Origin of the sequence: Enterococcus faecium (assembly GCF_029023785.1) — a bacterium.
In the GTDB taxonomy this organism is placed as follows: Bacteria; Bacillota; Bacilli; order Lactobacillales; family Enterococcaceae; genus Enterococcus_B; species Enterococcus_B faecium.
Genome location: NZ_CP118955.1, coordinates 1582302 through 1695000, shown reverse-complemented (window position 1 = coordinate 1695000; position 112699 = coordinate 1582302). Strand labels below are relative to the sequence as shown.

Here is a 112699-nt window from a genome sequence, read left to right as displayed (position 1 = left end):
TTTATTCTTTATTTTATAGATTGATAATAGTATAATGGCGGTATAGCCAAGTGGTAAGGCAGAGGTCTGCAAAACCTTCATCACCGGTTCAAATCCGGTTACCGCCTTAGTACTAATAAATCAACTTGCCGGCGTGGCGGAATTGGCAGACGCGCTGGACTCAAAATCCAGTGCCCGTTGAGGGCGTGCCGGTTCGACCCCGGCCGCCGGTATTGACTAAGATGTCTTCATCTTAGTTTTTTATTGAGAAATTAAATAACATCTTTTATGATGGCGAATGTGGCGAAGTGGTTAACGCACCGGATTGTGGCTCCGGCATTCGTGGGTTCGATTCCCATCATTCGCCCTTTATTCTTGGGGTATAGCCAAGCGGTAAGGCAAGGGACTTTGACTCCCTCATGCGTTGGTTCGAATCCAGCTACCCCAGTTATTATTTTTAAATTTGCCGGCGTGGCGGAATTGGCAGACGCGCTGGACTCAAAATCCAGTGTCCGTTGAGGACGTGCCGGTTCGACCCCGGCCGCCGGTATAATTATCAATATAGCAACTTTCTTATAGAGAGTTGCTATATTTTTTTTGTTTTTATGTAATTACCTCCAAATCAATTCGATACAAGTATTATCATAAAACGAGTAAAAAAGATATTGATAACGCTTTTATTATGTGTTAAACTATTTTTGTAAATTATGTAGGGTGCTACTATTCAATTAGGCACGACCTAAGAAAGGGTTCTTTCTTAGGTCGTTTTTTGTCTTTAAAAATTGTTTGGAGACAAAAATATGTATGAAGGAGTCTGCAAGTTGTTTTGTTTTATCATATAGAGGAGGTGAATTAACGGTGTATGTGATGAAAAAGCTGAATCATAATGCTGTATTGATCGATGACGATGGAATAGAAAAAATTGCGATGGGGAAAGGGATTGGCTTTTCTGCTAAAGTGAGTAAGCCATTTGATGTTGAGGATGCTGACAAATTATTTGTATTAGATTCTAAAGAAAAGATCAAACGATTCAGTGAGATAGTCTCGCAGATTCCAATCGAATTTATGGATTTTGCGGAAGAAGTGATTGAACTGATAACAGCTAGGATCTCCTCTCCATTAGATTCAAATATCTATATTACATTGACAGATCATATTTATTTTGCTATTCAACGAAAAAGAGAAGATAGAGATGTCACAGCAATTATGTTGCCAGAAATGAGATTCCTTTATCCAAATGAATATGATATAGCAGTAGAAGTGGTCGAGCGAATCAATCATCGATATCAAACCGAGTTAGGGTCAAATGAAGTAGGATTCATCACTATGCATATCATTAATGCTGAGCTAGGAGAGCCTAATAGTTTAAAGAGCTTAAAAATAGTAGAAATGACGACCACGATTTTGTCCCATCTAGAAAAATCCTATTCAAACGTTTATGATAAAGAATCACTGACTTATCATCGCTTAATGGTTCATATCAAATTCCTGGTTAAACGCTTGATTTATCAGGAAGAAACGCCAGTAGAAAATATTGGTTTTTTTACTGAAACATTTAAACATAGCAAAGCGTATTGTACAGCACTAAAGATTAAAGATATCATCGAACAGCAATTTCAACTTGCCATTCAAGAAAATGAAATCATCTATTTGGCAATTCATCTAGCAAGAATCTATTAAAATAAGGGCGTAACTATCTATAGGCGCAACCAAATGACACATAGTAAATGGACTATGATTATTTGGTTGCGCCTATTTTAGTAGAAAAAAGAAGGAGAATGAAATGGGAAAAGTGATTTTTAATTCGGATGATTTTGGCTATAGCCATGGTGTGAATTATGGGATTATGGATGCTTATCAGCGAGGAATTTTGACATCAACTACATTGATGGCAAATATGCCGGGTTTCGAGCATGCTGTGAAACTAAGAAAGGAAATGCCTAGGCTAGGTGTAGGAGTCCATTTAACATTGACGTGTGGCAAACCACTCCTCAAAACTGTCGATACTCTTATCGAAAGCGGAGAGTTCAGATCCTTATCTTATTATCAGCATCCATTTAACATTGACAAAGATCAACTGTATCAGGAATGGAATGCTCAGATTCAAAAAATTTATCATGCGGGGATCATACCAACTCATTTAGACAGTCATCATCATACTCATACTTTGGATGAAAATCAGGAGGTAGTTGTTACATTAGCAAAAAAATATGATTTGCCGGTTCGGAGCAACTTTGAACGAAAAGATGAAGTTCGTCATGTCGATTATTTTGAGCCTTGTTTCGATGTCGTAGGAGAAACTGATGAAAAAAAACGACAAATCAATACGAGTGTGGAAGAATATTTGGCAAGTTTACTCATGATATTGAGAGAAGATAAAACGATCGAAGTCATGTGTCACGCAGCGTATTTGGATCAGGAATTGTTAAATGGTTCAAGTTTTGTGTATCCTCGTACCCACCAAGTCGAATTTTTAATTCATTCAGCATTTGCTCAAAAAGTGAAAAATGATCCTTTGATTGAGTTAGTAACATATGAGGATATTTAATAGAGGAGGAATAAAAATGAATGTTAAATCAAATGTGCAGAAGCTTGGAAGAGCGATGCTACTTCCAGTTGCAGCGATGCCATTAGCGGGATTGATCATGCGTTTATCAGCTGATGATATGCTGAACATGCCAGTAATTGGTGCAGCTGGAAATGCCGTTTTTGGAAACTTGGATATCTTATTTGCTATAGGAGTTGCAATCGGTTTTGTCAAAAATAAGGACAAAGGAATACCTGCACTTACTGGTTTTTTAGCGATTGCTACCTTGAAAAAAGGCTTAGAAATCATGGACCCAGAAGTGAATATGGGGATTTTTGGTGGAATTATTTCCGGTTTAGTAGCGGCATGGACGTATAATCGCTTTAAAGAACAAAAATTACCAGTAGTTTTTTCTTATTTTGCGGGCGAAAAATTCCCATTGACTATGGTGATGATTCTACAAACAATCGCAGCTGTTTTTTTGGGCTTTATCTGGCCGCTCATCCAAATTGGGATTGATAATTTTGCAAAACTGCTCGTTGATATGGGGGCATTAGGTGTGGGGATATTTATGTTTTTGAATCGTTTGCTGATCCCCTTTGGACTGCACCATGTGTTGAATACGTATATTTATTACGATTTAGGAAGCTATACATCTCCTAGCAAGGAAGTTTTCAGAGGAGAGATGACACGCTTTATCAACGGAGATCCTCAGGCTGGACTGTTTTTATCAGGTTTTTTTGTAGTAATGATGTTTGGTATACCAGCTATATGTCTAGCTATCTATAAAGCAGCTTATAAAGAAAATAAAGAGATGGTCAAAGGAATCATGGGAAGCGGTGCAGGAACTTCATTTATTGCAAATATCACTGAGCCTGTTGAATTTAGTTTCATGTTTCTTTCTCCTATGTTGTACGTGATCCATGCACTTTTTGCCGGTTTAGCAGGGATTGTCTGTTACTTATTCAATATACGAATTGGTTTTACATTCGGAGCATGTATTGTTGATTATCTCATCAATTTTCGAATCGCTACCAATGCTATTTTGATTCTTCCAATCGGAATTTTCTTTTTTGCCTTGTATTACGTTACTTTTTATTATTTGATCAATAAGAGAAACATTCAGACATTAGGACGTGAAGCTAAGGCAGAGTTTGGCAATGAAGTAACCTTAGAAGAAACAGAGTTAGGGTTAGCAAGTAAAAATTATGAATATATGGCAACAAAAATGCTACAAGCGTTTGGAGGAAAAGCCAATATCCTGGATGTCTATAGTTGTAATACACGCCTACGGGTAGAGGTAGTGGATCCCACCATGGTCGAGGAACAGCGAATCAAGCAATTAGGGATAAGCGGGATCATTAAACCAACTGAAAAAAATTATCAAATTATCATCGGCTTAGAAGTGACTTATGTTATGGCAGAATTCAATAAATTATTAGAAGAATAGAAAGGAAAAGATGATGATGAAAAAACAGATTATCACTATAGCTGGAGGCGGGAGTACGTATACACCAGGAATCGTTCAAGCCATTTTGAACAATGAAAAACGGTTGCCATTATCTGAAATACGTTTATATGATATTGATGAAGAAAGAAATATGGATATGTACTTGATTGTTAAATTTATGCTGAAAAGAAAAGGTTTTTCAAATATTCGCATTCGTGCAACGGATGATCCAAAGCTTGCTTTTACAGGATGCGATTTTGTTTTCTCACAAATTCGTGTTGGAGGATTGGAGATGCGAGAAAAGGACGAAAAGATTCCACTTAAACATGGATTAGTAGGACAAGAAACGTGTGGACTCGGAGGATTTGCTTATGGGATGCGCTCAATCAAAGGTTTATTGGAAATTGTCGATCATATACAAGACTATGCCCCCAAAGCATGGATTTTGAATTATACAAATCCAGAGTCGATCGTTTCTGAAGCTGTTCGTCGTAAATATCCGAATGTAAAAATGATTAATGCCTGTGATATGACTATTTCAATTGAAGAAACGATTGCAGTGAATTACGGTTATGATCGTAAGAATTGGATCGTTACGTATTATGGTTTAAACCACTTTGGCTGGTATACATCGATTTATGATAAAGAATTGCAACGAGAAATTATGCCAGAGATTATTGAAAAACTAATAACAAAAGAAATGCAAGTCGCCGATTTTAATATAGGAGACAAAACTTGGCAAAAAACCTTTCAAATGATGTCAGTCATCACGAAAAATTTTCCAAGTAATATCCCGAATAATTACTTAGAGTATTACTTATATCCTGATATGGTCGTTGAGCATACTGACAAAGAGTATACACGTGCTAATATGGTCATGGATGGACGAGAGAAAAATACCAAAGAAATGGCTGATAAAATACGCCGCGGTATTGTGGAAGAAGTATTGAACTTTAATTTTGGGGAGCATGGACAATATATCGTCGATATAGCTATTTCCTTGTTGAATGATGATCGTCGTCGCTTTATGCTAATCGTTCCTAATCAAGGGGCGATTCCGAATCTACGGTCAGATGCAGTTGTTGAAATACCGGCATATGTTGGTGCAACTGGTGTGGAGCCAATTACACTAAGAAAACCAATCAGTGATTTTCATAAAGGATTGATGGAGGCACAAGTTGCAGCAGAGAAGTTACTAGTAGATGCTTACTTTGAAGGTTCTTATCAAAAAGCTTTACAAGCATTTACATTGAATCAAACCGTACCAAATGCCAGAGTCGCAAAAAAAATACTAGATGAAATGATCAAAGTAAACAAAAAATATTGGCCAGCATTAAAGTAGAGGTGATAAAAAGTGCATTTCTTTAAAACAAGAAACATTCTAAAAGCTGTAGCTAGTGGTCAAATTATTCCATTAACAGCAGTAAAAGACGAGGTCTTTTCTTCAAAAATGATAGGAGTTGGATACGCTATAACGAATCATGATGGATATATCCATGCGCCAGTTAAAGGAATAATCGATAATATATTTCCTACCCGACATGCCATAACGATCGAAAGTGAATCTGGCAGAAAAATACTGATCCATATGGGTTTAGATACAGTTGAACTCGAAGGAAGTCCGTTTCAGATACGGGTTGAAAGTAACCAGGAGGTAAAAGAAGGGACACTGTTAGCTATTATAGATTTGAAGAAGTTGGAGCAAGCACAAAAAGATACGGTGATCATTGTAGTTTCTCCAGGCATTTTTGAAGGAAATTTATTAAAACAAAACCAAGAAGTAAAGATTAAAGATAGTTGTTTTGAATTTTAGTGTACGATGAAAAAAGTTAAATAGGGTGATATTTATGGGTGAATTTACAAAATTTTTTTAAAATGATATGTTTCAATCACTAGATTTAATCATTTTGATTTTTGTTAATTATCGAATTTTTTTGTTGCTCCTATGATTTAGAAAACTTATTTTCAGGATTCTTAAAAATAAATTTGATTATTTAAGAGAATATATTGAAATAAAATTTCTTAATTATATAATTAGTTATGAACATTCTTTGCGTTGTCATGCAATGAATGGTTCATATTTTATTGAAAAGGAGTGGTTTTAGTGGAAAAGCTGATGAAATGGGTCGAAGAGAAACTTGTCCCACCAATGGCAAAAATTGGTACACAGCGTCATTTATTAGCAATTCGTAATGGGGTTGTTTCAACATTGTCATTGATTTTGATTGGGACATTTTTTATGGTCTTTATCAATTTACCGTTTCCTGGATGGAATGAATTTATTGCCCCTTATTCGGCAACGATTGTTTTACCCTTTAGGATGACGATGGGATTGATGGCTATTTATGCAACTTTTGTTATGGGTTCGGATCTAGCTAAATCATATGGATTAGATAGTGTGACAGGTGGTATATTATCTTTAGGAACGTTCTTTATGTTACAAGTTCCTGTAAACGTTTTAAATCCTGAAGAGGCACCTCTTGGCTGGGTCTTACCTATGAGTTCTTTGGGAGCATCTGGGATGTTTGCGGGGATCTTATCTATGATTTTTGCAGTGGAAGTATATCGTTTCTTTAAAAATCGAAATATTACTATCAAAATGCCAGAACAAGTGCCACCTGCTGTTGCCCGTAGTTTTGAGGCATTGATTCCAGGTGCAGTCATTTTAACAATTACTTGGCTGATTCGAAGCGTCGCGGGCTTTGATGTAAACGCTGCCTTATTATCGTTATTCGAGCCTTTAACCAATATTTTAGGGAATAATTTGCTTGGTGTTTTACTACCAATGTTTTTGATCCATTTGTTGTGGTCATTTGGTATCCATGGCATGAGTATTGTAGGGGCTGTTGTTCGTCCAATGTGGCTGATCATGTTGGATGAGAATGCAAAGGCATTGGCAGATGGTACAGCTGCCACCCAATTACCCTATATCGCTCCTGAACAGTTTTATCAATGGACGGTAACAATTGGTGGTGCAGGAGCAACGATCGTGGTATCTGTTTTGTTTATATTCTTCTGTAAATCAAAATTCTTGAAAGAGGTTGGTCGTTTTTCTATTATTCCTGGTATCTTCAATATCAATGAGCCCATGATTTTTGGAGCTCCTATGATGTTGAATCCTTACATGTTCATCCCGTTCAACTTAGTTCCTTTAGTTTTGACTATTATCAGTTATTTTGCAGTCAAATTAGAAATGGTCAATAGATTTACTGTTTTGCCAACATGGACATTACCAGCTCCAATCGGCGGTTATCTTTCAGCAGGAAATGACTGGCGTGTTGTTATCTTGATCATGATCAACACATTGATAGCATTTATTATCTATTATCCATTTGTAAAAGCTTATGATAAAAAGATGCTGTCAGATGAACAAAGTCGTGGAGAAAACGAAGTCCAGACTGTCTAAGTTTGGTTTTTAGAAGGTGGGAAACAATGTATTGGCTGATTTTATTTTTTGTTTTTATCTTTTTATTAACGGCTAGTCACCTTATATTGAATATGCTAGCTACATATCATATTCAAATCAATCGATGGATTTGGGCACTGGCATCATTTTTGATCGTGATTCTTCCAAAGATCATTGTACCGCATATGAATGTTTTGTTTTCATGGGGGACATATGTACTTTGTGGAATTTTTGCTATCAATTTTATGATCGAGCAGCATAGATGGTTTGTCACATCGAAGCTTTAAATGTTCTAAAAGTGGTTGTAACAGAAGTGGTTAGCTTCAAGAAATAAGAAGAAATTTACGAAAATTGCTTCTTAAATTTTTGTGAAATGTTGGCTTATTTTTCGTTTGGTTGAACTTATTACCGCAGATGCAAGCTTTTGACCACCGTTTATTCGGAATATGGGACTGTGACAAGGCTTTTGTCACAGCCCTTTTTTACATAAAGATTATTATTGTTTTAACTGTTTTGGCAGAAAGAAGGAGGAAAAAATGGAAATTTTATCAGCAATGGATTTAGAATTAGTAGATCTACTACCAAAGTGATCAAGTCAAATATAGATTTGGGAGCTTACAACCATATAGTAGGGGCTGCAGTATGGTGTATGAATGGTAATATGTATGATGTGAGTGTTTATTCAAATCATGAAACGTGTATAGAAATAATTGTGCTGGGAATAGCAATCAGTCATGGTGAACGTGACTTTTAGTGTATCGTTGCTGACGACATAGAACATTCTGACATGATCTACTCAATATGTGGGGATTGCTGGCAGTTTATATAGGAGTATGCATCGGATTGCGAGATCATTGTCTCAACAGAAGAGGGAGGTTGATTATCAAAGATAAAGTGGTAAATCCTACATTTGATTTAGTAATTGTTGAGGGGACTAGCGGCACAAATCTCTACAAAGCGATGCTTCTAGATCTATATGACACATTTTAAGAAAATGTATTTGCCTAATTATTATGGTCTTTCTTTTGAAGAAACGTTGAGATGATCCAACCAGAGAAAGGTGTCAAAGAATTTGACTAAGAATAAATGGCAGACGCTACCTATGCTCATTTGGATAGCGTCAGATCTTTTATTTTAAGGATGATTTTGTGTTTTTTAGACACCGTAATTTAAGTAACTCTAACTTTTCAATCCACTATTTACTTTTTTTGTATTTTCACTGTCTGGGTCTCGAATAGCGAAATTACTGATGAGTCTCTATTAAAAAAGCTTTTTCTACTTGAAACTATATTGGGTGGTTGCTCAGGAAGGTTTCGATTTCTTGAATTGCTTGTTGTGGACCATTTATTGGAAAAACGGCTTGCAGCGTGCGTGCCTGCTGACGAATCTTGGGTGAAGAAACTTCGCGCAGAGCAATCTGCAGTTTTCTTTCAGTCACTGGTTTTGTGAGGGCGATTGCGTTTCCGTATTTTACACAATAGTCAATATTACAGCTTTGCTCAAATTGCATCCCCACACCGATAAACGGTTTGCCGGATTCACAGGCAGTTTGGACGGTCCCTTCCCCGCCGTGGATAAAAGAAAAATCAATGAATTCATGCAAAAGATGACTAGACAGATATTCTGTTATTAAAAGATCTTCTGAGTCAGATTGAATGTCATCAAGCAGATAGTCAATAGGTGCAATAACCGCTAGATCCGGTTGTTTTTGTAAGAAGAACAAAATTTTGCGTAACATACGCGGATTGCCTGAACTACCCATTGCGAAATAGATAATACGTTTTCTTTCTTGTTGCTTTCGCTGTATAAAAGTTAGCACTTCTTCAGGCAAGGAAGTACTGAGCTTAGCAAAAATTGGACCAACGATTCGATAATTTTCCGGCAGCTGTTCTTCTTCCAAAAATAGTTTAGGCGTTGTGATGAGATTTAGATCAGCATCCATCATTTGTAAACTTGTTTTTGGTAAAGGAAGCATTTCTTTTTGTGCAGCGTGTTTGAAGGCATTGGGGATCCATCGGGTATTTACTATACGCTTTTTTGTCCAGTGCCAAAGGGGATTGCTTAAAGGGCCGAAGAAACGTAACTCGTGGGGCATCAGCGCATGCTCTGATTGAAAAAAAGGTTCACTCAAAGCATAGGGTTTAACATATACTAAAGGAATCTTTTTATTGCGGGCCGATAAAAAAATTGTCACATTCGAACCTGTCACAATCAGTCGAGGCTCAAACTTAGCAATCAGACTCTGTTCACTAGTGATACGAGAGGCAACCATTTCTTTGGTAAAAGGGTTTTTAAGTGTACGCAACTGGTCAAATTTTATGATTTGTTCTTCTTGTTTTTTCGTAAGGATCGGCGCTAGTAAATGATACTCAAAGCCACTTTCTGTGATCAAAGGAGCAAAAGTTTTAGAAAAGCCAAAGAATACACAGTAATAACGGTCTTTCATAGCTTTGGCAACCTCAATCATTCGTGTTGTCTCAGCTAAATTGAATACTGCAGGAGCAAAAAGAATTGTCTTCATGAAATCCTCCTTATTGGAATGAGTCTATCCCTTCGTTTCTTACTAGTATACTAAAAGACACAGCGTTCGAGTAGCCTATGTATATTTTGAATATTAAACTGTCTCTCGCTGTTTTCACAACTTCTAAATTTAAATTTTGTAATCAAGTTGAAACTCCAATTTTCAAAAAAACACGCAACAATTTTTTGATCGATTTATATGTTGTGCCAGATAAATACGAGAAGTTGTGTCATTAAAAATAAACATGAGAACATAAAAAAATAAAATAATTATATTAATTGATAGGTGTGCTGTCGTCATTATACACACGTAAGAAAGAAATAGTTATGTTTAAAAATATTCTTAGACTTTCTCGCCATGACAATTTTCACTATGTGTTATAACTGTAAACGATAATTATTCAGATAACACAAAAAGAAATCAAGGAGCAGATACGCCAGTTGTTTAATTTGAATATTATTTTAAAATTAAAATTTTTATTCTGTTCTAAACATTTTTGGTTGTTTAGAACTTTTTTTTGTGTATGATATAAAGGAGAAATAATTTTTTAAAGGGAAGGAAATTGTTTTGATTAAAGTAGATGGAGCATTACTAAAAGAATACCGAAAGAAAAAGGGGTTAACACAAGTACAATTAGCAGAAGGCATTTGTGAACAAGCAACTGTCAGCAATATCGAAAACAAGAATATGTCGCCAGGCATCAATATCTTAAGTGCGCTTTGCAAAAAGCTGAATGTCGAGATCTCCGATATATTAGTAGAAACAGAAGAAGACAAAATCAGGAAAAAAATAAATGAGATTCAATCATTGAATTCTGTATCAAAATACCAAGAATCTTATAAAATTTTACAAACGATCGATCAGGAAAAAGTAAGTAATTCTGATCTTTTAAATCAAATTTTATTTTATCAAGGACTGCTTGATCATCTTTATGCGAAAAAACCAGATGCAGCATTATTTTATTTTAATCAAGTGTTGGAACAAACGACCGAAACAGATATCCATCACTTACAAGCAGCTGCAAACGTGGCAATGATCTACTTGTCAAAAGGAGAATTAGATTTTGCGAAAGTTTATGTGGAGCGTACACTTAAAATATTGAGTGAGACTGATTTTGATAATCTGATGGTCTGCATTGTATATTATGATATCGCCACCTATTACCGTAAAATCGAGGATTATGATAAAGCAATCCAATTATGTGAGAAGGGTATTGAGTATAATAAGAAACATAAATCGACTTATGCATTGGAATACTTGCTTTATGAAATTGCTTCTTGCCATAAGCAATTAGGAGAAGATGATTATTTAGAAAGATATATGGACGCAAAAAAAATAGCGCGTTTCAACGGAAATGATTACGCGGTAAAGGTGATTGAAAACGACCTGAAATAAAGTGGTTGTGAAATCAGTGTTCTGATTTGAATACCGTTTATTCGAAAAAAGGAGGTGTGACTTTTGTCATACCTCCTTTTTTCGATATTGTTTGATTCCTATTTAGGCAACATATAACGGTTATAAAAGAAGCAATAGATTATGATGGTATCGATTGGATGGATACATCTTGGGATTCCTTTATCAATTTGAGCGTAGCGTGTTTTTCATTTATCGATAAATTTGTTATTCATTTTTTTGATAATCCTATTTACATATTTACGTCCTGGTTCTTAAAATGAATCTACTTGAATGGTTTTTATCCCCGTATTTCTGATCTCCTCTAATACTTTTTCAGAACAAAATTTATCAGTGATCAAATAATCAAAGACTGAAATATCAGCAATCTTGAACTTTGATGTCAGTCCGATTTTTCGATGATCAGCGACTAAAATCTTACATTTGATTGTCTTGTTGACCATCATTTCGTTGATCGTTGATTCATTTAATATCTTTGTTGTGACCCCATGTACTACATCGACTCCGCTACAGCCAATGATACAAATGTCTGCATTGACTGAAGAAATCGTATTTAATGCGATGTCGCCCACTAGTGCTTCTTTTGGAAAGCGCATCTCTCCACCAGTTAAAATATAACTACAATTATCTTTGTGCGGAGAGTAATTGATTTTCACGTTGTTTGTAATGACTGTCAAATGGTTAGATTGAAGAAAATCCAGTGTTTTCAACGCAGTCGAGCTAGAATTGATAAACAGCGTATCATAATCGTTAATGTATTTACTAGCTTCTCTGGCAATCGCTTGTTTAATCCTTTCAGGACCAGATTGATCAAAATCAGTCTGGTTTTTGTAATTATAAGAACAATAACCGTAATTGCGTATGATCTCGTTTTTTTCTTCTAATAAATTTAAATCTCTTCGTATCGTACTAATAGATACATCAAGGGATTCAGCTAATTCGAAAGTTGATAGTTGTTCAGTCTGCTGAAGCAGTTCCAAAATTTCTTTTTGACGTTTTTCAATATTGACAAGTGAGTTTTTCATGACTTTTGCCTCCTGAGGGACATCTTGATCCATGGATTTATTTGACTAGTTGTTCATTTAAACATTCATATCTTTCTTTATTATACTGAAACAATCATTGATTACTGAAAGAAAATCATATAAAAAACAAACGGTCATATAAAAGGGTTTTCATGGATGCTGATACACATTAATATTTACTTGTAAGTTGGAACAACGATATGGGGGGAGCAAGCAAATGAGTAAAACTGTCAATGAAGTAACAAAAGAAAAGTGGTTAGTAGAAACATTTCCTGAGTGGGGCACATACTTGAATGAAGAAATCGAAACAGAAGTAGTGGATCCTGGAACTTTTGCTATGTGGTGGCTGGGCTGTACGGGAATTTGGCTGAAAAGTCATGAAGGAACGAATATTTTATGTGATCTATGGTGTGGGACGGGAAAACGTAGTCATGGGAATGGCATGATGAAAAAAGGCCATCAGATGATGCGTATGAGTGGCGTTCAAAATATGCAGCCTAATTTACGTACTCAGCCTTTCGTAATCGATCCTTTTGCGATAAAAAATGTAGACGCTTTAATCGTTACACATATCCATTCCGATCATCTAGATATCCATACAGCCGCAGCAGTTCATCAAAATTGTCCTGAAGCAACATTCATTGGGCCAAAAGAAGTGGTTCGCACGTGGCAAAAATGGGGAATTCCTGAAGAAAAAACGATTACAGTAAAGCCAGGTGATGCAGTCAAAATCAAAGACATCAATGTAGTAGCTTTAGAAGCGTTTGATCGGACAGCGTTGGTCACTTGTGAAGATCCAGAAGAGGTATTAAAAGGAAAAATGCCTCAGGAGATGGATCAAATTGCAGTAAACTATTTATTCGAAACATCAGGAGGGAATCTTTATCATGCAGGAGATTCACATTACTCCAATTTATTTGCCAAACATGGTAATGAACACAAAATCGATGTCTGTTTAGGGGCCTATGGTGAAAACCCACGAGGGATAACAGACAAAGTTACTTCTGTTGATATGCTGCGCATGGCGGAGTCATTGAATGCAAAAGTAGTGATTCCTGTCCACTACGATATTTGGTCTAATTTTATGGCTGATCCAAAAGAGATCATTGAAATTTGGAAATTCAAAAAGGATCGCCTGAAGTATGGATTTAAACCTTATATCTGGCAAGTAGGCGGGAAATTCATCTATCCGACAAACAAAGATGATCTTGAGTTTAATTTTTATCGAGGATTTGAAGATGTCTTCTCGATTGAAAATGATACACCGTTTCCGTCGTTTTTATAAGAAAGAAGGGGAGTTTCTTGCTGAAATACTTTTTTGACCATCAATTGATTCATTACCCAGATAAAGAAATCACGGATTGGCGTGAAGCTATCGCCGAAAGCTGTCTTGTATTGATCGATAAGGAAATTATTGATGAAACGTATGTGGAGGAGATCATCCATTGTGTAGAAAAATACGGTCCTTATATTGTGATCGCACCTCAAGTAGCAATGCCGCATTCTTCAGAAAAAAGTGATGGTGTTTTTGGAACAGCTATTTCATTTACCAAGTTGAAACAGCCAATCCGTTTTGAAAGTGAAGGGGAGAATGAGGAGAAAACGGCTAGTTTGTTTTTTACACTCGCAGCAAAAGATCCAGAAGAACATCTAGAAAATATCCAAAAATTATCCGAATTATTAATGACAGATGGATTGGTTGAGCGTCTCATCTCTACGAACTCCATCGATGATTACCAAGTTGTGATGGCAGAATATAATTAATTGATAGAGGAGAAAAAAGATGGGGGAATTTTTGTTAAGCATTTGGACGTATTTTGCAACAAATATCTTGACGCAGCCAGCATACCTGATTGGTTTTATCGTGTTATTAGGCTATATTTTGCTGAAACGCCCGCTTCATGAATGCATCGCTGGATTCTTAAAGGCAACGGTCGGTTACTTTATTTTGACTGTTGGCTCTGGTGGTTTGGTCAATAATTTTCGGCCAATCTTGGTTGGACTAAAGGAACGGTTCAATTTGGATGCCATGGTTACAGATCCTTATTTTGGACAAAATGCTGTGGATGCTGGATTAATGGAGACATTTGGCCGTACCTTTGGAGATGTGATGATTTTATTACTGATTGCATTTGTTTTAAATATCTTATTAGTCCGTTTTCAGAAATATACGAAACTGCGTTCCGTTTTCACTACCGGAAACGTTCAGGTTCAACAAGCAGCTACCGCTTTTTGGATTTTACTGTTTTGCTTTCCTGATCTAGGTAGGATACAAGTATTGATTTTTATGGGACTGATTTTAGGTTGTTATTGGGCAGTAGCTTCTAACTTAACAGTAGGAATCACGCAGGAATTGACAGAAGGTGCCGGATTTGCAGTGGCACATCAGCAAATGTTCGGAATCTTTATATTTGCAAAATTAGCTGAGTGGATGAAAAAGCGGGATGAAAAGAAAAATAGATCAATCAAGCAAGACAAAAAAATTGAAGATATCAAATTACCAGGATTCTTGTCGATTTTCAATGAGAATATGGTTGCTACTTCGTTACTCATGCTATTTTTCTTTGGGATCATTCTGATTGTACTAGGCAAAGATTATTTGATTCAAGCGCAATTCATGCAAGAAGGGCAGAGTTTCTTATTCTACATTATGACGACTTCTTTAAATTTTGCGGTATATCTGGCGATCTTGCAATTAGGTGTTCGGACATTCGTCGATGAACTAACTCAATCTTTCCAAGGAATCTCAAACACGATTTTACCAGGAGCTGTTCCAGGAATTGACGTAGCTGCTACTTTTGGCTTTGGTTCGCCAAATGCGGTAACGATTGGGTTCTTGTTTGGTGCTTTGGGACAGTTTTTGATGATTGGTTTACTGATTTTATTGAAATCACCAACGATCGTCATAGCCGGTTTCATTCCGTTGTTCTTTGATAATGCCGTTATAGCAGTTTATGCCAATAACCGAGGTGGATTCAAAGCCGCTTGCCTGTTCCCGTTTCTTTCAGGAATCATACAAGTAGGCGGTTCAGCATTATTCGCTACATGGATTGGGATGTCAACATACGGTGGTTATATCGGGATGTTCGACTGGGCAACAGCTTGGCCATTGTTTACAGTAATCATGAAAGTCCTAGGTTATGCTGGAATTGCCGTAGTTGTCATTGGTTTATTGGCTATTCCGCAGTTACAATATCGGAAAAATCCTGATGGTTATTTTTTGATTGTAGAAGACTATGACACATATGCAGAAAAGCAGAGAGTATAAAAGAAAATCTGATTAGACAACACTCATAATGGAGGGATTAAGATGAGAATTTTAGTATCGTGTGCAAATGGATCAGGAACAAGCTTGATGATGATGAGAAGTGTGGAAAAAGCAATGAAAGAACTAAACGTACCAATTACCAAAATCCATCATTGTGCCATTTCAGAGGGAAAAAGTTCAGCTGGCCAATACGATGTAGTTTTTACGCCAGTCAATTTTTTGAATATGTTTACTCAGGCAGAGAAAAAAGGAGTTACAGTTATCGGTATCAAAAATGTGATGTCAGTCAAAGAAATCAGTGAAAAATTTGCTGAAACAAAGTGGTACCAAAAAAACAAGTAAAGGAAGGAACTAAGATGAGCAGGCCGAATTTGCAAATTGCGTTAGATCACAATGACTTAGAACATGCATTAGGAGATGTTATGAAAGTTGGTGATGTAGTAGATATTATTGAAGTGGGCACAATTCTTTGCTTACAGGAAGGACAAAAAGCGATTCGCTGTATTCGCAGTATGTTCCCAGATAAAAAACTAGTCGCTGATACGAAATGTGCAGACGCTGGAGGAACAGTGGCGAGTAATGTTGCAAAAGCAGGAGCAGACTGGATGACAGTCATTTGTTGTGCAACGATTCCAACTATGGAGGCAGCACAAAAAGAAATAGGTGAATTGCAAGTAGAACTCTACGGCAATTGGACTTTTGAACAAGCCATGGATTGGCATAACATCGGTATCCGGCAGGTAATCTACCATCAAAGCCGTGATGCGCTGTTATCTGGTGAAACTTGGGGTGAAAAAGATTTATCGAAGATCAAAAAACTGATTGAACTAGGCTTTAATGTTTCTGTAACTGGTGGATTAAATCCACACACATTACACTTATTTGAAGGGATCGATGTGTATACCTTTATCACTGGTCGTGGTATTACAGCAGCAAATGATCCGATGAAGGCCGCACAAAACTTCAAAGATGAGATCATTCGTATCTGGGGGTAAGGAAATGGCTCAAATTGGGATTTATGAAAAAGCGTTACCCAAAGATATTTCATGGAAAGAACGTTTTTCCCTTGTAAAAGAAATGGACTTCGATTTTATCGAGATGTCGATTGATGAGACGGATGAGCGGTTAGCACGATTAGATTGGTCTGAAGAAAAGATAGCTGAGCTGAGAGAAGAGATGTTCAGCTCCGGTGTACGTATCCATTCGATTTGTTTAAGTGCGCATCGGCGATTTCCGTTTGGTTCTGCTGATCCAGAAAAGAAAAAAGCAGCGAAACAACTAATGAAAAAAGCAATCCATTTGGCGCATAATCTAAGCGTCAAAGTAATCCAAATAGCTGGATACGATGTTTATTATGAAGAGAAATCAATGAATTCCAGAGAAGACTTTATCGAAGGAATAAAAGAAAGCGTAAAGGAAGCTTCTAAATATGGCATCATTCTTTCCGTGGAAATCATGGATGATCCATTTATGAACTCCATTTCAAAATTTTTAGAAATCAAAGAACAGATTCATTCACCTTTTCTACAAGTATATCCAGACCTAGGCAATTTGTCCGCATGGCCGGAAAATAATCCGGCTCGAGAACTTGAGAAAGGGATCGATTATATCACTGCTATCCACTTAAAAGATACTTACCCTGTAACAAAAGAATATTCAGGCCAGTTTCGTGATGTTCCTTTTGGTAGCGGTTGTGTTGATTTTCTTGGATTATTAAGACATTTGAAACGTCTAGATTATGATGGAACATTTCTGATTGAAATGTGGAGTGAAAAAAGCCAAGACTTTCGAAGAGAAATCCAGCAGGCAAAAGACTACTTAAGTTCTAAATTGAAGGAGGCTGGCTATGATGTCTTGTGAAGAAAAAATTGCAGCAATGAAGCAACGTGTCCTTGAAGCAAATCTGGCATTGCCGCGATACGGATTAGTCAAATTGACTTGGGGCAATGTGAGTGAAGTGGACCGTGAGCTAGGAGTCATCGTCATTAAGCCAAGCGGTGTCAGATATGAATGCATGCAAGCAGATCAAATGGTGGTAACAGATTTGTCGGGAAATATAATAGAAGAAGATAGCTTAAAACCATCTTCAGATCTCCCCACACATGTTGTTTTGTATCAAACTTTTGAAGATATAACTGCTATTACTCATACTCATTCCACGCACTCCGTCATGTGGGCGCAAGCAGGACGCGATTTGCCAGCTTATGGCACGACTCATGCTGATGCTTTTTATGGTAAGGTTCCTTGTACACGCCAATTAACGAAAGAAGAAGTAAGAGAAGCTTACGAAGTTCATACAGGGAATGTGATTGTCGAGACGTTTAAGGAAAGAAAATTAGATCCAAACGAAGTCCCTGGAGTACTTGTCTATGGACATGGACCGTTCACATGGGGGGATTCACCTATGAAAGCAGTAGAAAACAGTTTGATCTTAGATGAAATTTGTCTGATGGCCAAAGAAAACGAGCTGATCAACCCCAATATATGTGAAATCCCGCAATATTTACTAGATAAACATTATTTTCGCAAACATGGAAAGTATGCATACTACGGGCAATAGAGATGCTAGGGTAAGGGTAGAAAATTAAAAGATAACACTTGATAGAGAGAAACAGAGGTTGTGAAGAAAATTTATCACAACCTTTTTATTTATCAAAAAGGATGCATTCTAAAAGGAAAGAGGAATTTTAAGGAATCGAGAGAATCTTTACAGGAGAGTTATATGTGATAGATTAAATAGTCAAAGAACTGTATTATTAGAGGGAGAATTGTATAAGAAAGGAAGAAAAAAATGAATATTGATTCCCTTATGATCGATGAGATTTCTGAATTATATAAGAGCGTTGGTTGGACGAATTACACAAAAGACACTGCAAGGTTAGCTAGAGCATTTGAACAATCTGAATCTCTGATAAAGCGTAATGGGGAAGGGAAGATTATCGGAATCGTTCGTTGGATCACTGATTTTGCGACGATCGCATTTATTCAAGATATCCTCATTCATCCGAGGTATCAGCGCCAAGGAATAGGCAAAGTGCTTTTGAATGAAGCTTTGGAGAAGATCACTAGTTATGGACCAGTCCAAATCGAATTATTGACAGATGATACTGAGAAAACAAAAAAATTTTATGAATCAGTAGGATTTGTTCAAGTAAAGGAAATGGGTGGTATTTCTTATGTCATAGATACTAGAAGAAAAAAGGTGCTTTTTGGTAATGACAAATAACATATAATAACGTACAAAAGAAAAAATTCTAGCTTAGTTCTTTAGAAAAACAAGAGGATAGACTTAGTATCACTCAATCTATCCTCCAATGCTCAGCTATTTTATTTTTTTACTCACCTCTTTATCAAATACAATTTTTTGCAAATTCGAACTAATATAAAAAATGAACACATGATTTTTTTTTAAAGCAAATGCTATGCGATAATTTTTTTTATTAATTTTGACTTTCATCTCGTATATTCCTTTTGCCGAACGAGTACGCACTGGCTTTATACGAAAAAAATTATGCTCCAAATACTCTGTCACTTTGTGGGAAATTGCTTCTTTATACATGAAATGTTCTTCTTGTGGAAATTGCTTAAGTAGTTCACTGTCAAATTCAACAGTATAATCCATGTTTTATTTCCTTTCTATACTGATACATTATAAAAATAAACAATTTTATAAGTCTCTATATTTCATGATGAATGACAAGTATATTTGATTCATCTTGATATAGCTCTACGAGATCTCCAATTCCAGGATACATATTGAAATAATCATATGGTATACAAACATTTATTTTTTTTCAATTGTCAACACTGCGTCTTCTTCTTCTAATTCTATAATCTTAGCAATTTGTACGTCGCTTTTCATGTGTGATCTTCCTTTCTATACATTGGATTTACTTTTCGATGATATCTACAACAGCTTTGCCACAAGTCAGTTCTTTTTCTAGCTCGTTCTTTATTTTTATGGCACATGGTTTGGAAAAAGGAGCAGCTTCTTTCCATGAACCAAGTAAAGGATATTCGTTACTGATACCTTTCACATATTGTTTGTTTTTGACGCCTTTTGTTTTTACTTCTACATAATACATTTGATCCTCTTCTTTCTTGCTGTTTTTAGTTAATATTCAAATATATGTAAGTGAAAATGATTATGTATCTATATCTTTATGATAAATAAAAAGAATCAATTTGAAAGTTTTTTTCACTCGATATAACTAATTTGAATAATATATATAATAAAAGGCTATTGTTCTTAAAATATAAATAGTATATAAAGAGATTGAAGGTAATGCTCGAATGAACATTACCTTCAATCTTAATGATGCTTATAACTAACGTAATAAAAACCTGAAACAAAAATAGCTCCGCCGATGATATTTCCAATATAAACGGGGATAAAATTCGAGAGAAATTCTAACCAAGTCGCTTGACCTTCAAATATGGCAGCAGGTATCACAAAACAGTTGGCCACACTATGCTGGAAACCGATTGCCACAAAAATCATGACTGGAAACCAAATCGTTAGTACTTTGCCGGCCGCATCTTTTGCTCCATATGATAACCATAACGCTAAACCGACAAACCAATTACAACCTATTCCGGAGCCTAATGCTTGCCACCAAGAAACAGCGATTTTATGATCAGCAATATGAATCACTTGGTCGAGATAGACACCTGAATGAGTTAAACCAACAAAGTGTCCAAAGAAATAGGCAACGAAAATTGCACCAATAATATTTGCAAAAGTAATCACTGACCAATTCTTAACCAGCTGTGAGAATGTGACTTTTTTATCCATAAAGGCAATCGCCACAGCCATCATATTTCCGGTGATCAATTCACCACCGCCAAGAAGGATGACCAGCAGGCCGATAGGAAAAACCGAGGCACCAACTAAACTAGTCAAGCTAGCCATAGATTCTGGGATAGAAGCAGAGACTCGTACGTATGCCAAATAACCTAGAGAAATCATGGCTCCTCCGATAAAACCTAAAATCAGTTTAGCTAAGATAGGTTTATGTATTTTTTTTGTTCCAAGATGAATACTGAGTTCCATAATTTCTTCTGGTGTGTGCATAATACTTCGATTCCTACTTTCTTAATGAATTTTCATGTGATAAAATATAGTGAAAAAAATCACATTTTCTTTGTTGATTATATCATCTTATTATTTATATGTGCATATTATTGTAAAATTTTCTATTTAATCACATTTGATTCTAAAAAAGAAACAAAAATAAAAGTCATGTATATGGTGGTCAAAAAGTAAATAATATCAGTTATCAAATTTCCTGTAAATTTTCTTGAAACTACAGCATATTATTACTTCAAAACAATCTACATTTTTTATAAAAAAGGAAATGAATAACTGAAAAAATTATTATAGGAGAGAAAAAATGTCAAAATCTAAAAAAAATATCACCATAATTGGTTTAGGCTTAACCGTATATTTATTTACAGAATTTGTTTATAGACATGTGAATTTATTTGCAGAACCTTTATTTGTATTATACGAATCAAATTCCTCAATCGTCAGTGAACTTGCTAATTTAATGATAGCATTGCTGTTTACTCCCGCGTTGAGAGTCATAACTATTTTGGTCTGTTTAGTGCTATTGTTTTTTGTTTATTATTTGTCAAATTAAGCGAGACAAAACTTTCCATTTACGTAACTCAAAAAAACTTCTAATGGTGTTTGGTAATTTAGTGATTTTCTAGGGATATGGTTTCTTTTAGACGCAACGGATGAGATGAATCCTTGATTGACTTGGTTGAATTCCATTTCTTTTGGTAGTCCATCTTTTCGGAGGAGTCCGTTTGAATGTTCATTTAATCCCCGTTGGGAAGGCGTTCCTGGGTCTGCGAAATAAATATCAATATCATTCGTATTACTAATACTTTTCCAATTAGAGAATTCTTTTCCACAATCAAAGGTAATTGATTTGAAAAGATTTTTGGGTACGGATTGAAGCCATTCATTAATCGAATTTTCAATATCAACTGCCTTACGGCCTTCTGGTTTCAAGGCGATAATGGCTTTTGAAAGTCGCTCAACGAGTGTGATGACGGCACTTTTATGGTGGATGCCGACAATCGTATCACCCTCTAAATGTCCAAATTCTTCTTCGAAAACGACATAATCTTTTTTACGTTCAGAAATATTTCTTTTGAATGCCTGTTTTCCACGTTTTTCCTTATAACCATTTGGTTTTCGTTTTCCTTGCATCGGTAAATGTAAAACATTGAATTCTCCCGTCTTAAACCGGCGATAGAGGGTACTTACTGAACAAGAGAAGGTTCGCTCTGCACGGCCAATAATGACGTCTGGGGTCCAACCTTCAGTTGATCTTTTTTCAATGTATTCTTTTTCCTCAGCAGGAAAAATGATTTCGGTTCTCCCACAACGTCGCTTATTTTCTTTGTATTGTTCAAAGTATTCAAGTGCTGTTCCACCACATTTGAGAAAGTTATAGACATTGTAAATTGTTTGGCGTCCACGTTTAAGCTGCTTCGCAACGATAGCAACCGGAGTTTCTTGATGAAAATATGCTTCTATCATTACAAGCTCGTTTGGTGTAAGATGGGTATAAGTCATTTATGTTCACTCTCCTTGTATGCTTTAGCGGGTATTACAATTTGAGTGTAACATAAATGGCTTTTTTATTTGTCTCGCTTAATTATACAAACGGCGATTTAAAAAATTTGAAAAAGCGTTTGATTATTTATATTACGACTTAGTGCAATAAAAAACGCTTTTTAACAGTACATGTAGTCGTCTTTATAATAGATAAACTCTGTAGTATTAGTTAAAAAGCTATAAGTTGCACTTAGTTAAGTGCAAACATTTCATATTGTCGTTAGTTTAGAAAACGCTTATATTAGCAATGTAAGGAGAGATGATAATGCAGCAGCTAACAAAAAGAGAAAGGCAGCTTTTGATTTACTTGGTGGAAATGTCTGAACCGGTAACAATCAAAAAGTTGGCTGAAAAAGAAAATGTTAGTGTTCGGACGATAAAATACGATCTAGATGATATAAGAGAGTGGCTGAATGAGCGGAAGCAAGTCCTATATAGCAAACGTAGTCAGGGAATTTGGATGAATATTAGTAGCTCTGATCGAATCAAATTAAAAAGCGAATTGATGGATGTTAATCGTTTTGAAATATTTGCAGATCAAAGTCTCCGAATCAAACGTTTACTAATTATGCTTTTAGTAACAAAAGAAGCTATTACTGGAATGAAAATGGCCAACGCATTAGATGTCAGCAAAGATACGATCATGAATGATTTAGATGTGCTGGAAAATAATTTTCTTAAGGAAGGATTGACCTTGAATCGTCAGGCGCGAAAGGGTTTTTGGATCACAGGAGAAGAACGTCTAGTTCGATTAACGATTGAAGAGATTCTTCAAAAAGAGTTCACGGATTATGACATTTATAAATTAATGTCATTGTTATTGAATGGCGGTGAGACTGAATACTTTGAAATGTATTCTGCTACTGCTACACCTATCCAAGAGGTATTTAATCAAGTAATCATTCGAATGCGGCACTTACTGGAATTTGAAAATCTAGAGAAACTGAATTACGCGGAATTACTAAATATTCTGATTCGAGTGACAATTGCTACCGTTCGCTTACGCAAAGAGGCTACGATTGGTCGTTATCAATTGGTTGCTGAACAAGAATTAGACAAAAACGATCTTTCTTATCGCGTCATGCAGCAGGTCTTTGATTATTATCAGTTGCCACTGTTCGAGGATGAATATCATTATATCTATAGTGATACATTCGACACGATTCACCAGCAAGACGTCATGAAACTAGTTGAGAATGTGATTTATAAAGTAAGTAAAGCAATCAACCATTCTTTTTATCAAGATCCACAATTGTTGACGAATCTGTATGCTCATTTATCCATGCGATTATCGAGAAAGAAAAAATTTGTCAATGAATATAATCCTTTTAAAGAAGATATCAAGCAGAAATACCCGGAATTATTTGATGCGATCAAGCAAGCAGTTCGACAAGAAATAAGTGAACAAAATATTCTGATCAATGATTCTTTCGTGGCATATATTGCCTTACACTTTTTGGTTTCCTACGAAAGAGAAGAAGATCTACGAAGCGTTAGAGCCGTCTACATTTGTTCAACAGGGTTGGGTGTGACTAGTCTGATCAAGCAAAAGATCAATGAAGAATTAAATAATATCACTATCGTAGCATTTGCTTCAGTATTGAATGCGCAAGAAATGATTGCCACCAAAGATCCTGATTTGGTGATTAGTATTTTTCCAATCAATGGCATCGATCGTCCTTTCATCAAAGTCCATCCATTACCCACTGAACAGGACTTGAAAAAAATTCAACAAATAATAAAAAAAATACTTGCTTCTTCCAATCAGCAGGAAAGGCATAACTTGAATCTTAGAGAAACGTCCATCAATAAAGATACTTTAGAAGACTTTAGCAAGGAATTGATTTTGAAAGCTTATACGATTTATGAACGTTTACTTGTCATTTTGGAAGCAGAATTGATCCAAGAATATCGAGAAGCTTTTTTGCTTCATGTATTCTTAATGGTTCATCGTATCACATTTGATCAACAATATATGGCAGAAGGTCGTCAAGCAGACCAGATTATTTTAGACAAAGGAACACTGGTAGGAAAAATCGAAGCAGTTTTTGCAGAAAATAATTTAGGAATCAATCAGTCAGAAATCAGTGCATTATTCTCATATATAAAAGAAGGAGCGTCAAGTTAGTGAAAATGTCAGACGAGGCTTTAAAAATTATCGAGGAAAGTCAAAATCGGGAAAAGTTAAAACAAGTGATTGATCTAATTGAAGAGCGATTAGTAGAACATGCTATTGTACCAACCGAGTTGCAGTGGACCATTCTAATTAATCACTTGAATGAGATGCTGAAACGTTCTCAAAGAAAGGAAACGATTCCCGTAGTCGATCGGGATTTGTTCAAAGAAGTATCCAAAGAAGCCATAACTATTTCTGATGAAATAGTTAGAAGTATCGGTAATTTAACCGATGATGAAATATATGTTTTGTCGATTCATTTTGAAACAGCAAAAAATAATTAATATTTAGGAGGAAACAATCATGATTAAAGTAGTTATTGCAGACCGTATGGGTAAAGGACAAAATGTGGCCAAAGGGGTAGAAGCAGCTGGTGGAAAAGCAGTTGTCGTACCAGGAATGGGGGCAGATATGCGTTTGGGCGATGTGATGCAACAAGAGCATGCAGATATGGGTATCTCTTTTTGTGGTAGTGGTGGTGCAGGTGCATTAACAGCAGCAACAAAATATGGCTATCCAGAACGACATGGTATGCGTTCGATTGAAGAAGGGATCACAGCTATCAAGGATGGCAAAACTGTTCTAGGTTTCGGCTTTATGGATCAAGAGGAATTAGGGAAACGTCTGACAGAAGAATTTATCAAAAAGCATGGAAAATAGAAAGAGGGACATGAAATGAGCGTTCAAAAGACAATTCAGCAAAAAGTTATCGTCTCCGGTAAAGGGGAAACAAAGCAACATGCTTTTGCATCAGCGTTAGCAGAAATTCAAAACAAAATAATGGAACAATCAAACGTATTATTGCGAATCGAACCAGTCAATGTGGATATTTTAAAGGCGGTCGAAAACAAATACACAGAACGCTTTCTATTTTTCTTCTTCCCACGGCAACGTATTAGCTATGAAGTCGAACTCTCTGTTACTGTGGCTGTAACAGAAATAAAATTGGCAGACATATCGTTCAGCCAGCAAATGATTGAAGATCCAAATGGGATTGCCATTCCATTTGTAACTAAAAAAATCTAATTTTGAATCATAAGGGGGAAAGAATAACGTGGATTTCGTAATCATTCTAGTCAAATCGGTCATTATCGGGGGATTACTTGGTTTTGCAGCATCTGTCGGGGCAGCTCGAATGTTTCATGCACCTAATACACAAGGTTTAGGAGCTTTTAGAACATTAGGCGAAATGAATGCCTGCATGGGTGATCCAGCTTCTCATTTTTCATTTGGTTTAGGCTTTTTCTTTAATGCATGGGCTTCTTCAGTTGGTGCTGGTGCATTCACACAAGATGTGACGCATCGAATCATTCCCAATTGGGCAGCGGCAGCACTTCTAGCAAAAAACAAAGATGTCACCCAGACCATGCATGATCCGAAAAAAATGGGGATCATTGGAGCGGTTATCGGGGCAGTGGTGGTAGCCTTCTTAAACACAACAGCTGCAGCAATTCCAGAGGCGTTACAAGTGACGGCGGTTTCCGTTTTGGTACCAGCAGCGACGATTCTGATCAATACAGTAATGCCAGTTATTTTTTGGTTGGCAGCTTTAGACGCAGGGAAACGAACTGGTTTTTGGGGCACTCTTTTTGGTGGTATCGCGCAATTGATTATGGGAAATGCGGTACCTGGTGTTGTTCTAGGAATCTTGATTGGTAAAGGCGTCGATGAGAGCGGTTGGAATCGCGTCACGAAGAGCATGATGATCGCTATTGTTTTATTATTTATTTTCAGTGGATTTTTCCGTGGATTTGATATGGAAATGATCAAGAGCTTCCAGCTTCAAGTGCCTAATTGGCTTGATAACTTGCACAACATCTTTAGTGTGAAATAGGAGGAGAATCATGGAGACAACAGAAGAACAAGCAAAAGTATTAGAAGCAAAGCGGCAAAAGAGCTTTTGGTTTGCAGACTGGTCTTTTCCGCTAATCGTAGGAATTATGTCCGCTGCTGTATTTGCAGGAACACACATGTATGTGATGTATGGTGTGGGTGCATTCAATGAAGTTTCGATCGTGGCGATGTTAAAAGCCGGGCTGGATGGCGGATCCTATGGCGCAGCGGCAGCGTTTGGTGCTAGTTTCTTATTTGCCAGAATTTTAGAAGGCTCTTTAGTTGGGATCTTGGACTTAGGCGGTTCGATCCTAACTGGGATCGGAATTGGGGTACCAGCAATTCTCTTAAGTATGAAAATAGCGGCACCAATCGATAATTTTGCACTCTCTTTATTGACTGGTTTGGTTCTAGGTTTGATTGTTGGTGGCATCATTGTCTTGATTCGTAAATTTACGATCAATCAATCAAATTCCACTTTTGGTGCTGACGTCATGATGGGGGCAGGAAATTCATCTGGACGTTTTTTGGGTCCATTAATTATATTAAGCGCGTGTGCAGCATCTATTCCAATCGGCATTGGCGCTACATTAGGAGCACTAGGATTCTATGCTTGGAAAAAACCAATTGCTGGAGGTGCTATTTTAGGAGCAATGATTTTAGGAGCAATCTTCCCGGCAGTAAATTAATAGAAAGAGGGTCATTAAATGTTTGATACTTTGATTAAAAATGGAAGGTTGGTTGATGGATCTAAAATAGAGGTCGCTATAGAAAAAGGCATGATTAAAGCAGTTGCAGCAGAAATAAATCAGCCGGCGCAAGAAGTAGTTGACTTGGAGGGAAAGTATTATTTATCCGCTGGGTGGATCGATGATCATGTCCACTGCTATGAAAAGATGAGTCTTTATTATGACTATCCTGATCAGATAGGGGTCGAAAAAGGTGTGACGACGGTCATTGATGCTGGAACTACGGGAGCAGAAAACATCCGTGAATTTTATCAATTGACGAAATCGGTCAAGACAAATGTGTATGCGCTAATGAATATCTCTAAATGGGGCATTGTCAAACAAGATGAACTTGCTGATCTAACAAAGATTCAAGAAGATCTAGTAAGTACTGCGTTAGCAGAACTGCCGGAATTTATTGTCGGGATCAAAGCGAGAATGAGTAAGACAGTTGTTGGTGAAAATGGCATTAAGCCATTAGAATTAGCTAAAAAAATCCAGTCAGAAAACAATGATCTGCCATTGATGGTTCATATCGGTTCTGCACCTCCTGAGTTAGAAGAAGTATTGTCAAGAATGGAAAGAGGCGATGTATTGACCCATTGTTTTAATGGAAAACCAAACGGTATTTTAGATCCAAAGACAGATCAAATTAAAAACTTTGTCTGGGATGCTTACAATAATGGTGTTGTCTTTGATATTGGACATGGGACGGATAGCTTTAATTTCCATGTGGCAGAAACCGCACTAAAAGCAGGAATGAAAGCTACCTCTATTAGTACGGATATCTACATCCGCAATCGTACAAATGGCCCAGTTTTTGATCTAGCAACTACTTTAGAAAAATTGAGGGTAGTCGGCTATTCTTGGGAAGAAATCATTGAAAAAGTTACAGCAGTTCCTGCACGGAATTTTCATTTGAAGAATAAGGGCCAGTTAGCTGTCAATTATGATGCAGATTTGACGATATTTGAGATTGTTGAAAATGAAAAGGAATTGAAAGATTCCAACGGATTTACACGTATAGCTAAAGAACAAATTTTACCGATTAAAACAATTATTGGAGGCGTCATATATGACAATTAGCTATGGAAAGTTTGATTTAAAAGAAGTCATTAATGCATCGGGAAAAATGACGATCCTAGGGGTTTCTAAGGTATCTGAAAGTGTCCTAGCAGCACAACGATTTGGAGGCGAGCATTTTTTTGAGATGAGTGATCTTGCCATCAAAACCGGCGCTTATCTTTCTCAATTACTGAAAGTGGAAGATGCGCAAATCGTTTCTTCTGCTTCAGCAGGGATTGCTCAATCTGTTGCTGCTTTAATCGGACAAGGCGACATGTACCATGTCTATCATCCCTATACAGAAAAAATCGCTAGACGGGAAATCATCATACCTAAGGGACATAATGTAGATTATGGGACACCGGTTGAAGTAATGGTTGCTCAAGGTGGAGGAAAAGTCATAGAAGCTGGCTATGCAAATATGTGTACACCGGAACATGTTTCCATGATGATTACGGAAAAAACTGCTGCGCTTCTATATATTAAAAGTCATCATGCAGTTCAGAAAAGTATGCTGACGGTGGCAGAAATGGTAGAAGTTGCCAAAGCTCATCGTTTGCCATTGATCGTTGATGCAGCTGCGGAAGAAGATTTATTCAAATATAGCGAAATGGGCGTTGACTTAGTGATTTACTCTGGTGCAAAAGCAATCGAAGGTCCGAGTGCCGGACTGGTCATAGGAAAAAAGAAGTATATTCAATGGATTCGGCTACAGTCTAAAGGTATTGGCCGAGCAATGAAAATCGGTAAAGATAATATTTTAGGCTTTACCCAGGCACTAGAAGATTATTTAAAAAATGGGAGCGAATCCGGTGACTCCATGAAGCAACGATTAGCGCCTTTTGTTAACGCAATCAATCAACTTCCTGACCTTTCAGCGAAAATAGTTCAAGATGGTGCCGGCAGAGATATTTATCGAGCAAGTGTAACGATTAATGGCGATAAAAGTGCGAAAGAAGTCATTCAGGAATTAAAAGCACGAAATCCAGCAGTCTACACCCGAGAATATCAAGCAAATAACGGAATCATTGAGTTCGACATTCGTTCCGTCAGCCAAAACGAAATGGAAAAAATTATAAAAAGATTGAGAGAAATCATGTAGGAGGCTTTTAAATTGTCAGTTATCCCAAATTATTATAAAAATCGTGTATGTTTAAATGTATTAGCTCATTCAGTTGAAAATGCAAAAGCATGCTATGAAGCAGCGGAAGGGCATGTCGTGCTAGGTGTGCTATCGAAAAATTATGCTAGCGATGAAGCAGCAATCGAAGATATGAAAAGGTACCAAGACGCAACCAATAATGCGTTGTCAGTTGGATTAGGCGCTGGAGATCCAAACCAAAGTCAGATAGTTTCGCGTTTATCTGGGGTTTTACAACCACAACATGTCAATCAAGTATTTACTGGCGTGGGGACTTCTCGTGCTTTATTGGGCCAAAATGATACAGTCATCAATGGATTGGTTTCACCAACAGGTAAGATCGGCTATGTCAATATTGCTACAGGTCCGTTAAGTTCACAAGCGCCAGCAGCTGAAGTGCCTATTGAAACTGCCATTCAAATGCTGCAAGACATGGGAGGTACTTCAATCAAGTATTTCCCGATGAAAGGCTTAGCACATAGGGAAGAATTTAAAGCAGTTGCGGAAGCTTGCGCAAAATATGAATTCTATTTAGAGCCAACAGGAGGAATTGATCTTTCAAACTTTGAAGAAATTCTGAAAATTGCAATCGATGCAGGTGTAAAAAAAGTGATTCCTCATGTTTATAGTTCAATTATAGATAAAGAAACAGGAGATACGCGTATAGGAGACGTAAAGATACTATTAAGCATGGTAAAAAAAATTATTCACTAACTCATTAGAAAATAAGAAGCTTATTCCAGAATGAAATTAAATGGAATAAGCTTTTTATAATTAATTACGGAAATTGTTAATGTAGATAATAATTTAGATGTACGTAAGCAGAAGTACAGAAATGTAAGATTTTCCAATATTATTTTATTCAACATAATAAATCGTATATCAATTTTTTTAGCGAAATTTCTATTTATTCCAAGAATTTCAGTTATTACGGAATCATTTTGTGCTTAATAAAAAGAAACCGTTTTTATATACTATAAATGTAGAAAGGCGGTAGGAAAATGAAAAAAATTATTGCAATCACATCCTGTCCAGTTGGTATTGCCCATACATACATGGCAGCAGAAAACTTAGAGAAAGCGGGGAAAGCAGTTGGCGCCGAGGTAAAAGTCGAAACACATGGTTCCATCGGTATTGAAAATGAATTGACTGCAAGAGATATCGAAGAAGCAGCTGGTGTAATCATCGCAGCAGATACTAAAATAGATAAATCACGATTCGGCGGTAAACCTTTGATAACCGTAGGTGTGCAAGAAGGAATCCACCATGCAGATGAGTTGGTGAGAGATATTTTAGCAGGAAAAGCGCCAGTCTATAAAAGTACGGAGGCAATTATTTCTTCCGAAAATAAAAGTGAATCAGAAAATTTAGGTAAAAAAATCTATAAGAGTTTGATGAATGGCGTTTCGTACATGGTACCTTTCGTAGTTACAGGAGGGTTATTGATCGCGATTTCTTTAACATTAGGAGGAACAGCTACACCTGAAGGGATCAAGATACCAGAAGGAACGATTTGGGCAACGATGAATAGTATCGGAAGTATCGCTATGGGGTTGATGGTTCCAATTCTATCTGCATTTATTGCGCAAAGTATTGCAGATCGTCCAGGACTTGTTCCTGGATTTGTTGGTGGGATGTTAGCGGCAAACGGAGCATTATATGGTAGTGATGCGAATGCGGGATTCTTAGGCGGGATCATCACTGGATTTTTAGCAGGATTCATTGCTTTAGGAATCAAGAAAGTGCGAGTACCGAAAGCTTTACAATCGATCATGCCAATTATTGTTATCCCAATTTTAGGATCATTGGCAGTTGGTTTTGTGTTTATCTATGTTATTGGAGAACCAGTAGCTCTTCTATTTAGTTCATTGACTCACTTTTTAGCAGGGATGCAAGGAGGAAGCGAAATTGTTCTAGCTATGATCTTAGGAGCGATGATTGCTTTTGATATGGGGGGGCCGTTCAATAAAGTAGCCTTTTTGTTCGGATCTGGCTTGATTGCAGAAGGCAATTATTCCATTATGGGGCCAATTGCTGTAGCTATCTGTATCCCTCCATTAGCATTGGGGCTGGCATCATTGATTTTAAAAACCAAATTTACGAAAACAGAACGAGAAGCTGGTAAGGCGTCCTTAGCAATGGGACTGTTTGGGATTACAGAAGGCGCTATTCCGTTTGCTTCAACAGATCCACTACGGGTGATTCCAAGCATTGTAATCGGGGCAATGACAGGAAGTGTGATCGCGATGCTTTCAGGAGTGACAGATCATGTAGCTCATGGCGGTCCGATCGTAGCGGTTTTAGGAGCAGTGGATCACGTAGCCATGTTTTTTGTAGCAGTGATTGCTGGTATTGCTGTAACCGTGCTAATGTTAAGAATCCTTAAACCGACATTACAACAAACTGCGGTTGCTGCAGCAAATGGTGTGACAGTAGCAGATCTATCAGAGACTGAAACAAGTGATGTTTATACGAAAACTGAAACTTTTGATTCTATCACGGATATTATGTCAGATGAAGCAATCGTTTTAGGTGAAACAGCAACAACAAAAGACGGAGTAATCGAAGATTTAGTCCAACGTTTAGAAAAAACAGCGGCGATCACAGATAAAACCAGATTTAAAGAAGTCATCTATGATAGAGAACATGAAAGTACAACGGGAATCGGTATGGGGATTGCTATTCCACATGGAAAATCAGCTTATGTTCTTAAACCAACAGTGGCATTTGCCAGAAGTCAATCTGGGGTAGATTGGCATTCTTTAGATGGAAAACCTGCACATATGATCTTTATGATTGCTGTACCTGAAAACAGCCAAGGTGATATGCACTTGAAAATACTGCAACGTCTATCACGTAAATTGATGGATGATGACTTCCGTCAAGCACTGATGGAAGCGCCAGATAAAACAGCAGTTCACCAATTATTAAGCGAAATGTAACATAAGATGAAAAATCGACCGTGATGAGACATAATAGATGTGTTATCATGATCGATTTTTTATTTAGAAGGGAGTTTCTGCACATTATGAATCAGCGTCAGCAATCTTTGATCTATCAATTAAGTGAGAACAATAATTATATAACAACAAAAAAGCTAGCAGAGCATTTCCATGTGTCAGAAAGAACGATTCATAGCGATTTGAATACCATTGAAACTTGGTTGAGAGACAAACATCTGCCTTTAATGTTTGAAAGAAAAAAAGGTACAGGTATCTTGTTGAATGGTCTGCCTCACGAAAGGGAACAACTGAAACGAGCGCTTAATGAAGAGACTCAAACAGAAATGGATAAAAAACAGCTTCGTCAGTTATTGATTTTCCATCTGCTAGTAGCAAAAGACGGATTTAGTCTTGAAGAACTTTCAGAAAAACTATATGTTGGAAAACGTACGATTCGTAAAGAATTGACAGAGTTGCAAAGCTTTTTTGAGTATCACCATTTACAGCTAGTATCCAAAACAAAACTAGGAACTTTTCTTAAAGGCGATGAACAAGAAAAAAGACAGTTGCTTGTTAAGACATTACGAAATATGCAGAAAGAAGATCCGCAAAGTCCGTCGTTGAAAGAATTCTTCGCTAAAGATACATTAAAAGTTATCCAACATACATTACAAGATGTTTTTTATGAAAATCATTTAGAACAGCCGAATGGACTGGCTAGTGTGGAGATTCACATCTACTTTATGCTCGAGCGAATGAAACAGTACCAGAAAGTGAAATTAAGTAAAGACGAAAACGAAGTCGTGGAACACACCCAAGCACAAAAGTTAAGTAGTCAAATATTAGCAAAACTAGCCACCATCTATCCAATTGAATTTTCTCCTGATGAAATCAATTATCTGGCTTTGCGTATCGCCAATCTTTTTACAAATTCACAAGCAGCCACACGTTTTCAAAAGGAATCTAGCGCACTTGCTGATCATTTGATTGTACAAGTGGAGCAGTTTTTAGGTTATTCATTGAAAGAAGATCAGTTACTGAAACAAAACTTAAGGTCTCATTTATCTTCGACCTATTTTCGACTCCATTATGGCTTGCAGATTTCTAATCCATTGACGAAAAACGTATTTAGTACGTACACACAACTTTTTTTAGTTTTACAGTTGATTCTAGAAGATTATTTTGAGAAAGAAAATTTTTATGTTCCGCAAGATGAGACAGCTTATTTAACGATCCATTTTCAAGCGGCGATCGAGCGACACAAACATCAGAAAAGTAGAAGATACCAAGCCGTTTTAGTTAGTGAATATTCGAAAGCTATGGCTACTTTTCTTGAAGCACGGCTGAACAGAGAACTTCCTGAATTAACGATTATAGATTTAATTGAATATAAGCCAGAACTAGAGAGGGAAGACTTTCCACCTGTTGATTTTATTTTGGCTACATTACCGTTTAAACATGAAAATATTCCAGTAATCGAGATTTCACCCATGATCACAGAAACTGATCTGGCCTATTTGACAAAATATATGCTGGAACATGTACCTATCAAGAAGAAAAAAACGTTTGATCTAGCAAGCTTTACTCATCCATTTTTGATCTTTCCTCAGCTTGAATGGACTGACCCAGTAGATATTTTAAACTTTATGGGGAATGTCTTAGCAGAACATCATTATGTGGAGCCGGAATTCGTCGATTCTGTCTTGGAACGAGACCGTCACGCCAGTACTAGAGTGGCACCATTTGTAACGATTCCTCACGGTAATCCGCTGTATGTAAAACATTCGATGATTTCTATTGCAACAATGAAAGAACCGATCCTATGGCATGGGGAACAGATACGTATCGTACTGCTGTTAGCAATAAAGAGAAAGGATTTGAAACATGCAGAGTTCAAAAAAATTTTTTCTGTTATTCATTATTTAGAAAAGCAACCAGAACAAATGGCACAGTTGATGCAATCCAATCATCCACTAGAGATTTTAACGTTGTTGTCTAGTTATGAATAAGTAGATATTAAAAAACTGCCTTTATATTTATAATAATTCTATCTATTTATTTGAAGTTGAAAAACTAAATACAAAAAAAGGGGATGTGGCCCAAGTTGGTCACATCCTTTTATTTTGAGTTTCTTATAATTTTTAATAGTTGCTTACATTGTCTTGACTACTGGTAAACGGTGTTCAAGAGACAATCTGTCGGCAATAAGGCACAATTTTGTAAAATATGGAAAACTATTTTCTAACCTTGTTTCTTAGTGCTTGAAAAATCATTTTGAATACTTTTTTATACAATCGATGTACGTTGATTTAAATCTAAAACTTTTCTTTTGATTACTTCTCTGACTTTTCTGAATTCCGCTAATATTTCTTCTTCGCTCCCGACAGCTTGTGCAGGATCTTTTAGGTCCCAGTGAAGGTGTTCGTGATTGTTTGGAACGGCAGGGCACTTGTCTTTGGCATCACCACAAAGTGTAATAATCAAGTCTGCCTGAGCAAAGTAATATCTATCAATCAAATCAGACGTTTGTTTGGAAATATCGATGCCGTCTTCTGCCATGATTTTTACAGCTCTTGGATTCAAACCATGTGTCTCGATCCCCGCACTTCTTATCTCAAACTTTGAAGGAGGCAGATATTTACGCGCGTAGCCTTCTGCTATTTGACTGCGGCAAGAATTGCCTGTACATAAAAAATAAATTTTTTTCATTTGATTTCCTCCGTTATATATTAGTAAATGTAACTGTTTATCTAAAGAAAACTCTATATGATGGAGCGAAAAAAACAATGGGTTTCTTAGTTTATATGTTTCTTGTTGTTCAGCGTATAAATTGATGTGTACAAAGAACTCATCCTGTCTTTTTTACCATAAATACACGTTAGAAACAATCATTTTGAGTCAAAAAACAACGATGGGAAAGACTATTAAAAGAGATTAAGACATGGCAGATGATGAAGAAAGCAGGGTGATTGTAAGCCGATAGATTTCTTGAATATGACGCGAGAACAATTATTCGTCTTTTAAGAAAAAAAGTAGTAGAATCAGTTCATATTAAAAATAAAAAACCTTCCATTTTTGTAGGGTTGGAGGAGGTCAATACCTTGAAAAAAATCGGCTTTTTAAGCTTTGGACATTGGATGGAGCAAGGATCGCTCGTGAAAACAGCTCAAGATGCTTATTTGCAATCAATCGATTTAGCAGTGGAAGCAGAAAAAATCGGAGTGGACGGAGCGTTTTTCCGCGTACATCATTTTGCCCCTCAGATTGGGTCGCCGTTTCCTTTGCTAGCGGCAATCGGCGCAAAGACAAGTAAGATTGAAATCGGTACAGGACTTATTGATATGCGATATGAAAACCCTTATTATATGGCAGAAAATGCCGGATTGACAGATATCATCACGCAAGGAAGAGTGCAACTAGGAGTGGGGCGTGGTTCACCTGAACAAGTTCTAGATGGCTGGAAATACTTTGGTTATGATTACAGTGAAGAAGAAATCAAAGTGGTAACACGGGAACGCAGCCTTGAATTCTTGGAATTACTTGAAGGAAAACCATTTGCAGAACCAAATCCTCAACCAATGTTCCCACAAGGATCAGGAAAATTACGGATAGAACCTTATTCAGAAGGATTACGACAAAGAATCTGGTGGGGAGCTGGTTCGCAGCAAACGGCAATCTGGGCAGCACAACATGGAATGAATCTGCAATCATCTACATTAGTCAATTACGAATCCCATGAGCCATTCCATATCCAACAAGCAAACCAATTACGTGCGTATAAAGAAGCGTGGAAGCAAGCAGGTCATGATTTTGAACCAAGAACATTAGTTACTCGCTCGATTCAGCCAATCACCACTGATTTGGATCGACGCTTATTTGGACAAGACGGTAGTCCGCAACAAGATGCTGTCGGCTATCTTGCTTATCACCGGAACCCGACGATTTTTGGAAAAACTTTTGCTGGTGAACCTGATCAATTAATCAAGGAGCTAGCTGAAGATGAAGCAATCAAAGAAGCAGACACAGTACTTGTCACGATTCCTAATACTTTGGGGGTAGAATACAACATGCACTTGCTTGAAACAATCGTAAAAGATATCGCTCCAGAATTAGGATGGCGGTAAAAAGGATATTTCTGTAAGTGCAGGATACTTGAGTGAAAAAATAAACACTTCTAACAATCAGTTAGAGGTGTTTATTCATGTTTTCATGAAGTTCATAGAGAAGGAAAGCGAGTTATCCGTTTGTTCAATGAGAATGTTCATAAGCTTCTTTTACATGTTGGGGTAAATCATCAGGAATCATTGTCAATACGGCTTCTTCATTGCCGGCTTTTATTGCTTCTTCATAGTACCAGCTTTTGTAGTTTAGCATAGCGAGTACTCTTTCTAATTTTGCTATTTCTTTTTCTACTACTTCTTTTTGTTTTTCAAATAGTTCTTTACGAACCTCAAATGTCTTACTGCCTTCTTTGCTCCATTCCATGAATTGCTTAATGTCTTTTATTTCTAAACCAGATTTTTTCAAACAGTCAATGACTCTTAAAGCCTCTAACTCATTCTCTGAAAATTTTCTAATACCAGAAACACGCTGGATATCAGGAAATAATCCCTCTTTGTCGTAATAACGTAAAGTAGAAACAGGCAATCCAAACATTTCAGACACTTGTCCAATGGAATACATAAAAAAATCCTCCTAAAATAAAATTTTTACCTTGACCTAAAGTTAAGTTTAAGTTTTATCATAATAATACATTCAAAAGCAAATGTCAATTTTGATCAAAGGAGAGTCTAGAATATGAATAAAGAATTAAACATCACACAAGAATGGGACAAAGTATTTCCAAAAAGCAATCAAGTCAATCATCGAAAGGTGAGCTTCCCGAATCGTTTTGGTATCACATTAGTCGCTGATTTATATGAACCAAAAGAAGTAAGTGAAAAGAAATTGCCGGCAATCGCTGTGAGCGGGCCATTTGGTGCAGTGAAGGAACAATCGTCTGGTCTATATGCGCAGACGATGGCTGAAAGAGGCTTTTTAACGATTGCGTTTGATCCATCGTTTACAGGAGAAAGCGGAGGAGTACCTCGATATGTTGCTTCGCCTGATATCAATACGGAAGATTTCCAAGCGGCAGTAGACTTTTTATCTGTACAAAAAAATGTAAACCCTGAGAGAATCGGAATCATTGGTATTTGTGGATGGGGAGGTATGGCATTGAATGCAGCAGCTATCGATACGCGGGTCAAAGCAACAGTTGTTTCCACAATGTATGACATGACTCGAGTAACAGCAAATGGCTACTTCGATGTTATGGATGAAAATGCCCGATATGAAATGCGTGAAGAATTAAATGCACAACGCATCATTGATTTCAAACAAGGGGACTACGCACGTGCTGGAGGTGTGGTTGATCCGTTGCCTGAAGATGCTCCTCAATTTGTCAAAGACTATCATGCGTATTATAAAACAGACCGCGGATATCATGTCCGTTCTTTAAACTCCAATGATGGTTGGAATAGGACATCAGGGTTGTCACTTATGAATGCAAAACTATTGCATTATATTCCAGAAATCCGTCATGCAGTCTTAGTCATTCACGGGGAAAAAGCTCATTCACGTTACTTTGGGGAGGACGCTTTCAAAGAACTAAAAGGTGACAACAAGGAACTCATGATCATTCCGGGAGCATCCCATACAGATCTATACGACCAGACAGACATCATTCCATTTGAAAAAATGGCAACATTCTTTGAAGAGAACCTTGTGTAACCAAAAGGATTTAATCTAAAAGAGATTATGAAAAAACTGCCCTGCATCAAGTAATAAGGACAGCCAAAAAAGCTCCTCATTTTTGACTTGGTTGGACTCATTAGCGCAGATGCAAGCTTTTGAGCACCGTTTAAAGAAGAGGTTGTGAAAAAGCCGCTTAGTTTCGAGTATTAAGAAAAATTTTGTGAAAATGGCTTTCCACATTTTTGCATAAATTTGGCTTAATACCGAGAAACTGGCTTTTGAACACCGTTTATACCAAGAGGTCGTGAGCCTGCCGTTTAACTCTGAGTCACAAGTAGCAATTTCAAAAAATAGCTTCTCATGTTTGTTGAATATTGTGACTTGTGACCGAGGAGTTGGCATGAGAACACCGTTTATTCGAAAAAAGGACTGTGACACTGTACCGACTCCCAAAAGTTAGACCAAAAAATCTAACTTTTGGGGGTCGGTACACACGTTTTTTGTCACAGTCTCTTTGTGTCTCATTTCATATAAACAATTATTTACTTTGTACTATTTATTTCATTTCTGTGATTTTAATGCTTTTTGCTAAATTTTTTACATCAGCTGGAATAACTTTCCCGACTTCTGATTGCTGTGCATTCGACATGCCGCAAGCCATTGCGTACCTTACACATTCTTTTAAAGGATAATTCTGTTCTAATGAATGAGCAAAACCTCCAACAGTGGCATCCCCAGAGCCTGTTGTATTAATGATAGGAATCTTAGGGATCTCAACATTCCAAAATTCTTCTTTTACTTTGACTACTGCACCATACGAGCCGCAAGAAATCATGATAACATCAATATCTTTAAATAGTGGATTTGTTTTTAGATGGTGTTTTATGTCGCTTTTTTGAGTAATTTTTTGATGGATGATATCTGAAAACTCATGGATATTAGGTTTGATGAACATCGGTTTATACTTATTTGCTAAGACTTCACGGAGATGTTGTCCAGATATATCCATTAATATATAGGTGGAAGGATCTATTTGTTCTTTGATATATTGTAATAATTTAGCATACAAAAAGGGATCTGGATTGTTAACAGAACCATTTATTGTAATGACTGAAAGGTAATTATTTTTACTGATTTGTTTGATATCATTCATTAATTTTTTGATAGTAGTATCTGCTATTTCAGGACCAGCTTCCACTAGCTCTGTCTGCGTTTCATCATCATGCATGATCGTGACGGCACCTCTTGATTCTTCTGCAATAGGTAAAAAATGCAAATCAAACAAATTTTCATTTTTCAGCATATCTTGAATCATACTGCCAAAATAACCGCCCAAAAACCCCGTTAAAATAACTGATGAACCTAGTAGAGCAGAAGCTCGTCCGCAATTGATTCCCTTGCCGCCTACATAGCGTACCGGAGAAGCAAAGCGTGTCATCGTACCTAATTCAAAGTGTTTTGTAAAATAAATGGAATCAATGGATGGGTTCATCGTGATTGTCAGTATCATTTTTTGGCTCCTTTAATATGGTTAAGTATTTTGAATAATGATGGAAATCTTGTTTTGATAAATGATTATCGGTTATTAGATAATCAAAATCGGTTAATTTTCTAAAAGTATAGACATCTGATTTATTTAATTTTGAATAATCTGCAACAATACATTTGATTTTTGCTGCATTGAGCGCTGCGTTCTGAATATTTCCCTCAATAAATTGAGCGGTTGTCACATTGTTATCAAATATGCCGTTTGTTGCAGCGAAAGAGATATCGACATTCAAACTTTCAAAAGATCTTTCTGCAACTTCCCCAATGAACTCTTCTGTAATAGGAGAAAATTCGCCACCAGTAAGTAAAATTCGATAACTTGTATGATTCTTTAAATAGTTGAAAGCAATCAAACTATTTGTAATTACAAATAGATTTTTCTTTTGAATGAAAGGGAGTGCATATAGGATCGTTGTTCCAGCACCGACATAAATAGTAGAATTATCGGGAATCATACTGTTCATGACTTGACCAATATATTTTTTTTCGGCTACATTCGTATCAATCTTTTCTTGAGTCGATAGTTCTCGATTATAAGGTTCCTTTCGTTCAACGCCACCATATAGCTTTTTTACTTTATTTTTTTTTGCTAATTCAGTGACATCTCGGCGTATGGTCATTTCTGATACGCCTAATTTGTTAGCGATTTCTGAATTAGTTAAATAAAAATCTTTCTCTAATAACGTAATGATTCGTTCTTGTCTTTCTTTTTTCAGCATATGAATTACTCCTTTAACATAAAAGTCAATTTTTGTTCGACTTTGTTCTTCTTAATTATATAGATAAACGATTTTATTTTCAAGTAGATCAAATTTAACAAAATAAATTTCTTTTGAAAGCGTTGACAAAACAAACTAACAGAAATATAATGTTCTTGTAAAACAAAGATGAACTTAGTAGAACAATAAATTAACAAACTTAATCAAAAAGGAGGAGGTTGGAATGAAATATAAAGAGATGTTCGTTCCTAGTTTGATTCAATTAGCGGTAGAAGTAAAAAATAAAGAAGAAGCTTTTTTAATCGCTGCACAACGATTAGAAAAAATGGGGTACGTCAATGAGAATTATTTGAATGGACTGATTGCAAGAGAAAGAGAATTTCCTACTGGATTGATTACTAAGTATTTAAATATCGCGCTGCCACATTCGGAATGTGAATATGTCGAAAAGCCATTTGTTTTTGTTATGCAGCTGAAGAACCCAATTTATTTTTATCAAATGGGGGATAGTCAGGAAATGACTGTAGAAAATCTATTTTTTTTAGGAATCAAAGAACCAAAAGAACAAGTAGGATTACTTCAAGCGTTTATGAATTTATTCATGGATGAAACATTCGTGGAAAATTATAAGAAACAAGAAACACCGCAAAACATATACGAACTTATTACAAATTATATTTAGGAGGAAGAAAAAATGAAAAATCGGTTAATTGTCGCATGTGGAAGTGGAGTAGCAACGAGTCAGACAATCGCTAGTAAGATCCAAAGTATGTTAGAGGATGACGGCATCGCATTTCCTGTAGAAGCAGTTGATTACAAATCGATTCAAAATGAGCTTCTAACTGCTGGAATCTATGTGTATGTCGCACAACCTGATGAGGAAGTACTTGAACAAGCAAAAGATTTGGGTATTGAAGTATTTCCAGGAATTCCATTTTTAACTGGAATGGGTGTAGAACCTATTTATGACAGTATCAAAGAGTTAGTACAGTAAAGGAGGATTGTTGGATAAAAAAGTTGGTTCATAGTTTTATTTACTATATTTCGAAAGAAAGAAGGTTTATTTATGGAAGTTTTCCAAACCATTATCAATTATGTTTTGAACTTAGGATCAGCCATTTTTGTTCCCCTGATTATTTTGATACTTGGATTGTTGGCAGGGATGAAATTAAAAAAAGCATTCATGTCTGCTTTGACTTTAGGGATTGCTTTTAGCGGAATGTCTATGGTCATTGGCTATATGTCTAACGCAGTAAGTCCAGCATCAGAAGCATTGGCTAAAAATACGGGAATCAGTTTGCCTGCACTTGATCTTGGGTGGACAGGTGCAGCAAGCATCACATGGTCGTGGAGTTATGCTTTTATATTTTTTGCAGTAACGATTGGGGTCAATTTTGTACTGTTACTTTTTAATTGGACGAAGACGTTAAATGTTGATATGTGGAATGTTTGGGGGAAAGCTTTAACTGCTTATTTAGTTTATTATGTTTCCGGTAGTTTGGCTGCAGGCTTTCTTACTGCAATGGTCCAAGTTATATTGGAATTAAAGCTTGGTGATATGTTTCAAAAACATATACAAGATCTCACAGGGATTCCATTAGTAACAGTGACTCATTTTATGACATCTGCCGCTGTCTTATTGCTGCCTTTCAATATGATCATGGATAAAATTCCTGCTTTAAATAAACGAGCGGATACGAATGCATTGAAGAAGAAAATTGGGATCTTCTCTGAAAACTCTGTAATGGGATTCATTATTGGATTGGGGCTTGGCTTTGCTGCTGCGTATGGCGTTTCAGGTTCTCTTAATCTAGCGATCCAAACAGCTACAGCATTAAGTTTGTTTCCTATGATCTCTAAAATGTTCATGCAATCTTTGTCTCCTCTAGCAGACGCTATGTCAGAATTTATGAAAAAGCGGTTTAAGGATCGTGAAGTATATATCGGATTGGACTGGCCGATATTAGCTGGTCGTTCAGAAATTTGGGTTACTGCTATTTTACTTGTTCCTGTGTTTATTGGTTATGCCATTATTTTGCCAGGAAACCAAGTATTACCATTAGCAGGGATTATCAACTATTCGATTGCGGTCGGCGGATTACTTTTAACAGGAGGAAACTTGGCTCGTATGCTGATCTTGGGAATCCTCACGATGCCTATTTATTTGTACGGGGCCACTTACCTTGCGCCAATACTCAGTGATTTAGCAGAAAAAAGCGGAGCAGTCGAGGGAATCAAGAAAGGACAGTTGATCACATGGTCATCCATAGAAGGACCGGAGTTCAGGGTTTTATTTGCGGAGGCATTTAATAGGAATATTCTCGCTATTGTAGGATGCGTGATTTTTCTAGGACTGTTTGTTCTACTTTATAAATATATGATAAAAGCGAAAGTACCGAGTGAACGTTATGCTGAACTACAAAAATAGCATTGAAATGGTGGGAAAGTAATGAAAAGAGAAGAGACAGATAAAATAAAATGGACAGTCGCTCTTTGTGGTACACTTCTGCTATTTCTATATGGACTCTTTACTCAGAATATCATCATCAATCTATTGGTCATTTTTTTCGCACTAGTGATCTATAAATATGGAAATCACGTTTTATTCAGAGAGTACGATGAAAAAAGAAAACGGAAAATAGAAGAATCAATGAAAATAAAAGAAGCTACCAAAGAAATATTGAGAGAAAAAAGTTTTATAAAAAGATAATGGAGGGGTCATTATGTCAGATGGACGTATGTTATTTGAGAGAGAACGACAGGACATGGCACGTATCGTAAGAGTGATTTTCGAAAGGAAAAACACAAATGTCGCAGGAGGGAATTTTTCCTTTAAAACCACTGATGATCAAGGGAAAGACTACATCATCATGACGCCGACCATGATGTCAGAAGCCTATCTAGGAGAGATTTCTCCTGCACAGGTTCTAGTAGTAGAACCAAGAACGCGTAGAATCGTTGACGGAGTCGGTCATTTAACTCGTGAAATCAATATGCATGAAGCGATGTATGAGACTAATCCAGCTATCAAAGCTGTCCTACATGCTCATGCGCCTAATGCAATGTTCTGGGCGACTACTGGGTTGCCTATGCCTAATTTGACTGAAGCCACAGCTAAAGTAAAAGAGATCCCTGTCATGGACTTTGAGCCTAATTGCTCTGAAGAACTTGCTGAATTGACAAGCGACTATGTAAAAAAACAGCATCTCGAATTACCGCATATGTTGCTGCTCAACTCTCATGGCGTATTGATCAACACAGGTGGAGAATCAGGAATCGAAGCTATCCATAAAGCACTGCAAATCCTTGATACAGTTGAATGGAATGCAGAAATTGCCTACAAGCAGACGATTTTTCAAGCATTAGGGATTACTGACGGTTTTTATTCAAAAGGTGAGAAAATCGGGGGATTGGAAGAGTTGAAACATAAAACGGCTATTTATAATAAATCTGTTATTGCAGCTGGTGGAGACTAACCTATCTGACACAAAAAACTACGACTTTCACAAAATCTGATCCAGATCGATATCTGCTTCAGGTTGTATTATGTAAGTCGTAGTTCTTTTCTTTTATTTAGTTAAGAGGTGGTCTGTCCATTCCCTCGCTTGCTCGATTTCGTCCATCGTCAACTGATGACCTGTTACAGTTAGCTGAATAGTCACATTTGCTTGGCGTGTTTCGAATTGATCGGCCAATTCTTTAAAGGAAGCAGGGGAAACGATTGGATCGTTATCACCATAAGAAATCCAGACGGTTTTATCCTCTAATGTGGAACGGCTTTGATGAACACCTAGAGACATCGGATGGAAAAACAACCCTTTATTTAGCTCGGTCTCACGCTCCAATAATAAATGAGCAGCGATGTTTGCGCCATTTGAATAGCCGACAAGCAGCCAGTCACTTAACGGTATCAGTTCTTTTTCGCTGATTTCTTTGATTTTTTCATGGAGTTTATCTGTTTCTTTTTCCAAACTGTCCAGGTCGAATTGATTCAATCCATTACGCTTGAAAAAACGATTCATCCCATCTTCTTGGACCGTGCCACGAAAAGAAAGCAATGTACTGTTTGGTGCAAGAAAGTGAGCGATATCCAGTAAAGAATGTTCATCGCCACCTGTGCCATGAAGTAAGATCAAATGCTTGCCACTTGTTCCTTTTTCAAAAATGTAGGTCATTTTGTTCCCTCTTTTCTGTTTCTATAGATGCAAATGAAGTAGCATGAAGAGATTATTCACGTTTTTTATTTGCATCACTTGTATCGAAAGGACGGACATAAGCTTCAATGGCTTCACGACGTTCTTCTAAGAATGGAGGAAGAGATAGTTTTTCTCCTGCTGATTCTGCTGGTTCATCTTCAAGGAATCCAGGACCATCAGTTGCTAATTCAAACAGTACGTGATGAGCGGCTAGGAAGTACTCAGATTGGAAATAGAAACGATCGACGAAACCAGAATTTGGCAATTCAATCTTATTGATTACTTGAATCCAGTATTCCAATGCTTCTTTGTCTGCTACACGCAATGCTAAGTGATGGATATTTCCAAATCCTTCGATTGCTTTTGGCAAGTCTGTCCGATGTTCAATAATGATGCTTGCACCATTTCCCCCTTCACCGATTTCAAATAAGTAGAAATCTCCTGAATGGTCTGTTTCTTTGAATCCTAAGATTTTTTCAAGAATCAAGCGGATATGCTCTAATTGACTGACACGGACAAAGACAGGTCCAAGTCCTGTGATCGCAAACTCTGTCGGTACATTGCTGTTTTTCCAAGGAATGCCAGCTGCTACACCTTGATTGTTTTCGTCAGAGATCAATTGATAATACTGATTATCGAAATCTTCAAATTCGATATATTTTTTGCCGAAACGTTCATTGATTGCTGAATGAGTAACGTCATATTTTTCAAAACGTTCCAACCAAAAGTCTAATGCTGCGTCACTTGGCACACGGAAAGAAGCACGAGAGATCGTATCTGTTCCTTTTTTTCCTTTTGGCTGATTTGGAAAATCAAAGAAAGTCATATCTGTTCCTGGCGCACCAGTATCGTCTGTAAAGTAAAGATGGTAAGTTTCGATGTCATCTTGGTTAACTGTTTTTTTGATTAAGCGCATTCCTAAAATATCTGTAAAAAAGCGGTAGATTTTTGTAGCGCTAGATGTCATTGCTGTGACGTGGTGAATTCCTCTGATTTGTGTATCCATGATAAATTTCCTCCTGTTAACTTACAAAAAGTAAGTAGTTGATTTAGACATAGTATAGAGGGTGCATCTCTATTTTGCAATTAATTTGTCTTCTAAAGTATCAGGAAGGAATCAAGAATGGAAAAGAGGAGGGACGGATCAATAAAATAAAAAGACTTACGACTAGCTGTATCGATTTCAAAAAAACTAGCTTTAAAAAGCTAACTTTAGAATCATTACGGGTGGTCATAAGTCTTTTTATGCTGAGTTATTTTTTCATTTTTGAGCTAATGCTTAGGATAGAATAGAATGTTGATTTCACGATCTCTTCTTGTTACTTGAAACTGCTTACCACTGTCACGATCTCTTGGTAAACGGCTTTTTCACAACCTCTTTGGTTAAGTTGAACGCACATCCAGCACAGAATAGTTCCGAACATCAAATCGGTTTCGGCTGGAAGAATATTCAATCGGCTGTCCATCTTTGAGATAGACGACTTGCTGAACTTCCAGTACAGGATCGTTTTCTGCACAGTTCAAATATTGCTGATCATATTCATCACTTTTATCTGCAGAAATAGCACGATAAGCCCCTGCAAAATGGACATTCAATTCTTGATGAAGATGATCATAGATAGAGGCTAACAAATGTTCTTTTTTTAAACCCGGCACAAGATGGACTGGCATAAAGGTATGCTCTAAAACATATGGCTCGCCATCTAAGATCCTTAACCGGTGAATATTGTAGACAGGTTGCTCGGCATCGATCATCAATCGTTCTTGGATATATTGATTAGGGAATTCAACATCAAAATGAATGATTTGACTCTTCAAAGAACGATGTCTGCGTTTCATTTGGAGACTCAAACCTTCATACTCGTTAGCGGGCGATGTGTCTTTTTGCATAAATGGATGATTCAAGATTTTCGTTCCTGATCCTCGCTGCGAATAGACAAGTCCTTCCATTGCTAAGATATTGATGGCTTTTTTGATTGTCATCCGGCTCGCACCAAATTCTTTTACCAAGTCGACTTGATTAGGCAAAAAACTATCGGGAGGATACTCTTTTGAACGGATACGTTCTCTTAAAATATTTGCGATTTCTTCGTATTTTGGCACGTTATTCACCTCTTCTAGAGTATAACGAAAGATTATGCTTCCGACAACTCGAAGTAGCATCTGGAACATTGTTTATTCGAAAAAAGAGGTCATGACAAGTTTTTGTCACAACCCCTTAATGATCTATTAAGCAATATCTAAATCTGGTTGTTTATCTAGTACTTTCAGGAATGGGTACCAGATAAAGGCAACGATGACAAAGTCGATGACTTGCAGCATACCACCAAGCCATGAATTTGTTGCTAAGACACCGCTTGCAATGATTGGCACAGTCCATGGAACAGAGACGCCAGTTGGTGCAGGGACAAGTCCAGCAGCCATTACCAAATAATTGAACGTCGTTACGATTAGAGGTGCCACAACCCAAGGAATAAGGATTGTTGCATTCAATACGATCGGTAGACCGAAGATCGCTGGTTCATTTACATTGAAAATACCAGGTGCTAAAGCTAATCGTCCAACATCACGATACTGTTTCTTTTTAAGAACAAAGGCCATCAATAAAACGACAGCTAAAGTCATTCCAGAGCCACCAATACCAACAGTGAAGGTTTCCATGAATGGTTTTGTGATGATGTGTGGTAATTCTTTTCCATGTTGATAAGCTTCTAAGTTATCAAGCATCAGTGTATTCCAAATCGGGTCCATTACAGAGTTGACGATGATTTGTCCGTGAAGTCCGAAGAACCATAAGAATTGGACAAAGAACAAAGCAATCAATGTTGCAGGTAAACTACTTCCCAAACCAGTTAATGGTTTTTGGATCACTTCATAAACGACGTCATGTAAGTTAGCATTGAAAATACCAGTCATCACAGCATTGATTACTAAGAAAATAGTTAGTGTCACTACAGCAGGGATCAAAGCGGCAAATGATTTTGTTACTGCAGGCGGAACTCCATCAGGCATTTTGATCTGCCAGCCGCGTTTCGTGATTCTGCAGTAGATTTCTCCAGCCAAGAAAGCAGCGATCATTCCAATGAACATTCCTTTTGCGCCAAGACGATCAAGTGAAAGCACACCAGTCACATCTTCACCGCCAGCGGTTTTCATTGCAAAAGGCGTAAGAATCAAGAAGCTGGCAAAAGACACGGCACCACCGAAAATACCTTCAACGTCATAAGATTTTGATAAATAATAGCCGATACCAAAAGTAACAAAAACCGACATGATGCTCATTGTTGCATTTTGCCCATTACCGAATAAATTCGATAAAGTTCCCTTTGTTGCGTCACTGAAAAAAGGCAAGTTATTGATAACGACAACGATCGAACCGAACATCGTTAAAGGGAAGGAAAGCATGAAAGCATCCCGCAGCACTGTAAGGTAACGATTTTGCCCTAATAAATTAGCTAAGGGCATGATTTTCTCAGAAAGCTTGTCCATAAAACCGTTCATTTTTATTCACCTCAAATTTATTTGCAATCGATTACATACAAAGTATAACGCCAAAAATTTTAAATGTCTAGTCATTTTCATAAAAAGTATTGATTTATTTTTTAGGGTTCGTTATGATTACGGTATCAAGAAAAAAGAGAGGAAGTAAAAAAATGAAAACCTACACATTCCCAGAAAATTTTTGGTGGGGTTCTGCTGCTAGCGGACCGCAAACAGAAGGAAGAGTAAGTGATGATGGTAAAGGAGAAAATATTTGGGATCATTGGTATGAATTAGAGCCTGAAAAATTCTTCGATCAAGTAGGACCTGAAAAAACTTCGCAAGTTTACACAAAATACAAAGAAGATGTTCAGTTAATGAAAGAAACTGGCCATAACACATTTCGTACATCTATCCAATGGAGTCGTTTGATTCCAGAAGGGACAGGTGAAATCAATCAAAAAGCTGTTTCTTTTTATCGAGATTATTTTACTGAATTGCTGGATAATGGTATTGAACCTTTTGTGAACCTTTACCATTTCGATATGCCACTACCACTGCAAGAAAAAGGCGGATGGTTATCAAGAGAAACGGTCGACGCTTATGTTTCTTATGCAGCAGCGTGCTTTGAACTGTTTGGAGATCTGGTCAAAAAATGGTTTACTCATAATGAACCAATCGTACCTGTAGAAGGAGGCTACTTGTATCAATTCCACTATCCAAATCATATCAATATGAAAGAAGCGGTCCAAGTAGGCTATCATGAGAATCTAGCAAGCGCAAAGGTAATCAAAGCCTACCATGAAGGCGGACATGATGGTGAGATCGGAATCATCTTGAATCTGACACCAAGCTATCCGAGAGATGAAACGAACCCAGAAGATGTAAAAGCGGCGAAGATCGCTGACGCATTCTTCAACCGATCATTCCTTGACCCTGCAGTGAAAGGAGAGTTTCCACAAGAGTTGATCGAAATTGTCAAAGAATTGGCTATAATGCCAGAGATCCATGAAGGAGACCTAGAACTCATCCGTGAAAACACGATTGACCTGCTAGGAATCAATTACTATCAGCCTCGTCGAATCAAAGCAAAAGAAACTCCAATCAATCACGAACATAGCCCCATGCCAGATGATTATTTTGATAATTACGACATGCCCAATAAAAAAATGAATCCATATCGTGGATGGGAAATTTACGAAAAAGGAATCTATGATATTTTAACGAATACAAGAGAAAACTATGGTAATATCAAATGCTATATTTCTGAAAATGGGATGGGGGTCGAAGGAGAAGAACGATTTGTTAACAGCGAAGGAATTATTGAAGATGATTACCGGATCGAGTTTGTTACGGATCATTTGAAATACGTCCATCAAGCAATCCAAGAAGGAACCAATTGTGTGGGTTACCACATGTGGACATGTATGGACAACTGGTCTTGGACAAATGCTTATAAGAATCGCTATGGCTTTATCGCTGTTGATTTGGCACAAGACGGTAAACGGACGATCAAAAAATCAGGTCGCTGGTTTAAAACGGTCTCTGAAAAAAACGGATTTGATGCCTGATATTTTTTGATAAAACGTTCACAAAATGTTTGTTCTAACACTGTAATCGTGCTACACTAACAGTGAAGGAGGCGTTTACAATGGTAGATACTTATCGTAATATTTTAGTAGCAATTGATGGTTCTGAAAAGGCAGAAAAAGCATTTCTTGAGGCAATCACGATTGCCAAACGAAATCAGGCAACGTTGCACATCCTGTATGTCAATGAAGTAACAGGCAATTACTTTGGTGATTTTGCATTTGTTACAACAAGCCTTCAGGAAGAATTGGATGAGGTTGCGGAAAACCAGATGAAAGAACATCGAAACTTGGCAATTGAAAAAGGCCTGACAGATATCGAGACATATGTTCTTTACGGTTATCCAAAGACACTGATTGCTAATTTCCATGAATCGAAAGAACCAATCGATCTGATTGTCATGGGGGCGACAGGTCTGAATGCGGTAGAACGTGCACTAGTAGGTTCCACTACTTCCTATGTAGTCAACCACGCATCATGTAACGTCATGGTTGTAAAATAAATAAATTAAGGGAACAGAAAGCAAAAAAGCATAACGCTTCTTTTGCTTTCTGTTCCTTTTATTTTTTTGTAAAAAATTACTTTACCTGATGAAGTAATCATGCTATTCTAATTACAACGACAGATGGAGTAATATGGAGGAAAGAAAATGATTTCAAGTGATGGAATACGCGGATACAATGATGCGATTATTTTATCGATCCTTAACAAAAACGATTCTTATGGATATGAAATTTCTAAAACGATTCGTGAGAGGACAAATGATTCCTATGTGATCAAAGAGACAACACTTTACTCCGTTTTTGCCCGTTTAGAAAAGAATCAACTGATTGTTTCGTATCCTGGAGAAGTGACTCATGGAAAAAAGCGGACATATTATAAAATCACTGAAATAGGGCGTAATCTTTTAGAAGAAAAAAAGCAAGAGTGGCTGACGACGAAAGACGTAGTCGATCAATTTTTGGAGGGAAATTAAATGGATACAATCCGTAATTATTTAGACAGTCTTTTTATCGGAGTACCTCAAAGTACCGAGATAGATAAGCTGAAAACTGATTTGTTGGCAAATATGGAAGACCATTATCATGAATTGATGGGAGAAGGAAAAAATGAACAGGAGGCCATCGGTACAGTAATTTCGACATTTGGTTCAATCGATGAATTATTAGAAGAACTAGATGTCGAAAAAAAACATCAAGCTGACGAGACGGAAACAAACACAGCTTCTATTTATTTAAGCGAAGCAGAAAACTACTGGAAAGAATACAGAGCGGCAAGTCTCCAAGTGGCATCAGGTGTTCTATTCATTAGCTTATCTTTTGCAAGTTTTCTTTTCTTTTGTTCAGCAGGATATGTGTTCATGGGTATTTCTTGTCTGATTTTCGGTATAGCATTAGCTGTCGGTTTTTTTATTGCTTCTGGTATGAAAATCACACGTTTAAATCACTTTTTGCACCATCGGAAAATACCTGAAAAAGTATTAGCAGAAGCAAAAGAAAAAGAAGAAGAGTATCAGCGAAGTTTTGGCTTCTCACTGATTGCAGGAATTGGATTATGTATTTTTTCACTTTTCCCACTTTTGGCTTCTTTAATGTGGTATATGGATGGTAGTATCGGTGCCTCTATATTTTTTGTTACGGTAGGAACGGGTGTCTTCTTGATCATTTATGGCAGTCTAGTCCGTCATTCTTATCGTCAATTCACTCAAAGCGCTTATTACTGGTGAATGTATTCAGATTTGTAAAAATATTCTATTTATCCGGCGTAGAAAAAAAGACTGTGACACGCTTTTGTCACAGTCTTTTTTATATATAATAATTTAAAAATTCATCATCTAAATCCGTAGAATTTTCTAGATTGCTTACCCATGTAAAATCGTTATAGACAGATTTCAGTTGACTTCTGCGCCATTGTACAGGGATAAAAAGACGCATGCTATCTTCATTGAATCCGACTAATAATTTCTTTCCGTCAGTAATGATGGGACGTTGTAACAAAGTAAAATGCGAGACGATCAGATCGACAAGCTCTGAGGTCGTACATTGGTCGATTTGGTCTTTCAAATTTTTATAATCAATCGAGCGTTTAGCTAATAGATCGTCAAATCCGTTTTCTGTTAATGACAATAAATAAAATATCTCTTTCCTTGTTAAAGGCTGTTTAGGTGTGAAAATTCGTTCTCTGTAAGGCATTTGATGGTCTTTCAGCCAGTTTGCCATCAGATGGTAACTATGTGTGCGAGAAGAATAGATCGTAAGCATAAAAAAACTCCTTAAATAGTCCATTAATTTGTTAGATCTGTTGAGATAAATAATAGGTAAGGAGCTGTGCATAAGCATTGATCAAAACAACCCAAACATCATTAGAAATAACTTTCTAAAGTCTTAAACTTGCGACGAGAAACAACTAGACTAATAGAAAAAATGTCTTAGCCATTTGGCTTCCTGTTTGTTTTTTTGCTTATGCTGCAGCTCCTCGGGAAAGGGTTCTAACAATTTGAAGAAGGTTGATGATTGATCTAGTTTAAATTGTGTGAAATTTGAAATCTGGTGTTTTTACTAGATGAATCACCTAACAACTATGATTATAACTTATAGAACTTCTGTTTTGTATTTGGTTTTGTTATAGTTGTTATAAAGTTTTATTTTATTACAGAACATTTTTAATTAATAAAGAACAGTTAGAAGTTAAAATTGCTGATTCACATAGAGTTTATGACTTCTTGGAAATTCTTTTTCAATCAGTTTTTTCATCTGTTTATGAAATTCTTTTTTTTCAGTAAACATAAAGGTTTGGGTATCGTAACCTTCTTCATGTAGGAAATAGATTATTCCTTTTTCTGTGTTTTGCGTATAAGCTTTTATACTCCTGTCTTTTTTGAAAGAACAGATCGTATAGCCATCTATTTGGTCTGGTAGTCGTTTGATTTTCTTCAAAATGACTTTTTTATCCTCAAGTTTCATTTTTTTCACCTGACTTTATTTTTTTCATATGGAAATCATAGCGCCTTTGGTTATATGAAAACAAGAAGGATACTGAAATATATATAAATCAAATAGTGGTTATTTATTATTAGAATAGCGAATACAAACAAATGACAACTATTTTCTGATTTATTACAAATGTTTTTTCAAATAAATTTGATTACCAAGAAAAGGTAGTGGTATATTTACTGAGGGATACTTTGAAAAACATATGATAGAAACAGTAACAGCATTATGAAAAATCTTTTTATAAAAATGGAGGAATCGATTTGATGGAAGATCAGTATGTACAAGCAATGACGATCGCAGGATCAGATAGCGATGGAAGCGCAGGGATGCAAGCAGATATGCATACATTCTTTACAAGAAATGTTTACGGTGTTTCTGTCATGACCGCATGTGTTGCAGGTAATTCTTACGGAATCGGAGCAAGTGTGACATTGCCAACAGATTTTATCGACAAAGAATTTGAACTGATTGCGAAGGACTTTCAAATACGTGCAGCTAAAACAGGTATGCTAGCAGATTCAAAGTTGATTGAGACAGTTGTAAAAAATTACCAAAAATATGAATTTGGACCATTAGTCGTGGATCCCGTAATCGTAACGAAACATGGAAATCTTTTACTAGAAGAATCTGCTTTGCAAAGCTTGAAAGAAAAGCTTGTCCCTTTGGCCGAAGTACTGACACCTAATTTTTATGAAGCAGAAAAGCTGACTGGACGGACATTAGCAGCTGAAGAAGATTTTGTGCAAGCAGCAAAAGAACTGCAAGATATGGGTGCAAAAAACGTTATGATCAAAGGACATCATGCTAAAGATGCGCAGCAAGAAACAGTCAATGACTACGTATTGCTCGAATCAGGAAAATCATTTTGGTTAAATGCACCATTTTATCCTACCGACCGGATCAACGGAACTGGCGATTCGCTATCTGCATGTATTGCAGCTGAGTTAGCGAAAGGAAAAACAGTTGAACAAGCGATCCGATTGGCAAAAGACTATGTAAACCGTGCAATTCGTGAAGAAATAAATGTAGGGCACAAATATGGACCCATCAATCATTGGGCAGCTGGTGAATTAGAGTAAAAGAAAGAGGTCGTGAGCCTGCCGTCCAGCTCCGAGTCACAAGGAACAAGTTCAAAAAACAGCTTCTCATGTTTGTTGAATATTGTGACTTGTGACCGAGGAGTTGGCAGGAGAACACCGTTTGTTCGGAAGAAGGGACTGTGACAAGATTTTTGTCACAGTCCCTTTAATCTTAGTATATTTTTCTCTACTTGAATAAAAAAATTATAGGATTGGAGAAAATAATCGAGAAATTTGTTGCTTGAATAATAGCCAGTTAGACATTTCCTTGACTGTTTCAGTTGTCATGGATGAACAATGTGTCTCATCTTCTTTGAACTGAGTAGCAAGTTCTTCTAAAAACTCAGGATCGTAAATGACAGCACTTGTTTCAAAATTCAATCGGTAGCTACGAATATCTTGATTTGCTGAACCTACCATGCAGATTTCATCATCCATTATCAATGTTTTTGCATGGAGGAAGCCGTTCTCATAGACAAGGATTTGTACATTTTCCTTGATCAGCTGCCGAGCATAATATTGTGTTGCTCGATAAATAAAAGGATGATCCGGTTTGTTGGGAATCATGATTTTCACATCTACACCAGAGGCAGTTGCGATTTTTAAAGCAGCAATGACACTTTCATCAGGAACAAGGTAAGGTGTCTGTATCCAAACACGTTTTTTAGCAGAAGTAATCAATTTGATAAATGAAAGCTTGATTTGTTCCCTTTCGTTATTCGGTCCGCTTGAAACAAGCTGGATGGATGTATCAGCAAGCTTAGATTCATCTCGATCTGCTTTTTTAAAGAAATAATTCAAATGATAGCCGACCTTTTTTTCTTCAGGTACCGAGACGTTCCAGTCTGTTAAGAAGCGAAGCTGGAGCAAAGAAGAAGCGGCACCGAAAATCCGTATATGCGTATCGCGCCAATAGCCGAATTTTTTTGTTGTATTTACATATTGATTGGCAATATTGAAACCACCGGTATAACTAATCTTTCCATCGATCACAACGATTTTTCGGTGATCATGGTAATTCAATCGGAAACGAAGTAATGCCTTTTGTGAGGTAACAAATGTATGGACATGTCCACCATTTTTGATTAGACGATTGAAATCTTTTGCTTTTGTGCCATGAGAGCCAAATGCATCATATAATATTCGAACTTCCACGCCTTCTGCGGCTTTTTCTTCTAAAACATGTAAGACTTGCTGGCCGATATTATCTGTCACAAATGCGTAATATTCGATATGGATCGAATGTTTGGCTTTTTTTAGATCTTGAAGCAGTGAATCCAATTTCTCTTGTCCGTCTGTGAGAAGAGTGACAGAATTCATTCTTGTCAGCGGCATACGATTTAATGAAGAGAAGAAGTCGACAAATTGCTGTTTGTCTTTATCGCCCATGTCAGGATCGTAATGTTCAATGGTATCTCCTCTAAAAGACTGAAAGTTTTCTAATTCTTTCAAGTCACTTTGTCGGAGATAGAATTTTTTCTTATCCGTTAATCCACGTCCGAAAAATAAATATAATACAAAACCCACCCCAGGAAGGGCAAACAATACTAAGAGCCATGCCCAAATGGCTGCTACATCTCGGGGTTTGATCAAAATAGCCACCAAAGCAATAAGTGCATTTAATAGATAAAGGGCGGTTATAATACTAGATACCACAAAAATGTTCCTCCTTACATACAATAACATTAGTATAGCATGATAGAAGAAAGAAGCCTACCAAGGTGAATATACTTTTCACTCCTTTCATGAAAATGTAGGTAAATCGGGCTAAAGTAGTTGCTTTTTGTAGGTTAATAAGGTAGGATATTAGTACAGTTGAATATCTCCTTAGGGGAGTAACCGGCAACGTTTGTTGCGATAATATCAACAGTAAGTTAACCAAATGGTTTTCTGGTATTGTATGAAATGGTGAGACCTAAGACAAATGCGTATTTGTCTTAGGTCTCTTTTTTTTCAGACAGGACTAGGGCCAAGATCAAAAAATGGGGGATGAAATTTGGAAAACAAGGAACAAGCACAACAAGCGGTCTATAAAGAAACGATCGACTCGTTGATGCAGCAAACGCAGAGCTCAACCGATGGATTGAGCACCACGCAAGCGAAGGAAAAATTAGAAAGAGATGGCTTGAACCAGCTAAAAGAAAAGCCGAAGAAGCCAACTTGGAAATTGTTCTTAGAAACTTTCAAAGATGCAATGGTTATCGTATTGCTGATTGTCGCACTGATTCAGATGGTCATGGGTGACTACATCGAATTCTTAGTTATTTTTGCAGTATTGATGTTGAATTCTATAATCAGTGTTGTCCAAACAAAAAAAGCAGAAGGTTCTTTAGAAGCGTTGAAAAACCTTTCAGCGCCCGATGCTCGAGTGATTCGTGATGGTAAGGAAAAAACGATTCCGGCAAACGAACTTGTGGTAGGAGATATCGTGTTGTTAGACGCAGGCGATTATGTACCTGCTGATGGACGTTTACTAGATGCGGGATCATTAAAAGTAGATGAAGGTATGCTGACAGGAGAGTCGACTTCTGCAGAAAAAGAAGTAACGGATATCACAAGTACGGTACCAATCGGAGATCGTACAAATATGGTATTCAGTGGAACGATCGTAACTTACGGACGCGGTAAATTCTTAGTGACTTCAACTGGGAATAATACGGAGATCGGACAAGTTGCTGGCCTTTTGGAATCAACAACTGAGCAAGTCACTCCGTTACAACGAGGTCTGGATAAATTCAGTAAAAAACTAAGTTTGGCTATTTTGGCATTGTCTTTATTGATTTTAGGTATCCAACTGTTTCGTATTTATCTTGGAGAAGGTACAGGAGATATGACTGCAGATATCGTCAGCGCAGTGATGTTTGCCGTAGCCGTAGCCGTAGCTGCTATTCCAGAAGCATTACAGTCTATCGTAACAATCGTGTTATCTTTGGGAACGAATAAAATGGCAAAACGTCATGCCATTATTCGGAAGCTTCCAGCAGTTGAAACACTTGGTTCGACAAGTATCATCTGTACAGATAAGACTGGTACATTGACACAAAACAAAATGACAGTTGTTGACTACTTTTTAGGTAATGGCGATACTGGGGATTTCACAAATGACCCTTCAAAATGGACAGCTGACGAACGTCGCTTGATCGAAATCAGTGTTTTAGCGAATGATGCATCGATCAGTGAAGACGGTACTAAATTGGGCGACCCTACGGAAGTAGCGTTTATCGACTTTAGTGAAAAATTAAACCAGCCTTATCAGGAAATCCGAAACAACTACCCAAGACAAGCAGAACTTCCTTTTGACTCAGATCGAAAATTAATGTCTACTGGACACACAATTGATAACAAAAATTACTTGTTTGTTAAAGGCGGACCAGATATCGTCTTCCAACGCAGTAAAAAAGTATTGCTAAATGGTGAAGTCGTTCCGATGACGGATGAATTGATGAAAAAATTCCAAGAGCAAAATGAAGCTTTTTCAACACGCGCATTACGTGTACTAGCTTTTGCTTACCGTCCACTTGATAATTTTGATTTATCATTTGAAGATGAAGACGATTTGATCCTTGTTGGTTTGCTTGCTATGATCGATCCTCCACGTGCTGAAGTGACTCAGGCGGTAACAGAAGCAAGAAGTGCAGGAATCAAAACAATCATGATTACTGGTGACCACAAAACAACAGCTGTTGCTATCGCAAAACAAATCGGGATTTTTGAAGAAGGAAACCTGGCTTTGACCGGGACGGAACTAGATGAATTGACAGAAGATCAACTAAACGAAGTTTTAGAAAAAGTCACTGTTTATGCACGTGTTTCACCTGAGAATAAAATTCGTATCGTTCGTGCTTGGCAAAATAAAGGTCATATCTCAGCTATGACAGGTGATGGTGTAAATGACGCACCAGCATTGAAACAAGCAGACATCGGAATTGCTATGGGAACGGGTACAGATGTGGCAAAAGATGCAGCAGCGATGGTATTGACGGATGATAACTTTGCTTCTATTGTCAGCGCAGTAGAAGTAGGACGTAATGTGTTTGATAATATCAAGAAAGCTATTTCTTATCTATTTGCAGGAAATTTAGGTGCGATCATTGCGATCATCTTTGCCTTAGTTGCTGACTGGTCCAATCCATTTACAGCATTACAACTGTTGTTCATCAATTTAGTCAATGATTCACTGCCAGCAATTGCATTAGGTACAGAAAAAGCTGAACCTGCTACGATGAACCGCCCGCCAAGAGATCCAAATTCAGGAATCTTTACGGACAAAACATTGATTTCTGTAACGTATCGTGGTGTGCTGATTGGGATTGCTGTTATCTTTGCTCAATGGCTTGGCATGCAGCATTCACCTGAATTCGGTGTAGCCATGTCATTTTCAACATTGATTTGGTGTCGGACATTGCAAACATTCCCAGCACGTTCAAACACACAAACAGCTATCCAAGCAGGGTTCTTCTCTAACAGAAGTGTCTTACTAGCTGTAGTTGTATGTAGCGCGCTTTACTGCTTAACAATGATCCCAGGACTGAAAGAAGTCTTCTCTATCCCATCAGCATTTGGATTGACAGAAGTCTTTACATGTATGGGAATCGCACTTGTGACAATTGTTTTGATGGAAATCACTAAATTGATCATTGTACGAGTACAAGGAAATAAATAAAACGAATCAACGAGGTTGTGAGCCTGCCGTTTAATTCTGAGTCACAAGGTGCAATTTCAACAAACAGCTTCTCATGTTTGTTGAATATTGTGACTTGTGACCGAAGAGTTGGCAGGAGAACACCGTTTAAGGAAGAAGTTGTAAAATCAGCATTTTGAGCTAATACTGAGGGTCATCTGATTGGACACTGTTTATTCGGAAAGAGGGACTTTGACACGACTTTGGTCACAGTCCCTTTTTTTATTTATGATAGACGGAAAGCCAATCATTTTATTATTCATCAAAAGAGATAGAATAGATAAAAGAGGAGAATGATTTATTCCGAAAAGTGAAAACATATAACAAAAAATTAGAGGAAATCAAATGAATGAAAAAGAATGGGATGAATTTGCTGAAGAATATTATGAAATCCAGCAAGAATCGCAAGTAACTATTGCTGAAGATGTAAAAAATTATCTGAAAACGGAGAAAGTCCTGCCTGCTGAAACAGCAGCAGACGTTGCTGGAGGATCTGGCAGATTTCTTTCCTTAGCAAAAGAAATTAATCGCTATGATTTGATCGATTTTTCTTCAGGAATGCTAGAAAATGCAAAAAAAGAAGCAGAAAAAAATGAGTTGCCAAATGTTTCCTTTATCAAACAGTCGTTAGAAGAATTTATCCAATCAAATGAGACATATGAAATGGTTTTTACAGCAGCAAATCCAGCATTGGTACATCTTATTCAATTAGAAAAATTGATGAAAAAGTCAAGCAAATGGTGCGTGATAATCAGAGTAGTGGAATCAATCGATGATGTTTTTTATCCTATCGAAAAGCAACTAGGAATGATAGAAGAAGATCCTAATACATCGCCAGTTGTAATGGATCAATTTGAAACATACTTAATTGATGAAGGATTCAAAGTGAAGAAAAAAGATTTTACTTATTTTACACAGGAATCAATTACTGAAGAATTGATGAAGCTATACTATGACGCGTACGCAAAAGATCCTGTTGTGACCAGGTACATTCGCAAACTATTCAGTGAAAAACGAGAAATCCTTAGTACGACTAAGCTGACCTATAGACTGCTCCTTTGGTCCGCAGATAAAAAAAGAACCTTTCACGACTCGTGAAGGGTTCTTTTTATGATTTTATTATATTTTGTAGTAACGAATATCATTTTCGATCTTTGTAATCGAAAAAGGTACATCTGAAGTATATTCTGCACATTCTCCGTGTTCAGGAAGCGTCTCACTGAAAATCGTTTCATATTCGTCAACAGTGATCCGTGTTCGAGAATCTAGCATCTCTTGATGAGATTGTGCGAAGAGATATTCTTGATAGTTTTCTTCCAGATAACCTGTAAAAAATTCACTTACTGCACCAGAACCGTAGCTGAATAGACCGATGCGATCTCCTGGCTGTAGTGATTTCGAATTTTCCAGTAGAGAAGTTAGCCCCAGGTATAATGAACCAGTGTAAAGATTACCGATTCGTCGGCTGTAACGGATGCTTTCTTCATAGCGAGCCATAAGACGTTCCTGATTTTCTTCGTCTGTTTGGTCTAATACGCTTTGCAATGCCTTTTTTCCCATCTTAGTATACGGAATATGGAAAGCAATCGCCTGATAATCTTCGAGTCCTCGACCCGACAATTCTTTATGTCGATTCCAAACTTTTTGGAATGATTCGATATACGTAGAATTAGATAAAGGACCATCAACAACAGGAAATTCGCTATAATCTGGACGCCAGAAATCATAGATATCTTCTGTCAGAAATACGCTGTCGTCTTCAATCGATAAAATACGCGGGTTTTGAGTGATCATCATCGCAACAGCACCGACACCTTGCGTCACTTCACCACCGCTTGCCAAGCCGTAACGAGCAATATCACTTGCTATGACTAGTACTTTTCGTTCTGGATGATTTTTGACATATTCTTTCGCCATGTGCAAAGCTGCGGTGCCACCGTAGCAAGCCTCTTTTACTTCAAAAGAACGAGCAAAAGATTGGATTTTCAGTAAATGGTGGATAATTACCGCACTCGCTTTTGAATGATCAATCCCGGATTCTGTTCCGACGATGACCATGTCGATTAGCTCACGGTCTTTTTCTGTTACGATTTTGCTGGCAGCATTTGCTCCTAGTGTAATGATGTCTTCATTTGCACGATTGACTGCCATTTGGTCTTGACCAATCCCTATATGGTATTTTGCAGGATCATCCCCACGGCTTTCTGCCAACTCTGTCATATCTAAATATAAATTAGGAATAAAAAAGGAAAGACGATCAATCCCTATTTTCATTTCAACACCTCTTTACTTATGATAAAAAACTTACTTTACTAAGGTATCATAAAAAGATTAAAAGAAATATAAAAAAGAGAATATTTAAGGATTGTTAAAATTTAATCTTAGAAAAAAATAACTGGAACAAGAGCTATTTGTTTTTACAGCAAAGAATGGTATATTTTTGTAGGAGGTGGCTTACTTGAAAGAAGTCGTTATGATAGATGCTGCAAGAACGCCGATAGGAAAGTATCGCGGAAGTTTAAGTCCATTTACTGCAGTTGAATTAGGCACACTTGTGACTAAAGGATTATTAGATAAAACAAAACTGAAAAAAGATAAAATCGATCAAGTAATATTTGGAAATGTCCTGCAAGCTGGTAATGGTCAAAATGTTGCCAGACAGATTGCTTTGAACAGCGGTCTCCCTGTAGATGTCCCAGCAATGACGATCAATGAAGTTTGCGGATCTGGTATGAAAGCAGTGATCTTAGCACGCCAGCTGATCCAATTAGGTGAAGCAGAACTTGTGATAGCCGGCGGAACAGAGAGTATGTCTCAAGCACCTATGCTGAAACAGTATCAGTCAGAAACAAATGAATATGGTGAACCAATTTCCAGTATGGTCAACGACGGATTGACTGACGCATTTTCAAATGCACATATGGGATTAACCGCAGAGAATGTTGCAACACAATTTTCTGTGAGCAGAGAAGAGCAGGATCGCTATGCCTTGTCGTCCCAGTTGAAAGCAGCACATGCTGTCGAAGCCGGTGTATTTTCTGAGGAGATCATCCCAGTCAAGATTTCTGATGAAGACGTGTTATCTGAGGATGAAGCAGTTCGTGGAAATAGTACATTGGAAAAACTGGGCACGTTACGTACAGTATTCTCAGAAGAAGGAACTGTAACAGCAGGAAATGCTTCCCCGTTGAATGACGGTGCCTCTGTGGTGATCCTTGCATCCAAAGAATACGCAGAAAATAATAATCTGCCTTATTTAGCAACCATCAAAGAAGTAGCGGAGGTCGGTATTGACCCAAGTATCATGGGAATCGCTCCAATCAAAGCCATTCAAAAATTGACAGATAGATCAGGAATGAATTTATCAACAATCGATCTTTTTGAGATCAATGAAGCATTTGCAGCTTCTTCTATCGTAGTTAGCCAAGAACTGCAGTTAGATGAAGAAAAGGTCAATATATATGGAGGAGCAATCGCATTAGGCCATCCAATTGGTGCAAGCGGTGCACGTATCTTGACTACATTAGCTTACGGATTGCTTCGTGAACAGAAGAGATACGGTATTGCTTCATTATGTATTGGTGGAGGTTTAGGCTTGGCAGTCTTGTTAGAAGCGAATATGGAGCAAACACATAAGGATGTGCAAAAAAAAAAGTTTTATCAGCTTACGCCATCTGAACGGCGCAGTCAATTAATAGAAAAAAATGTATTGACACAAGAAACTGCGTTGATTTTTCAGGAACAAACACTTTCTGAAGAGCTCTCCGATCACATGATCGAAAACCAAGTGAGTGAAGTGGAAATCCCAATGGGGATCGCGCAGAATTTTCAAATCAATGGCAAGAAAAAATGGATTCCGATGGCAACAGAGGAACCATCTGTCATTGCAGCTGCAAGTAATGGTGCAAAAATCTGTGGAAATATCTGCGCAGAAACACCTCAGCGGCTGATGCGAGGGCAAATCGTTCTATCAGGAAAATCGGAGTATCAAGCAGTGATCAATGCAGTTAATCATCGAAAAGAAGAGCTGATTCTTTGTGCAAATGAAAGTTATCCTTCAATCGTGAAACGCGGGGGCGGTGTTCAAGATATCTCTACTCGGGAATTCATGGGGAGTTTCCATGCATACTTATCTATTGATTTTTTAGTGGATGTAAAAGATGCAATGGGCGCTAACATGATCAACTCGATTCTTGAGAGTGTGGCAAACAAGTTACAGGAGTGGTTCCCTGAAGAAGAGATTCTATTCAGTATTTTAAGTAATTTTGCTACAGAATCATTGGCTTCTGCCTGTTGTGAAATCCCATTCGAACGCTTAGGGAGAAACAAAGAAATCGGTGAACAAATTGCCAAAAAAATCCAACAGGCAGGGGAATATGCGAAGCTTGACCCTTACCGTGCAGCAACGCACAACAAAGGGATCATGAATGGTATAGAAGCTGTAGTGGCAGCTACAGGAAATGATACACGTGCGGTTAGCGCTTCGATCCACGCCTACGCGGCAAGAAATGGATTATACCAAGGATTAACAGACTGGCAGATCAAAGGGGATAAACTAGTTGGAAAACTAACGGTGCCTTTGGCTGTTGCCACAGTAGGCGGAGCTTCCAATATCCTGCCAAAAGCAAAAGCATCTTTAGCTATGTTAGATATTGATTCAGCCAAGGAACTAGCACAAGTAATTGCTGCAGTAGGGTTAGCTCAAAACCTGGCTGCTTTGCGTGCATTAGTTACAGAAGGAATCCAAAAAGGCCACATGGGACTTCAAGCTCGTTCATTAGCGATCTCAATTGGGGCTATTGGTGAGGAAATCGAGCAAGTTGCGAAAAAATTACGTGAAGCAGAAAAGATGAACCAGCAGACAGCTATACAAATATTGGAAAAAATCCGGGAAAAATAAAAAAGCAATATCTTTAGAAGAATAAAGCAAGATTTACAGTTATTTTATTTACTGCAGATCTTGCTTTTTTCTCTATCAGAAAATATGTTTATTATTAGAATTTTTTATAGTTAAGGTTAGGCATCTTAAGAAATCAGGCAACTCCAAGATATCTTCAGGTAGAAGAGAAGTCGCCTAACATTGTAGGATCATAGGTGATTTGTTGGACAGGTCAAGCTGATATTTGAGCCTGATGTTAGAAGGAATTTCTTTTTACTTGCTGTAGAAATTATTATATGACTAAAAAGGCTGGGATTTTAAATCCCAGCCTTTTATGACAAATAGAATTTTTATCGATCAGTAATCGCTGTCGCTGCAAATTGTTCGATCAAAGGAATCAAAGTCAATTTGACTTTGTATTTCCGTTCGAGTGCTTTTTCGATAACGAACTCATTTTCAGTAGTCATAGAAATAGTTGCTAATTTACGAGGTTCATCAGCATTTTTTTCATTAATAACTACTTCATGTTCATTTTGTTCTGTGTAAAATTTAGGATACTCAGCAACGGCTTTTGAAAAATCAGCAAAACTTAAAGCGGCATTCGTATCAGTTGAGCGTGTATTTTCAGTTGTGTCCGCTTTTGGTTTTTCCGTTTTTTCTTCTGGCACACTGACTGTTTCTTCTGTAACTGGTGTCGCAACAGCTTGCGCAGTTGGTTCATCGTTTTTCAATCGTTGATCATTCCAGTAAGACACGATTTCAATAAGAAGATTGTCACGGAATCGTTCGAAAATCCCGTTTTCTCCTGAACGAATTCTCTTTAATACAGTATTGAAGTTGTCATCGATTGGCACGTTGATCCGTGTATCTTCATTTGTTTTCCCAGCTAATCCGATCGTTAAGATTTGACGGTTTTTGGGATCAAGCATGACTTGTAACGGCAAACCATAACGTCGCAAGCTCTCTTCTTCTAGAGAACGGAATAATTGTCCTCTTACACCATCCAATGAAGGACGGAATTGATTTAATAATTTTTGTTTCTGTTTTTTCTTCATATGTTCTCTCCTTCGCTCATACCCTTTCGATTATAAGAAAAAAACAGCCAAATGAAAAGGAGTAATGCAAAAAAACTTGCGTATACGCAAATTACAACAGAAAAATTTGCGTATTTTCCCGTTTTTTGAAAGAAAAATAAAAAATGGAACGGATTATGTATATATACATAATCCGTTCCATTCTTTCTATTTTTTCGGTATCAAGGCAAAAACAGGTAGTTCAGGTGAATAAATGACTTCATGTTCGTGCCAGGGTTTGACCATTAGCGAATGATCGAACCGTTTTTTCAGTTCTTCGATGATTTGATCATGTGTCCAGTTTCTTGCAGGAAAATGTTGGATTTTCTCTGCATCGATCAAAAAGACAAAATCGGAATGAAAAGTCTGGGTAACTTCTTCCGAGAGAGAATTCAAGCGTTCGATTGGATCCATAAAATCACCTTTCGACTTAAAATTGGGTAGTATCTGGGTCTTTTGCTTTGCCGACTACACCATCTAACTGATCGATTTGTTTCATTTCTTCTTCTGTTAATTCAAAATCAAATAATTCAGTATTTTCTTTGATTCTGCTTGGTGTCACTGACTTAGGAAGAGGAAGGAATTCGTGTTGCAGCGACCAACGCAAAGCAACTTGTGCAATCGTCTTGTCATGTGCTTCAGCGATTTGTTTCATTTCAGGCACATCGAAGATTTTACCAGTGCCTAATGGACTATATGCTTCGAGGATCATATCATGTTTTTTTGCATACTCAACTACAGTTGTCTGTAATTCGCCTGGTGCAAGGAAAACTTGATTGACCATCGGCATAATTTTTGCTGTTTTTGCTAGTGTATCTAGATGGTGGGGTAAGAAATTGCTCACACCGATTGCTTTGATTTTACCTGCTTCATACAGTTCTTCAAATGCTCGCCATGTATCTGCATTTGCTTGTTCCCAATTATCACGAAAAGCAACAGGGTTTGGCCAGTGGATCAAAAACAGATCTAAATAATCTGTTTGGAGCTTCTTCAATGATTCTTCAAAAGAAGACATCACAAGTTCATAGCTGTGGTTTGCATTCCATAATTTTGTTGTCAAGAATATCTCTTCTCTAGGAATTCCACTTTCCTTAATCGCTTGGCCGACGCTTTCTTCATTCTTGTATCCTTGGGCAGTATCGATATGGCGATAACCTGCAGCCAGCGCTTCTTTAACAGAGGAAACAGCGACATCCCCATCAGGTGTTTGCCATGTGCCGAATCCTACTACCGGGATTTCGTAACCATTTGATAGACGATAAGTGCTTGTTAATGAATTCATACTTTCAGCTCCTTTTTTATTCGTTCAACTATAAGTGTAGCGCATTTTTCGAAAAAAAGAATCCATTTTGTTTCTACTCTTGAAATTTTTGTTTAAAAGAAAATGATTTTGATTCTGGTATTTTTGATTTTTTTTCCGTAAACTAAGACAGAAGGGAATGAGAAAATGGATATCTATTTAAAAAAAGCAATTCTGCATATTATTGACAGAGAAACTGGTTCTCCAGTCTTTTCACAAAAAGAGCTGGATCTGACAAAAGAATATATTCGTGATTTTCTTCAAAAGAAGATCCAAAAAATCTCTTCTGCTCAAACAAAAACTGGACAACTAGCAGAAGAAAGCATGATCGTTGAATCACTTAAAATCGCTCAAGAAAATTTTGTGGAAGCAAGTGAAGCAATCGTTCAGCGGTGGTTCGATATCTACCAAGAAAGTGAAGAAGCACCTAGTGCAGATGTATTTGTTGTCTTGTATGAATTAGATACAGTGATGTACTTATCTTTATTGAAAGTCAATTATCGTGAGGCTTACACTCACTTTGTTGAAGCAGACGAAGCAGGGATCGACAACCGCTTGATTTTGAATCGAGCAATTCTAGGGGCGAAAACACAAAAAGCAGATGAAGCATTCGCTGTGAATTTGACTGATTGGACCTACGAATTAATTGAAAAAAAATATGAGTTTTCTGGCAAAAAAGAGCTTTATTTTTCTGGAAGAGTGATCGAAAGTGTTCCTGCACCTTCTTTAGAAGAAAATGTAAAAGTGATCCAAAAAGTAGCCAAGCATCTTGGAAAAAAATTTGAGACAGAAGAATTTGATATCATGGCTGATTTGAAAGAAGCTGTCTATGATACGATAGAAGAAAAAGGTCGGTTGGATCATGAGATGATTGCGGAAAAAGTCTTCAAGGAAAACATCACGGCAAAAATGGCTTTTAAAGAAGAAGTACAAGAGCAAGGATTTGTCCCAGAAGCACCTCCTGTAAAAGAAGTACAAGAAATTTCTGAGAAAAAATTTGGAAAACAAAAATTCAAGCTATCAAACGGGATCGAACTGATCGTACCAGTAGATGTATATCGCAACCCAGATTTGATTGAATTTGTGAATAATCCGGATGGTACGATATCCGTGATGATCAAAAATGTGGATGAAGTATTGAATCGTTTATAAAAATGACTAGAATATTAGGTGTTCAAGTACCAGTGATCAGTTAAATGAATTGTGTCAAGAGAAGGATCGGAAAAGACGAATATAACAAAAAAAGAGCGTGAGACAAAAGTAAAGAACACTTTTGTCTCACGCTCTAAACACGTATAAACGGCGGAAGCAGAAGCAACTCCTTCTTATTTCTTGGAGTTAAACGCTTCTGTCCCAGCCTCTTTTTATCTAATAAAATTTTAAGACCATTTACTAATTATCGATTTTTTCTGCCGCATTTTTAGGCACTTCAGAAGCCTTTATTTCTTCCCAGCTTAATACACCTTTACGAGGATTGACTTTGAGTTTAAGATACGCATTCATCTTTAATGGATGTTCTCTTTCTTCGCGAAGCGTCACCTGTTTTTTTTCACCATCTTTATTATAAGCCGCTTGCTTGTAGGTATAAGTCGTGAATTTCTCTCCGTTATCTGCTTGGGTAGCTGACATTTCGCCATTCGTCGTGATTTTTGTATAATAAGCTTCGCCGCCGTAAAAATAATGATAAGCTGCAAAACTTCCGCCGAGAAATATGCCTAAAACGACAAGTACGCCAATTAATTTTTTCATGTACTTCACCTCTTTCCTTATTATTAACGAAATAGAAGATTTCGTCTATTGAAAGTTGTTGGCAACAGCTGAATTTTAAACTTTTCCTCATTTTGTTCTTATTGCTTCAAAAGAAAGTTAAGGACTATCTTGAAGTTTTTCTCAAAAAACACATTTTTTTATTTATAAAAGGTACTTTTTTCGCGTATAAGACAGACGAGTGCTCTTAGTTGACTTTGACCAATATTGACGTATAATAAGCTTAGTTCGAATCTTACAAAAAGTAAGTCGGACGTATTCTTTTTGATTTAGTCAAAAAAAGACTATAATAAAAAGGTGAGAGCTGAAATTTTTCAGTGATCTATATTATTTAGGAGGTTTGTAAATTATGGCAAAAGAACATTATGACAGAAGTAAACCACACGTTAACATTGGTACGATTGGACACGTTGACCATGGGAAAACTACTTTAACTGCTGCGATCACTACAGTATTAGGCAAAAAAGGCCTAGCAAATCCTCAAGACTATGCTAGTATTGATGCAGCTCCAGAAGAACGTGAACGTGGGATTACGATCAATACCGCACACGTAGAATATGAAACAGAAAAACGCCACTACGCGCATATTGATGCACCAGGACACGCGGACTATGTGAAAAACATGATTACAGGGGCAGCACAAATGGATGGTGCAATCTTAGTTGTTTCTGCAACTGACGGTCCGATGCCTCAAACACGTGAACACATTTTATTGTCACGCCAAGTTGGTGTAAAATACCTGATTGTTTTCTTGAACAAAGTTGATTTAGTCGATGATGAAGAATTGATCGATTTGGTAGAAATGGAAGTTCGCGAGTTATTGAGCGAATATGGTTTCCCAGGCGATGACACTCCTGTGATCAAAGGTTCCGCATTAAAAGCATTGCAAGGCGATCCAGATGCTGAAGCTGCTATTATGGAATTGATGGATACAGTAGATGAATATATCCCAACACCAGAACGTGATACAGATAAACCATTACTATTGCCAGTGGAAGACGTCTTCTCAATTACAGGTCGAGGAACTGTTGCCTCAGGTCGTATTGATCGTGGTGCTGTTCGTGTCGGTGATGAGGTAGAGATCGTAGGGATCAAACCTGAAACACAAAAAGCAGTTGTAACAGGTGTAGAAATGTTCCGTAAAACGTTAGATTACGGGGAAGCTGGGGATAACGTAGGCGTGTTGTTACGGGGGATCCAACGTGACGATATCGAACGTGGACAAGTACTTGCTAAACCAGGTTCCATTACTCCACATACAAAATTCAAAGCAGAAGTGTACGTGTTGACAAAAGAAGAAGGTGGACGTCATACTCCATTCTTCAACAACTATCGTCCACAGTTCTACTTCCGCACAACTGATGTTACAGGAACAATCACATTGCCAGAAGATACAGAAATGGTCATGCCTGGTGACAACGTGACGATTGATGTTGACTTGATCCATCCAATCGCTGTTGAAAACGGAACGACATTCTCAATTCGTGAAGGCGGACGGACAGTAGGTTCAGGTATCGTTACAGAGATCGAAGCATAAGAAACGCGACTCGAATATTTTGGTAATGAAAAATGTTTAAAATAAAAGAGCGGTCCAAACAGGATTTCTGTTTGGACCGCTCTTTGTTCTTCAATTGTATAAGAAGAGATTGTAGAAGCATGAACTTTCGTTTTACTTCAGTCTCTTTTATTCATCATGAGAGTGTTCATCTATCGGTATGCAGTTTTTAATACTTTCTTCGTATCCATTTTTTCAAACCACTTATTCTACCTTGTGTCTGCTCAACTGGCGCATTATCAATAATCAGCAAAGCAATCATAACATATGCAATCCAACTATCTCTAGAATATAGAGTATAACGTGAGACCCAGTTTGTAGCGTACTTGCTTTTATATTCTCTTAATCCATGGAAAGAATAAAAATGAGAACCAAACTCGTAAACCAAGTATGCAATCCTTTCCTGTAAAAAACTCTTTCTGGAAGTTCCGACATTTGAAAGAGGGGCCATCCCTAAATTGAACCATTGGATATGTTCTTCTTTCATATAGGCAAACAAATGCAAGAACAAGAAATCCATACTGCCAGAAGGTGCTTTTTTAGAATCATATCGCATCAGATCAATCGTTCCTACTTTATTGTTCGTGTAAGTAGGCATGATCGTTGCAAAAGCGACAATTTCTTCTTGGGTATTTTTGACAACTGCAATAGGCGCTCTTTGTAGATAATCTTCAGAGAAAAAGCCTAAAGAAAACCCTTTTTCCTTTCGTGAACCCAACCAATTATCAGAGATATTTTTGAAAGTACTCATTTGCTCAGTAGAAAATGGTGGTTGTAAGACATCAAATGTAAATCCTTCTCGTTCGATCCGATTCAAGACAGCACGAGTGCCCTTCATTTTTTTCCCTGAAGTTGTAAAACTATTCAGGTCTACATAAGCTTCTTCCCCCATCTTAATGAAATCGTAGCCGAATTCATGCAAAATCATAACAATCTCTTCGCTTGTTTCGTAGAAAACTGGTAAATAGCATAGTCGATCTGTTTCTTCGATAAAAGCTTCGATTGCTTCTGGAAAATCTTCTTTCTTACCAGAAGGATCACCCATTACAATACATTTATTATTGAAGCAAGCGAATTGGAGAAGAACAGTTGGTTCACCGTCTTTTTCATAGGCAAACATCCGCTTATCTTTTAAGAAGATCAATTGACTATCGGAGTTTCCTCCATAAGTTGTAAGGATCTTCAGGGCCTTTTCTTCATTAAAGGCTTCGCCAATCTGTTTCTTTTCTCCTTGAAGGAAATGAACAAATAGAACGATCATGAAACTAACAGCGATGATGGCCAACAATCCCGAAAACCAAATCTTTTCAGAAGGAAATAAGAAAAAGGAAATAAAATGGTGACGCCGATGAGGGAAATCCGGCAGATTGTATACCCCAATAACGATGTAAAGCAAGGACAGTGCACCAATAATGATTCCATCGATCGTACGCCACTCCCATGAATAGATCAATTGTTCCCGAAATAATTCGTTTTTAGAAGCAAGAATGATCAGAAGCAGAATAGACAAGAAAACCACCGGTGTGAAACTAAAATCACTTAATAAAACATAAAGTAAAGCTAGAACAATCAAGAAGATTGTAGGCAAATATGCTCGTTTAACACGTGCTGCGATCCCTCTGCCCATAATGATTAAAAGAAATCCCAATAGTATACTAGGAAATTGGATAATAAAATGAAATTTCAATGGGTTCAAACTATGAAGCCAGCGAAACTCTGTAAAAGCTTGCGGGATAGTGGCAGAAAGTACTAGCATGATTCCAGAAAAGTATAATAAGACAACCACGATTTTATGCGCAATTTCTGTTGCTAATTGTTTAGGGATACCAGAATAACGCTGATCAAAAGTGGAACCGATATTTTTGAAGAAAAAGACGATTCCAATCAAAAACGGAATGATGTAGTAGAACAGGCGATAGAGCAAGATCCACACAACGACTATTTCTCTTGGCACACCAATAGCGGACAACCCGATAATCATCATTACATCGAAACTCCCAATTTCTCCTGGAATCATAGACACGATTCCTATCACTGAAGCAGCAATGAATAATGGAATTGTTTGCCACAGATCAATCCGGATTTCCATTAAATAACCAACAGAAAGGAAACTAAACAGGACACCGGTCCATTCCAACAATGAAACTAGCAATAGCTGTCCTTGAGTTTTAAGTGAGGTACCACCAAGGAATCCTTTCTTTTTGAAAGTAGTAAATAAAAAGACGACAGGAAAATATAGACCGCCGCCGATCAACCATATCCAATATTGCTTCAAAAAAGGAGCAACTGGCGTGAAGACTACAAGTAAAAAAGAAAGCAGACTGTAAATAGAAAGTCCAGCCATCAAAAACAAGAAAACTTTCGATAATGCTTGGATCACGTTTCTGCTCTCTTTCTTTTGTCCATATAGTTCAGAGCGAAGCCCCACACTAACAAACCCGCCGAAACCGGCAATATTGTTGATCGTATTGATCAGCCAGCTTGTCTCAAACAGGTAACGAGGATTCTGCTTTTGTTCAAGCATCCGATTCAAAATAATATCATAACCAACCATAGGTAACACAGAGATAAGACCAATCAATAGCATTAGTCCGCTTTTCCATACAGGTATAGTGGCAAACGTTTCTCCTAATTGCTGGATAGATAGAGTTTTACCGATGGACATCAATTCACCGACAATAATGACAATGACAGAAATCAAAAAGATTGTTTTGAACAGTCCTAGGTGGTTTTTCAGCCATTGTATGGTATTTTTTAACAAATAAATCACCTTCTATTCCTAATAGTTATGTTTCAGAAAGAAATTGAAGAACTTCTCGATTGAAGCGTTCAGGATCTTTTCTAGCTAATTCATGTCCTTGTTCTTTCACAAGCACAAAGGAAGCTTTTGGTATAGTTTTAGCTATATACAAAGAATGTTTTAGCTTGATTACATCTTTTTTTCCCACGATGATCAAAGTGGGGGAGTTGATTTTTTTTAAATCATTTTCTGTAAGCCCGATGTCATGCAGCAAAAGTTTGATAACTAAAAGATTTTTGCGAAGACTTGGGCGAAATAAAGAGAGTAACCATACCCATGCATAATGAATATTACTGATGACTCTGGCAGAAAAACGAACGCCTTTAACAAGCGTGTTTCCAGAATTTAAAATCAATCGATGAACTTTTTTAGGGAAGCTGCTGGCAAATACCAGTGCTAGATTTGCTCCATCACTAAATCCAAGAAAATCTGCCTGATCGATTTTTTCCAGCAACATGATCGTATTCAGATCCTCGGCCATTAACTGAAAATTCAACATAGATGCTTCGTTTGTCGAACGACCATGTCCTCGGCTATCTACTAGATACACGGTATAGTAGCGTTCGAGTACAGGGACCTGTTCTGAAAAAAAGCGGCCGCTGCCGTCATTGCCATGCAGTAAAAAGAGAGGGAAGCCTTGACCGCTCTTTTCATAGTAAATTTCGCTCCCATCTGGCATTTTTGCATATTTCTTTTCTTTTTTCACATAATCACCTACTGTGTAAAGTATAACGATTATATCAGTCATTGGGCAATTGTTTTTACTGAAAAACAACGATCATTTTCGTAAGATGTCAAAAAATACAGGAAAATTCATTTTTTCTTAAGGCGTACACAGAAATCAAGGAAGAAATAGCCAAGAAGATAAAGAAATAGTAAGATAAAAAAAGATGTCAAAATAACTAGGTGATGAAATGAAGCGAAAACGATTATCTATTATCCGTATTCTTTTTTACATGATCATTCTGACGGTTATTGGTGCGGTGTTGTTTTTAGGAGGAAGAACTTATCGTTCGGTAAAACGAGTGGAAAGCTATCAAATAGAAATAACAACAGCTGCAAAAAATTATCATATGGAAAACTACGAGAATTTGATCAAGGCGATAATATTGACCGAATCAAAAGGAAAAGGGACAGATCTCATGCAGAGCTCGGAAAGTCTGCATGGAGAAGCTGAGATCATTGATAATCCAGCTGACAGTATTGATCAAGGTGTCAAATATTTGGCGGAAATGATAGTAGAAGCAAAGAAACAAGGATGCGATTTATGGACAGCTGTCCAAGCATATAATTTTGGGAAAGATTATATTGCCTATGTAAAAAATCATGGCGGAGAAAACACAGTAGAATTAGCAGAAGCGTATTCTAAAGATGTGCTGAGCCCACTTTTAGGAAATGAGGAAGGGAAACAATACCGATATTGGCGGATCCAGTCCTTGCTTTACAATGGCGGCTATCTCTATCATAATGGAGGTAACATGTTTTATCCTGATATTGTCAAAATGAATGAAAAAATAATAGAGACCTATGAAAAAGTCTTTAAGTAAAATAGCAGGAAATGTTCAATCATGAATAAAATTAAATGAAAGAAGGAGTGCGCAAATAGTGGAAAAAAGGCAAAAAATGGAAAATCAAGAAGTGGGGTACACAACCAAAGACTGGATGTTACGGTTTGTGAAGGGAATGTTTATCGGTTCAGGATTTATCTTGCCAGGAGTCAGCGGTGGTGCATTAGCAGCTGTCTTTGGCATGTATGAGCGGCTGATTTCTTTTTTAGCCCACCTTACAAAAAATTTCAAAGAAAATGTTTTGTTTTTTCTGCCTGTTGGTCTAGGCGGAGTGACAGGCATCTTTCTACTTTCTTTTTTAGTCAGTTTTTTATTAGGTGCGTATGAAACAACGATATTATGGTTTTTTGTCGGATGTATCGCTGGAACTGTTCCTGCGTTATGGAAAGAAGCAGGGAAAAAAGGAAGAGATACTTCTGATGTGATCATCATGGTTGTTACTTTTGTTCTGGCTTATTTGTTTTTATTATACGGCGCTCAATTATTTGACGGGCAAGTCGATCAGAATTTTGGAACATGGCTGATTGCCGGCGGATTGATTGGTTTGGGTATGATCGTCCCAGGATTGAGCCCTTCTAATTTTTTGGTGTATATGGGATTGTATAAAGCGATGGCTGACGGATTTAAAGAAGTACGACTTGAAGTGATTGTGCCGATCGGAATTGGTGGGATTCTTTGTGTTCTTGGATTGTCAAAAATCATGGATTACATTTTCTCAAAGGCATATAGCAAGCTATTCCATTTCATTTTAGGTGTAGTTTTTGCTTCAACGATTATGATCATTCCTACCGATTACGCGGGATTGGGAGTTGCTGGGGTACTAGCTTGTCCTGTTCTTTTTATAGCCGGTACAGCACTAGGTTGGTGGATGAGCCGTTTGGAGGAAAAATATAAGTAAAGATAGATTGATAATAAAAACAGCACACGGGTGATTCAAACAAAAAGGTTGGCATCTTTTTTGTAAAATCATTCGTGTGTTTTTCTATAAATTTTATAAAAACAAGTTGTTTTTAATCTTGGAACACGCTAGACTTAAACACGTGATTATTTTTGAAAGTTGGCGGAAAATGGAGAAAAAGAAAATGAATGGACTTACACAGCAAGAGGTAGTTCAGAAAATGGCTTCTGGCCAGCAAAATGACTACCAGGAAGATGCATCAAAAAGTACAAAACAAATATTCAGCGATAATATATTGACGTTATTCAATTTTCTGAACTTTGGTATTGGGATTTGTCTGTTATTTGTAGGTGCGTATTCCAACATGGCGTATTTAGCAATTATTGTCGTCAATATCGTTATTGGAATTTATCAAGAAATACATGCAAGAAATCTTGTACGGAAATTATCGATTGTTTCCCAATCAGAAGTACTAGTGATCCGGGACGGTAAAGAACAATCGATTTCTACTAAAGAGCTGGTATTAGGAGATTTGGTAAAAATCGGAGCAGGAGAACAGATACCAGCCGATTTACAGGTTATATCTGGACGGGCAGAAGCAAATGAAGCTCTTTTGACAGGCGAATCTGATTTGATTGTCAAAGAAACTGGAGCTGAATTGCTTTCTGGAAGCTTTTTGACAAGCGGTTCTGTCATGGCTGAAGTTATCCGAGTAGGTGCAGATAATTATGCTGTCCGCTTGACTAGCGAGGCAAAGACTCACAAAGCTATTCGTTCTGAACTTGTAGATTCGATTCGCAAAGTATCCAAATTCACTAGTTTCGTGATTATTCCTTTGGGGATCATACTATTTTTGGAAGCACTGTTCATCCGCGATGCTTCTATCAAAATTTCTGTTATTGCATCTGCAGCAGCTTTGTTAGGCATGCTTCCAAAGGGTTTGGTATTGCTAATAAGTATTGCATTAACGACAGGGGTAACCAAACTGGCAAAAAAACGAATCCTTGTTCAAGACATGTATTCAATTGAAACGCTGGCCCATGTCGATACATTATGCTTGGATAAAACAGGGACCATTACTGAAGGGAAAATGAGTATCCAGCGGGTAGAAGCACTACATCCGCTGTACGAGAAAGCCATCCCAGAAATTATGGGGACGTATCTGGCAGAAAGCAGTGATAACAACATCACTATGCGGGCTATGAGAGATTATTTTGAGCTTTCTAATCGGTATGATGTGACAAACAAAGTCGCATTTTCTTCTGATCGCAAATGGGGCGCGATGGAATTTCCAGAACTGGGAGTCGTGTACGTAGGAGCGCCTGAACGTTTGGTGGAAGAAGATCGGCTTCCGGACAGTCTAAAAACAGCCCAAGCGAATGGCTATCGCGTACTTATGTTGGGGATCGCTCCAAATCAGCAATTGAACGAAGAAAAACCAGCATTTGTTGAGCCGGTTGCTCTGTTTGAAATCGATGATCCAATCCGAAAAAACGCTCAAGAAACACTAGCTTATCTTCATGAGGAAGGTGTGGATCTGAAAGTGATTTCTGGAGACAATCCTTTTACTGTCTCCAATATCGCTAGACGTGCAGGATTACCGAATTATGATGCGTATGTCGATCTTTCTCAAATTACTGAAGAAATGGAAGTGCGAGAAGCTGCTCATCGCTATACGGTTTTTGGACGAGTGAGTCCGCAGCAAAAGAAATTGCTGGTAAATGAATTGAAAGAAAGCGGCAGAACGGTTGCAATGACAGGCGACGGTGTGAATGATGTTTTGGCGTTAAGAGAAGCAGATTGCAGCATTGCTATGGCAGAAGGTGATGGAGCAACACGTCAGATTGCGAATCTGGTATTGTTGGACTCTGATTTTACTACATTGCCAGAAGTCCTGTTTGAAGGACGCCGAGTGGTCAACAATGTGACGAAAGTCTCAGGCATCTTTTTTATCAAAACGATTTATTCATTTATTTTATCGATTATATGTGCCGTTACAGCAATTGGATTTCCGTTTATCCCTATCCAAATCACGCTGATTGATTTAGCGATTGAAGGGTATCCTTCCTTCTTTTTATCTTTTGAACAAGATAAAAGAAAAATCACTTACCGTTATTTGCCTACAGCACTTATTAATGCTTTACCAAATGCCTTGCTTGTAGTAGTGAATATCATTGCGGTGTATCTACTTGGAAAAACATTCGCATGGGGAAATGCTGAAACTACTACTTTGATGTATTACTTGCTGATTGGGATCAGTTGCATGGCAGTTGTAAAAGCTTGTTATCCCTTCAACCCATTGCGCATCTTCCTAGCAGTAACGACGATCGTAGGGATATATGTAGCTGCAATGCTGTTCCATGGAATTTTGGAAGTAAACTTAGGGTTGGGAGAGAGCGTAGGATACTTCTTTGTATTCATGCTCGTAAATATTGTTCTTCGAGTATTGTACTGGAAGGCTGATATTCAAAATCAGTTACTGAAAAGAGTAGCAAATTGATGCTTAATGAGATAGAAATGTGTTATACTTGAAAAAGCAATGAAATATGATACAATCAAACATGTATAATTGTGTCCTTTAAAATCGCACTGATTTCAGTTAGTGCGATTTTTTACCGGTTATTCTCCTGAAATATCTTCTGTTAAACCCAAAAGATATCAATAGAGCAGGGGGTGAAAAAATGGCTCAACGGATTCCTCAAGAGGTTATCGAAACAGTACGCAGTCAAACGAATATCGTTGAGGTGATTGGACAATATGTCCAGTTGAAAAAGTCTGGTAAAAATTACTTGGGGCTGTGTCCTTTTCATGAAGAACGTACACCGTCTTTTTCTGTTGCAGAAGACAAGCAGATTTTTCATTGCTTTGGTTGTGGTAAAGGCGGAAACGTGTTTACTTTTCTTCAAGAACTAGAAGGTCTAAGTTTTCCAGAAGCAGTGGTAAAAGTGGCAGACTTCGAACAGATACCGTTAGAAGATCAATGGCGTCAGCGTACTATAGCTGTCCAAAATCCTGAATCTGCTACGGGGAAACTGATTGCTGCTCATGAAAAAGCAGCGGAAATCTATCATCACATGCTATTGCATACAAAAGCTGGACAGCCAGCTTTAGAATATTTGCAAAGTCGTGGGTTGTCTTTAGAATTAATTGAAGAATTCAACATAGGTTTTGCACCTAATGAGCGTTCTTTTCTTCAGCAAGTATTCAAGAATGAATCAATTTCAAATGAATTGTTAGAACGCTCTGGATTGTTTGTCACGCATGATGATGGCCGTATGTCTGATCGTTTTTATCAAAGAGTGATGTTTCCACTTCGTAATTCTCAAGGCCAGACGATCGGTTTTTCAGGACGCTGGCTTGCACCTGAAAAAGGGCAGGAAAAAGATCAGCCCAAATACTTGAATAGTCCAGAAACAGAACTGTTCAATAAAAGACAAGTTTTATTTAATCTTGATAAAGCAAGAAGCGATATCCGGAAAAACGGAGAAATTTTGTTGTTCGAAGGGTTTATGGATGTGATTGCTGCATGGCAGGCTGGTATCAAAACTGGATTAGCTTCTATGGGGACAAGTCTAACAGCTCAACAGATCCAACAAATGGAAAAGCTGACGAAAGAATTGGTCTTTTGCTATGACGGAGACAACGCAGGTTTTGAAGCAACCAATCGAGGGATTGAATTGCTTCGGCAAAACAGTCGATTAGCACTTTCTGTCGTAGTCGTTCCAGAAAAGCTTGATCCTGATGAATATCTCCGTAAGTATGGAGAAGCATCTTTCCAAGAATTAGTGGCTCATGGGCGCGAAACAGTCTTTACTTTTAAATCACGTTATTTAAAACAAGGGAAAAATTTAGATAATGAAAAAGACAAGATCGAATACCTCGAAGAATTACTAGTTGAACTTAGCCGAGTTGTTTCACCAATCGAACAAGATATGTATCTATCTCAACTGTCAACAGAGTTTCAGATCGGCAGAGAGACGATACAAAAACAACTGCGCGATCTTCGAAGGACAAATCAGCAAAATCGTCAAGAACCTCAGGAAAGTCAACACACTCAGGTTACGAGACAAGAAACTGCACGGAAAAAGAGACCTTTGACGCAAGTAGAAAAGGCAGAGCAGATTCTATTATATCGTGCATTTAAAGAAGTTTCTGTCCGTAATATTTTAAAAGAACGAGAATTTCAGTTTATTCATGATGCATATGCAGAAGTTTATTTTTTATTCGATGCATATGTCTCACAACATTATGAATTCAACCTTGCAGAGTTTTTAGACTTTTTGCAAGATGAAAATTTAAGGCGGTTGGTGGTGGAAATCGAATATTTACCGGTGGCAGAAGAAAGTTCGCCACGAGAAATCCAAGACTTGCTAGATGTGATCAGCAAATCTGGCTTAGCTGATGAAATAACATTAAAAAAACAAATGCAGCAAGAAGCCAGACGAACTGGAAACAAACAGCTTGAGCTTGAATTGACGATTGAAATCATCAATTTAACGAAACAGTTAAAACAAGCCAAATAGCTACTCAAGGGGGGCCTTCTTTTATGGCAAATGGAACAGATAAAAAAACGTATGAAGCAGCAGTAGCAGCTTTCATCAAAGAAAACAAACCCAAACGACAAGTTGTATATGATGATTTATCCAATCAGCTTGCTACACCATTCACTTTGAATGCAGATGAAATGGACAAATTGATCCAAAAGATTGAAGACGCAGGTATCAGTGTGGTGGATGAAAATGGTGATCCATCAATTCACAGCTTGAAGAGTGCTGAGAAAAAAGCTGAACAAGCAAAAACAGAAGATCTATCTGCGCCAACCGGTGTAAAAATCAATGACCCGGTTCGTATGTATCTGAAAGAAATTGGCCGTGTCTCCCTTTTAACTGCGGAAGAAGAAGTAGCGTTAGCATTGAAAATCGAAGAAGGCGACCAAGAAGCGAAACAGCGTCTGGCAGAAGCAAACCTTCGTTTAGTAGTAAGTATCGCTAAACGTTATGTAGGACGAGGCATGCAGTTCCTTGACTTGATCCAAGAAGGAAACATGGGACTGATGAAGGCAGTTGAAAAATTTGACTACCGCAAAGGATTTAAGTTTTCAACCTATGCTACATGGTGGATTCGTCAAGCCATCACTCGAGCAATCGCTGACCAAGCACGTACGATCCGTATTCCAGTTCATATGGTTGAAACAATTAATAAATTGATACGTATCCAACGTCAATTGCTGCAAGACCTTGGAAGAGAACCTACGCCAGAAGAAATCGGTGCGGAAATGGATCTTCCAACAGAAAAAGTCCGAGAAATCTTGAAAATCGCGCAAGAACCTGTTTCCCTTGAAACGCCAATCGGTGAAGAAGATGACTCTCACTTAGGTGATTTCATAGAAGACCAGGAAGCAACAAGTCCAGCAGAACACGCAGCTTATGAGTTACTAAAAGAACAATTGGAAGATGTACTAGATACATTGACTGATCGGGAAGAGAATGTCCTTCGCTTACGTTTTGGTTTAGATGATGGCCGGACGAGAACATTGGAAGAAGTAGGGAAAGTATTTGGTGTTACTCGGGAACGTATTCGTCAGATCGAGGCTAAAGCATTAAGAAAATTGCGCCATCCTTCTCGTTCAAAACAATTAAAAGATTTCTTAGAATAAGCGTGGACTATTGACCAGAAGAGAAATCAGTAAAACTGTTTGGTTTATTTTAAAAGAAAAAAAGCTTGAGACTACGCAGTCTCAAGCTTTTTTTTCTATAGGAAGGAAATTCATTCATTATTTTTAAGTAAATCCTAAAAATAAGCTATTGGCGTGACGTATAGAATATGATAGATTAAATGGTAGCGTAAACCTAGTAAAGGAGCCGATCGCTAAGTGATGAAAAAATGTCCAAATTGCGGATCGAAAAAAATGGAGCAGAATACTATCTGTCCAGACTGCGGTCATCAAATAACTGCAGAAGATCAGCAAATAAAAGAATCAATTGAAGAAACAAATACAGATGCAGCTATGCAGGATAAATCAACTGAAGATGCAGTCTTTCCTGATACAGAATTAAACGATCCAATCGAATGGTCGGAATTGAAAGATTTACCTCTAGAATCTGTAATGGAATTATTCGAAAAAGCAGAACCAGAAGACGAAGAACCACCTGCTCACGATCAAGTAACTAATATAGAGAAAAATGAACAGAAGAAAGCAACTGTTCATGAGACTTCGGAAGAATCAGGAAAGAATCAAGAAGAAACGCTTGAATCAAAACAAAAAAGAAGAGTAGCTGAACTGAAAGAAATCGTCGATAATGAGGAAGAAAATTCGATACTATCCGCTTATATCAAAGCACATCGTGAAGATACAAAAGAAGAGCACGCGAAAGAGCTGCTCAAAATGATCAGTGAAAAAATTGCACAGGAAAACAAAGTAGAGCCAGAAAAGGAACAAGAAACTGAAAAAGACTCTGATAGAGAAAACGCCACAGGTAAAGAAACAGTAAAAATAAAAGACGTAAAAACGGATATCACAGAAAAAACTGAAGTATTTACTGAAAAACAATTAGAAAAGGAAAAAACGAATAAACTGCCGGAAGCAGAGAAAAAAGAAATACTCGAAAACACAGACAAAAAGTCAACAGAACCCGATGAAATAAATAGTGAATCCGATGCTGAAAATCAATCTGTAAGCAAAGAGGGTACTGATCTTGAAGCAAAAATAGAAAAAGAAGAGAACCAGCCTAAGCTGTTTGAAGCAGAAGCGAAATCAATAACAATCGTGCCAGATACTGAAAAAACACATCAAGAATCAAACTTAGAAAAAACAGATCCAGATAAAGCGCAAAAGAAAAAATCAAAAAAAGTACCTTATCTCGTTTTAGCAGCAGTACTTCTACTCGGTGGAGGAAGCTGGGCTTATTATGACCATCATCAAAAAGTAGAAGCCGAAGTAGCAGCAGAAGCAAAAAGACAGCAACAAATGGAAGAACTTCATGAGAAACTTGCTGCCTTTTATACAGATGATCACCATCAATTTATTCGTGCAGATATGATTCATCAAGATTTATCAAAACTAAAAAATGATTTATCCAGTCTTAAGAATGAAAAAGGATATTCAGAGTTAGAAACAACTTACCAAGATATCCAATCTAAGATCCGAGATATCCAAAAAGTGAATGAGTGGTTCATAGCACCTGCCATCGTCGATGATCATCTAGCAGATGACATCAAGTTGAAAGCAGATAAAGAGATCCAAGCAATCGAAACGGATAACACAGATTTTGGAAAATTGATTCAACAAGCACAAACAGAAGCTAAAAATCAATATGCTGAATTGCAAACAGCTAAAGAAAAAACAGCTATAGTCTTTAAAGACGGAAAAGTAGTGGATTCAGCAACACGCGACCAATACAAGACGGCAAAAGAAGCAGTAGAAAAAGTGAAAAATACAGATCTATCTGCTCAGTTGAATGAACAATTGAAACAAGTAGATAAGATGCTCACTGATAAAGAGAAAAAAGAAGAAGAGGAAAAGAAAAAAGCAGAAGAAGCGAAAAAAGCAGCTGAAGAACAAGCAAAACAAGCCGCTCAAGCAGCAGCTGCAGCTCAAGCCGCTCAAGCAGCAGCTGCAGCTCAAGCCGCTCAACAAGCTGCGGTCGCACAAGCAGCACAGCAAGAAGCGGCATCCTCGACCCCTTCCTCTTCAAACTCAGCGAATCAGCCAATCAAATCTGCCAGAGCAAGTGATATTGCCGATGCATCTAATCCAGCATGGACGTGGGCACCAGGTGTCCAAAGCAAAGTGATTGCTACATGTATCCAACGTGGATATATCGTTGAAGGAGGTTACAGATTAGAAAAAGCCAGAATCGAAAATGGGGAAGGCTATTATAATCTATATGCCACTTCAACAAAATCTGCATTGATGAAAGGCATTGGAGAAAGTGCTTTGCCATTTTACATCGTAACCATCAACTGTAAAACTGGATGGTTCGGAGGAAATGGGAGCAATTAATTTTAGGCAAATGAAAGAGGCTGTGAGCCTGCCGTTTAACACCGTTTATTCGAAAAAGGGGAGTATGACACAACTGTTGTCATACTCCTTTTTTCACCTTTCCAAACCAAGGCTCAGCTATTCAAGTAGATAACATTATGTTATGATAGCAAAGAAATGTATTAAGAAAACCTTTCACTATAGAGGGAGAAAAAAATGAACGATTTATTAGCAACTATATTTACAGGTATTATTATTGATGAAAATGAAAAAAACTACTTTGTCCAAAAAAACGGACAAACCTTTGGCTTAAGCAAATCAGAAGGTGAACACAAAATCGGTGAAGCAGTTGAAGGATTCGGTTACCAAAATCAAAAACATGAAAATCGGATCACTACACAAATTCCTAAAAGCCGTATCGGTCATTACGCTTTTGGAATCGTTACTGCTACACGAAAAGATTTAGGTGCGTTTGTCGATATCGGTCTTCCAGATAAAGACTTTGTCGTATCTCTTGATGAATTGCCGACAATGACAGAGCTATGGCCTAAAAAAGGGGATCGCTTGATGATTTCCCTTAGAGTTGATGCAAAAGACCGTATTTGGGGCAGTTTAGCAGATGAAAAAATATTCAAATCTTTAAGCAAATATGGAACAGAAGAAATGAAAAACAAAGATGTGATAGGAACAGCATACCGCTTGAAATTAACAGGTACGTACGTTTTAACGGAAGATTTCTATCTTGGGTTTATCCATCCTTCTGAACGATATAATGAACCTCGTCTAGGCGAGCAGATAAAAGGTCGAGTGATTGGTGTCCGACCAGACGGTGTACTGAATCTTTCATTGAAGCCAAGAGCATATGAAGCTATATCAGATGATGCACAAATGATTTTAACCATTTTAGAACGTTCTGCAGATCAGCAAATCAACTTTACAGATAAATCGGATCCAGAAGAAATCATGAAAGCTTTTGGTATCAGCAAAGGAGCATTTAAGCGCGCATTAGGTAATCTTTTGAAACAAGGATTGATTACACAAGAAAACGGTGTGACAAAACTAGTCAAAAAATCTAATTGAGAATCCCTTGCATGTTTTTCTTAACTAGCTTATAATAATTTTAATTAACATAGTGTTATATCTTTTTTTATTTGTAATTATTATAAATTGTTGGGGTTGAGTAAATGGTCATGAATGCTATTTCGGCGATGAAAAAAACAAAACAGCAGCTACATGAAGCGGGGTTTAAGCTGACACCGCAAAGAGAAGCTACTCTGCTTGTGCTTTTGGAAAATGAGAAAGAGCATTTATCTGCAGAAGAAATCTTCTTTTTAGTGAAAAAAAAGAGTCCGGAAATTGGACTTGCTACTGTTTATCGAACCCTTGAAATCTTGACAGAATTGAAAATTGTCGATAAAGTAAGTTTTAATGATGGATTAGCCCGTTATGATTTGAGAAAAGAAGGCGCCAAACATTTCCATCATCATTTACTATGCTTGAACTGCGGCACGATCGAGGAAGTAGAAGAGGATCTTTTACTTGAAGTGGAGCAAGTAGTAGAAGAACGTTATCATTTTTTAGTAAAAGATCATCGGCTAACGTTCCATGGAATCTGTCAGGAATGCTATGAAAAAGAAAAAAGAAACCAGTCCGTCTGAGTGTCTAGACGGCTTTTTCTTTGCTCAGATTATGGAAAAAGACTATCAGAATGAAGCGGTATCTGATATGATAGAGAGGCATGAGGGGGATTATTATGAAAGAGCAAATCAACGATTATCTCCACTACTTGAATATTGAACGGGGATTGTCCGCCAATACACGACAAAGCTATGAACGTGATTTGGAACAGTACTTGCATTTTCTACAGGAGCAGAAAATTGCTTCATGGCAGGATGTCGATCGCTTTTTAGTCATCCGTTTTCTGGAGAAGTTGCATGAAGAAAAAAAAGCGACAGCAACTGTTACTCGGATGATCTCAAGTCTCAGAAGATTCCATCAGTTTTTACGGCAAGAGCGTATCACTGATCATGATCCGATGCAACATATCGATACGCCGAAGAAAGCACAGAAATTACCAAGTACATTGACTCTGACAGAAGTAGAAAAGCTGATTGAAGCACCTGATACGACAAAAACGTTAGGGATAAGAGATCGTGCAATCTTGGAAGTCATGTATGCTACTGGGATGCGCGTCAGTGAATTGATTGGATTGAAATTGGGAGATCTTCATCTTTCTCTTGGACTGGTACAGACAGTTGGAAAAGGAGATAAAGAGCGGATCATTCCTTTAGGTGATTATGCGATCCAATGGCTGGAACGCTACTTAGACGAAGCACGTCCATTACTTGTAAAGGACGCATCTGAAATGCATGTATTTGTCAATAATCATGGGAAAGGTCTTTCTCGGCAAGGAATCTGGAAAAATCTGAAGCAGTTAGTACGAGAGGCTGGGATTTACAAAGAAGTAACACCACATACGCTGCGGCATAGCTTTGCCACACATCTGCTAGAAAATGGAGCTGATTTGCGGACAGTACAGGAATTGTTAGGTCACGCGGATATCTCTACGACTCAGATTTATACACATATCACGAAGAAAAGAATGACGGATGTTTATAAGCAGCATTTTCCAAGGGCTTAGTCATAGGAAGGTGAGAAGATGTTAACACATTACCGGAAAGAAAACCGTAAAATTGCTATGGGACTATTGAGTTTCCATAAGAAACTGACAGGTAAAACTTCTTTGTTGAAGGAGATTGATACGTACGAATCTGAAGACGATTATGAACTTTTTTTCTTTACGCCAGAAGGTTCAACCAACATTCAAGGGATTATTGGTATTTACTGGGCAACGAACGATCAGCTGATCATCCATGACATTTCTTTGAATCCGTCTTATCGCGGTGAGAATATGGGCTTTCAAATGTTAGATGAATTACAGGAAAAGTACCCGGATGTCTCCATCCGTGCAACTGAAATCACAGAGCCTTACATTGGAAAATGGCTAGCAAAGAAAAAGAAGAAAGAGTGAATGAGTTGACGGAGATCAATATTAAATTAGATGTATTCGAGGGTCCTCTCGATCTGCTGCTTCATCTGATTCAGCAAATGGAAATCGATATATATGATATACCGATCGCTACGATCACGGAGCAATATATGAATTATATCCATACAATGAAAACACTAGAGCTAGCTGTTGCAGGAGAATACTTAGTGATGGCTGCTACATTGATGGCAATCAAAAGCAAGACATTGCTTCCTGTCCAAGAATTCGTCACAGACGATGAAGAATTATGGGAAGAAGATCCTCGAGAAGAATTGGTCACTCAGCTTTTAGAATACCGTAAATATAAATATGCAGCTGAAAGACTGACAGAAAAAGCAGAGGAACGAAGTCTTTATTACACAAAAGAACCTATGAACATCGATGGGTTAGCGGATGCTGAAAAGCCGTTGAAGCGAGGACAAGTCAAAAAAATCGATTTGATCCGTGCCATGCAGAAAATCTTAGAACGTAAGAAATTTTCTCAAAAAGTGGAAAAAACGATCACGCCCGATGACACAACGATCGAAGAACGAATGGTATTTATCGAAGAGCGTATAAAAAGAAATGCGCATGGCTGTACTTTCGATTCTTTTTTTGAGTCACCTTCTAAAAGTGAAGTTGTCACTACTTTTATGGCTTTGCTAGAATTGATGAAAAAAGGGCAGATCATTGCGCAACAAAAAGAAAACTATGAATCAATTATGCTTTATCCAGCAGTAGGAGATACCGAACATGACGAAATTAAGTGAACTTGAAGCCCTTCTTTTTATTGTTGGCGAGGAAGGGATCAGTAATGAAGAATTAAGCGGACTGTTAAATCTCAGCGAAGCAGAAGTCACAAGTTTAGTGAAAGAATTAAAAGAATCTTACACTCAAAACTCGCACTCAGCTTTGCATATTTTTGAAACGGAAAGCCATTATGTATTAACGACTAAAAAAGAGCTGGCTCCCTTACTTAAGCGATATGCGCAAGGGACATCAAACACATTATCTCAAGCCGCCGTCGAAACCTTAGCAATCATCGCTTATAAACAGCCAATCACAAGAGCTGAAATCGAGCAGATTCGAGGAGTTCAGGTTTCAGGAGCGGTACAGCGTCTAGCTGCCCATAAACTGATTGAAGAAAAAGGTAGAGTAGAAGGACCAGGTCGGCCGATATTATATGGAACAACTGGCTACTTCTTAGATTATTTTGGTTTGAAATCATTAGAAGAACTGCCTGATACACAAGAAATGGAAATTTCACTTGAAGAAGACGTGTCACCAGATCTATTCTTTGATGGAATGAATAAAGGAGAATAATTGTAATGGAGAGATTGCAGAAAGTAATTGCCCACGCTGGCATCACTTCTCGTCGAAAAGCAGAAGAATTCATCCTTGCAGGACGTGTAAAAGTAAACGGACAAGTTGTAAGGGAATTAGGGATAAAAGTTGGGAAACATGACACTGTGGAAGTGGATGAAGTCCCAATTTATCAAGAAGAATACGGTTACTATTTATTGTACAAACCTAAAGGAGTTATTTCTGCTGTTGCAGATGACAAAGGAAGAAAAGTTGTTACGGATCTTTTGCCGATGGTAAAAGAACGTATCTATCCTGTAGGTCGACTGGATTACGATACTTCGGGGATCTTGCTACTGACAAATGATGGAGATTTTGCTCAGCGCCTGACACATCCAAAACATGAAGTGGATAAAGTTTACGTTGCAAAGGTAAAAGGGATCGCTACAAAATCGATGCTTGCACCTTTGACAAAAGGAATAAAGATCGAAGGACGAAAAACATCTCCAGCTAAATTCCAAATTTTATCAGTGGATCCTAAGACAAACCACAGTATCGTGGAATTGACGATCCACGAAGGACGTAATCATCAAGTGAAAAATATGCTTCAAGCAGTTGGTCTTCCTGTGCAAAAACTAAAACGTGAAAAATACGGAGATCTGACTTTACAAGGCCTACGTCCTGGGGATTACCGTGAACTGAACAAAAAAGAAGTCAGCAGTTTGCTGAACCACTCAAAATGAACACTTACTTTTTATAAGTGTTAGATGTTGCGTTTTTTGAATAGATATGTATAATGAATATGTAAACAAAAATTATATAAGGTTCGTCTTCAGGGGCAGGGTGAAATTCCCGACCGGTGGTTATAGTCCACGACCTATTTTGCAAAAAAATAGCTGAATCGGTGAAATTCCGATACCGACAGTATAGTCTGGATAAAGAAGATAGAGCTTATTTGACGACGCTTGATCAAATAACTCTAACTCTATTTTCCCTGGAAAATAGAGTTTTTTCATTTGGAGAGAAACGTCAAAAAGTTCGCTGAAGAGGAGTCCTAACAGGAGGATTTCAAATGAAGAACACCCGTGTACAGAAAATGGTTGCAGTAGCGATGTTTGCTGCGATCGCATTAGTTTTACAGTATTTTGCTTTTCCGATCATGCCGGCTTTTAGTTTTTTGAAGATCGATTTTAGTGATATCCCGGTATTGATCAGCATGTTCTTATTCGGTCCAGCGGCCGGAGTTGCAACAGCGTTCTTGCGTTCAGTATTACATCTGCTGACTACAGGTTTTTCTCCGGATAATTTGGTAGGAGACACTGCTAGTTTCTTATCAACAACGATCTTTACATTCCCGATTTATTATTTCTTTAGTGTAAAGAAACAGCATAAAGGAAGAAACAAATTTTTAGGTGTCATTACAGGAACCATCGCTCTAACTATTTTTATGAGTATCGCAAATTATTTCGTTATTACGCCTCTTTACTTAATGTTTTTAGGGCTGAACGCAACACAGATGCTGGGCATGTCTTTAGCAAACTATGTACTGATTGGGATCGTTCCTTTCAACTTGATCAAAGGATTCATCGTGAGTGCTGTCTTTTTAGTGCTGCATGCGCAACTTCTTCCATGGTTAAGTCGAAAACAACATCAGTTCGAACAACGTCATACAGCAGTCAAATAAATATCAAAAAGATCAAGAAATTTCTTGGTCTTTTTTTTTGGAAAAAAATACAAGACATGCAATAATGTAAACGTTTTATTTGTTTGTTTTGAGTATTTTTTTGATTTATGCATAAAAATCAATCAATTCTTTGCAAATGTGAAATTCTTCTCCTTTTAAAAGACGAAAATGTTTGTTTATAAAAAAAAGGAAACGCTACAATGAAAAAGAAGAAAGCTTTAAAAACCTGAAAAAAGAGGAGGGAATAGGGAAAAACGAACTTTTTGAACAAAAGTTTTACAAAATGCGTGTTATTATTTTTGTTCTGATACTCTTTTTGATAAAATAACATTAGAGCCAAAATTGTTGTCTCTAACGGAAAAGAAAGGAAGAAGAAGATGGAACAAACAAAAAAGAAAAAATTTCAAATGCCTTCAGCGTATACGGTCTTATTTATTATTATTGCAGTAATCGCTGTACTTACTTGGTTTATACCAGCTGGGCACTATAGTGTAGACGATGCAGGCAACATCGTCGCTGGATCATATGAACGAGTACAACAAAATCCTCAAGGGCTGTGGGATATTTTCATGGCGCCAATCAATGGGATGCTAGGTGTACCAGCGGGGGAGCTAACTAAAGAAACACCTGCTGCAATCCCAATCTCTTTCTTCATTTTGGTTGTTGGTGGATTTTTAGGTATTATCAACAAAACAGGGGCACTAGATGCCGGGATTGCTTCAGTTGTGAAGAAATTCAAAGGAAAAGAAAAAATGCTTATTCCAGTATTGATGCTGTTATTTGCATTAGGCGGCTCTACTTACGGAATGGCAGAAGAAACGATTCCATTCTATGCTTTACTGATCCCAGTCATGATGGCTGTAGGCTTTGATACAGTAGTAGCTGTAGCAATCGTATTAGTAGGGTCTCAAGTAGGCTGTCTAGCTTCAACGGTAAATCCTTTTGCAACAGGCGTAGCTTCACAAGCTGTTGGGATTTCGATGGGTGAAGGTATTGGTCTTCGATTCTTGATGTTCGTTATTTTGTTAGCTATTTCTATTGTATATGTGTATCGTTATGCATCAAAGATCGAAAAAGATCCAACAAAATCATTAGTATACAACCAACGTAAAGAAGATATGAAGCATTTCGATATTGAAGCAATCGGTCGTCAAGAAGTAATCACGAAAAAACAAAAACATGTTAATGTATTGTTCTTTATTACTTTTGGTATCATGATCATCAGTTTGATTCCTTGGACAACCTTGAATGCGAATTTCACGATTTTTGAATCATTGACAAACTGGTTAACAAACCTTCCGGTACTAGGTACGGTTCTAGGTAAAAGCATGCTTCCATTAGGTGACTGGTACTTCCCAGAAATTACTATGTTATTCTTAGTAATGTCCATCGTAGTAGCAATCACTTATGGCATGAAAGAGTCTGAATTTGTCTCTGAATTTTTAGCTGGTGCTTCTGATTTGATCGGTGTAGCAATCGTAGTAGCTGTTGCTCGTGGTATCCAAGTGGTTATGAACAATGGATTAATCACAGACACCATCTTACATTGGGGCGAACAAGGATTAAGTTCATTATCTTCAAGTGTATTCATCATTATTACATTTATTTTCTATATCCCTATGTCATTCTTGATTCCTTCAACTTCCGGCTTAGCTGCTGCAACAATGGGAATCATGGGACCTATGGGTGAATTTGCCGGCGTCGGTAAGGATTTAGTAATCACTGCTTATCAATCTGCATCTGGTTTAGTAAACTTAATTACACCAACATCTGCTATCGTAATGGGTGCTGTAGCAATTGCTCGTTTCGATGTTTCAGTGTGGTGGAAATTTACCGGTAAATTAATTGCGATATTATTTGTAGCCATCTGTGTGATCCTAGGTGTAGCAGCAATGTTCTAAACCTAGACAAATACAGGTACAAGGTCTATCATAAGAATGAAGAAACCGATAAACGGCTATCGATAAGCACGTGGACAAGTCAATAGCTCCATTCAGTGAGTGTTTTTTCTTTCATCATTTGTTAAGAACATTCTGCTTGCTGATGGAGCAGGCTTAAAACGTCATTATTTGAGAAGAAGAGGTTGTGTCGGAGGAATTTGACATGACCCTTTTTAACATATTAGGAGGATAATATCATGAAAAAATTTGTGACAGAACAACATCATGAACAAGCATTAGAATCATTGAGCGAATTGATCCGAATTCCTTCCGTACTAGATGAAGCAGATTCAGGACAAGGACATCCCTTCGGTAAAAAAGTGATTGAAGCTTTGGATAAAGTATTGGAAATCAGTGAAAAGCTAGGATTTAGAACATTTAAAGATCCAGAAGGCTATTACGGTTATTCAGAGATTGGCTCTGGAGATGAATTATTCGGTATCTTGTGTCATATGGACGTTGTTCCAGCAGGGGACGAAAATAATTGGGAAACAAAACCATTCGATCCAACTATAAAAGACGGCTGGTTAGTTGGTCGCGGATCCCAAGATGACAAAGGTCCTTCTATTGCGGCAATGTATGCCGTCAAAGCTTTGATTGATGCTGGCGTGGAATTCAAGACACGTATTCGTTTTATCTTTGGTACAGATGAAGAAAATTTATGGCGTTGTTTAGAAAAATATAACGAAAAAGAAGAAGGAATTACGCAAGGATTTGCGCCAGATGCTGAATTTCCTTTAATTTATGCAGAAAAAGGCTTATTGCAAGCTTACTTGACAGGACCAGGAACGAACGAGTTTTCTGTAAAAGCTGGAGGAGCGTTGAATGTTGTTCCTGATGCAGCTCCTTACTCTGGAGAAAAGCTTTCTGAAGTAAAAGAAGCATTGAAAAAACACGAATTCGATTTCGAAGAACAAGGTGAAGGCATCGTCGTTCTTGGTAAAAGTATCCACGCGAAAGATGCAGCACAAGGAGTGAATGCTATTTCTCGTCTGGCAATTGCTCTTTCAGAAGTATTTGATTTTGGCCCAATCAATTTCTTAGGAAAATTAGTTCAAGAAAATGCAACTGGTGAAGCTGTCGTGGGCAAAACAGAAGATGAACAATCCGGCGAGCTAACGATGAACTTTGCAAGTTTGGAAATCACACCAGAACAAACAAAAATCGGTGTAGATATGAGAATCCCTGTTACATTCAAGAAAGATGATTTAGTAGCTAAATTAACTAAAACAGCAGAAAAATATGGGTTGACTTATGAAGAATTTGACTTCCTTGATTCATTATACGTGCCACTAGACAGTGAGTTAGTGAAAAATCTATTGGGGACATATCGCGATATTACTGGAGACATGACTGAACCGTTTGTATCAGGCGGCGCTACTTTTGCTCGTACGATGAACCAGTGTGTGGCATTCGGTGCGATGTTCCCTGATACTCCTGACTTTATGCACCAGGCGAATGAACGATGGGAATTAAGTAGTATGTATAAAGCAATGGAAATTTATGCAGAAGCTGTGTATCGTTTATGTGCTAAATAAAAATAAACATACAAAAAGGGCGGATATTCAAATGGATATTCCGTCTTTTTTTATTTGATGCTGGAAAGTTTGCATTTCTCTCTTATTTTTTTTAAGGTATAATCATACTTGATTAAGAAAAAGGGGTCACTCAGATAGAAAAGGTGGGAGAAAGTGAAAATATTTAGACGAATACTAATTGGCTTAGTCATCATTTTAGGATTACTCGGTGGAGCCGGTTATTACTATATACAGCAAAATACGTACGAACCATCGTCAGAAGTGCAAGTGTTGGTAAAAGAAGGAAAAAACAAAGAAGATTACTTATTTTTTGAAGGAGAGAAAAAGAATCATGGAAAGTCTCCATTACTTATTTTTTATCCTGGTGCTCTCGTAGAGCCAGAAAGTTATAGTATTTGGGCGCAAGATTTAGCAAAAAACGGCTTTTCAGTCGCTATTGTCAAAATGCCACTTGATCTAGCAGTGATGGGCGGAAACAAAGCGGATAAGGTCAAAGAAGATTTTCCAAATTCCGATTATGTGATCGGTGGCCATTCATTAGGTGGCGTAATGGCAAGTCGTTATGTCAATAAGAATCATTCAGACAAACATTTAAAAGGGGTATTCTTCATGGCAAGTTATCCCGACAAAAAAGGAACATTGACAGAATCAGCTGTTCCTGTTTTATCGATCACGGCGACAAAAGATAAAGTATTGAATCAGGAAGCTTATCAAGAAGCTAAGCAGTATTTACCGGAAAGAACAGAGTATGTATCAATCAATGGCGGAAATCATGGAGGTTTTGGCAGCTATGGTGAGCAAAAAGGAGATGGAGAGGCAGAAATTTCTAACGCAGACCAGCAAACTGTGATCGTCAATACATTGGAAAACTGGCTGAAAAAGTTGAAATAATATAAATGGGTCCTATAGGGTCCGTGAAAAAACTAGTCAATTAACTATAGATAGCAAATGAATCTTTCAAAATAAGTCGGGATTTCACGGAACAAGAGAAACAGATCCCGGCTTATTTTCAAGTTTAGAGAACTTAGTGTACGTTTTTAAAGTTTCGTTTATATTTATATTTTATTTTCTAATAAAATCGCTCGAACTGGACATTTTTGATACGCTTTTTTTACATATGTTTCTTCTTCCGGCATCACGAACTGTTGATGAGCCTCTGGTTCTTGGGCAAATAAAACGATTCCTTCTTCATCATAATCGAAAATATCTGGCGCTTCGATTTGACAAAGACCGCATGCAATACAGCGTTCAGGTACAAGTTTACATAGTAGTGACATTTCTAACCATCCTAACTTAAGGAGAATAATATGATTGTTTTTATTTTATCGCTATTTTCATCAGGACACAAGCTGCGGATTAGTTCTCTTTACCAACTCCTTGTGGGAAAACGAACGACTTCAGTACTTATTTATGGATTTACCCACGAACTTTTGTTTATCCATAACAGTTTTCCAGAATTGAAGCAGGATAAGTTTTATCAAATTTTGCAAAAAATTGCGCAGCAAGGTTGGATCGAAATAAATGAAAATGAAGCAAAGCTAACGCCTGCAGGGGCTGATATGTTGTCCGAACATCAAATAGAACATACTGGTTTGCGTTTTGACCGCTATGGCAGAACAGGGGAAACTAGTTGGCGGCTCATTAAATTTGCTGTTCAAGTAATTTCTAATCTGGCAACGGGTATTCAAGACTATCTTCCAGCAGAGACAAGTCCTTTTTATACTTTCCAACTAAAAAAATGGCTTAGTGAAAGCCAATTGCCACGTGAAATTTTGATTGATACTGCGTATGAGAGTTTGGTGCAGCTGTTTTCGGAGATACCAGAAGAAGCAGCAGATTTTTTAGCTAACCAATTATCTGGAAATGAGCGAACAGGGCTGCTTCCTTATCAGCTGGCAAAAAACAATGATGAGTCAACGGTTTATCTGCAACAAAGCAGATGTATCCACCTTTTGTTAGCACAAATCGAAAAACGGCCAGATTCGCTTTGGCACGCTTTGATCGATTCATTATTACAGCAAAATTTCAATCAAAGCATGATGATCACCAAGCAGATGTTTATGAATGGTCAGACAATTGACCAGATCATGGCAATCCGTCATTTAAAAAGAGGAACAGTAACAGATCATCTTATTGAGTGGGCCTTGTTTTTTGATGATTTTCCATACGAGTGGATTCTCTCTGCAGAAACAATCGAACGTTTGGAACCAAATAAGGATTCCGTGCGAGAGTGGCGCTTTAGCGAATGGAATGTAGATGGACAATTAGATTATGGAGAATTTCGTTTGTATCAAATCTATCTATTGAGAAAGGAAGCGATACAGAATGTTAATAAATGAATTAAAAAAATATTTTGGATTTGATTCATTTCGTCCCGGCCAAGAAGAAATTATTCAGGCGTTGCTTGATGGAGAAGATACTCTCGCTATTTTGCCTACAGGAACGGGAAAAAGCCTTTGCTATCAATTGACGGGGTATTTAATGGAAGGTCTGGTCATCATCGTGTCACCGCTGCTTTCTCTAATGGAAGATCAAGTGACGCAATTACAAAAACGAGGGGAGAAACGAGTAGCTGCTTTCAATAGTTTACTTTCGCAATCTGAAAGAAGATACGTCCTCTGTCATCTATCGCAATATAAATTTTTGTTTTTGAGTCCCGAAATGTTGACTAATCCTTCTCTTTTAGAGCATCTGAAAAAACAAAATATTGCGTTATATGTAGTAGATGAGGCTCATTGCGTGTCTCAATGGGGAGTTGATTTCCGTCCAGAATATCAACAGTTAGGAAAAATCCGAAAGCTTTTAGGAAACCCGGTCACACTGGCACTAACGGCGACAGCAACAGATTTAGTAGCAAGAGATATACGTCATGTACTATTTGATCGACCACCAAAAGAGATCAGACAATCAGTCAATCGGCAAAATATCTCGCTTTTTGTTCGGAAAACGCAGCAAAAAGAACAAGAACTTGAACACTTCATGGAAAGAGCACAAGGAGCGGCAATCATTTATTGTGCAACAAAAAAAGAAGTCGAACGATTGTATCATTTATTCAGGGAACGTTTTACAGTTGGATACTATCACGGTGGTCTTGATGCAGCTCAAAGAAGACAACTTCAACAGCAGTTTGTAAAAAATCAGCTGCAGTTTCTCATTGCTACGAATGCATTTGGTATGGGGATCGATAAATCTGATATCCGTTATGTGGTCCATTATGATTTGCCAGACAGTCTAGAAAACTATGTACAAGAAATCGGTCGAGCAGGCAGAGATCAGGAAGAAAGTGCAGCAATTCTTTTTTATCAAAGTGGGGATGAACGTATCCATTATTTCTTTAATCAACTTTCTAGAGAACAGCGACAAAGTTTTGAGCTTTATTTGGAATATGCCACAGAGCAAGCTCCCTTTGATGAGCTGCAAAAAAAATGGATGGAGCTGATCCAGCAGTCTGAAAAACCAGAAAATTGGGTGGAACGGCTCAAACGTCAGGAAAAAGAAAAAGAATTCCGCCTGCAGCAGATGCTTCGCTATATTAATGAAGAAAACTGCCGCAGAAAATTCATCTTAGCTTATTTTGGCGAAAAACTCTCCGAAAAGCCGCAGAATTGTTGTGATATTGATGGAGCAAAAGCAGAACTTCTGCCAAAGAGGAAGCTTTTTTCTAAGACTGAACAACTTCATTGGGAAACGATTTTACTAAATTTATTTAAAAAAAACATGGAACATTGATTTTTTAGGACAAGACACTTTTTCCTATGGTATAATACACACGATAGAGTTTAGGAGGTAAAACAGTGAGCAGAAAAGATAGACATCAATCTACAGAAAATAACGAAACACAAGAACCATGGGAACAACCAATCTACGATACAGATGATGAAGTTTCATCAAGAAGTTCTCAGAGACAACAAAAGAAAGGAAATACATTATTTCTTTCGCTATTTTTGATTTTACTGGTCTTATGTATCGCTATTCCAGCAGGTGCTTATTTCTGGATCAGAAATGGATCAAGCAACAATGCAACAGCAGCAACTTCTTCTGAAACTTCGACATCAGTAGTAGAAAGTTCTACAAGTACAACAAAAGAGGAGTCAACTGAGACTTCAACAGTAGAATCTAGTACAATCGCGGAAGAATCTACTGTGTCTCAAGATACAGGTGTAACGTCAGAAAGCAGTATTGCAGCAGAGACAACACCGACTTCCTCAAGTGAGGCAACTTATCAAGCAGGGGATTCAAGCAGCAATGCAGCAGAAACAACACCTTCTTCATCAGCTGCAGCCGGTTCAACAACGACTGTTCAAGCAGGCGAAGGTCCAAAACAAGTGGCTGAGCGTGCAGGGATCACCACTGATCAATTGTTTGAATTGAATGGCTTAGATCCAAACAACTTTATGCTTTACCCTGGTCAAGAATTAAGAATTAAATAATAATAGCCGCGCTTTGCGGCTTTTTTTCTGAGAAAAAGGAGTTATATCATGACACAAATCAGTATTGCAATCGACGGGCCTGCTTCATCTGGGAAAAGTACCGTTGCCAAGATATTAGCAAAAGAATTGAATTATATTTATACAGATACCGGTGCCATGTATCGCGCAGTAACTTATTTAGCTATTACGAACAATGTATCTTTTTCAGATGAAGAAGGGCTAGTTTCGCTGATCAAAAAGTATCCTATCTCTTTTTCGCAACAAGAAGATGGACAGCATGTATTCATAGCATCAAAAGATGTGACTTTAGAAATCCGTCAACCAGATGTCACAAAAGCTGTTTCTGAAGTCTCTGCACATGGAAAAGTCAGAGAAGAATTAGTTGCTATCCAACGAAAAATAGGGGAACGCGGTGGCGTTGTCATGGACGGAAGAGACATCGGGACAGCTGTATTACCGAATGCAGAAGTGAAAATCTTTTTAGTAGCAAGCGTAAGTGAGCGTGCAGAAAGACGTTTCAAAGAGAACCAAGAAAAAGGAATTCCGACTGATCTTGAAACACTGACGAAAGAGATACAGGAAAGAGACCATTATGATTCAACAAGGGACGTCTCTCCGCTGAAGCAAGCAGAGGATGCTGTTCGTATCGATACGACTGGCAAATCGATTCCAGAAGTCGTTGCAGCAATAAAAGCTGTTGTTTTGAAAAAAGGTTATCTTCTTTTTTAAATTAAGAAAAAAAATGAAAAACAATTGTTTTTTCAAGGAAAACGAACGAAATCGCTTTATTTTTTTTGAATAATCAATTAAACTAAAAACAGTACCGTACTTACGGCAGAATGTTGGTTAGGAGGACAAGTGTTATGACAGAATTTGATCAAAATCAAGAGAACAACCAGTCAATGGAAGACGCAATGAAAAGCGTACAAGAAGTAAAAGTTGGCGATGTTGTTAAGGGCGAAGTTTTAGTCATTGAAGACAAACAAGTGATTGTCGGAATCGAAGGGGCTGGAGTTGAAGGAGTCGTTCCGGCAAAAGAATTATCAACTTTGCCGGTAGAAGATATCAGCGAAGTAGTAAAAGTCGGTGATGTATTAGATTTAGTCGTTATCAGTACGATCGGCAAAGATAAAGAAAACGGCAGCTACCTACTTTCAAAACGCCGTTTAGATGCTAAAAAAGTTTGGGAAGATATCGAAAGAGATTTCCAAGAGGGCAAGGTCATCGAAGCACCTGTTACAAATGTTGTCAAAGGCGGTTTAGTCGTTGACGTCGGTGTACGTGGTTTTGTCCCTGCATCAATGGTGGAAGATCATTTTGTTGCAGACTTTTCAGACTATAAAGGCAAAACATTGAGCTTTAAAATCATCGAAATCGAACCATCAGAAAATCGTTTGATCTTATCGCATAAAGCGGTAGTGGAAAACGAAAGAGAAGAAAAGAAAAAAGAAATTCTTTCAACTATCCATGAGGGAGATGTTCTCAGTGGACGTGTTGCACGTCTTACTGATTTTGGCGCATTTGACGGTCTAGTCCATGTCTCAGAGATTTCACATAGTCATGTAGCAAAACCAAGTGATGTATTGGCTGTCAATGATGATGTAAATGTCAAAGTGTTGTCTATCAATCCTGAACAAGAACGTGTTTCCTTGTCAATCAAAGACACACAGCCTGGACCTTGGTCAGAAATCGATACAAAAGCTCCAGTTGGCACAGTATTAGACGGAACAGTTAAACGTTTGACAAGCTTCGGTGCCTTTGTTGAAGTGTTCCCTGGAGTAGAAGGGCTAGTCCATATCTCTCAAATTTCACATAAACATATTGCGACACCACATGAAGTGCTTCATGAAGGTGACGAAGTGAAAGTGAAAGTATTAGAGATCCATCCAGAAGAACATCGTATTGCATTGAGTATCAAAGCTTTAGAAGAAAAACCAGCTTCAGAAGAAGAACCAAAAAATGTTGAGTCTTATGAATTACCAGAAGAAAATACTGGATTTACTATGGGAGACATTTTAGGTGATGCGTTGAAAGAAGAAGTAGAAGAAAAAGCAACCGATGATTCTGAAAAATAATTGATTTTGTATCTGTGACTGAGATGAAAGCAGCTGCTTTTGTCTCAGTTTTTCTTTTGAAAAGCGATTAGTATTTCAATAAGGAATAAAAATACTTCGTTTAATTGACAATCTATGCTTGAAAGTTGGCAATGCATTCGTTAAACTAAGTGAGATTGGAAACTTGTGAGGAGGAAATAATATGGCAAATCCAACAATTGCAATCGTTGGCCGCCCGAACGTCGGTAAGTCTACGATTTTTAACCGCATCGCTGGTGAGCGTATCTCGATTGTCGAAGATACTCCTGGAGTAACTCGTGATCGTATTTATGCAAAAGGTGAATGGTTAGGTCGAGAATTCAGCGTGATCGACACAGGCGGAATTGATCTTGGCGATGAACCTTTTATGGATCAGATCAAGCATCAAGCAGAAATCGCGATTGAAGAAGCAGATGTAATCATTTGTGTAGTCAGCGGACGCGAAGGCGTGACAGACGCAGATGAGATGGTTGCGAAAATTTTATACAGAAGTAATAAACCAGTGATTTTAGCAGTCAATAAAGTAGATAATCCAGAAATGAGAAACGATATCTATGAATTTTATTCCTTAGGGCTAGGCGATCCTTATCCTATTTCAGGAAGCCATGGACTAGGGATTGGTGATATTTTAGATGAAGCAGTGAAGTATTTCTCTGAAGAGACTGAAGAAGAGGACGACGACACGATTAAGTTTAGTTTGATTGGTCGCCCAAATGTTGGTAAATCCTCTTTGATCAATGCGATTTTAGGAGAAGAACGTGTAATTGTTTCGGATATTGAAGGAACGACCCGAGACGCAATCGACACCCACTTCGTTTCTGAAAGTGGTCAGAAATTCTTAATGATAGATACAGCTGGTATGCGTAAACGCGGAAAAGTATACGAAAATACTGAAAAATACAGCGTGATGCGTGCAATGCGTGCCATTGACCGTTCTGATATCGTTTTGATGGTACTGAATGCTGAAGAAGGGATTCGGGAACAAGACAAGCGAGTAGCGGGTTACGCCCATGAAGCTGGTCGTGGAATTATTATCGTCGTGAATAAATGGGATCTTGTAAAGAAAGAAACCAATACAATGCGTGATTTCGAACAAGAGATTCGTGATGAATTCCGGTATCTTGATTACGCTCCAATCGTTTTTGTTTCTGCAGTGACTAAACAACGGTTGGAACGTCTGCCTGAAATGATCGAACAAGTAAGTATGAACCAGAATCTTCGTATCTCTTCGGCTGTGTTGAATGATATCATTATGGATGCTGTAGCAATCAATCCAACACCAACAGATAAAGGAAAACGCCTGAAGATTTTTTATGCTACACAAGTCGCTGTCAAACCACCTACATTTGTCGTTTTTGTCAATGAAGAGGAATTGATGCATTTTTCTTATGAACGTTTCTTAGAAAATCAAATCAGAAAAGCATTTACTTTTGAAGGGACGTCCATCCGAATTATCCCTCGTAGGAGAAAATAGGCATTTTACCATATCGACGTTTTTTTTTCAAAAGAAAAAGACAGTTTCGTTTGTTACGTTTCTATGACTAAAAAAAGCATGTGAAAATTGGTAAAAACCTTGCTATTAAGCGGTTCATATGATATCGTGATAACAGAATATTGAAGTTAATCAATATTTCTTTTTAAACTTCTGGACCACTCAGAAAGTTTTAACTAAATGATATTTCTATCATATCTCTTGTGGAGGAGGTGAATCTATCCATGGCAAACAAAGCAGAATTAATCGAAAAAGTTGCTTCAGCTACTGATTTAACTAAAAAAGATGCAACTGCAGCAGTAGATGCTGTATTTTCAACTATTCAAGATGCTTTAGCTAACGGCGAAAAAGTTCAATTAATCGGTTTTGGTAACTTTGAAGTTCGCGAACGCGCAGCTCGCAAAGGTCGTAACCCACAAACTGGTGAAGAAATCGAAATTCCAGCTAGCAAAGTACCTGCATTCAAACCAGGTAAAGCATTAAAAGACGCTGTTAAATAAGACAGTTGAAAAAGCGCTTGTGGCTCTAGGGCTACAAGTGCTTTTCTTTTTATTTCCTAGCAGAAAAGGAATAAATAAGAGACAGAGATTCCGAATCCGTATGTCATACATAGAAAACACATGTATTTTATTTAATTTTTATTTATTTCCAAGTTATGAGGTGAGCTTTGCTCTTATCTTTTCTAGAATTTGCTTACTAATGGTAAAATAAAAATAAGAAGAGGAGGGATGCGTATGGAACTTGATTATCAAGTAGAAGATGCGTTGACGAAAGTGTTTTACGGAGAAACGCTAGTCAGTCAGCTAAGAGAACTTTCCATTGATCAGCCAATCTTATTTTTAACGAATCAGCGCTATTATGATTTGTTTGCAGATAAGATCAACCCGTTATTTGCAAATCAAGCAAACAATGACTGGTATATTTGTGCCAACACTCAATGCAATCATTTAACAGAATTAAAGAACCTGCTTGATTTCGTCAAACGCTATCCCGAAAATCAATCCATGTTTATCATCGGATTTGGAAATGAAGGGATCATGGATCTGGCAGGTTTTTTTCAAAAACATACAACCCTTGATTCATCACTATGGATGATCCCTGTATCGATCCGTTCTCTAAGCCGAGCATTAACACCGCAGCGGACGATTTTGCAGCTACCAAATCGTGTAGTGCTGCAAACCATCAATCTGCCAGAACGCATCGTTTATGATCAAACAATCAGCGAGCGGCAGGTGGACGGAAAGCAGATTGACTTTTTGACTTTTATCTGTTGCGGAATGATTTGTGATCATCGTTTTTTGCAAAATCTGTATAAAAACTATCCAAATAAAAAGCAATTAACGACTCGGCCGTTTGCCGGGATGATCGAAGAAATGATCTATTTTTATCAATTAGAGGCAGAAAACCTGTCAAATTATGGTAAACTGTTTGAACAAGCTTTTTATCTGACCGAAAATGGCCATCTACTTTCTGCTAGTATGAAAAAATTTTTAGGAATGATGTTTCATTTCGTGTGGAATCTCCAAGCATATCCTTTTGATTTCCAACTAAAAAACTTTTTTGTGTGGCTGGACTTGCTTGGCTATCCAATCCACTGGCTGGAACAGATTTCAAAGATGGAGTATTTGGAAAAAGTTCTTTTTTTGGCAGAAAAAAGCAAAAAAATACTTGTTTTAGAAAAAATAGGTATAATAGACGGATACCAACATCCAAACGAAAAAGAATTATTGAGAACAATGACGGTATTTCAACAAATCGTCAGTGAGATAAGAGGGAATTGAAATGAATACAAATAGCGAAAAAATGTTGCAAGCTTTATCAGATGAAGACTTGTCACAAGCACAAATCTTTTTAGAAAAAGCATTAAAAGAAGACCCAGCAGATATATTAGCTGAACTAGGCGAAGAATTGCTGGCTATTGGCTTTTTGATCGAAGCAAAACAGATTTTTGAACAACTGATCAACCAATACCCAGAAAATGACGGACTGAACATCCCGTTAGCAGAAATTGCAATCGAAGATAATGAGATCGACTTAGCTTTTGAATACCTGGAAAAAGTGGATAAGCAAAGTGATTACTATCCGCAAAGCTTATTGGCGATAGCTGATTTGTACCAAGTTATCGGAATCCCTGAAGTGAGTGAAGCAAAATTGAAAGAAGCAGCTGGGTTGCTTCCTGATGAACCATTGATCCAGTTTGCGCTAGCTGAATTGTATTTTTCAGTTGATCGTTTCAAAGAGGCAGCAGTGGTTTATGAAACATTGTTGGCAAGCGGGATAAATGAAATTTCAGGAATCTCGATGCAGGAACGTTTAGGACAATCCTTAAGTATGCAAGGAGAATTCGAAGCAGCTATCGTACCTTTAGAAGAAGCACTGAAAGAAGAAAGGACAGATGATCGACTGTTCCAGCTAGCTTTTACGAATCTTCAATTGAAAGAAAATCAGCAGGCAATCAACTATCTGGAAGAACTTCGAGAAGTTAATCCGCATTATCAATCGTTATATCTATATCTAGGACAAGCTCTTCAAGAAGAAGAAATGATTGAAGAAGCACAAACAGTGTTAGAAGAAGGAATCAAAGAAAATCCTTACCAAGTCGAACTTTATCACCTGGCCTCGGAAAATGCTTTCCGTCTGCATGATAGACAGCGAGCAGAAGAACTTTTACTGAAAGCTTTAGAAGTAGGAGACAAACAAGATGAAACATTACTTACTTTAAGCAATCTTTACTTGGATGATGAAAGATATGAAGATGTGATACAAGTGATCAATCAGATGGAAGAAACTGCTAATCCTTATGCAGAATGGAACCTAGCCCATGCTTATAATGAATTAGAAGACTTTACCGTTGCAGCTGTACACTATGAACAGGCTTATCATGAACTATCACATGAACCAGATTTCTTGAAAGAGTATGCCTTTTTCTTAAGAGAAGAAGGGCAGCTGAAAAGAGCGCAAGAATTATTGACTTATTATTTAACACTTGAACCAGGAGATATGGAGGCACTGTCATTATTAGATGACCTAACAGAGAGGTGAGAAAAATGCTAATTGATGTACGGGAAAAGAAGAATTTTTTAACGTGGATGGTCAATCATGTATCTTTTAGCCGAAGAGAAGTTTTTTGGATCTTGAATTATCTTGCCAATCATGAAGCGATTTTAAGCAATGTCCACTTTGTTGAAGGGGCGAATTTTGCGGATCGAGGACTGCAGATCAGTGATCTATCTGTTGAAGGGGAACCCATGAAATTGTTTTTGCAGGGAAAAGAATTTACGGACACAGACCAGATTTTTCATGAAATCCGTTTGAATTGGAAAAAGCCTTTATATGTGGAATGTATATTCGAAAATGCTTGGCAGACAAGAGAATATCTATCTATCTTAGAAGACAATCCATTTTCTTCTTGGGATTCTTCAGTCAGTGAAGAAGATACTGAATTAATTGAACGATATTTTCAAGAAAAAGAAGAAGAGGCAAAACTAAAAATGCTTTATGCTCAAATCGATCAAGCACTAGAAGATGGAGATAGGGATGCTTTTTTGAAATTATCTGATGAAGTTAACCGAAAGATCCTTTTGCAGACACAAAAGAAAAGTAACCGGGTAAGTGAACATAACAATTAGTTAAAAATAGTATAGTACTAAAAAAGACAAAGGTCAGCTGGATGTGGAATCTTTCCTCATAGCCTATCTTTGTCTTTTTTCTTATAGTTTTTTCAGTAATCTTGTCTGTGGCTTCAAATAAGTAAAGCCTTGCCCTTCCACTTCATGCACATTGATGATTGAAAGGAAAGCTTTTTCGTCAATCTCGTGGACGATCCTCTTAGCTTCAGTTAATTCACTAGAGCTAACGACCATATAGATGATTTTTTTTGAATTACCAGAGAATGCGCCTTCTCCAGAAAGGAAAGTCACACCTCTTTGCAGACCGGTCATCAGTAGTGGTGCAATCTCTTCGCTTTTGTTGGAGACGACAAGTAGACCTTTTGCAGAATATCCGCCATCTAAGATCGAATCAATCACACGACTGAAAACATACGAAACAATCAACGTATACATCATACGTTTCAAGTCGATATAGGTTAATGAAGCAAGTAAGACGATGATATCAAATGCCAATAGGGAACGCCCCATAGTGATGCCGTAATTTTGTTCTAAAATCCGAGCGATAATATCACTGCCGCCTGTTGTTCCACCCATGCGGTAGACGATCCCGCTTCCTACACCTGCAACTAAACCCGCAAGTAGAGAAACGATCAGTAGATCATGCTGTAAATTGATTTCTAGTGGAACCCTTTGCCAGATCCATAAAAAGAATGACAAAGAAAGTGTACCTAGAACAGTATAGGCCAAGGAACGTTTACCGAGGATCTTTCCTCCTAGTAAAATCAATGGGATGTTGATTAATAAAGTCGTATAAGCTGGATCAATACCAAATAAAGCTCTTAAGATCAAGGTGATCCCTGAGACTCCCCCTTCTGCTAAATGATTAGCGATGTTCAAGTAAACAAGACCAAATGCATAAATACTTGTTCCTATAATGATAAAAAGAACTTCTTTTACTGTTTTTCGTTTGACCATATGAATTCCAGCTTTCAATTATGTATTTTCACAGAATTTCCATTTAGAAATTCCTTCCTAAATGTAGCATGGAAATTCGATTTTCTCAATTGCTCTTATCTAGGATTTGCGTTAAAGTTTTGGTAAGATAGTTTTGGAGGGAAAAAGATGGATAAAAAGCGTTCTTTATACAGTATGCAGCAGGAAGTGGATGAATATATCCAGCAATTCAAGGTGGGGTATTTCTCTCCATTAGCTCAGATGGCTCGATTAACTGAAGAAGTAGGTGAATTGGCAAGAGAAGTCAACCACACTTATGGAGAAAAAAGCAAAAAGGCTTCTGAACCAGTTAACTCGGTAGCAGAAGAACTTGGTGATGTTTTATTCGTTACGATGATCATGGCTAATTCATTGAATATCGACTTAACTGAAGTTTTTGAAAAAAACATGGAAAAATTCAATCAAAGAGACCATAATCGCTTTGAGCGTAAGGACGAGTAAACAAGATGAAGTGGTCCTGGCCTTGAAGACTCTGAAACGGACTTGTCAAACAGTCACCATGCAACTGAGTCTTTATCTCAGGACAAGAAACACGCAGGAAAGGTTGGAAAAATGAAATTAAAACAATTACCTCTGGAATACCAAAAGGCAATTCCAGTTCTGAAAAAATTAGAGAATGCAGGATATGAAGCTTATTTTGTAGGTGGAAGTGTTCGTGATATCTTGCTGAACCAGCCAATCCATGATGTGGATATCGCAACAAGCGCATTTCCAGAAGAAATCAAACAGCTTTTTCCAAAAACGATAGATATTGGGATCGAACATGGAACTGTGTTGGTATTAGAAAATGATGAACAATATGAGATCACCACATTTCGGACGGAATCAACTTATCAGGACTACCGTAGACCAGATCATGTCGAATTCGTTCGTTCGTTGGCAGAAGATTTGAAAAGAAGAGATTTTACGATCAATGCGTTTGCTTTGAAAGAAGATGGAGAAATCATCGATTTGTTCGATGGTCTGCAAGATCTAGAAGAACAGATCTTGCGAGCTGTAGGCAATCCTCATGAGCGGTTCCATGAAGATGCCTTACGAATGATGCGCGGGTTGCGTTTTGTCAGTCAACTAGGGTTCAAATTAGAGGAAGAAACCTTCTACGCCATCAAAGAAAACCACGAGCTATTAGGTAAAATATCTGTAGAACGTATAAATGTGGAATTCATCAAGATGCTCTTGGGAAATGAACGGGCCGCGGGAATCCATGCATTTATTGAAACAGAGTGCTACATTTGCTGTCCCGGTTTGAAAGAAGAAGGCGAAGCACTTTTACGTTTTGCTGAATTACCATCCGTCCCATTGAAAGAAGAGAGCCAAGCATGGGCATTATTGATCAGCCAACTGGATCTAAAAGAAAATGAGATTCGTTCCTTTTTGAAATCGTGGAAGTGTTCTAACCAAATGATTAAAGACGTTCAAGCACTTGTCCAAGGACTACGACAACGAGAAACTGGAGCTTTGGAACCATTCGAATTGTACTTCTTAGGCAAAAAACATGCACTGCAAGTAGAAGAATTGATGATCTATTTTGACGAAACACCTCAGATGGATGCCGTAGGAGAATCCTATGATCGTTTACCTATCAAGTCATTAAGCGAATTAGCAGTAGATGGTAAAATCTTGCTAGAAGAAACTGGAAAAAAAACTGGTAAGTGGGTTAGTGAAGCTTTGCAATTAGCTGAAAAAGCCGTCGTAGAACAAAGAATAAAAAATGATAAAAAACAGGTTTTGGATTTTTTATCGAAAGAAAAATTGATTTAAAAAACACTAGACTGTATCTGCTCAGCTTTGTTGGCTACTTAAAGTGGGCAGATACGTCATTAGAAGAAAAAACATAAGATGTGACCACTTACATAAATTTGTGCTAAACTGAGGTAGTACAAGAATAAATTACATCATAAAGGAGTCTTTTTAATGAGTAAAGAAATGACAGCGCTAAAATTTTATTTTAGAAATGGAGAAACCTGGACGATCAACCGCCGTCATATCGGCGATCTTTGGATCAAACAAATCACAACAAGTTTTGGACGAATCAATGGCAGTGAATTTGTTGAAATCCATCCGTGTGCTGGATTTAAAATCGAAATCTTCCATGAAGGAGACGCAGTTGCGACACATGATATCAACCTAGGCGGACTGGAAATGGGCATGTTTAATCGCGCATTGAAATACGAAGATATCGAGCGAATGGAAATCCTTTACCGAAATGGCACACCTGATCTTGTGTACTTCCCATATCTAGATAAAGGAACAGAAGGATTAGACAATCAATATCAATCAACAAAAATCAGCGAAAAAACAGGTAACTTGTATATCGTGATCAATCCAGATCAACGTGTAGAAGATGTATACGGGGAATTTTTCGAATAAATCGATTTTTACGCAAAAATGAGGCTGTGAAAGAGATGTGTCTTATTACTACTGATAGGCTGTCTCTTCCACACCGTTTATTCAGAATAAGGGACTGTGACAAGATTTTTGTCGCAGCCCCATTTTTTTGTTGTGATAAAAGAACAAGAAAGGCAGGAATGGGAAAGTAAACATCCTTTTGTCAGAAACTTTTATCTTTCTTAAGTTTTACTTGATATCTGATACTATTTGGAATAAAATGAGGCGTTGAAAAATTTATGGAAATTTCTAACTAGCAATAAACGATGAAACAATGAAATATTTTTCATCCAAAAAGAACTTTGCTATAATGATGGAAGTTTGTGTATAGGAGATCTGGAAAATGAGAGAGAGTTTTGAACAACAAAAAAAACTGTTGCATGATCGCTATGGCGCCCTTTCGATGGATGACCGCCGTCAAATACTTTGTAAGTTGCGTAAAAGAAATATATTGATGTATCGTCAGTTGGAACGTCTGAAACATGATCTGCTTCGTTTGGAGTCAAAACGTGTACAGTGTGAATTAGAGGGGAACCAAACACAGGTTGAAGTAGTCGAAACCAAAATTTTAAAGAAAAAAGAACAATTTTTAAAAATGCTTACACAAAATAAAAAATAAAGGGGATGGACGATGGAATTTGCTGAGTTAGTTATTGTATTTGCAGTAACGATCACCTTATCGAACATAGCTAGCCGCATTTTGCCAATGATTCCAGCTCCACTGATCCAAATTTTCCTTGGAGTGGTATTAGGTCTGACAGAGTGGGGACAATCAATCGATTTTGAACCTGAATTGTTCTTAGTTATGATTATTGCACCATTGTTATTTAGAGAAGGAGAAAAAGCAGATATTTCTTCGATTCTCAAAAATTTCGGGACAATTTTGTTCTTGGCATTTGGAGGAGTCATTTTGACCCTTGTCGGGGTAGGTGCGACGTTATCATTCCTGTTGCCAAGTGTCCCACTTGCTGCCTGCTTTGCTTTTGGAGCAGCGTTAGGTCCGACAGATGCGGTAGCAGTCAGTTCTCTTTCTGGACGAGTGAATATCCCTAAAAAGGCGATGCATATTTTGGAAGGAGAAGGTCTTTTGAATGATGCATCTGGTGTTACTGCCTTCCAGTTTGCTCTTGGTGCGCTGATCACCGGATCTTTTTCAGCAGTAAACGCGGGGATGAGTCTAGTAGTTTCTAGTATTGGGGGAGCTTTGATCGGCTTTTTGCTTGTCTGGTTCAAACAAAAAATAATTCATTTGATCGAAAAAGCATCAGCACAAGATGTCACAGGGTATCTGCTGATCGAACTTTTGCTTCCTTTTCTAGCCTATGTATTGGCAGAGGCATTTGATGTATCTGGAATCATTGCTGCAGTGGCAGCAGGTATTCTCCAAGCTTCTGGTTTTAGGAAAATCTCTGTGTTTGATGCAGAATTGTCGAGCTTGTCCCACAGTACATGGACAACTATTGCTTTTACACTGAATGCATTAGTATTTATATTTTTAGGAATCGAATTGACGCAAGTGTTCTCGCCAGTATGGGGAGACGGTTTATATCCAAACGGTCTTTTATTAGCGATTATCGTATTAATCTCTGTCATGCTTTTTGTGATCAGATTCATTTCTATCAGTCTTTTTTATGTATTCAAAGATGGCAGTAAAAAGTTCAAAAAACAGTTGAACGAGATCTTGATCTTAACATTTGGCGGTGTAAAGGGAACAGTCAGTTTGGCTACGATTTTTATTTTGCCATTTTCAATCAATAATATGATGTTTTACCAGCGGTCTTTGCTTTTGTTTCTGACGGCGGGTGTCATCTTAGTGACTTTGGTCATAGGGATCATTGTCTTGCCTATGCTGACGGAAACAGAGGAAGCGGAAAGCACGGATTTGAATGCTTTGATGATTTTAGAAGAGGTCGTTGAAGTTTTGCGAAAAGAAATAAAGGAAATTGATCGTAATACAAAAGAATTTTTAGCCACTGAAGCAGTGATAGAAAATTATCAAGAACGGATACGTGATCTGTACTTGGAAGATTTAACCGATGATGAAAAGCAAGAAGTACAAGAAATACAAGCACTGATTTTGTCGATCGAACGGGATGGATTGGATGAAAGTTATCGTTCGGGCAAGCTTTCTTCTAATGGTTATCGTTTTTACTCCCGTTTTCTTTCTCGATTCGAACATTCTATCACAAGCCAGATTTTGTCTTTTATCGGCTTTTGGTTCATTGTTGTCCGTAGGTTAATGCGAATCGTTCTCCATCCGAAAATGTTTTGGCAAAGAAGATATGCTGATCGTCAGACATTTATTAGTGATGAAGATATCCAAGAAATCAGAGAGACATATCAAAAAAATACTCAGTTGATTATTGAAAGTTTAGATAACTTGACTGATATTTATGATGAAACGATGGTTCAATTTTTTATCCAGCAACGCAAACTTGAAGGAATAAAAATGAACTCGGGGAATTTGATTTCTTCGTGGATGATCCAGCAAGATAGTCTGTTTACGAAAAAAATGCTAAGAGGTTATTATCTTGAAAGAAAAATCATTGATGAATACGAAGTTGCTGAAAAAATCACGACGTTTTCTGCGAACAGCTATCGCAGGAATATCAATTTGTTAGAATCTTATACTATGAACAAACCATCTGATAACTTTTCTTTCCGATTTGCGTTTCGAGCAAAGTCAAAAAAAACGAGTCCAATAAAATAAAAAGGTAAAAATTTTCAAGTTTTATAAAAAACAAAACATATCAGAACAGGATCGAATCGGTCCTGTTCTTTTTTTGAGAACACAAAAAGAACAAATACCAAAAAAATTTTCCTGAAGTTCACTATTTTTATGATACAATATCCAAGATAAGGAGGGAACATGTTGAAAGAATTAAAAGTAACTGACCTCAAAAAAACTTATGGTGAAAAAGATTTGTTTGACCAGATTTCTTTTTTGGTCCACGAAAAAGACCGTATCGGGTTGATTGGGACGAACGGGACGGGTAAAACAAGTCTCTTAAATATTATTGCCGGTATCGATAGCAGCGACGGTGATCGGCAAACAGTGTTTTATCCAACTGATTACCGTATTGGTTATCTTTCTCAAGCAGCTGAATTTTCCGATGAATTAACTGTTCTCCAAGCAGTCTTTCAAGGAAACAGCCCCTTGATCCAAACTGTTCGAGCATATGAGGAAGCATTGATCGAACTAGGGGAAAACGGAGAAGACCCTGATGTGCAAAAACGTTATGCTAAAGCAGAAGAACAAATGAATAAAGAAGATGCTTGGACTACAGATACCAACGCAAAGATTATTTTGCAAAAATTAGGAATCAGTGAATTAGATAAAAAAATCAGTACTTTATCAGGTGGTCAGAAAAAACGAGTTAGTCTGGCGCAAGTGTTGATTGATGAACCCGATTTACTATTACTAGACGAACCAACAAACCATTTAGATTATGAAGCGATCGAGTGGTTGGAAAACTATTTGAAACAATACCGTGGCGCACTATTGATGGTTACCCACGATCGTTATTTTCTAGATAGAGTAGCAAACCGAATCTTCGAACTTTCATTTGGAAAATTATACGAGTATAAAGGAAATTATGAAGCTTACGTCTTAGAAAAAGCAGAACGTGATCGTGTAGAAGTAGAACAAGAAGAAAAGCGCAAGCGGCTTTATAAACAGGAATTAGCTTGGATGAGGGCTGGCGTACAGGCACGTGGCACCAAGCAGCAAGCACGGATCAACCGTTTCGAAGATCTAAAGGAGAACTTGTACCAAGTAAACCAAGAAGATGATTTAGAGCTGAACCTAGCGACACAACGTTTAGGGAAAAAAGTACTGGAAATCAAAGATGGCAGTTACCGTATAAATGACCAAACACTGCTAGAACATTTAGATTTACTGATTCAATCTCGGGAAAGACTAGGTATTACTGGTAAAAATGGTGCGGGAAAATCGACATTGCTTAATATTCTAGCTGGCAGAATTCCCCTGGATAGCGGTACAATGTCTATCGGTGAAACGGTTCATCTTGCGTATTATACACAAGAAAATGAAGAAATGGCACCAGATAAACGGATGATTGCTTACTTACAAGAAGCTGCTGAAGAAGCAAAAACAGCAGATGGCAGTCAAATCGGAGTAGCAGAATTACTTGAACGATTTTTATTTCCAAGATTTATGCATGGGACACTGATAGGCAAACTTTCAGGCGGAGAAAAACGCCGGTTATTTTTGTTGAAACTGCTGATTCAGCAACCTAATGTTTTATTATTGGATGAACCGACCAATGATTTGGACATAGCAACATTGACGATTTTGGAAGATTATTTTAGAAGTTTTCCAGGTGCTGTGATCACTGTTTCCCATGACCGTTATTTCTTGGACAAGGTAGCAGATAAGTTATTAGTATTCCAAGGAAACGGAAAACAAGAACTTTATTACGGAAACATGTCCAGTTATTTACTGAAGCAAAAAGAGACCCAGCAGCCTGCTGAAAAAGCGAAACCAAAAATACAGAGCAAGGAACCTGCTGAAAAGAAGAAATTATCTTACATGGAACAAAAAGAATGGGAAACGATTGAAGATGAGATTGCAGAACTTGAAGAAAAAATCTCATTGCTCCAAGAAGAGATGAATCATCAAGGAGATAATTTCACTCGATTACAAGAATTGCAAAACGACGTATCTGAAACAGAAGCACAACTTGAAGAAAAAATGGCACGGTGGGAATACTTGAGTGAATGGGTAGAAGATTAGGAGGAAAAAGGATGGAACAAGCGTATCTTGACTTAGGAAGAAAATTGTTGGAAGAAGGGCATCGTAAAGAAGACAGAACAGGCACAGGCACATTAAGCTTATTCGGATACCAAATGCGGTTTGATCTGCAAAAAGGGTTTCCTTTGTTAACAACGAAACGAGTACCTTTTGGATTGATCAAAAGCGAATTGCTTTGGTTTTTAAAAGGAGATACGAATATCCGCTATCTATTACAAAATAAAAACCATATTTGGGATGAATGGGCATTTGAACGCTACATCAAAAGTCCAGACTATAATGGACCAGATATGACTGATTTTGGCCATAGATGTTTGACAGATCCTGAATTCAATGAAGAATATAAAAAGCAGAGCAAGCTTTTTTGCGAGAAGATCCTAACCGATGATTCCTTTGCTGAAACATACGGCGATCTTGGACACATCTACGGCTATCAATGGCGTCACTGGGAAACAAAAGACGGTGGCTTTATCGATCAAATCAAACAAGTGATCGAAGCAATCAAAAAGACTCCTGATTCTAGAAGATTGATCGTTTCTGCATGGAATCCGGAAGATGTTCCTAGCATGGCTTTGCCTCCTTGTCATACGATGTTTCAATTTTATGTTCAAGAGGGACGGCTAAGCTGCCAATTGTATCAACGCAGTGGGGATGTGTTTCTAGGCGTTCCGTTCAACATTGCAAGTTATGCGTTGCTGACTCACCTAATTGCACATGAAACAGGTTTAGCGGTTGGCGAATTTGTTCACACATTAGGAGATGCTCATCTTTATATCAATCATATCGAACAAATGAAAGAACAATTGAGCCGAGAAATACGCGCATTTCCGACTTTAGTTTTGAATCAGGAAAAGCAGTCAGTATTTGATTTTGAGATGGAAGATATCCAATTAGAAGGATATGACCCACATCCGGCGATCAAAGCTCCTATCGCTGTTTAGAATCAGAAAGGATGAGAAAATGTTAGCTGCAATTTGGGCACAGGATGAAAACGGATTGATTGGAAAAGAAGACCGTCTTCCTTGGCGTTTGCCAAATGATCTGAAATTCTTCAAACAAATGACAGAAGCAAATACACTAGTGATGGGACGAAAAACATTCGAAGGGATGGGTAGCCGTCCGTTGCCGAATCGTCAGACGATTGTTTTGACGAGAGATTCTTCCTATAAAGCAGAAGGCGTGCATGTCATGCATAGTGTGGAAGACGTGCTTGCTCTGGAAAAAGAAACAGACGGTATCTTTTTCATCGCTGGAGGGTCAGCTGTTTATCAAGAATTTCTGCCATTTTGTACGATATTATACCGTACAGTCATCCATCATGTATTCGATGGAGATGCTTATTTTCCACCTGTTGACTGGTCTGATTGGTCACTGATCAATACTAGTCAAGGAGAAATGGATGAAAAAAATCGTTATCCGCATCAATTTGAAACGTATCAGCGTAATGAGAATCC

The 112699-nt window shown here is 37.7% G+C and carries 105 protein-coding genes, 5 tRNA genes and 1 riboswitch (1 of these 111 running past the window's edge); of the genes, 84 read left to right on the top strand and 26 right to left on the bottom strand.

The window, feature by feature from the left end; all coding sequences use genetic code 11:
• Positions 1–36: 36 nt before the first annotated feature.
• From PYW34_RS08240 to PYW34_RS08185, 12 genes are all read left to right on the top strand, one after another.
• Positions 37–107, top strand: a tRNA-Cys gene (locus PYW34_RS08240).
• A 20-nt stretch (positions 108–127) separates the two neighbouring features.
• Positions 128–212, top strand: a tRNA-Leu gene (locus tag PYW34_RS08235).
• A 61-nt stretch (positions 213–273) separates the two neighbouring features.
• A tRNA-His gene (locus PYW34_RS08230) sits at positions 274–346 on the top strand.
• A gap of 9 nt (positions 347–355) precedes the next feature.
• Positions 356–427 (top strand) — tRNA-Gln (locus tag PYW34_RS08225).
• A gap of 17 nt (positions 428–444) precedes the next feature.
• A tRNA-Leu gene (locus PYW34_RS08220) sits at positions 445–529 on the top strand.
• 254 nt (positions 530–783) lie between these two features.
• Positions 784–1659 (top strand): PRD domain-containing protein, encoded by an 876-nt coding sequence (locus tag PYW34_RS08215; RefSeq protein WP_002288809.1) that lies wholly within the window; start codon positions 784–786, stop codon positions 1657–1659.
• A 103-nt stretch (positions 1660–1762) separates the two neighbouring features.
• The gene (locus tag PYW34_RS08210) at positions 1763–2527 is read left to right on the top strand and encodes a carbohydrate deacetylase (protein WP_002288811.1); all 765 of its coding nucleotides are present in this window, start codon (positions 1763–1765) and stop codon (positions 2525–2527) included.
• Complete coding sequence (locus PYW34_RS08205) at positions 2514–3956, top strand: PTS transporter subunit EIIC (protein WP_016631546.1); 1443 nt, start codon at positions 2514–2516, stop codon at positions 3954–3956. Before PYW34_RS08210 ends, PYW34_RS08205 begins: the two co-directional genes overlap by 14 nt.
• Positions 3957–3966: 10 nt before the next feature.
• A complete protein-coding gene (locus tag PYW34_RS08200; RefSeq protein WP_016627925.1) occupies positions 3967–5298 on the top strand; it encodes a putative maltose-6'-phosphate glucosidase in 1332 nt (443 codons plus the stop codon).
• Between the two features lie 12 nt (positions 5299–5310).
• Positions 5311–5769: a PTS glucose transporter subunit IIA gene (locus tag PYW34_RS08195; RefSeq protein WP_002288815.1), complete on the top strand. Its 459-nt coding sequence runs from the start codon at positions 5311–5313 to the stop codon at positions 5767–5769.
• A gap of 291 nt (positions 5770–6060) precedes the next feature.
• On the top strand, positions 6061–7362 hold the full coding sequence (locus PYW34_RS08190; protein WP_002333223.1) for a PTS sugar transporter subunit IIC: 1302 nt from the start codon (positions 6061–6063) through the stop codon (positions 7360–7362).
• Positions 7363–7388: 26 nt separating this feature from the next.
• Positions 7389–7649, top strand: a complete 261-nt coding sequence (locus tag PYW34_RS08185; protein WP_002295336.1) for a diacylglycerol kinase — start codon at positions 7389–7391, stop codon at positions 7647–7649.
• A gap of 998 nt (positions 7650–8647) precedes the next feature.
• Here PYW34_RS08185 and PYW34_RS08180 read toward each other — a convergent pair.
• Positions 8648–9883 (bottom strand): glycosyltransferase, encoded by a 1236-nt coding sequence (locus PYW34_RS08180; RefSeq protein WP_002288819.1) that lies wholly within the window; start codon positions 9881–9883, stop codon positions 8648–8650.
• Between the two features lie 567 nt (positions 9884–10450).
• On the opposite strand from PYW34_RS08180, the gene PYW34_RS08175 reads away from it, so the two are divergent.
• The gene (locus PYW34_RS08175) at positions 10451–11278 is read left to right on the top strand and encodes a helix-turn-helix domain-containing protein (protein ID WP_002288821.1); all 828 of its coding nucleotides are present in this window, start codon (positions 10451–10453) and stop codon (positions 11276–11278) included.
• 272 nt (positions 11279–11550) lie between these two features.
• Here PYW34_RS08175 and PYW34_RS08170 read toward each other — a convergent pair whose 3' ends face one another.
• Positions 11551–12321, bottom strand: a complete 771-nt coding sequence (locus tag PYW34_RS08170; protein ID WP_002288823.1) for a DeoR/GlpR family DNA-binding transcription regulator — start codon at positions 12319–12321, stop codon at positions 11551–11553.
• 217 nt (positions 12322–12538) lie between these two features.
• Between PYW34_RS08170 and ulaG the strand changes: the two genes are divergently transcribed.
• From ulaG to PYW34_RS08130, 8 genes are all read left to right on the top strand, one after another.
• On the top strand, positions 12539–13606 hold the full coding sequence (ulaG, locus tag PYW34_RS08165) for an L-ascorbate 6-phosphate lactonase (RefSeq protein ID WP_002333224.1): 1068 nt from the start codon (positions 12539–12541) through the stop codon (positions 13604–13606).
• A gap of 17 nt (positions 13607–13623) precedes the next feature.
• Positions 13624–14085, top strand: coding sequence for a PTS sugar transporter subunit IIA (locus PYW34_RS08160; RefSeq protein WP_002295331.1), 462 nt, complete (start codon positions 13624–13626; stop codon positions 14083–14085).
• 19 nt (positions 14086–14104) lie between these two features.
• Positions 14105–15589, top strand: coding sequence for a PTS ascorbate transporter subunit IIC (locus PYW34_RS08155; RefSeq protein ID WP_002288827.1), 1485 nt, complete (start codon positions 14105–14107; stop codon positions 15587–15589).
• A gap of 42 nt (positions 15590–15631) precedes the next feature.
• On the top strand, positions 15632–15931 hold the full coding sequence (locus PYW34_RS08150) for a PTS sugar transporter subunit IIB (protein WP_002288830.1): 300 nt from the start codon (positions 15632–15634) through the stop codon (positions 15929–15931).
• Between the two features lie 14 nt (positions 15932–15945).
• The gene (locus tag PYW34_RS08145; RefSeq protein WP_002288832.1) at positions 15946–16584 is read left to right on the top strand and encodes a 3-keto-L-gulonate-6-phosphate decarboxylase UlaD; all 639 of its coding nucleotides are present in this window, start codon (positions 15946–15948) and stop codon (positions 16582–16584) included.
• Between the two features lie 4 nt (positions 16585–16588).
• Positions 16589–17449 carry an L-ribulose-5-phosphate 3-epimerase gene (locus tag PYW34_RS08140; RefSeq protein WP_002289048.1) on the top strand — a complete coding sequence of 287 codons (861 nt, stop codon included), beginning with the start codon at positions 16589–16591 and terminating at the stop codon, positions 17447–17449.
• Positions 17439–18149 carry an L-ribulose-5-phosphate 4-epimerase gene (locus PYW34_RS08135; RefSeq protein ID WP_002295327.1) on the top strand — a complete coding sequence of 237 codons (711 nt, stop codon included), beginning with the start codon at positions 17439–17441 and terminating at the stop codon, positions 18147–18149. The genes PYW34_RS08140 and PYW34_RS08135 overlap by 11 nt, the downstream gene beginning before the upstream one ends.
• Before the next feature lie 231 nt (positions 18150–18380).
• Positions 18381–18815 carry a GNAT family N-acetyltransferase gene (locus PYW34_RS08130; RefSeq protein WP_002289050.1) on the top strand — a complete coding sequence of 145 codons (435 nt, stop codon included), beginning with the start codon at positions 18381–18383 and terminating at the stop codon, positions 18813–18815.
• Positions 18816–18911: 96 nt separating this feature from the next.
• Here PYW34_RS08130 and PYW34_RS08125 read toward each other — a convergent pair whose 3' ends face one another.
• From PYW34_RS08125 to PYW34_RS08110, 4 genes are all read right to left on the bottom strand, one after another.
• The gene (locus tag PYW34_RS08125; RefSeq protein ID WP_002289065.1) at positions 18912–19211 is read right to left on the bottom strand and encodes a hypothetical protein; all 300 of its coding nucleotides are present in this window, start codon (positions 19209–19211) and stop codon (positions 18912–18914) included.
• A gap of 268 nt (positions 19212–19479) precedes the next feature.
• Complete coding sequence (locus PYW34_RS08120) at positions 19480–19674, bottom strand: hypothetical protein (RefSeq protein ID WP_002289063.1); 195 nt, start codon at positions 19672–19674, stop codon at positions 19480–19482.
• A 227-nt stretch (positions 19675–19901) separates the two neighbouring features.
• A complete protein-coding gene (locus PYW34_RS08115) occupies positions 19902–20663 on the bottom strand; it encodes a formate/nitrite transporter family protein (RefSeq protein WP_002295324.1) in 762 nt (253 codons plus the stop codon).
• Between the two features lie 564 nt (positions 20664–21227).
• On the bottom strand, positions 21228–22181 hold the full coding sequence (locus tag PYW34_RS08110; RefSeq protein WP_000222572.1) for an IS30 family transposase: 954 nt from the start codon (positions 22179–22181) through the stop codon (positions 21228–21230).
• 307 nt (positions 22182–22488) lie between these two features.
• Here PYW34_RS08110 and PYW34_RS08105 point away from each other — a divergent pair, with 307 nt between their 5' ends.
• The 11 genes from PYW34_RS08105 (at position 22489) to PYW34_RS08055 (ending at position 34117) form a co-directional block, all read left to right on the top strand.
• Entirely contained in the window at positions 22489–24351 is a 1863-nt protein-coding gene (locus tag PYW34_RS08105; protein ID WP_002334339.1) for a BglG family transcription antiterminator, read from the top strand.
• Entirely contained in the window at positions 24351–24683 is a 333-nt protein-coding gene (locus PYW34_RS08100; RefSeq protein WP_002291790.1) for a PRD domain-containing protein, read from the top strand. The genes PYW34_RS08105 and PYW34_RS08100 overlap by 1 nt, the downstream gene beginning before the upstream one ends.
• 19 nt (positions 24684–24702) lie before the next feature.
• Positions 24703–25059 carry a glycine-rich SFCGS family protein gene (locus tag PYW34_RS08095; protein ID WP_002288314.1) on the top strand — a complete coding sequence of 119 codons (357 nt, stop codon included), beginning with the start codon at positions 24703–24705 and terminating at the stop codon, positions 25057–25059.
• A 15-nt stretch (positions 25060–25074) separates the two neighbouring features.
• Positions 25075–25425, top strand: a complete 351-nt coding sequence (locus PYW34_RS08090) for a DUF4312 family protein (protein ID WP_002330233.1) — start codon at positions 25075–25077, stop codon at positions 25423–25425.
• A gap of 28 nt (positions 25426–25453) precedes the next feature.
• Positions 25454–26233, top strand: a complete 780-nt coding sequence (locus PYW34_RS08085; protein WP_002288309.1) for a DUF4311 domain-containing protein — start codon at positions 25454–25456, stop codon at positions 26231–26233.
• A 10-nt stretch (positions 26234–26243) separates the two neighbouring features.
• Entirely contained in the window at positions 26244–26921 is a 678-nt protein-coding gene (locus PYW34_RS08080) for a DUF4310 family protein (protein WP_002296962.1), read from the top strand.
• An 18-nt stretch (positions 26922–26939) separates the two neighbouring features.
• Entirely contained in the window at positions 26940–28046 is a 1107-nt protein-coding gene (locus PYW34_RS08075) for an amidohydrolase/deacetylase family metallohydrolase (RefSeq protein ID WP_002330232.1), read from the top strand.
• Complete coding sequence (locus PYW34_RS08070; RefSeq protein WP_002288304.1) at positions 28036–29127, top strand: DgaE family pyridoxal phosphate-dependent ammonia lyase; 1092 nt, start codon at positions 28036–28038, stop codon at positions 29125–29127. Before PYW34_RS08075 ends, PYW34_RS08070 begins: the two co-directional genes overlap by 11 nt.
• A gap of 12 nt (positions 29128–29139) precedes the next feature.
• Positions 29140–29880 (top strand): 2-dehydro-3-deoxy-phosphogluconate aldolase, encoded by a 741-nt coding sequence (dagF, locus tag PYW34_RS08065; RefSeq protein WP_002330231.1) that lies wholly within the window; start codon positions 29140–29142, stop codon positions 29878–29880.
• A gap of 287 nt (positions 29881–30167) precedes the next feature.
• Complete coding sequence (locus PYW34_RS08060) at positions 30168–32108, top strand: PTS fructose transporter subunit IIABC (protein WP_002330230.1); 1941 nt, start codon at positions 30168–30170, stop codon at positions 32106–32108.
• 86 nt (positions 32109–32194) lie between these two features.
• Positions 32195–34117, top strand: a complete 1923-nt coding sequence (locus tag PYW34_RS08055; RefSeq protein WP_002334340.1) for a BglG family transcription antiterminator — start codon at positions 32195–32197, stop codon at positions 34115–34117.
• Between the two features lie 277 nt (positions 34118–34394).
• Here PYW34_RS08055 and arsC read toward each other — a convergent pair whose 3' ends face one another.
• The gene (arsC, locus tag PYW34_RS08050; protein WP_002294352.1) at positions 34395–34817 is read right to left on the bottom strand and encodes an arsenate reductase (thioredoxin); all 423 of its coding nucleotides are present in this window, start codon (positions 34815–34817) and stop codon (positions 34395–34397) included.
• A 392-nt stretch (positions 34818–35209) separates the two neighbouring features.
• Between arsC and PYW34_RS08045 the strand changes: the two genes are divergently transcribed.
• Positions 35210–36232, top strand: coding sequence for an LLM class flavin-dependent oxidoreductase (locus PYW34_RS08045; RefSeq protein WP_002294353.1), 1023 nt, complete (start codon positions 35210–35212; stop codon positions 36230–36232).
• A 124-nt stretch (positions 36233–36356) separates the two neighbouring features.
• On the opposite strand, the gene PYW34_RS08040 is transcribed toward PYW34_RS08045, so the two are convergent.
• The gene (locus tag PYW34_RS08040) at positions 36357–36791 is read right to left on the bottom strand and encodes a MerR family transcriptional regulator (protein ID WP_002294355.1); all 435 of its coding nucleotides are present in this window, start codon (positions 36789–36791) and stop codon (positions 36357–36359) included.
• A gap of 114 nt (positions 36792–36905) precedes the next feature.
• On the opposite strand from PYW34_RS08040, the gene PYW34_RS08035 reads away from it, so the two are divergent.
• Positions 36906–37880, top strand: a complete 975-nt coding sequence (locus PYW34_RS08035) for an alpha/beta hydrolase (protein ID WP_002288289.1) — start codon at positions 36906–36908, stop codon at positions 37878–37880.
• A gap of 520 nt (positions 37881–38400) precedes the next feature.
• Here PYW34_RS08035 and PYW34_RS08030 read toward each other — a convergent pair.
• Both PYW34_RS08030 and PYW34_RS08025 read right to left on the bottom strand, forming a co-directional pair.
• Positions 38401–39354: a 1-phosphofructokinase family hexose kinase gene (locus PYW34_RS08030; protein WP_002294357.1), complete on the bottom strand. Its 954-nt coding sequence runs from the start codon at positions 39352–39354 to the stop codon at positions 38401–38403.
• Positions 39320–40111 carry a DeoR/GlpR family DNA-binding transcription regulator gene (locus PYW34_RS08025; protein WP_002294358.1) on the bottom strand — a complete coding sequence of 264 codons (792 nt, stop codon included), beginning with the start codon at positions 40109–40111 and terminating at the stop codon, positions 39320–39322. Before PYW34_RS08025 ends, PYW34_RS08030 begins: the two co-directional genes overlap by 35 nt.
• A gap of 223 nt (positions 40112–40334) precedes the next feature.
• Here PYW34_RS08025 and PYW34_RS08020 point away from each other — a divergent pair, with 223 nt between their 5' ends.
• The 5 genes from PYW34_RS08020 (at position 40335) to PYW34_RS08000 (ending at position 43587) form a co-directional block, all read left to right on the top strand.
• A complete protein-coding gene (locus PYW34_RS08020; protein WP_002294359.1) occupies positions 40335–40793 on the top strand; it encodes a PTS sugar transporter subunit IIA in 459 nt (152 codons plus the stop codon).
• A 12-nt stretch (positions 40794–40805) separates the two neighbouring features.
• Positions 40806–41105, top strand: coding sequence for a PTS sugar transporter subunit IIB (locus PYW34_RS08015; RefSeq protein ID WP_002288285.1), 300 nt, complete (start codon positions 40806–40808; stop codon positions 41103–41105).
• Positions 41106–41177: 72 nt separating this feature from the next.
• Positions 41178–42539: a PTS galactitol transporter subunit IIC gene (locus tag PYW34_RS08010; protein ID WP_002294360.1), complete on the top strand. Its 1362-nt coding sequence runs from the start codon at positions 41178–41180 to the stop codon at positions 42537–42539.
• Positions 42540–42560: 21 nt separating this feature from the next.
• On the top strand, positions 42561–42821 hold the full coding sequence (locus PYW34_RS08005) for a hypothetical protein (RefSeq protein ID WP_002288318.1): 261 nt from the start codon (positions 42561–42563) through the stop codon (positions 42819–42821).
• Positions 42822–42834: 13 nt separating this feature from the next.
• Positions 42835–43587 (top strand): class II aldolase/adducin family protein, encoded by a 753-nt coding sequence (locus PYW34_RS08000; RefSeq protein WP_002288278.1) that lies wholly within the window; start codon positions 42835–42837, stop codon positions 43585–43587.
• 93 nt (positions 43588–43680) lie between these two features.
• On the opposite strand, the gene PYW34_RS07995 is transcribed toward PYW34_RS08000, so the two are convergent.
• From PYW34_RS07995 to celB, 4 genes are all read right to left on the bottom strand, one after another.
• Positions 43681–44286 carry an alpha/beta hydrolase gene (locus tag PYW34_RS07995; RefSeq protein ID WP_002294361.1) on the bottom strand — a complete coding sequence of 202 codons (606 nt, stop codon included), beginning with the start codon at positions 44284–44286 and terminating at the stop codon, positions 43681–43683.
• A gap of 52 nt (positions 44287–44338) precedes the next feature.
• Positions 44339–45313: a ring-cleaving dioxygenase gene (locus PYW34_RS07990; RefSeq protein WP_002288275.1), complete on the bottom strand. Its 975-nt coding sequence runs from the start codon at positions 45311–45313 to the stop codon at positions 44339–44341.
• Between the two features lie 377 nt (positions 45314–45690).
• Complete coding sequence (locus PYW34_RS07985; protein WP_002294363.1) at positions 45691–46410, bottom strand: GntR family transcriptional regulator; 720 nt, start codon at positions 46408–46410, stop codon at positions 45691–45693.
• Positions 46411–46536: 126 nt separating this feature from the next.
• The gene (gene celB / locus PYW34_RS07980) at positions 46537–47808 is read right to left on the bottom strand and encodes a PTS cellobiose transporter subunit IIC (RefSeq protein ID WP_002294365.1); all 1272 of its coding nucleotides are present in this window, start codon (positions 47806–47808) and stop codon (positions 46537–46539) included.
• A 152-nt stretch (positions 47809–47960) separates the two neighbouring features.
• On the opposite strand from celB, the gene PYW34_RS07975 reads away from it, so the two are divergent.
• The 4 genes from PYW34_RS07975 (at position 47961) to PYW34_RS07960 (ending at position 51103) form a co-directional block, all read left to right on the top strand.
• Positions 47961–49358: a glycoside hydrolase family 1 protein gene (locus tag PYW34_RS07975; RefSeq protein ID WP_002294367.1), complete on the top strand. Its 1398-nt coding sequence runs from the start codon at positions 47961–47963 to the stop codon at positions 49356–49358.
• 80 nt (positions 49359–49438) lie between these two features.
• Complete coding sequence (locus PYW34_RS07970; RefSeq protein ID WP_002289467.1) at positions 49439–49879, top strand: universal stress protein; 441 nt, start codon at positions 49439–49441, stop codon at positions 49877–49879.
• A gap of 147 nt (positions 49880–50026) precedes the next feature.
• Positions 50027–50353 (top strand): PadR family transcriptional regulator, encoded by a 327-nt coding sequence (locus PYW34_RS07965; protein ID WP_002289468.1) that lies wholly within the window; start codon positions 50027–50029, stop codon positions 50351–50353.
• The gene (locus PYW34_RS07960; RefSeq protein WP_002289470.1) at positions 50354–51103 is read left to right on the top strand and encodes a permease prefix domain 1-containing protein; all 750 of its coding nucleotides are present in this window, start codon (positions 50354–50356) and stop codon (positions 51101–51103) included.
• Between the two features lie 79 nt (positions 51104–51182).
• Here the strand turns inward: PYW34_RS07960 and PYW34_RS07955 are convergent, their stop codons facing one another.
• Positions 51183–51638 carry a Spx/MgsR family RNA polymerase-binding regulatory protein gene (locus PYW34_RS07955; protein ID WP_002289471.1) on the bottom strand — a complete coding sequence of 152 codons (456 nt, stop codon included), beginning with the start codon at positions 51636–51638 and terminating at the stop codon, positions 51183–51185.
• 426 nt (positions 51639–52064) lie between these two features.
• A complete protein-coding gene (locus PYW34_RS07950) occupies positions 52065–52340 on the bottom strand; it encodes a hypothetical protein (protein WP_002289474.1) in 276 nt (91 codons plus the stop codon).
• A gap of 293 nt (positions 52341–52633) precedes the next feature.
• On the opposite strand from PYW34_RS07950, the gene thiD reads away from it, so the two are divergent.
• Positions 52634–53449 carry a bifunctional hydroxymethylpyrimidine kinase/phosphomethylpyrimidine kinase gene (gene thiD, locus PYW34_RS07945; RefSeq protein ID WP_002334547.1) on the top strand — a complete coding sequence of 272 codons (816 nt, stop codon included), beginning with the start codon at positions 52634–52636 and terminating at the stop codon, positions 53447–53449.
• Between the two features lie 204 nt (positions 53450–53653).
• On the opposite strand, the gene cls is transcribed toward thiD, so the two are convergent.
• Complete coding sequence (gene cls, locus PYW34_RS07940; protein WP_002294371.1) at positions 53654–55105, bottom strand: cardiolipin synthase; 1452 nt, start codon at positions 55103–55105, stop codon at positions 53654–53656.
• 340 nt (positions 55106–55445) lie between these two features.
• Between cls and PYW34_RS07935 the strand changes: the two genes are divergently transcribed.
• Both PYW34_RS07935 and PYW34_RS07930 read left to right on the top strand, forming a co-directional pair.
• Entirely contained in the window at positions 55446–58112 is a 2667-nt protein-coding gene (locus PYW34_RS07935) for a cation-translocating P-type ATPase (RefSeq protein WP_002294372.1), read from the top strand.
• 363 nt (positions 58113–58475) lie between these two features.
• On the top strand, positions 58476–59228 hold the full coding sequence (locus PYW34_RS07930) for a class I SAM-dependent methyltransferase (protein ID WP_002289269.1): 753 nt from the start codon (positions 58476–58478) through the stop codon (positions 59226–59228).
• A gap of 21 nt (positions 59229–59249) precedes the next feature.
• On the opposite strand, the gene PYW34_RS07925 is transcribed toward PYW34_RS07930, so the two are convergent.
• Positions 59250–60404 (bottom strand): hydroxymethylglutaryl-CoA synthase, encoded by a 1155-nt coding sequence (locus PYW34_RS07925; RefSeq protein WP_002289270.1) that lies wholly within the window; start codon positions 60402–60404, stop codon positions 59250–59252.
• A 184-nt stretch (positions 60405–60588) separates the two neighbouring features.
• On the opposite strand from PYW34_RS07925, the gene PYW34_RS07920 reads away from it, so the two are divergent.
• Positions 60589–63030, top strand: coding sequence for a hydroxymethylglutaryl-CoA reductase, degradative (locus PYW34_RS07920; protein WP_002333247.1), 2442 nt, complete (start codon positions 60589–60591; stop codon positions 63028–63030).
• A gap of 329 nt (positions 63031–63359) precedes the next feature.
• On the opposite strand, the gene PYW34_RS07915 is transcribed toward PYW34_RS07920, so the two are convergent.
• The 3 genes from PYW34_RS07915 to PYW34_RS07905 form a co-directional block, all read right to left on the bottom strand.
• Positions 63360–64064 carry a hypothetical protein gene (locus PYW34_RS07915; protein ID WP_002289272.1) on the bottom strand — a complete coding sequence of 235 codons (705 nt, stop codon included), beginning with the start codon at positions 64062–64064 and terminating at the stop codon, positions 63360–63362.
• 186 nt (positions 64065–64250) lie between these two features.
• Complete coding sequence (locus tag PYW34_RS07910) at positions 64251–64496, bottom strand: hypothetical protein (RefSeq protein WP_002289275.1); 246 nt, start codon at positions 64494–64496, stop codon at positions 64251–64253.
• A gap of 16 nt (positions 64497–64512) precedes the next feature.
• Complete coding sequence (locus PYW34_RS07905; RefSeq protein WP_002289273.1) at positions 64513–65364, bottom strand: aldo/keto reductase; 852 nt, start codon at positions 65362–65364, stop codon at positions 64513–64515.
• Between the two features lie 165 nt (positions 65365–65529).
• Between PYW34_RS07905 and PYW34_RS07900 the strand changes: the two genes are divergently transcribed.
• Positions 65530–66534 carry a nucleoid-associated protein gene (locus tag PYW34_RS07900; RefSeq protein ID WP_002294378.1) on the top strand — a complete coding sequence of 335 codons (1005 nt, stop codon included), beginning with the start codon at positions 65530–65532 and terminating at the stop codon, positions 66532–66534.
• 240 nt (positions 66535–66774) lie between these two features.
• On the opposite strand, the gene PYW34_RS07895 is transcribed toward PYW34_RS07900, so the two are convergent.
• Positions 66775–67131 (bottom strand): YxeA family protein, encoded by a 357-nt coding sequence (locus PYW34_RS07895; RefSeq protein ID WP_002289464.1) that lies wholly within the window; start codon positions 67129–67131, stop codon positions 66775–66777.
• Between the two features lie 367 nt (positions 67132–67498).
• Between PYW34_RS07895 and tuf the strand changes: the two genes are divergently transcribed.
• Positions 67499–68686 (top strand): elongation factor Tu, encoded by a 1188-nt coding sequence (gene tuf, locus PYW34_RS07890; protein ID WP_002289463.1) that lies wholly within the window; start codon positions 67499–67501, stop codon positions 68684–68686.
• A gap of 187 nt (positions 68687–68873) precedes the next feature.
• On the opposite strand, the gene mprF is transcribed toward tuf, so the two are convergent.
• Positions 68874–71465 (bottom strand): bifunctional lysylphosphatidylglycerol flippase/synthetase MprF, encoded by a 2592-nt coding sequence (gene mprF, locus PYW34_RS07885; RefSeq protein ID WP_002294379.1) that lies wholly within the window; start codon positions 71463–71465, stop codon positions 68874–68876.
• Between the two features lie 25 nt (positions 71466–71490).
• Entirely contained in the window at positions 71491–72252 is a 762-nt protein-coding gene (locus tag PYW34_RS07880; protein ID WP_002289461.1) for an alpha/beta fold hydrolase, read from the bottom strand.
• A gap of 166 nt (positions 72253–72418) precedes the next feature.
• Between PYW34_RS07880 and PYW34_RS07875 the strand changes: the two genes are divergently transcribed.
• From PYW34_RS07875 to PYW34_RS07795, 17 genes are all read left to right on the top strand, one after another.
• Positions 72419–73051 carry a lysozyme family protein gene (locus PYW34_RS07875; protein ID WP_002289460.1) on the top strand — a complete coding sequence of 211 codons (633 nt, stop codon included), beginning with the start codon at positions 72419–72421 and terminating at the stop codon, positions 73049–73051.
• A 58-nt stretch (positions 73052–73109) separates the two neighbouring features.
• A complete protein-coding gene (locus tag PYW34_RS07870) occupies positions 73110–73970 on the top strand; it encodes a DUF368 domain-containing protein (RefSeq protein ID WP_002333248.1) in 861 nt (286 codons plus the stop codon).
• 184 nt (positions 73971–74154) lie between these two features.
• A complete protein-coding gene (locus PYW34_RS07865; RefSeq protein ID WP_002303731.1) occupies positions 74155–76470 on the top strand; it encodes a cation-translocating P-type ATPase in 2316 nt (771 codons plus the stop codon).
• A 181-nt stretch (positions 76471–76651) separates the two neighbouring features.
• Positions 76652–78493: a DNA primase gene (gene dnaG / locus PYW34_RS07860; protein WP_002289497.1), complete on the top strand. Its 1842-nt coding sequence runs from the start codon at positions 76652–76654 to the stop codon at positions 78491–78493.
• Between the two features lie 23 nt (positions 78494–78516).
• Positions 78517–79626: an RNA polymerase sigma factor RpoD gene (rpoD, locus tag PYW34_RS07855; RefSeq protein WP_002289498.1), complete on the top strand. Its 1110-nt coding sequence runs from the start codon at positions 78517–78519 to the stop codon at positions 79624–79626.
• 219 nt (positions 79627–79845) lie between these two features.
• Complete coding sequence (locus PYW34_RS07850) at positions 79846–81972, top strand: cell division site-positioning protein MapZ family protein (protein WP_002334546.1); 2127 nt, start codon at positions 79846–79848, stop codon at positions 81970–81972.
• 195 nt (positions 81973–82167) lie between these two features.
• Complete coding sequence (locus PYW34_RS07845; protein ID WP_002290060.1) at positions 82168–83031, top strand: virulence factor B family protein; 864 nt, start codon at positions 82168–82170, stop codon at positions 83029–83031.
• Positions 83032–83135: 104 nt separating this feature from the next.
• Positions 83136–83609: a Fur family transcriptional regulator gene (locus PYW34_RS07840; RefSeq protein ID WP_002294385.1), complete on the top strand. Its 474-nt coding sequence runs from the start codon at positions 83136–83138 to the stop codon at positions 83607–83609.
• A 95-nt stretch (positions 83610–83704) separates the two neighbouring features.
• The gene (gene xerD, locus PYW34_RS07835; protein WP_002294386.1) at positions 83705–84592 is read left to right on the top strand and encodes a site-specific tyrosine recombinase XerD; all 888 of its coding nucleotides are present in this window, start codon (positions 83705–83707) and stop codon (positions 84590–84592) included.
• An 18-nt stretch (positions 84593–84610) separates the two neighbouring features.
• Positions 84611–84982 carry a GNAT family N-acetyltransferase gene (locus tag PYW34_RS07830; protein WP_002294387.1) on the top strand — a complete coding sequence of 124 codons (372 nt, stop codon included), beginning with the start codon at positions 84611–84613 and terminating at the stop codon, positions 84980–84982.
• Positions 84979–85749 carry a segregation/condensation protein A gene (locus PYW34_RS07825; RefSeq protein WP_002298145.1) on the top strand — a complete coding sequence of 257 codons (771 nt, stop codon included), beginning with the start codon at positions 84979–84981 and terminating at the stop codon, positions 85747–85749. The genes PYW34_RS07830 and PYW34_RS07825 overlap by 4 nt, the downstream gene beginning before the upstream one ends.
• Positions 85733–86302, top strand: a complete 570-nt coding sequence (scpB, locus tag PYW34_RS07820) for an SMC-Scp complex subunit ScpB (protein ID WP_002296975.1) — start codon at positions 85733–85735, stop codon at positions 86300–86302. Before PYW34_RS07825 ends, scpB begins: the two co-directional genes overlap by 17 nt.
• A gap of 5 nt (positions 86303–86307) precedes the next feature.
• Positions 86308–87024, top strand: a complete 717-nt coding sequence (locus PYW34_RS07815; protein ID WP_002294391.1) for a pseudouridine synthase — start codon at positions 86308–86310, stop codon at positions 87022–87024.
• Between the two features lie 81 nt (positions 87025–87105).
• Positions 87106–87231, top strand: a riboswitch (FMN riboswitch).
• A gap of 122 nt (positions 87232–87353) precedes the next feature.
• Positions 87354–87965, top strand: a complete 612-nt coding sequence (locus PYW34_RS07810; RefSeq protein ID WP_002294393.1) for an ECF transporter S component — start codon at positions 87354–87356, stop codon at positions 87963–87965.
• A 377-nt stretch (positions 87966–88342) separates the two neighbouring features.
• Positions 88343–89866, top strand: coding sequence for a YfcC family protein (locus PYW34_RS07805; RefSeq protein ID WP_002290168.1), 1524 nt, complete (start codon positions 88343–88345; stop codon positions 89864–89866).
• A 236-nt stretch (positions 89867–90102) separates the two neighbouring features.
• On the top strand, positions 90103–91443 hold the full coding sequence (locus tag PYW34_RS07800; protein ID WP_002294399.1) for a M20 family metallopeptidase: 1341 nt from the start codon (positions 90103–90105) through the stop codon (positions 91441–91443).
• Between the two features lie 153 nt (positions 91444–91596).
• The gene (locus PYW34_RS07795) at positions 91597–92334 is read left to right on the top strand and encodes an alpha/beta hydrolase (RefSeq protein WP_002334545.1); all 738 of its coding nucleotides are present in this window, start codon (positions 91597–91599) and stop codon (positions 92332–92334) included.
• A 164-nt stretch (positions 92335–92498) separates the two neighbouring features.
• Here the strand turns inward: PYW34_RS07795 and PYW34_RS07790 are convergent, their stop codons facing one another.
• Positions 92499–92720 (bottom strand): ferredoxin, encoded by a 222-nt coding sequence (locus tag PYW34_RS07790; protein ID WP_002294401.1) that lies wholly within the window; start codon positions 92718–92720, stop codon positions 92499–92501.
• Between the two features lie 30 nt (positions 92721–92750).
• Between PYW34_RS07790 and PYW34_RS07785 the strand changes: the two genes are divergently transcribed.
• The 10 genes from PYW34_RS07785 (at position 92751) to PYW34_RS07740 (ending at position 103087) form a co-directional block, all read left to right on the top strand.
• Positions 92751–93782 carry a helix-turn-helix domain-containing protein gene (locus PYW34_RS07785; RefSeq protein WP_002334544.1) on the top strand — a complete coding sequence of 344 codons (1032 nt, stop codon included), beginning with the start codon at positions 92751–92753 and terminating at the stop codon, positions 93780–93782.
• Positions 93769–95172, top strand: coding sequence for a RecQ family ATP-dependent DNA helicase (locus PYW34_RS07780; protein ID WP_002333250.1), 1404 nt, complete (start codon positions 93769–93771; stop codon positions 95170–95172). Before PYW34_RS07785 ends, PYW34_RS07780 begins: the two co-directional genes overlap by 14 nt.
• Positions 95173–95237: 65 nt before the next feature.
• Positions 95238–95873, top strand: coding sequence for an SAG1386/EF1546 family surface-associated protein (locus PYW34_RS07775; RefSeq protein WP_002294404.1), 636 nt, complete (start codon positions 95238–95240; stop codon positions 95871–95873).
• A 48-nt stretch (positions 95874–95921) separates the two neighbouring features.
• Positions 95922–96602 (top strand): (d)CMP kinase, encoded by a 681-nt coding sequence (gene cmk / locus PYW34_RS07770; protein WP_002294405.1) that lies wholly within the window; start codon positions 95922–95924, stop codon positions 96600–96602.
• A 134-nt stretch (positions 96603–96736) separates the two neighbouring features.
• Positions 96737–97948, top strand: a complete 1212-nt coding sequence (gene rpsA, locus PYW34_RS07765; RefSeq protein ID WP_002334543.1) for a 30S ribosomal protein S1 — start codon at positions 96737–96739, stop codon at positions 97946–97948.
• 181 nt (positions 97949–98129) lie between these two features.
• Positions 98130–99440 carry a ribosome biogenesis GTPase Der gene (gene der, locus PYW34_RS07760; RefSeq protein WP_002294408.1) on the top strand — a complete coding sequence of 437 codons (1311 nt, stop codon included), beginning with the start codon at positions 98130–98132 and terminating at the stop codon, positions 99438–99440.
• A 242-nt stretch (positions 99441–99682) separates the two neighbouring features.
• Positions 99683–99958, top strand: a complete 276-nt coding sequence (locus PYW34_RS07755; protein ID WP_002290178.1) for an HU family DNA-binding protein — start codon at positions 99683–99685, stop codon at positions 99956–99958.
• 234 nt (positions 99959–100192) lie between these two features.
• Positions 100193–101239 carry a hypothetical protein gene (locus tag PYW34_RS07750; protein ID WP_002294410.1) on the top strand — a complete coding sequence of 349 codons (1047 nt, stop codon included), beginning with the start codon at positions 100193–100195 and terminating at the stop codon, positions 101237–101239.
• Position 101240: 1 nt separating this feature from the next.
• Positions 101241–102500 carry a tetratricopeptide repeat protein gene (locus tag PYW34_RS07745; RefSeq protein ID WP_002289879.1) on the top strand — a complete coding sequence of 420 codons (1260 nt, stop codon included), beginning with the start codon at positions 101241–101243 and terminating at the stop codon, positions 102498–102500.
• 5 nt (positions 102501–102505) lie between these two features.
• Positions 102506–103087: a ReoY family proteolytic degradation factor gene (locus PYW34_RS07740; protein ID WP_002289878.1), complete on the top strand. Its 582-nt coding sequence runs from the start codon at positions 102506–102508 to the stop codon at positions 103085–103087.
• Between the two features lie 81 nt (positions 103088–103168).
• On the opposite strand, the gene PYW34_RS07735 is transcribed toward PYW34_RS07740, so the two are convergent.
• Positions 103169–104044: a YitT family protein gene (locus PYW34_RS07735; RefSeq protein ID WP_002294412.1), complete on the bottom strand. Its 876-nt coding sequence runs from the start codon at positions 104042–104044 to the stop codon at positions 103169–103171.
• A 147-nt stretch (positions 104045–104191) separates the two neighbouring features.
• Between PYW34_RS07735 and PYW34_RS07730 the strand changes: the two genes are divergently transcribed.
• From PYW34_RS07730 to PYW34_RS07695, 8 genes are all read left to right on the top strand, one after another.
• A complete protein-coding gene (locus PYW34_RS07730; RefSeq protein ID WP_002290045.1) occupies positions 104192–104524 on the top strand; it encodes a nucleotide pyrophosphohydrolase in 333 nt (110 codons plus the stop codon).
• 111 nt (positions 104525–104635) lie between these two features.
• On the top strand, positions 104636–105844 hold the full coding sequence (locus PYW34_RS07725; RefSeq protein WP_002334542.1) for a CCA tRNA nucleotidyltransferase: 1209 nt from the start codon (positions 104636–104638) through the stop codon (positions 105842–105844).
• Between the two features lie 153 nt (positions 105845–105997).
• Positions 105998–106453: a hypothetical protein gene (locus tag PYW34_RS07720; RefSeq protein ID WP_002290187.1), complete on the top strand. Its 456-nt coding sequence runs from the start codon at positions 105998–106000 to the stop codon at positions 106451–106453.
• A gap of 361 nt (positions 106454–106814) precedes the next feature.
• Entirely contained in the window at positions 106815–107090 is a 276-nt protein-coding gene (locus PYW34_RS07715; RefSeq protein WP_002290188.1) for a hypothetical protein, read from the top strand.
• A 12-nt stretch (positions 107091–107102) separates the two neighbouring features.
• Positions 107103–109181: a cation:proton antiporter gene (locus PYW34_RS07710; RefSeq protein ID WP_002294415.1), complete on the top strand. Its 2079-nt coding sequence runs from the start codon at positions 107103–107105 to the stop codon at positions 109179–109181.
• 162 nt (positions 109182–109343) lie between these two features.
• Entirely contained in the window at positions 109344–111227 is a 1884-nt protein-coding gene (locus PYW34_RS07705; protein WP_021414906.1) for an ABC-F family ATP-binding cassette domain-containing protein, read from the top strand.
• Between the two features lie 11 nt (positions 111228–111238).
• Positions 111239–112186 (top strand): thymidylate synthase, encoded by a 948-nt coding sequence (locus PYW34_RS07700; protein ID WP_002294416.1) that lies wholly within the window; start codon positions 111239–111241, stop codon positions 112184–112186.
• 19 nt (positions 112187–112205) lie between these two features.
• Positions 112206–112699, top strand: the 5' portion of a protein-coding gene (locus PYW34_RS07695) for a dihydrofolate reductase (protein WP_002288392.1). The gene runs 34 nt beyond the window's last position; the window shows 494 of its 528 coding nt (coding positions 1–494); it begins with the start codon at positions 112206–112208; its stop codon lies off the right edge, out of view.

What these genes read in the sequence shown, in the direction of transcription:
- PYW34_RS08215 (WP_002288809.1), top strand. Translation starts at nt 784, where the DNA reads ATGAAGGAGTCTGCAAGTTGTTTTGTTTTATCATATAGAGGAGGTGAA.
- PYW34_RS08210 (WP_002288811.1), top strand. Translation starts at nt 1,763, where the DNA reads ATGGGAAAAGTGATTTTTAATTCGGATGATTTTGGCTATAGCCATGGT.
- PYW34_RS08205 (WP_016631546.1), top strand. Translation starts at nt 2,514, where the DNA reads ATGAGGATATTTAATAGAGGAGGAATAAAAATGAATGTTAAATCAAAT.
- PYW34_RS08200 (WP_016627925.1), top strand. Translation starts at nt 3,967, where the DNA reads ATGATGATGAAAAAACAGATTATCACTATAGCTGGAGGCGGGAGTACG.
- PYW34_RS08185 (WP_002295336.1), top strand. Translation starts at nt 7,389, where the DNA reads ATGTATTGGCTGATTTTATTTTTTGTTTTTATCTTTTTATTAACGGCT.
- PYW34_RS08180 (WP_002288819.1), bottom strand. Translation starts at nt 9,883, where the DNA reads ATGAAGACAATTCTTTTTGCTCCTGCAGTATTCAATTTAGCTGAGACA.
- PYW34_RS08170 (WP_002288823.1), bottom strand. Translation starts at nt 12,321, where the DNA reads ATGAAAAACTCACTTGTCAATATTGAAAAACGTCAAAAAGAAATTTTG.
- ulaG (WP_002333224.1), top strand. Translation starts at nt 12,539, where the DNA reads ATGAGTAAAACTGTCAATGAAGTAACAAAAGAAAAGTGGTTAGTAGAA.
- PYW34_RS08155 (WP_002288827.1), top strand. Translation starts at nt 14,105, where the DNA reads ATGGGGGAATTTTTGTTAAGCATTTGGACGTATTTTGCAACAAATATC.
- PYW34_RS08150 (WP_002288830.1), top strand. Translation starts at nt 15,632, where the DNA reads ATGAGAATTTTAGTATCGTGTGCAAATGGATCAGGAACAAGCTTGATG.
- PYW34_RS08145 (WP_002288832.1), top strand. Translation starts at nt 15,946, where the DNA reads ATGAGCAGGCCGAATTTGCAAATTGCGTTAGATCACAATGACTTAGAA.
- PYW34_RS08140 (WP_002289048.1), top strand. Translation starts at nt 16,589, where the DNA reads ATGGCTCAAATTGGGATTTATGAAAAAGCGTTACCCAAAGATATTTCA.
- PYW34_RS08135 (WP_002295327.1), top strand. Translation starts at nt 17,439, where the DNA reads ATGTCTTGTGAAGAAAAAATTGCAGCAATGAAGCAACGTGTCCTTGAA.
- PYW34_RS08130 (WP_002289050.1), top strand. Translation starts at nt 18,381, where the DNA reads ATGAATATTGATTCCCTTATGATCGATGAGATTTCTGAATTATATAAG.
- PYW34_RS08125 (WP_002289065.1), bottom strand. Translation starts at nt 19,211, where the DNA reads ATGGATTATACTGTTGAATTTGACAGTGAACTACTTAAGCAATTTCCA.
- PYW34_RS08120 (WP_002289063.1), bottom strand. Translation starts at nt 19,674, where the DNA reads ATGTATTATGTAGAAGTAAAAACAAAAGGCGTCAAAAACAAACAATAT.
- PYW34_RS08115 (WP_002295324.1), bottom strand. Translation starts at nt 20,663, where the DNA reads ATGCACACACCAGAAGAAATTATGGAACTCAGTATTCATCTTGGAACA.
- PYW34_RS08110 (WP_000222572.1), bottom strand. Translation starts at nt 22,181, where the DNA reads ATGACTTATACCCATCTTACACCAAACGAGCTTGTAATGATAGAAGCA.
- PYW34_RS08105 (WP_002334339.1), top strand. Translation starts at nt 22,489, where the DNA reads ATGCAGCAGCTAACAAAAAGAGAAAGGCAGCTTTTGATTTACTTGGTG.
- PYW34_RS08095 (WP_002288314.1), top strand. Translation starts at nt 24,703, where the DNA reads ATGATTAAAGTAGTTATTGCAGACCGTATGGGTAAAGGACAAAATGTG.
- PYW34_RS08090 (WP_002330233.1), top strand. Translation starts at nt 25,075, where the DNA reads ATGAGCGTTCAAAAGACAATTCAGCAAAAAGTTATCGTCTCCGGTAAA.
- PYW34_RS08080 (WP_002296962.1), top strand. Translation starts at nt 26,244, where the DNA reads ATGGAGACAACAGAAGAACAAGCAAAAGTATTAGAAGCAAAGCGGCAA.
- PYW34_RS08075 (WP_002330232.1), top strand. Translation starts at nt 26,940, where the DNA reads ATGTTTGATACTTTGATTAAAAATGGAAGGTTGGTTGATGGATCTAAA.
- PYW34_RS08070 (WP_002288304.1), top strand. Translation starts at nt 28,036, where the DNA reads ATGACAATTAGCTATGGAAAGTTTGATTTAAAAGAAGTCATTAATGCA.
- PYW34_RS08060 (WP_002330230.1), top strand. Translation starts at nt 30,168, where the DNA reads ATGAAAAAAATTATTGCAATCACATCCTGTCCAGTTGGTATTGCCCAT.
- PYW34_RS08055 (WP_002334340.1), top strand. Translation starts at nt 32,195, where the DNA reads ATGAATCAGCGTCAGCAATCTTTGATCTATCAATTAAGTGAGAACAAT.
- arsC (WP_002294352.1), bottom strand. Translation starts at nt 34,817, where the DNA reads ATGAAAAAAATTTATTTTTTATGTACAGGCAATTCTTGCCGCAGTCAA.
- PYW34_RS08040 (WP_002294355.1), bottom strand. Translation starts at nt 36,791, where the DNA reads ATGTATTCCATTGGACAAGTGTCTGAAATGTTTGGATTGCCTGTTTCT.
- PYW34_RS08035 (WP_002288289.1), top strand. Translation starts at nt 36,906, where the DNA reads ATGAATAAAGAATTAAACATCACACAAGAATGGGACAAAGTATTTCCA.
- PYW34_RS08030 (WP_002294357.1), bottom strand. Translation starts at nt 39,354, where the DNA reads ATGATACTGACAATCACGATGAACCCATCCATTGATTCCATTTATTTT.
- PYW34_RS08025 (WP_002294358.1), bottom strand. Translation starts at nt 40,111, where the DNA reads ATGCTGAAAAAAGAAAGACAAGAACGAATCATTACGTTATTAGAGAAA.
- PYW34_RS08020 (WP_002294359.1), top strand. Translation starts at nt 40,335, where the DNA reads ATGAAATATAAAGAGATGTTCGTTCCTAGTTTGATTCAATTAGCGGTA.
- PYW34_RS08015 (WP_002288285.1), top strand. Translation starts at nt 40,806, where the DNA reads ATGAAAAATCGGTTAATTGTCGCATGTGGAAGTGGAGTAGCAACGAGT.
- PYW34_RS08010 (WP_002294360.1), top strand. Translation starts at nt 41,178, where the DNA reads ATGGAAGTTTTCCAAACCATTATCAATTATGTTTTGAACTTAGGATCA.
- PYW34_RS08005 (WP_002288318.1), top strand. Translation starts at nt 42,561, where the DNA reads ATGAAAAGAGAAGAGACAGATAAAATAAAATGGACAGTCGCTCTTTGT.
- PYW34_RS08000 (WP_002288278.1), top strand. Translation starts at nt 42,835, where the DNA reads ATGTCAGATGGACGTATGTTATTTGAGAGAGAACGACAGGACATGGCA.
- PYW34_RS07995 (WP_002294361.1), bottom strand. Translation starts at nt 44,286, where the DNA reads ATGACCTACATTTTTGAAAAAGGAACAAGTGGCAAGCATTTGATCTTA.
- PYW34_RS07990 (WP_002288275.1), bottom strand. Translation starts at nt 45,313, where the DNA reads ATGGATACACAAATCAGAGGAATTCACCACGTCACAGCAATGACATCT.
- celB (WP_002294365.1), bottom strand. Translation starts at nt 47,808, where the DNA reads ATGAACGGTTTTATGGACAAGCTTTCTGAGAAAATCATGCCCTTAGCT.
- PYW34_RS07975 (WP_002294367.1), top strand. Translation starts at nt 47,961, where the DNA reads ATGAAAACCTACACATTCCCAGAAAATTTTTGGTGGGGTTCTGCTGCT.
- PYW34_RS07970 (WP_002289467.1), top strand. Translation starts at nt 49,439, where the DNA reads ATGGTAGATACTTATCGTAATATTTTAGTAGCAATTGATGGTTCTGAA.
- PYW34_RS07965 (WP_002289468.1), top strand. Translation starts at nt 50,027, where the DNA reads ATGATTTCAAGTGATGGAATACGCGGATACAATGATGCGATTATTTTA.
- PYW34_RS07960 (WP_002289470.1), top strand. Translation starts at nt 50,354, where the DNA reads ATGGATACAATCCGTAATTATTTAGACAGTCTTTTTATCGGAGTACCT.
- PYW34_RS07955 (WP_002289471.1), bottom strand. Translation starts at nt 51,638, where the DNA reads ATGCTTACGATCTATTCTTCTCGCACACATAGTTACCATCTGATGGCA.
- PYW34_RS07950 (WP_002289474.1), bottom strand. Translation starts at nt 52,340, where the DNA reads ATGAAACTTGAGGATAAAAAAGTCATTTTGAAGAAAATCAAACGACTA.
- thiD (WP_002334547.1), top strand. Translation starts at nt 52,634, where the DNA reads ATGGAAGATCAGTATGTACAAGCAATGACGATCGCAGGATCAGATAGC.
- PYW34_RS07930 (WP_002289269.1), top strand. Translation starts at nt 58,476, where the DNA reads ATGAATGAAAAAGAATGGGATGAATTTGCTGAAGAATATTATGAAATC.
- PYW34_RS07925 (WP_002289270.1), bottom strand. Translation starts at nt 60,404, where the DNA reads ATGAAAATAGGGATTGATCGTCTTTCCTTTTTTATTCCTAATTTATAT.
- PYW34_RS07915 (WP_002289272.1), bottom strand. Translation starts at nt 64,064, where the DNA reads ATGAAGAAAAAACAGAAACAAAAATTATTAAATCAATTCCGTCCTTCA.
- PYW34_RS07910 (WP_002289275.1), bottom strand. Translation starts at nt 64,496, where the DNA reads ATGGATCCAATCGAACGCTTGAATTCTCTCTCGGAAGAAGTTACCCAG.
- PYW34_RS07905 (WP_002289273.1), bottom strand. Translation starts at nt 65,364, where the DNA reads ATGAATTCATTAACAAGCACTTATCGTCTATCAAATGGTTACGAAATC.
- PYW34_RS07900 (WP_002294378.1), top strand. Translation starts at nt 65,530, where the DNA reads ATGGATATCTATTTAAAAAAAGCAATTCTGCATATTATTGACAGAGAA.
- PYW34_RS07895 (WP_002289464.1), bottom strand. Translation starts at nt 67,131, where the DNA reads ATGAAAAAATTAATTGGCGTACTTGTCGTTTTAGGCATATTTCTCGGC.
- tuf (WP_002289463.1), top strand. Translation starts at nt 67,499, where the DNA reads ATGGCAAAAGAACATTATGACAGAAGTAAACCACACGTTAACATTGGT.
- PYW34_RS07880 (WP_002289461.1), bottom strand. Translation starts at nt 72,252, where the DNA reads ATGACTGATATAATCGTTATACTTTACACAGTAGGTGATTATGTGAAA.
- PYW34_RS07875 (WP_002289460.1), top strand. Translation starts at nt 72,419, where the DNA reads ATGAAGCGAAAACGATTATCTATTATCCGTATTCTTTTTTACATGATC.
- PYW34_RS07865 (WP_002303731.1), top strand. Translation starts at nt 74,155, where the DNA reads ATGAATGGACTTACACAGCAAGAGGTAGTTCAGAAAATGGCTTCTGGC.
- dnaG (WP_002289497.1), top strand. Translation starts at nt 76,652, where the DNA reads ATGGCTCAACGGATTCCTCAAGAGGTTATCGAAACAGTACGCAGTCAA.
- rpoD (WP_002289498.1), top strand. Translation starts at nt 78,517, where the DNA reads ATGGCAAATGGAACAGATAAAAAAACGTATGAAGCAGCAGTAGCAGCT.
- PYW34_RS07850 (WP_002334546.1), top strand. Translation starts at nt 79,846, where the DNA reads ATGAAAAAATGTCCAAATTGCGGATCGAAAAAAATGGAGCAGAATACT.
- PYW34_RS07845 (WP_002290060.1), top strand. Translation starts at nt 82,168, where the DNA reads ATGAACGATTTATTAGCAACTATATTTACAGGTATTATTATTGATGAA.
- PYW34_RS07840 (WP_002294385.1), top strand. Translation starts at nt 83,136, where the DNA reads ATGGTCATGAATGCTATTTCGGCGATGAAAAAAACAAAACAGCAGCTA.
- xerD (WP_002294386.1), top strand. Translation starts at nt 83,705, where the DNA reads ATGAAAGAGCAAATCAACGATTATCTCCACTACTTGAATATTGAACGG.
- PYW34_RS07830 (WP_002294387.1), top strand. Translation starts at nt 84,611, where the DNA reads ATGTTAACACATTACCGGAAAGAAAACCGTAAAATTGCTATGGGACTA.
- scpB (WP_002296975.1), top strand. Translation starts at nt 85,733, where the DNA reads ATGACGAAATTAAGTGAACTTGAAGCCCTTCTTTTTATTGTTGGCGAG.
- PYW34_RS07815 (WP_002294391.1), top strand. Translation starts at nt 86,308, where the DNA reads ATGGAGAGATTGCAGAAAGTAATTGCCCACGCTGGCATCACTTCTCGT.
- PYW34_RS07810 (WP_002294393.1), top strand. Translation starts at nt 87,354, where the DNA reads ATGAAGAACACCCGTGTACAGAAAATGGTTGCAGTAGCGATGTTTGCT.
- PYW34_RS07805 (WP_002290168.1), top strand. Translation starts at nt 88,343, where the DNA reads ATGGAACAAACAAAAAAGAAAAAATTTCAAATGCCTTCAGCGTATACG.
- PYW34_RS07800 (WP_002294399.1), top strand. Translation starts at nt 90,103, where the DNA reads ATGAAAAAATTTGTGACAGAACAACATCATGAACAAGCATTAGAATCA.
- PYW34_RS07790 (WP_002294401.1), bottom strand. Translation starts at nt 92,720, where the DNA reads ATGTCACTACTATGTAAACTTGTACCTGAACGCTGTATTGCATGCGGT.
- PYW34_RS07785 (WP_002334544.1), top strand. Translation starts at nt 92,751, where the DNA reads ATGATTGTTTTTATTTTATCGCTATTTTCATCAGGACACAAGCTGCGG.
- PYW34_RS07780 (WP_002333250.1), top strand. Translation starts at nt 93,769, where the DNA reads ATGTTAATAAATGAATTAAAAAAATATTTTGGATTTGATTCATTTCGT.
- cmk (WP_002294405.1), top strand. Translation starts at nt 95,922, where the DNA reads ATGACACAAATCAGTATTGCAATCGACGGGCCTGCTTCATCTGGGAAA.
- rpsA (WP_002334543.1), top strand. Translation starts at nt 96,737, where the DNA reads ATGACAGAATTTGATCAAAATCAAGAGAACAACCAGTCAATGGAAGAC.
- der (WP_002294408.1), top strand. Translation starts at nt 98,130, where the DNA reads ATGGCAAATCCAACAATTGCAATCGTTGGCCGCCCGAACGTCGGTAAG.
- PYW34_RS07755 (WP_002290178.1), top strand. Translation starts at nt 99,683, where the DNA reads ATGGCAAACAAAGCAGAATTAATCGAAAAAGTTGCTTCAGCTACTGAT.
- PYW34_RS07750 (WP_002294410.1), top strand. Translation starts at nt 100,193, where the DNA reads ATGGAACTTGATTATCAAGTAGAAGATGCGTTGACGAAAGTGTTTTAC.
- PYW34_RS07745 (WP_002289879.1), top strand. Translation starts at nt 101,241, where the DNA reads ATGAATACAAATAGCGAAAAAATGTTGCAAGCTTTATCAGATGAAGAC.
- PYW34_RS07740 (WP_002289878.1), top strand. Translation starts at nt 102,506, where the DNA reads ATGCTAATTGATGTACGGGAAAAGAAGAATTTTTTAACGTGGATGGTC.
- PYW34_RS07735 (WP_002294412.1), bottom strand. Translation starts at nt 104,044, where the DNA reads ATGGTCAAACGAAAAACAGTAAAAGAAGTTCTTTTTATCATTATAGGA.
- PYW34_RS07730 (WP_002290045.1), top strand. Translation starts at nt 104,192, where the DNA reads ATGGATAAAAAGCGTTCTTTATACAGTATGCAGCAGGAAGTGGATGAA.
- PYW34_RS07725 (WP_002334542.1), top strand. Translation starts at nt 104,636, where the DNA reads ATGAAATTAAAACAATTACCTCTGGAATACCAAAAGGCAATTCCAGTT.
- PYW34_RS07720 (WP_002290187.1), top strand. Translation starts at nt 105,998, where the DNA reads ATGAGTAAAGAAATGACAGCGCTAAAATTTTATTTTAGAAATGGAGAA.
- PYW34_RS07715 (WP_002290188.1), top strand. Translation starts at nt 106,815, where the DNA reads ATGAGAGAGAGTTTTGAACAACAAAAAAAACTGTTGCATGATCGCTAT.
- PYW34_RS07710 (WP_002294415.1), top strand. Translation starts at nt 107,103, where the DNA reads ATGGAATTTGCTGAGTTAGTTATTGTATTTGCAGTAACGATCACCTTA.
- PYW34_RS07700 (WP_002294416.1), top strand. Translation starts at nt 111,239, where the DNA reads ATGGAACAAGCGTATCTTGACTTAGGAAGAAAATTGTTGGAAGAAGGG.